At 36.5% G+C, this 115,343-nt stretch carries 111 protein-coding genes and 8 tRNA genes (2 of these 119 cut by a window edge); 74 read left to right on the forward strand and 45 right to left on the reverse strand.

Going from position 1 to position 115,343, the window contains the following annotated elements:
* On the forward strand, nt 1-855 hold the 3' end of the coding sequence (locus tag BXY58_RS08190) for a tetratricopeptide repeat-containing sensor histidine kinase (RefSeq protein ID WP_170144210.1). The gene continues 1,227 nt to the left of window position 1, outside the view; only the last 855 of its 2,082 coding nucleotides appear in the window; the start codon falls outside the window, past its left edge; its stop codon occupies nt 853-855.
* Here the strand turns inward: BXY58_RS08190 and BXY58_RS08195 are convergent.
* Together BXY58_RS08195 and BXY58_RS08200 are read right to left on the reverse strand one after the other, a co-directional pair.
* Nucleotides 835-1,539, reverse strand: a complete 705-nt coding sequence (locus tag BXY58_RS08195) for a LytR/AlgR family response regulator transcription factor (protein ID WP_120213381.1) — start codon at nt 1,537-1,539, stop codon at nt 835-837. The two genes, BXY58_RS08190 and BXY58_RS08195, sit on opposite strands and share 21 nt — an antisense overlap.
* Before the next feature lie 102 nt (nt 1,540-1,641).
* Entirely contained in the window at nt 1,642-3,153 is a 1,512-nt protein-coding gene (locus tag BXY58_RS08200; protein WP_120213382.1) for a Do family serine endopeptidase, read from the reverse strand.
* Between the two features lie 370 nt (nt 3,154-3,523).
* Here BXY58_RS08200 and BXY58_RS08205 point away from each other — a divergent pair, with 370 nt between their 5' ends.
* The 4 genes from BXY58_RS08205 (at nt 3,524) to mtaB (ending at nt 6,039) form a co-directional block, all read left to right on the forward strand.
* On the forward strand, nt 3,524-3,844 hold the full coding sequence (locus BXY58_RS08205; RefSeq protein ID WP_120213383.1) for a hypothetical protein: 321 nt from the start codon (nt 3,524-3,526) through the stop codon (nt 3,842-3,844).
* A gap of 59 nt (nt 3,845-3,903) precedes the next feature.
* On the forward strand, nt 3,904-4,383 hold the full coding sequence (locus tag BXY58_RS08210) for a hypothetical protein (protein WP_120213384.1): 480 nt from the start codon (nt 3,904-3,906) through the stop codon (nt 4,381-4,383).
* Between the two features lie 3 nt (nt 4,384-4,386).
* Entirely contained in the window at nt 4,387-4,578 is a 192-nt protein-coding gene (locus BXY58_RS08215) for a DUF6496 domain-containing protein (protein WP_120213385.1), read from the forward strand.
* A 102-nt stretch (nt 4,579-4,680) separates the two neighbouring features.
* The gene (mtaB, locus tag BXY58_RS08220; protein WP_120213386.1) at nt 4,681-6,039 is read left to right on the forward strand and encodes a tRNA (N(6)-L-threonylcarbamoyladenosine(37)-C(2))-methylthiotransferase MtaB; all 1,359 of its coding nucleotides are present in this window, start codon (nt 4,681-4,683) and stop codon (nt 6,037-6,039) included.
* Between the two features lie 57 nt (nt 6,040-6,096).
* On the opposite strand, the gene BXY58_RS08225 is transcribed toward mtaB, so the two are convergent.
* Nucleotides 6,097-6,828, reverse strand: a complete 732-nt coding sequence (locus BXY58_RS08225; protein WP_120213607.1) for a hypothetical protein — start codon at nt 6,826-6,828, stop codon at nt 6,097-6,099.
* 56 nt (nt 6,829-6,884) lie between these two features.
* On the opposite strand from BXY58_RS08225, the gene BXY58_RS08230 reads away from it, so the two are divergent.
* Nucleotides 6,885-7,322: an RNA-binding S4 domain-containing protein gene (locus BXY58_RS08230; protein WP_120213387.1), complete on the forward strand. Its 438-nt coding sequence runs from the start codon at nt 6,885-6,887 to the stop codon at nt 7,320-7,322.
* On the opposite strand, the gene BXY58_RS08235 is transcribed toward BXY58_RS08230, so the two are convergent.
* Nucleotides 7,319-7,834 carry a shikimate kinase gene (locus BXY58_RS08235; protein ID WP_120213388.1) on the reverse strand — a complete coding sequence of 172 codons (516 nt, stop codon included), beginning with the start codon at nt 7,832-7,834 and terminating at the stop codon, nt 7,319-7,321. The two genes, BXY58_RS08230 and BXY58_RS08235, sit on opposite strands and share 4 nt — an antisense overlap.
* A gap of 108 nt (nt 7,835-7,942) precedes the next feature.
* Here BXY58_RS08235 and BXY58_RS08240 point away from each other — a divergent pair.
* The 3 genes from BXY58_RS08240 (at nt 7,943) to BXY58_RS08250 (ending at nt 8,254) form a co-directional block, all read left to right on the forward strand.
* Nucleotides 7,943-8,015 (forward strand) — tRNA-Lys (locus BXY58_RS08240).
* 36 nt (nt 8,016-8,051) lie between these two features.
* Nucleotides 8,052-8,134, forward strand: a tRNA-Leu gene (locus BXY58_RS08245).
* Nucleotides 8,135-8,181: 47 nt separating this feature from the next.
* Nucleotides 8,182-8,254: transfer RNA gene (locus BXY58_RS08250), tRNA-Lys, on the forward strand.
* Between the two features lie 84 nt (nt 8,255-8,338).
* Here the strand turns inward: BXY58_RS08250 and panC are convergent.
* The gene (gene panC, locus BXY58_RS08255; protein ID WP_120213389.1) at nt 8,339-9,184 is read right to left on the reverse strand and encodes a pantoate--beta-alanine ligase; all 846 of its coding nucleotides are present in this window, start codon (nt 9,182-9,184) and stop codon (nt 8,339-8,341) included.
* A 299-nt stretch (nt 9,185-9,483) separates the two neighbouring features.
* Between panC and BXY58_RS08260 the strand changes: the two genes are divergently transcribed.
* From BXY58_RS08260 to BXY58_RS08315, 12 genes are all read left to right on the forward strand, one after another.
* Nucleotides 9,484-10,254, forward strand: coding sequence for a glycogen/starch synthase (locus BXY58_RS08260; protein ID WP_120213390.1), 771 nt, complete (start codon nt 9,484-9,486; stop codon nt 10,252-10,254).
* Between the two features lie 44 nt (nt 10,255-10,298).
* Entirely contained in the window at nt 10,299-11,873 is a 1,575-nt protein-coding gene (locus tag BXY58_RS08265; protein WP_229728411.1) for a DUF4270 domain-containing protein, read from the forward strand.
* A 13-nt stretch (nt 11,874-11,886) separates the two neighbouring features.
* A complete protein-coding gene (gene glmS / locus BXY58_RS08270; protein ID WP_120213392.1) occupies nt 11,887-13,740 on the forward strand; it encodes a glutamine--fructose-6-phosphate transaminase (isomerizing) in 1,854 nt (617 codons plus the stop codon).
* A gap of 106 nt (nt 13,741-13,846) precedes the next feature.
* Nucleotides 13,847-15,277, forward strand: coding sequence for a T9SS ring complex lipoprotein PorK/GldK (gene porK / locus BXY58_RS08275; protein WP_120213393.1), 1,431 nt, complete (start codon nt 13,847-13,849; stop codon nt 15,275-15,277).
* Between the two features lie 43 nt (nt 15,278-15,320).
* On the forward strand, nt 15,321-15,998 hold the full coding sequence (gene porL, locus BXY58_RS08280; RefSeq protein WP_120213394.1) for a type IX secretion system motor protein PorL/GldL: 678 nt from the start codon (nt 15,321-15,323) through the stop codon (nt 15,996-15,998).
* A 47-nt stretch (nt 15,999-16,045) separates the two neighbouring features.
* The gene (gene porM, locus BXY58_RS08285) at nt 16,046-17,614 is read left to right on the forward strand and encodes a type IX secretion system motor protein PorM/GldM (protein ID WP_120213395.1); all 1,569 of its coding nucleotides are present in this window, start codon (nt 16,046-16,048) and stop codon (nt 17,612-17,614) included.
* Nucleotides 17,615-17,660: 46 nt separating this feature from the next.
* Complete coding sequence (gene porN, locus BXY58_RS08290) at nt 17,661-18,878, forward strand: type IX secretion system ring subunit PorN/GldN (RefSeq protein ID WP_120213396.1); 1,218 nt, start codon at nt 17,661-17,663, stop codon at nt 18,876-18,878.
* 56 nt (nt 18,879-18,934) lie between these two features.
* Nucleotides 18,935-19,966 (forward strand): NAD(P)/FAD-dependent oxidoreductase, encoded by a 1,032-nt coding sequence (locus tag BXY58_RS08295; protein WP_120213397.1) that lies wholly within the window; start codon nt 18,935-18,937, stop codon nt 19,964-19,966.
* A gap of 79 nt (nt 19,967-20,045) precedes the next feature.
* The gene (locus BXY58_RS08300; protein WP_120213398.1) at nt 20,046-20,759 is read left to right on the forward strand and encodes a phosphoadenylyl-sulfate reductase; all 714 of its coding nucleotides are present in this window, start codon (nt 20,046-20,048) and stop codon (nt 20,757-20,759) included.
* Nucleotides 20,760-20,910: 151 nt separating this feature from the next.
* Nucleotides 20,911-21,819: a sulfate adenylyltransferase subunit CysD gene (cysD, locus tag BXY58_RS08305; RefSeq protein ID WP_120213399.1), complete on the forward strand. Its 909-nt coding sequence runs from the start codon at nt 20,911-20,913 to the stop codon at nt 21,817-21,819.
* Between the two features lie 83 nt (nt 21,820-21,902).
* A complete protein-coding gene (locus BXY58_RS08310) occupies nt 21,903-23,141 on the forward strand; it encodes a sulfate adenylyltransferase subunit 1 (protein WP_120213400.1) in 1,239 nt (412 codons plus the stop codon).
* Nucleotides 23,142-23,159: 18 nt separating this feature from the next.
* Nucleotides 23,160-24,446 (forward strand): TSUP family transporter, encoded by a 1,287-nt coding sequence (locus BXY58_RS08315; protein WP_120213401.1) that lies wholly within the window; start codon nt 23,160-23,162, stop codon nt 24,444-24,446.
* A gap of 135 nt (nt 24,447-24,581) precedes the next feature.
* Here BXY58_RS08315 and BXY58_RS08320 read toward each other — a convergent pair whose 3' ends face one another.
* The 3 genes from BXY58_RS08320 to BXY58_RS08330 form a co-directional block, all read right to left on the reverse strand.
* Entirely contained in the window at nt 24,582-25,097 is a 516-nt protein-coding gene (locus BXY58_RS08320) for a hypothetical protein (protein WP_120213402.1), read from the reverse strand.
* A gap of 81 nt (nt 25,098-25,178) precedes the next feature.
* A complete protein-coding gene (locus BXY58_RS08325) occupies nt 25,179-27,452 on the reverse strand; it encodes a TonB-dependent siderophore receptor (protein WP_120213403.1) in 2,274 nt (757 codons plus the stop codon).
* A 143-nt stretch (nt 27,453-27,595) separates the two neighbouring features.
* On the reverse strand, nt 27,596-29,488 hold the full coding sequence (locus BXY58_RS08330) for an ABC-F family ATP-binding cassette domain-containing protein (RefSeq protein WP_120213404.1): 1,893 nt from the start codon (nt 29,486-29,488) through the stop codon (nt 27,596-27,598).
* 277 nt (nt 29,489-29,765) lie between these two features.
* Between BXY58_RS08330 and BXY58_RS08335 the strand changes: the two genes are divergently transcribed.
* Nucleotides 29,766-30,590 carry a carboxypeptidase-like regulatory domain-containing protein gene (locus BXY58_RS08335; protein ID WP_120213405.1) on the forward strand — a complete coding sequence of 275 codons (825 nt, stop codon included), beginning with the start codon at nt 29,766-29,768 and terminating at the stop codon, nt 30,588-30,590.
* A gap of 39 nt (nt 30,591-30,629) precedes the next feature.
* Nucleotides 30,630-31,409: an alpha/beta fold hydrolase gene (locus tag BXY58_RS08340; protein ID WP_120213406.1), complete on the forward strand. Its 780-nt coding sequence runs from the start codon at nt 30,630-30,632 to the stop codon at nt 31,407-31,409.
* Nucleotides 31,410-31,522: 113 nt separating this feature from the next.
* Here the strand turns inward: BXY58_RS08340 and BXY58_RS08345 are convergent, their stop codons facing one another.
* Nucleotides 31,523-32,383: a GH25 family lysozyme gene (locus BXY58_RS08345; protein ID WP_120213608.1), complete on the reverse strand. Its 861-nt coding sequence runs from the start codon at nt 32,381-32,383 to the stop codon at nt 31,523-31,525.
* A gap of 133 nt (nt 32,384-32,516) precedes the next feature.
* On the opposite strand from BXY58_RS08345, the gene BXY58_RS08350 reads away from it, so the two are divergent.
* Entirely contained in the window at nt 32,517-32,897 is a 381-nt protein-coding gene (locus BXY58_RS08350) for a hypothetical protein (protein WP_120213407.1), read from the forward strand.
* A 132-nt stretch (nt 32,898-33,029) separates the two neighbouring features.
* On the forward strand, nt 33,030-33,668 hold the full coding sequence (locus tag BXY58_RS08355) for a LolA family protein (RefSeq protein ID WP_120213408.1): 639 nt from the start codon (nt 33,030-33,032) through the stop codon (nt 33,666-33,668).
* 119 nt (nt 33,669-33,787) lie between these two features.
* Here BXY58_RS08355 and BXY58_RS08360 read toward each other — a convergent pair whose 3' ends face one another.
* Both BXY58_RS08360 and BXY58_RS08365 read right to left on the reverse strand, forming a co-directional pair.
* The gene (locus BXY58_RS08360; RefSeq protein WP_120213409.1) at nt 33,788-34,372 is read right to left on the reverse strand and encodes a DUF3109 family protein; all 585 of its coding nucleotides are present in this window, start codon (nt 34,370-34,372) and stop codon (nt 33,788-33,790) included.
* An 11-nt stretch (nt 34,373-34,383) separates the two neighbouring features.
* Complete coding sequence (locus BXY58_RS08365) at nt 34,384-35,289, reverse strand: DUF6427 family protein (protein WP_120213410.1); 906 nt, start codon at nt 35,287-35,289, stop codon at nt 34,384-34,386.
* 42 nt (nt 35,290-35,331) lie between these two features.
* Here BXY58_RS08365 and BXY58_RS08370 point away from each other — a divergent pair, with 42 nt between their 5' ends.
* Nucleotides 35,332-35,565, forward strand: coding sequence for a hypothetical protein (locus BXY58_RS08370; RefSeq protein ID WP_089873332.1), 234 nt, complete (start codon nt 35,332-35,334; stop codon nt 35,563-35,565).
* 76 nt (nt 35,566-35,641) lie between these two features.
* On the opposite strand, the gene BXY58_RS08375 is transcribed toward BXY58_RS08370, so the two are convergent.
* From BXY58_RS08375 to BXY58_RS08390, 4 genes are all read right to left on the reverse strand, one after another.
* Nucleotides 35,642-36,085 (reverse strand): universal stress protein, encoded by a 444-nt coding sequence (locus tag BXY58_RS08375; protein WP_120213411.1) that lies wholly within the window; start codon nt 36,083-36,085, stop codon nt 35,642-35,644.
* Between the two features lie 225 nt (nt 36,086-36,310).
* Nucleotides 36,311-36,919: a fumarylacetoacetate hydrolase family protein gene (locus tag BXY58_RS08380; RefSeq protein ID WP_120213412.1), complete on the reverse strand. Its 609-nt coding sequence runs from the start codon at nt 36,917-36,919 to the stop codon at nt 36,311-36,313.
* Nucleotides 36,920-36,930: 11 nt separating this feature from the next.
* On the reverse strand, nt 36,931-37,695 hold the full coding sequence (locus tag BXY58_RS08385) for a 3'-5' exonuclease (RefSeq protein ID WP_120213413.1): 765 nt from the start codon (nt 37,693-37,695) through the stop codon (nt 36,931-36,933).
* A 74-nt stretch (nt 37,696-37,769) separates the two neighbouring features.
* Complete coding sequence (locus BXY58_RS08390; RefSeq protein WP_120213414.1) at nt 37,770-38,480, reverse strand: CDP-alcohol phosphatidyltransferase family protein; 711 nt, start codon at nt 38,478-38,480, stop codon at nt 37,770-37,772.
* Between the two features lie 116 nt (nt 38,481-38,596).
* Here BXY58_RS08390 and BXY58_RS08395 point away from each other — a divergent pair, with 116 nt between their 5' ends.
* From BXY58_RS08395 to BXY58_RS08510, 24 genes are all read left to right on the forward strand, one after another.
* Nucleotides 38,597-40,516 (forward strand): LTA synthase family protein, encoded by a 1,920-nt coding sequence (locus BXY58_RS08395; protein WP_120213415.1) that lies wholly within the window; start codon nt 38,597-38,599, stop codon nt 40,514-40,516.
* Nucleotides 40,517-40,677: 161 nt separating this feature from the next.
* Nucleotides 40,678-41,094: a DUF2147 domain-containing protein gene (locus BXY58_RS08400; RefSeq protein WP_120213416.1), complete on the forward strand. Its 417-nt coding sequence runs from the start codon at nt 40,678-40,680 to the stop codon at nt 41,092-41,094.
* 174 nt (nt 41,095-41,268) lie between these two features.
* Nucleotides 41,269-42,252: a pyruvate dehydrogenase complex E1 component subunit beta gene (locus tag BXY58_RS08405; protein ID WP_120213417.1), complete on the forward strand. Its 984-nt coding sequence runs from the start codon at nt 41,269-41,271 to the stop codon at nt 42,250-42,252.
* Nucleotides 42,253-42,598: 346 nt separating this feature from the next.
* The gene (gene rpsU / locus BXY58_RS08410) at nt 42,599-42,796 is read left to right on the forward strand and encodes a 30S ribosomal protein S21 (RefSeq protein ID WP_120213418.1); all 198 of its coding nucleotides are present in this window, start codon (nt 42,599-42,601) and stop codon (nt 42,794-42,796) included.
* A gap of 77 nt (nt 42,797-42,873) precedes the next feature.
* Nucleotides 42,874-43,755, forward strand: a complete 882-nt coding sequence (locus tag BXY58_RS08415; RefSeq protein ID WP_120213419.1) for a tyrosine-type recombinase/integrase — start codon at nt 42,874-42,876, stop codon at nt 43,753-43,755.
* Nucleotides 43,756-43,821: 66 nt separating this feature from the next.
* The gene (gene hpf / locus BXY58_RS08420) at nt 43,822-44,112 is read left to right on the forward strand and encodes a ribosome hibernation-promoting factor, HPF/YfiA family (RefSeq protein WP_120213420.1); all 291 of its coding nucleotides are present in this window, start codon (nt 43,822-43,824) and stop codon (nt 44,110-44,112) included.
* Nucleotides 44,113-44,231: 119 nt separating this feature from the next.
* A tRNA-Thr gene (locus tag BXY58_RS08425) sits at nt 44,232-44,305 on the forward strand.
* 16 nt (nt 44,306-44,321) lie between these two features.
* Nucleotides 44,322-44,402: transfer RNA gene (locus tag BXY58_RS08430), tRNA-Tyr, on the forward strand.
* A gap of 84 nt (nt 44,403-44,486) precedes the next feature.
* Nucleotides 44,487-44,559 (forward strand) — tRNA-Gly (locus BXY58_RS08435).
* A 40-nt stretch (nt 44,560-44,599) separates the two neighbouring features.
* Nucleotides 44,600-44,671 (forward strand) — tRNA-Thr (locus BXY58_RS08440).
* A 224-nt stretch (nt 44,672-44,895) separates the two neighbouring features.
* Nucleotides 44,896-46,107 (forward strand): elongation factor Tu, encoded by a 1,212-nt coding sequence (gene tuf / locus BXY58_RS08445; RefSeq protein WP_120213421.1) that lies wholly within the window; start codon nt 44,896-44,898, stop codon nt 46,105-46,107.
* A 55-nt stretch (nt 46,108-46,162) separates the two neighbouring features.
* Nucleotides 46,163-46,233, forward strand: a tRNA-Trp gene (locus BXY58_RS08450).
* A 12-nt stretch (nt 46,234-46,245) separates the two neighbouring features.
* The gene (gene secE, locus BXY58_RS08455) at nt 46,246-46,452 is read left to right on the forward strand and encodes a preprotein translocase subunit SecE (RefSeq protein WP_120213422.1); all 207 of its coding nucleotides are present in this window, start codon (nt 46,246-46,248) and stop codon (nt 46,450-46,452) included.
* Nucleotides 46,453-46,470: 18 nt separating this feature from the next.
* Nucleotides 46,471-47,013, forward strand: coding sequence for a transcription termination/antitermination protein NusG (gene nusG / locus BXY58_RS08460; protein WP_120213423.1), 543 nt, complete (start codon nt 46,471-46,473; stop codon nt 47,011-47,013).
* A 208-nt stretch (nt 47,014-47,221) separates the two neighbouring features.
* Nucleotides 47,222-47,665 (forward strand): 50S ribosomal protein L11, encoded by a 444-nt coding sequence (gene rplK, locus BXY58_RS08465; protein WP_120213424.1) that lies wholly within the window; start codon nt 47,222-47,224, stop codon nt 47,663-47,665.
* An 11-nt stretch (nt 47,666-47,676) separates the two neighbouring features.
* Nucleotides 47,677-48,369 carry a 50S ribosomal protein L1 gene (gene rplA / locus BXY58_RS08470; protein WP_120213425.1) on the forward strand — a complete coding sequence of 231 codons (693 nt, stop codon included), beginning with the start codon at nt 47,677-47,679 and terminating at the stop codon, nt 48,367-48,369.
* 17 nt (nt 48,370-48,386) lie between these two features.
* A complete protein-coding gene (gene rplJ, locus BXY58_RS08475; protein WP_120213426.1) occupies nt 48,387-48,989 on the forward strand; it encodes a 50S ribosomal protein L10 in 603 nt (200 codons plus the stop codon).
* Between the two features lie 48 nt (nt 48,990-49,037).
* The gene (rplL, locus tag BXY58_RS08480; protein WP_120213427.1) at nt 49,038-49,409 is read left to right on the forward strand and encodes a 50S ribosomal protein L7/L12; all 372 of its coding nucleotides are present in this window, start codon (nt 49,038-49,040) and stop codon (nt 49,407-49,409) included.
* Between the two features lie 114 nt (nt 49,410-49,523).
* The gene (locus BXY58_RS08485) at nt 49,524-50,189 is read left to right on the forward strand and encodes a hypothetical protein (RefSeq protein WP_120213428.1); all 666 of its coding nucleotides are present in this window, start codon (nt 49,524-49,526) and stop codon (nt 50,187-50,189) included.
* A 173-nt stretch (nt 50,190-50,362) separates the two neighbouring features.
* On the forward strand, nt 50,363-52,786 hold the full coding sequence (locus tag BXY58_RS08490; protein WP_147366827.1) for a hypothetical protein: 2,424 nt from the start codon (nt 50,363-50,365) through the stop codon (nt 52,784-52,786).
* Between the two features lie 11 nt (nt 52,787-52,797).
* Nucleotides 52,798-53,364, forward strand: coding sequence for a hypothetical protein (locus BXY58_RS08495; RefSeq protein ID WP_120213430.1), 567 nt, complete (start codon nt 52,798-52,800; stop codon nt 53,362-53,364).
* A 394-nt stretch (nt 53,365-53,758) separates the two neighbouring features.
* The gene (gene rpoB, locus BXY58_RS08500) at nt 53,759-57,586 is read left to right on the forward strand and encodes a DNA-directed RNA polymerase subunit beta (protein ID WP_120213431.1); all 3,828 of its coding nucleotides are present in this window, start codon (nt 53,759-53,761) and stop codon (nt 57,584-57,586) included.
* A 144-nt stretch (nt 57,587-57,730) separates the two neighbouring features.
* A complete protein-coding gene (gene rpoC, locus BXY58_RS08505; RefSeq protein ID WP_120213432.1) occupies nt 57,731-61,996 on the forward strand; it encodes a DNA-directed RNA polymerase subunit beta' in 4,266 nt (1,421 codons plus the stop codon).
* A gap of 85 nt (nt 61,997-62,081) precedes the next feature.
* Nucleotides 62,082-62,387, forward strand: a complete 306-nt coding sequence (locus BXY58_RS08510; RefSeq protein WP_027384121.1) for a DUF3467 domain-containing protein — start codon at nt 62,082-62,084, stop codon at nt 62,385-62,387.
* 439 nt (nt 62,388-62,826) lie between these two features.
* Here BXY58_RS08510 and BXY58_RS08515 read toward each other — a convergent pair whose 3' ends face one another.
* On the reverse strand, nt 62,827-63,891 hold the full coding sequence (locus tag BXY58_RS08515) for an NAD(P)-dependent alcohol dehydrogenase (RefSeq protein WP_120213433.1): 1,065 nt from the start codon (nt 63,889-63,891) through the stop codon (nt 62,827-62,829).
* 86 nt (nt 63,892-63,977) lie between these two features.
* Here BXY58_RS08515 and BXY58_RS17210 point away from each other — a divergent pair, with 86 nt between their 5' ends.
* Entirely contained in the window at nt 63,978-64,358 is a 381-nt protein-coding gene (locus tag BXY58_RS17210; RefSeq protein WP_120213434.1) for a VanZ family protein, read from the forward strand.
* Here BXY58_RS17210 and BXY58_RS08525 read toward each other — a convergent pair.
* Nucleotides 64,345-66,015 (reverse strand): OmpA family protein, encoded by a 1,671-nt coding sequence (locus BXY58_RS08525; RefSeq protein ID WP_120213435.1) that lies wholly within the window; start codon nt 66,013-66,015, stop codon nt 64,345-64,347. The two genes, BXY58_RS17210 and BXY58_RS08525, sit on opposite strands and share 14 nt — an antisense overlap.
* Nucleotides 66,016-66,110: 95 nt before the next feature.
* Complete coding sequence (locus tag BXY58_RS08530; RefSeq protein ID WP_120213436.1) at nt 66,111-66,458, reverse strand: T9SS type A sorting domain-containing protein; 348 nt, start codon at nt 66,456-66,458, stop codon at nt 66,111-66,113.
* 107 nt (nt 66,459-66,565) lie between these two features.
* On the opposite strand from BXY58_RS08530, the gene hemB reads away from it, so the two are divergent.
* Nucleotides 66,566-67,558, forward strand: coding sequence for a porphobilinogen synthase (hemB, locus tag BXY58_RS08535; RefSeq protein WP_120213437.1), 993 nt, complete (start codon nt 66,566-66,568; stop codon nt 67,556-67,558).
* A gap of 191 nt (nt 67,559-67,749) precedes the next feature.
* Here hemB and BXY58_RS08540 read toward each other — a convergent pair whose 3' ends face one another.
* The 3 genes from BXY58_RS08540 to BXY58_RS08550 form a co-directional block, all read right to left on the reverse strand.
* A complete protein-coding gene (locus BXY58_RS08540; RefSeq protein WP_120213438.1) occupies nt 67,750-69,096 on the reverse strand; it encodes a DNA recombination protein RmuC in 1,347 nt (448 codons plus the stop codon).
* A gap of 67 nt (nt 69,097-69,163) precedes the next feature.
* Nucleotides 69,164-70,039, reverse strand: a complete 876-nt coding sequence (locus tag BXY58_RS08545; RefSeq protein ID WP_120213439.1) for a polyphosphate kinase 2 family protein — start codon at nt 70,037-70,039, stop codon at nt 69,164-69,166.
* A gap of 78 nt (nt 70,040-70,117) precedes the next feature.
* Nucleotides 70,118-70,618, reverse strand: coding sequence for a DUF1573 domain-containing protein (locus BXY58_RS08550; protein WP_120213440.1), 501 nt, complete (start codon nt 70,616-70,618; stop codon nt 70,118-70,120).
* Between the two features lie 120 nt (nt 70,619-70,738).
* On the opposite strand from BXY58_RS08550, the gene BXY58_RS08555 reads away from it, so the two are divergent.
* From BXY58_RS08555 to BXY58_RS08585, 7 genes are all read left to right on the forward strand, one after another.
* Entirely contained in the window at nt 70,739-73,357 is a 2,619-nt protein-coding gene (locus BXY58_RS08555) for a valine--tRNA ligase (protein WP_120213441.1), read from the forward strand.
* 78 nt (nt 73,358-73,435) lie between these two features.
* Nucleotides 73,436-74,080 (forward strand): DUF4241 domain-containing protein, encoded by a 645-nt coding sequence (locus BXY58_RS08560; protein WP_120213442.1) that lies wholly within the window; start codon nt 73,436-73,438, stop codon nt 74,078-74,080.
* A 75-nt stretch (nt 74,081-74,155) separates the two neighbouring features.
* A complete protein-coding gene (locus BXY58_RS08565; protein ID WP_120213443.1) occupies nt 74,156-75,046 on the forward strand; it encodes a PfkB family carbohydrate kinase in 891 nt (296 codons plus the stop codon).
* An 81-nt stretch (nt 75,047-75,127) separates the two neighbouring features.
* Complete coding sequence (locus BXY58_RS08570; protein WP_120213444.1) at nt 75,128-75,967, forward strand: alpha/beta hydrolase family protein; 840 nt, start codon at nt 75,128-75,130, stop codon at nt 75,965-75,967.
* Nucleotides 75,967-76,611, forward strand: a complete 645-nt coding sequence (locus tag BXY58_RS08575; protein WP_120213445.1) for an HD domain-containing protein — start codon at nt 75,967-75,969, stop codon at nt 76,609-76,611. The genes BXY58_RS08570 and BXY58_RS08575 overlap by 1 nt, the downstream gene beginning before the upstream one ends.
* A gap of 28 nt (nt 76,612-76,639) precedes the next feature.
* The gene (locus BXY58_RS08580; RefSeq protein WP_229728413.1) at nt 76,640-77,233 is read left to right on the forward strand and encodes a hypothetical protein; all 594 of its coding nucleotides are present in this window, start codon (nt 76,640-76,642) and stop codon (nt 77,231-77,233) included.
* Nucleotides 77,234-77,503: 270 nt separating this feature from the next.
* Nucleotides 77,504-78,793: an aldehyde dehydrogenase family protein gene (locus tag BXY58_RS08585; protein ID WP_120213610.1), complete on the forward strand. Its 1,290-nt coding sequence runs from the start codon at nt 77,504-77,506 to the stop codon at nt 78,791-78,793.
* 205 nt (nt 78,794-78,998) lie between these two features.
* On the opposite strand, the gene BXY58_RS08590 is transcribed toward BXY58_RS08585, so the two are convergent.
* From BXY58_RS08590 to BXY58_RS08615, 5 genes are all read right to left on the reverse strand, one after another.
* Nucleotides 78,999-80,033: a L,D-transpeptidase gene (locus BXY58_RS08590; RefSeq protein WP_120213446.1), complete on the reverse strand. Its 1,035-nt coding sequence runs from the start codon at nt 80,031-80,033 to the stop codon at nt 78,999-79,001.
* 85 nt (nt 80,034-80,118) lie between these two features.
* Nucleotides 80,119-81,081 carry a YpdA family putative bacillithiol disulfide reductase gene (locus BXY58_RS08595; protein ID WP_120213447.1) on the reverse strand — a complete coding sequence of 321 codons (963 nt, stop codon included), beginning with the start codon at nt 81,079-81,081 and terminating at the stop codon, nt 80,119-80,121.
* A gap of 25 nt (nt 81,082-81,106) precedes the next feature.
* Nucleotides 81,107-81,412: a chaperone modulator CbpM gene (locus BXY58_RS08600; protein WP_120213448.1), complete on the reverse strand. Its 306-nt coding sequence runs from the start codon at nt 81,410-81,412 to the stop codon at nt 81,107-81,109.
* 2 nt (nt 81,413-81,414) lie between these two features.
* Nucleotides 81,415-82,335: a DnaJ C-terminal domain-containing protein gene (locus BXY58_RS08605; RefSeq protein ID WP_120213449.1), complete on the reverse strand. Its 921-nt coding sequence runs from the start codon at nt 82,333-82,335 to the stop codon at nt 81,415-81,417.
* A 286-nt stretch (nt 82,336-82,621) separates the two neighbouring features.
* Nucleotides 82,622-83,164, reverse strand: a complete 543-nt coding sequence (locus BXY58_RS08615) for a lipocalin family protein (protein WP_120213451.1) — start codon at nt 83,162-83,164, stop codon at nt 82,622-82,624.
* A gap of 134 nt (nt 83,165-83,298) precedes the next feature.
* Here BXY58_RS08615 and BXY58_RS08620 point away from each other — a divergent pair, with 134 nt between their 5' ends.
* On the forward strand, nt 83,299-84,732 hold the full coding sequence (locus tag BXY58_RS08620; RefSeq protein WP_120213452.1) for a M20/M25/M40 family metallo-hydrolase: 1,434 nt from the start codon (nt 83,299-83,301) through the stop codon (nt 84,730-84,732).
* 74 nt (nt 84,733-84,806) lie between these two features.
* On the opposite strand, the gene BXY58_RS08625 is transcribed toward BXY58_RS08620, so the two are convergent.
* The 3 genes from BXY58_RS08625 to BXY58_RS08635 all read right to left on the reverse strand — a co-directional run bounded on the left by BXY58_RS08625 (nt 84,807) and on the right by BXY58_RS08635 (nt 87,869).
* Nucleotides 84,807-85,139: a 2Fe-2S iron-sulfur cluster-binding protein gene (locus tag BXY58_RS08625; protein WP_120213453.1), complete on the reverse strand. Its 333-nt coding sequence runs from the start codon at nt 85,137-85,139 to the stop codon at nt 84,807-84,809.
* 166 nt (nt 85,140-85,305) lie between these two features.
* A complete protein-coding gene (locus tag BXY58_RS08630) occupies nt 85,306-86,358 on the reverse strand; it encodes an NAD(P)/FAD-dependent oxidoreductase (RefSeq protein ID WP_120213454.1) in 1,053 nt (350 codons plus the stop codon).
* Between the two features lie 305 nt (nt 86,359-86,663).
* Nucleotides 86,664-87,869 carry an RsmB/NOP family class I SAM-dependent RNA methyltransferase gene (locus BXY58_RS08635; protein ID WP_120213455.1) on the reverse strand — a complete coding sequence of 402 codons (1,206 nt, stop codon included), beginning with the start codon at nt 87,867-87,869 and terminating at the stop codon, nt 86,664-86,666.
* 261 nt (nt 87,870-88,130) lie between these two features.
* On the opposite strand from BXY58_RS08635, the gene BXY58_RS08640 reads away from it, so the two are divergent.
* The 4 genes from BXY58_RS08640 to BXY58_RS08655 all read left to right on the forward strand — a co-directional run bounded on the left by BXY58_RS08640 (nt 88,131) and on the right by BXY58_RS08655 (nt 94,496).
* On the forward strand, nt 88,131-88,724 hold the full coding sequence (locus BXY58_RS08640) for a TetR/AcrR family transcriptional regulator (protein ID WP_120213456.1): 594 nt from the start codon (nt 88,131-88,133) through the stop codon (nt 88,722-88,724).
* Nucleotides 88,725-88,843: 119 nt separating this feature from the next.
* Nucleotides 88,844-90,184: a TolC family protein gene (locus tag BXY58_RS08645; RefSeq protein WP_120213611.1), complete on the forward strand. Its 1,341-nt coding sequence runs from the start codon at nt 88,844-88,846 to the stop codon at nt 90,182-90,184.
* A 25-nt stretch (nt 90,185-90,209) separates the two neighbouring features.
* The gene (locus BXY58_RS08650; protein WP_120213457.1) at nt 90,210-91,271 is read left to right on the forward strand and encodes an efflux RND transporter periplasmic adaptor subunit; all 1,062 of its coding nucleotides are present in this window, start codon (nt 90,210-90,212) and stop codon (nt 91,269-91,271) included.
* 6 nt (nt 91,272-91,277) lie between these two features.
* Complete coding sequence (locus BXY58_RS08655; protein WP_120213458.1) at nt 91,278-94,496, forward strand: efflux RND transporter permease subunit; 3,219 nt, start codon at nt 91,278-91,280, stop codon at nt 94,494-94,496.
* A gap of 58 nt (nt 94,497-94,554) precedes the next feature.
* On the opposite strand, the gene BXY58_RS17175 is transcribed toward BXY58_RS08655, so the two are convergent.
* Both BXY58_RS17175 and BXY58_RS08665 read right to left on the reverse strand, forming a co-directional pair.
* Nucleotides 94,555-95,214: a hypothetical protein gene (locus BXY58_RS17175; protein ID WP_308659105.1), complete on the reverse strand. Its 660-nt coding sequence runs from the start codon at nt 95,212-95,214 to the stop codon at nt 94,555-94,557.
* 91 nt (nt 95,215-95,305) lie between these two features.
* Complete coding sequence (locus tag BXY58_RS08665) at nt 95,306-95,752, reverse strand: KTSC domain-containing protein (RefSeq protein WP_120213459.1); 447 nt, start codon at nt 95,750-95,752, stop codon at nt 95,306-95,308.
* A gap of 219 nt (nt 95,753-95,971) precedes the next feature.
* Here BXY58_RS08665 and BXY58_RS08670 point away from each other — a divergent pair, with 219 nt between their 5' ends.
* Nucleotides 95,972-96,373 (forward strand): META domain-containing protein, encoded by a 402-nt coding sequence (locus BXY58_RS08670; RefSeq protein ID WP_120213460.1) that lies wholly within the window; start codon nt 95,972-95,974, stop codon nt 96,371-96,373.
* Nucleotides 96,374-96,427: 54 nt separating this feature from the next.
* On the opposite strand, the gene BXY58_RS08675 is transcribed toward BXY58_RS08670, so the two are convergent.
* From BXY58_RS08675 to BXY58_RS08735, 13 genes are all read right to left on the reverse strand, one after another.
* The gene (locus BXY58_RS08675) at nt 96,428-96,667 is read right to left on the reverse strand and encodes a hypothetical protein (protein ID WP_120213461.1); all 240 of its coding nucleotides are present in this window, start codon (nt 96,665-96,667) and stop codon (nt 96,428-96,430) included.
* A gap of 78 nt (nt 96,668-96,745) precedes the next feature.
* The gene (locus BXY58_RS08680) at nt 96,746-98,077 is read right to left on the reverse strand and encodes a hypothetical protein (protein ID WP_120213462.1); all 1,332 of its coding nucleotides are present in this window, start codon (nt 98,075-98,077) and stop codon (nt 96,746-96,748) included.
* A 73-nt stretch (nt 98,078-98,150) separates the two neighbouring features.
* Entirely contained in the window at nt 98,151-98,723 is a 573-nt protein-coding gene (locus BXY58_RS08685) for a DOMON domain-containing protein (protein WP_120213463.1), read from the reverse strand.
* Between the two features lie 6 nt (nt 98,724-98,729).
* Entirely contained in the window at nt 98,730-99,620 is an 891-nt protein-coding gene (locus BXY58_RS08690; RefSeq protein ID WP_120213464.1) for a 3-hydroxyacyl-CoA dehydrogenase family protein, read from the reverse strand.
* Between the two features lie 49 nt (nt 99,621-99,669).
* A complete protein-coding gene (locus tag BXY58_RS08695) occupies nt 99,670-100,668 on the reverse strand; it encodes a DNA adenine methylase (protein ID WP_120213465.1) in 999 nt (332 codons plus the stop codon).
* Between the two features lie 91 nt (nt 100,669-100,759).
* Nucleotides 100,760-101,374, reverse strand: coding sequence for a hypothetical protein (locus tag BXY58_RS08700; protein ID WP_120213466.1), 615 nt, complete (start codon nt 101,372-101,374; stop codon nt 100,760-100,762).
* A complete protein-coding gene (locus tag BXY58_RS08705) occupies nt 101,375-102,196 on the reverse strand; it encodes a M23 family metallopeptidase (RefSeq protein WP_120213467.1) in 822 nt (273 codons plus the stop codon).
* Between the two features lie 7 nt (nt 102,197-102,203).
* Entirely contained in the window at nt 102,204-103,169 is a 966-nt protein-coding gene (locus BXY58_RS08710; RefSeq protein WP_120213468.1) for a Gfo/Idh/MocA family protein, read from the reverse strand.
* Nucleotides 103,170-103,271: 102 nt separating this feature from the next.
* Entirely contained in the window at nt 103,272-103,577 is a 306-nt protein-coding gene (locus tag BXY58_RS08715; protein WP_120213469.1) for a type II toxin-antitoxin system RelE/ParE family toxin, read from the reverse strand.
* The gene (locus BXY58_RS08720; protein ID WP_120213470.1) at nt 103,559-103,801 is read right to left on the reverse strand and encodes a hypothetical protein; all 243 of its coding nucleotides are present in this window, start codon (nt 103,799-103,801) and stop codon (nt 103,559-103,561) included. The genes BXY58_RS08715 and BXY58_RS08720 overlap by 19 nt, the downstream gene beginning before the upstream one ends.
* A gap of 53 nt (nt 103,802-103,854) precedes the next feature.
* Nucleotides 103,855-104,886, reverse strand: coding sequence for a Gfo/Idh/MocA family oxidoreductase (locus BXY58_RS08725; RefSeq protein ID WP_120213471.1), 1,032 nt, complete (start codon nt 104,884-104,886; stop codon nt 103,855-103,857).
* A 247-nt stretch (nt 104,887-105,133) separates the two neighbouring features.
* On the reverse strand, nt 105,134-105,958 hold the full coding sequence (locus BXY58_RS08730) for an SDR family oxidoreductase (protein ID WP_120213612.1): 825 nt from the start codon (nt 105,956-105,958) through the stop codon (nt 105,134-105,136).
* Nucleotides 105,959-106,048: 90 nt separating this feature from the next.
* Entirely contained in the window at nt 106,049-107,026 is a 978-nt protein-coding gene (locus BXY58_RS08735; protein ID WP_120213613.1) for a 3-oxoacyl-ACP synthase III family protein, read from the reverse strand.
* A gap of 311 nt (nt 107,027-107,337) precedes the next feature.
* Here BXY58_RS08735 and BXY58_RS08740 point away from each other — a divergent pair, with 311 nt between their 5' ends.
* The 6 genes from BXY58_RS08740 to BXY58_RS08765 all read left to right on the forward strand — a co-directional run bounded on the left by BXY58_RS08740 (nt 107,338) and on the right by BXY58_RS08765 (nt 111,209).
* Nucleotides 107,338-107,988, forward strand: coding sequence for a protein-L-isoaspartate(D-aspartate) O-methyltransferase (locus tag BXY58_RS08740; RefSeq protein WP_120213472.1), 651 nt, complete (start codon nt 107,338-107,340; stop codon nt 107,986-107,988).
* The gene (locus tag BXY58_RS08745) at nt 107,988-108,437 is read left to right on the forward strand and encodes a PH domain-containing protein (RefSeq protein ID WP_120213473.1); all 450 of its coding nucleotides are present in this window, start codon (nt 107,988-107,990) and stop codon (nt 108,435-108,437) included. Before BXY58_RS08740 ends, BXY58_RS08745 begins: the two co-directional genes overlap by 1 nt.
* Nucleotides 108,438-108,571: 134 nt before the next feature.
* A complete protein-coding gene (mazG, locus tag BXY58_RS08750) occupies nt 108,572-109,342 on the forward strand; it encodes a nucleoside triphosphate pyrophosphohydrolase (protein ID WP_120213474.1) in 771 nt (256 codons plus the stop codon).
* A 61-nt stretch (nt 109,343-109,403) separates the two neighbouring features.
* On the forward strand, nt 109,404-110,000 hold the full coding sequence (locus tag BXY58_RS08755) for a LemA family protein (RefSeq protein WP_120213475.1): 597 nt from the start codon (nt 109,404-109,406) through the stop codon (nt 109,998-110,000).
* A complete protein-coding gene (locus BXY58_RS08760) occupies nt 109,997-110,428 on the forward strand; it encodes a TPM domain-containing protein (protein ID WP_120213476.1) in 432 nt (143 codons plus the stop codon). Before BXY58_RS08755 ends, BXY58_RS08760 begins: the two co-directional genes overlap by 4 nt.
* Nucleotides 110,409-111,209: a TPM domain-containing protein gene (locus tag BXY58_RS08765; RefSeq protein WP_120213477.1), complete on the forward strand. Its 801-nt coding sequence runs from the start codon at nt 110,409-110,411 to the stop codon at nt 111,207-111,209. Before BXY58_RS08760 ends, BXY58_RS08765 begins: the two co-directional genes overlap by 20 nt.
* A 53-nt stretch (nt 111,210-111,262) precedes the next feature.
* On the opposite strand, the gene BXY58_RS08770 is transcribed toward BXY58_RS08765, so the two are convergent.
* On the reverse strand, nt 111,263-111,889 hold the full coding sequence (locus BXY58_RS08770; protein WP_120213478.1) for a hypothetical protein: 627 nt from the start codon (nt 111,887-111,889) through the stop codon (nt 111,263-111,265).
* A gap of 127 nt (nt 111,890-112,016) precedes the next feature.
* Between BXY58_RS08770 and BXY58_RS08775 the strand changes: the two genes are divergently transcribed.
* The 3 genes in view from BXY58_RS08775 to BXY58_RS08785 are tightly spaced (at most 45 nt apart) and all read left to right on the forward strand, a layout consistent with a single transcriptional unit that may run on beyond the window.
* Entirely contained in the window at nt 112,017-112,541 is a 525-nt protein-coding gene (locus BXY58_RS08775; RefSeq protein ID WP_120213479.1) for an NAD(P)H-dependent oxidoreductase, read from the forward strand.
* On the forward strand, nt 112,542-114,395 hold the full coding sequence (locus BXY58_RS08780; protein ID WP_120213480.1) for a monovalent cation:proton antiporter-2 (CPA2) family protein: 1,854 nt from the start codon (nt 112,542-112,544) through the stop codon (nt 114,393-114,395).
* 45 nt (nt 114,396-114,440) lie between these two features.
* Nucleotides 114,441-115,343, forward strand: partial view of a phytanoyl-CoA dioxygenase family protein gene (locus BXY58_RS08785; protein WP_120213481.1) — the 5' portion only. 33 nt of this gene lie beyond the right edge of the window; 903 of the gene's 936 nt are visible here — the first part of the coding sequence; the start codon lies at nt 114,441-114,443; the stop codon falls past the right edge of the window.

Below are 115,343 nucleotides of genomic sequence, written 5' to 3' on the forward strand. Positions count from 1 at the left end.
GAAATCAAATCGTTAATTAATGAAAATACAATCCACGAGCTAACTATTAAAAATTCCAAAAAACAGCGGATTTATCTTATTTCCGGTTTGTTTGCCATAGCTATTATTGGTGGTTTGATCTATAATCAGAGTCGAAATAGAAAAAGAATCAATCAAAAATTAATGATACTTAATTCAGAATTAGATAAAGCCAACAAAACCAAAATGCAATTTTTCGGGATATTGAATCATGATCTTCGTAGTCCTGTTATTTCATTGATCAATTTCCTCCATCTTCAAAAAGAGGCACCGGAAATGATGGATAAAGAAACTAAAGAGCGTCTCGAATTACAAACGACAGCAGCAACAGAACAGCTTCTGGAGCAGATGGAAGATCTCCTGCTTTGGAGCAAAGGACAGATGGAAAATTTTGTTCCGTCATTCAAAAATTATAAAGTAGAAGACCTATTTTCTGATGTTAAGAGAGAATTTGTTTGGGTTAATGATATTCAGATTTCCTTTAATTATTCAAAAAATATGGTGGTTTTCACGGATAAAGAATATATGAAAACCATTATTCGTAATATCATCAATAACAGTTTAAAAGTATTACAGGGGAAAATAGATGGGGAGATTATTTGTAAAGCGTGGGAAACAGATCGTGAAAGTTTGATCGAAATCATGGATAACGGCGGTGGCGCTCATATTGATAAATTCAAGGCGCTGTACGAGGAACATACAAGTATTGGCATCAAAAAGGGTTTGGGACTACACGTGATCCGGGATCTTTGCAAATCCATCAATTGTAATATCGAGGTTAAAAGTAATCAGATAATTGGTGAAACTCAAATTATTTTAAGAATCAAAAAAGCTTAAGTTGTCTTTGTAAGCTCGGCCAATTGGTAAATTAATATTACTGTTGATGACCACTTCGTAACTGTTTTTTCTGGTAATCAAATGTTTCGGAACGGCGTAGCTTTTATGGATTCTTACAAAATTTGAAAAATGATCGTCCTTCAGAATTTGGCCGATTGATGATAACACACAATGTTTTTTTTGAGCGGTAATCAGCCTGGTGTAATCTTTCAGTGCTTCCAAGTAAATGATATCAGAGATTTTTATCTGTACAATGTTATGGCCTTCCTTGATTTTCAGAAAATGAGATCCGGTGAGAATGTCAAAATATTCAGACTTTTCCTTCATACTGAAAAAATCAATCAGCTTATGGATGGTGTATTCAAAACGTTCTTTTTTCAACGGTTTTGAAATGAAATCCAAAGTGTCGAGTTCAAAAGTATCGACCGCATATTCGGGATGTGAGCTGACAAAGACGCAAGCTGGTATCTTGGGGTAGTTTTTCCTGATCTCTATGCCAGATTTTTCCGGCAGATCAATATCAAGAATCAGTAAATCAATGGAATTGTCCAGAAAAGGTATGGCACATTCTGCAGAATCTACAGCCGCTACTAGCTCCAGGATATTCTGTTGCTTGATGAGATGTTGAAGCATTAGCCTGTCGACTTCTTCGTCTTCTATCACTATGCATCTGATTTTTTTCATTCCACTTGATATGAGTCAAAGTTATAAAAAAGTACAGAGAAATTATATAATAAAAAACCCAACCAAAATCGGCTGGGTTTTATAATGGATTGGACAGGATTCTTAAGGCATTTTAAATCCTCTCGTCGTAATTCTTCCGTAGCTGTCTACATATTTTACCTGAACATTACCTTTGTAACCGTTTAGGATTTTCTCGACATCTTTCTGGGAGTTCACAGGTTTTCCGTTGATTTCCATCACGATGAAGTTATCCACCACACCAATTTTGTCCATCTCGCCGCCTTCGGTAACATTTTTCGCAAGCACGCCGCTTTCCAAACCATAGTCCGTTTTAACGCGATCACTCAGTGGCTCAAACTCGGAACCAATTTTTTCAGTGACAGTTAAGTCATCTTTGCTTCTCGCAGTAGTACCACCTTTCTGGTCTTTCAGCGTTACTGATACCGTATTTGGTTTTCCATTTCTGAGGTAAGTTACTGTAACTTTGTCACCCGGTCTTCTACTACCGATGGCGAATGAAAGGTCAGAAAAACTGCTGATGTTGGTGTCATCAATTTTTGTTACGATGTCGCCAGCTCTGATGCCTGCATCTTCTGCGCCACTTTTTGCAGTAGTTTCTGTCACATAGACACCATCACCCACTTTAAGATTAGCCTTATTTTTCTGATTGTAAGCAGCAACCTGCATATCGTTAGACAAATCCAGACTTCCGATTCCAAGGAAACCTCTTTGTACTAATCCAAACTTTTTGATATCCTCAACAATTTTTCTTGCCAAATTGGAAGGTACTGCAAAACCATAACCTTCATAGTAGCCTGTTTTAGACTGGATAGCGGTATTAATACCAATCAAATCACCGTTCACGTTTACCAATGCACCACCACTGTTCCCAGGGTTGATCGCAGCATCGGTTTGGATGAAGCTTTCAATAGGTGTTCTGGATTGCTGACTTAGGATATCGATACTTCTGCCTTTTGCAGAAATGATTCCCGCAGTTACTGTAGAGTTAAGCCCCAGTGGGTTACCAACCGCCAAAACCCATTGTCCGACTTCTACCATATCCGAATTGGCAAAGTTGAGGTACGGCAACCCTTTTTCCTCGATTTTCAATAATGAAATATCCGTGTTAGGGTCGGTTCCGACTAAAGTTGCGATATATGATTTTTTATTGCTAAGAACAACTTCCAACTTGTTGGCGCCTGCTACCACGTGATTGTTGGAAATGATGTAACCGTCCGGCGAAATAATCACTCCAGAACCTAATCCCGAAGGCATATTTTTAGGAGCCTGCTGTTGTCTTTGCTGATTTCCGCCAAACGGATTCCCGAAGAAGAAATCAAACATATCCTGATCCGGCATTCTCTGAGAGGATCTGTCCTGATAATTCTTAATCGTAACTACGGCAGGAACAGTAGTTTTAGATGCTTTGACGAAATCGTCGCCCACGGCAGAACCCATCCCGACAAACGCCGAATTTTTAGATGCTTTGGTAAAGTAAGAGAAATCTTCTCCGTTGTTTTCTGAGCCGAAATAGTGACTCGCTCCGAAAACCGTTGCACCAGAGATAACTCCGGTCAATGCAAATGGCATTAGCTTTTTTAATGTATTCTTCATTTTAATATTCTTTTCTTTTTTTGATTTCTATTGACACAAATTTAATGCTAAATTAGTATGAACTAAAAAATTAGTGTTACAGTTTTAACGAAGTTTAACCATTTTTAAAAATTTCTTAATAAACTTCAGTATTAATTAGCAATTAAAAGGACTAATTAATTGCAATTAATTACAAGATGTCTTAATTTTTATTGATTGATAATCAATTTGATAAATTAATTTCAAGATATTTTTTCATAATAATGACAATTTGTCATTTTGATTCCTTTATTCGAATAAAGTCAAATCAGATTTAGGATTTTTCTTAAAATTTGAATAAAAACCTTTTGGCAAAAATTTTGTTTTTCCAATTATCATAAAATGAAAAGATATGAAAAACAGTGTAAAAGTAGCTTTAGGATTTTTAGCAGGAGGCAGTTTAATCTTGGCAGGTCAAATCATTAGAAACAAAAAGGATAAGCGGAAAATTTTTACAGCTCCGGATGGCAATTCTTATAAAGAAAACGAAATGTACAGAAATTCTCAGGGTGAGATTTTCAAAAACGGAAAGCAACTACATTTCGAAACACCAGAGATTCCTTCTCAAGTCAATCATCATATTGATATGCCACATAATCATAATAGTGTGAGAGATAATCATTCGCTTCCAAAGAATGTGAATTATCATCAGAAAGGTGTAAGGCATCATTGATCTCAGTAATTAAATCTTGATGGCAGACAAATTGTATTTGAAATAAAAAAAAATAAATTATGGATAACGAGAATATAGTAGAAAGACTTACTAAATATGAATACGATGATAATATTGTCTATACAGGATTTAGATCCATAGGAGAAGCAAGAAAATTTGCTGAAGAACGCAATGGCAGGTTGGTTGAGGTTGGTTTTTTGGATGGAAATGATAATCCGGTCGAAGATTCTTCTCAGCATCTAATTGATGATAATAAATATTATAAGGCATTTGCAGGTCCAGATTACAAAATTCTGCATTCTGCGGATGAAGGTTTTCAGGATATAGCTGAAAAGTTGAAAGAAAGAAAAAATGAAATCACTGAAAAAAGTCCTGATGAGAAATATTTTTCAGATTCAGATCCTTTATTAGAGGAAGACGCAGTGATTATTCTTTTTAAAGGGGAGGTACAGCAAGTAACATCCCGTGAAAGATCAAAATATCTAATGCATACCAAAGTTTATGAGCTGGCGGTAAGCGTTCCAAAATCAAAAGATTAAAAAATGGCAACAACGAAAAAATATTCGGACAAAGCTCAGGACAAAGTTGGGAAAGTGATGAAGGAATTCAAAGAAGGAAAGCTGAAGTCCGGCTCGGGTGATAAAGTCACAAGCAGAAAGCAAGCCATTGCAATCGGAATTTCCGAAGCAAAAGAAGCGGGACTAAAAGTCCCAAAACAGAAAAAATCAAAATAAACATAATCCGGCGCAAGCCGGATTTTTTATGTAAAAAGAATTGTTTCCAGCAAAATGCTTCGTTTGGAATGATTTGGATTTTATTAATAACTTTGCAAACTTATGTCAAATGTTATTTCACAATCCAAAACCGTTGCTTTTCATACACTTGGCTGCAAACTGAACTTTGCAGAAACCTCTACTATTGCAAGGCAATTGACGGATGCAGGTTATCAAAAAGTTAATTTTGATGAACCTGCCAAAGTTTATATTATCAACACTTGTTCTGTGACAGAAAATGCTGATAAAGAATGTAAACTTCACGTCAAGCGCGCTGTAAAAGCTAATCCGGAAGGTTTGATAGCGATTATCGGTTGTTACGCGCAATTGAAGCCCGAAGAAATTTCGGGGATTGAGGGTGTAGATTTGGTTCTAGGCGCTAAAGAGAAATTCAATATTCTGAGTTATCTGGATGATTTGGAAAAATCTGAAAGTTATGCTCAGATCCATTCCTGTGAAATAGATGAAGCTGATTTTTTTGTCGGATCATATTCTATTGGCGACAGAACCAGAGCATTTTTGAAAGTCCAGGATGGTTGTGATTACAAGTGTACCTATTGTACAATTCCGTTAGCAAGAGGAATTTCCCGTTCCGATACCATCGATAATGTGGTTGCCAATGCAAAAGAAATTGCTGCAAGAGATATTAAAGAAATTGTTTTGACGGGTGTCAATATCGGAGATTATGGAAAAGGAGAATTCGGAAATAAGAAACACGAACATACCTTTCTCGATTTAATTTCTGAACTAGATAAAGTTGATGGTATCGAAAGAATTAGGATTTCTTCCATCGAACCCAATCTTTTGAAAGATGAAAGCATCGAGCTTGTATCGAAAAGCAGAAGTTTTGTTCCTCATTTTCATATTCCGCTGCAATCTGGTAGTGATGAATTGTTGAAGAAAATGAAACGCCGTTATTTGACGAAGCTATATAATGAGAGAGTTAATAAAATCCGTGAAGTAATGCCGGATGCGGCAATTGGTGTAGATGTGATTGTCGGATTTCCTGGCGAAACGGAAGAGTTGTTTATGGAAACTTATAATTTCCTGAATGATTTGCCCATTAGTTATCTTCATGTTTTCACGTATTCCGAAAGAGAGAATACGGAAGCTGCCGATATGCAAGGCGCAGTTCCAATCCCAGAAAGGAAAAAAAGAAACAAAATGCTGAGAATCCTTTCCGAGAAAAAGAAAATGGAATTCTACAGAAGTCAATTAGGAAAAAAACTACCAGTTCTTTGGGAACATGAGGATAAGAACGGAATGATGTATGGCTTCACAGAGAACTATGTCCGGGTTTCAAAACCATTCGACGAAAAATCAATCAATCAAATAGAACAGATCATTCTGGACAAAATTCTTGAAGATGGAAATATTTCTATCAAAGAAACACAGTTTGAGGATTTTTTAGCGAAGATTTAATCTATAAAAAGTATTCATAAAAAAACCGCAAATATCAATTTGCGGTTTTTAATTTATCTAGTCGTCTTTCGGTAATCTAGTTTGTGTTTTATAAAGCTGGAAATTAAAAACAAAACTTCTGTCATTATAAACAGTTCCGTAGATCGAACTATCTCTCGCATAAGCTGCTCTGGATGGAACAATGATTACACCTTGCAAATTGTAATCTGCAGAATTATCCTGATCAAAAGATTTAAAATATTTTAACCCTTCCTTTAACCCTTCTATTTCGAAAAACTCTTTTCCAACAGTGGTATTATTATCTTTGTTATATTTTTCAAGAACAGATTTTTTTACATAGTAATAGGCCGGGTCAACAATTGGATTTCCTGTAGAAGTGCTATTCGCAAAAGTTGCCTGATTGCTAAAATTGATATTACCATCCGTATTTGTCGCAATATAAGTGTTAGTTGAATGAAAAAGAGTAATGATATCATTATCTGCAACGGCTTTTCCAGGATCAGGCTGTGCACCTGTTCTTACGATGTAAATCACACCAGACGGTAAAGTCTCGTGAGGATAAGAGGATAGTTTGGGGTAGTTGTTATCCGTATCTGTAGTATCATCAAATGCTGTAATAACACCTTTATCATTGAAGTAATTGGATTCCATAAATTTGATTGCAGCAGCATCGTCATAAGCATTTTGATCTGCTATAGGAACAACTACAACTTCTTCCTCATCACGATCTTTCTTACATCCTTGTAAAACAACCACAGAAAGAGCAATTCCTAAAAGTATTTTCTTCATTTTTTTATAATCGTTAAATTGCATTAATTTTTAACGTGACAAAAGTATAAAAAATTATGAGAATAGATAAATTTTTGTGGAGTGTGAGATTTTATAAAACAAGAAACATTGCTGCAGAAGAGATTAAGAAAAATAGAATAAGCATTGGCGAAAATGTTGTCAAATCTTCAAAAGAGGTTAAAACCGGAGATATTATTAAGATAAGGAAAAACCAAATTGATTATAAAATCAAGGTGATTGATATCCCAAAAAGCAGGGTAGGCGCAAAGCTGGTTTCTATATATGTTGTGGATATGACCGATAAAGAACAATACGAAATCCTGAGAATGAGACAATCCTCGCAGGATTATTACAGACAAAAAGGGCTAGGAAGACCTACCAAGAAAGACCGTAGAGATATGGACGATTACTCTTCGGATAACGCTTCGGAAGATATGGATAATGACGATTGGGATGTTTTCTTCAAACAAAACAACGATGAAGATGAGGGTTAGATTTTCAGTAATTGGATGATCTCTTCTGAGATTGCATTGGCAGTTTTAGAATCCGTATCAACTGTATAATGGGCTTTTGAATAGTAGGGGTTTCTCTCAAAAAGATGCTTAGCAATAAACTCGGGAACTTCTTCATCTTCGAATTTTGATATTAATGGTCTGGAATGTTTTTGTAAAAGAACCCGATCTGTAAGTGTTTTTACCGAAGCCCTCAGGAAAATACTTTTAGAATTTTGATTGATGATCTCCATATTATCATAATACACAGGAGTTCCTCCACCAAGACTTAGGATAATATTTTCTTCGGAGTTCAGGATCTCTTCTAAAATGCGTTTTTCCTCTTTGCGAAAATAGATTTCACCTTTGGTTTGGAAGATTTCAGCCACGGATTTTTGATGTTCATCAGAAATTTTTTGATCAAGGTCAATTAGCTTAAAATTTATTTTTTGGCTCAAGTTTTTGGAAACGTGAGATTTACCGCTTCCCATGTATCCAAGGAGAGAAATTATCATAATTTTATTTTAAACAAAGTTCTAAAAAAATTTTGAGATTTTAAAAAAAGCCCTATCTTTGCACCACTTTAAAACGGAATAGTAATCTATAAAGTTTTGAATGTGGCCGACCTGGTAGCTCAGCTGGTAGAGCAATACACTTTTAATGTATGGGTCCTGGGTTCGAATCCCAGCCAGGTCACAAGCAATAAAATCCGTAGCGATACGGTTTTTTTTTGCCTGCGTGGTGAAATTGGTAGACACGCCATCTTGAGGGGGTGGTTTCCTAAGGATGTGCTGGTTCGAGTCCAGTCGCAGGCACAGCAGAAATATTTTTTAATTATTAATTACTAATTTTTAATTAGAAAGACTCGGTAGCTCAGCTGGTAGAGCAATACACTTTTAATGTATGGGTCCTGGGTTCGAATCCCAGCCGAGTCACAATTTACGCAAGTAAATTTTTTTCATATTAATATTTTGTGATTTGGTGTAGAAGCTTCTTGTAAAAGAAGCTTCTTTTTTATTTTAATTCAAATGCATATTGTCAATTAGTCTCACTTTGCCAACATTCACAACAATGAAGGCACGATAGCTGTGATCCGTTGAAAAGAAATCAACTTCTTTCAGAGTATTCTCATCGGCGATCAGGAAATATTCCAATTCCATATCATCTCTATGGAAGACTTCATCAACTCTCTTTTTGATCTCAGGGATTGATATAACGCGGAACCACTCGTCTACTTTTTTCAATGTTTTATAAATCACGGAAGAGGCTTCTTTTTCTTTTTCTGAAAGGCGCATGTTTCTGGAACTCATCGCTAATCCACTTTCTTCTCTATGAATTTTCACGCCATGGATTTTTATGTCAAGATCCGTAACATCAACCAATTTTTCAATAATTTTCAGTTGCTGGAAATCTTTTTCTCCGAAATAAGCATTATCAGGTTTCACTTGCAGAAATAATTCTTCCACAACAGTGCCCACACCATCAAAGTGGCCTGGCCTGGCTGCACCTTCCATTTCGTTTTCGATTCCGCCAAAATCATAATGCTTTCTTTCCATGCCATTGGGATAGATATCTTCTACTTTTGGAATATAGACCGCATCAACTAAGTTCGAAGATTCCAGCTTTTGAATATCGTCTTCTATGGTTCTTGGGTATTTTTCGAGATCTTCAGGATTGTTAAATTGTGTAGGATTTACAAAAATCGAGGAAATCACAATGTCGTTTTCTTTTCGTGCTGCATTATATAAAGAGATATGACCAGCATGAAGGGCGCCCATTGTAGGTGCAAATCCAATTTTTTTATTTTGTTCTTTCAGAGCATTGATATATTCTGAAAACGATTGTCTGTCGTAGAAAACCTGCATTAGATTCAATTTTATAATTTCAAAGGTAATAGTTTTTTGAATTCCGTTCTATCCAATTATTGAATTATTAATGATCTGTTTTGTCATTAATTTCAAGATGTGATAATTATGAATTTAGGAATATGAAAATAGTATTGAAAAATTAAATCAGAATGATTTTAACATTTGTAGCTGATTAACAGTTTGATTTCTAATAAGTTTTGACAAAGAGTATTAATGTTAATTAAAATAAATGTTTTGAATTAATTTTTTGTAATTTTGCAAAATGAAGTTTTTGTACTTCATTTAAAGTAAATTTTATGCCTAATCAAAAGATTTTATACGTTACCACGGAGATGTTCCCGTATCAAGAAGATACCAATATGGGAAGTTTTGTACACAAAATGGCGCTGAAGATGCATAGTGAAGGTAACGATGTTAGGGTTTTTATGCCTAGATTCGGTCAAATCAGTGAGAGGAAGTTCCAGTTGCACGAGGTTATCAGGCTGTCTGGGATGAACATCATTATCAATGATCTGGATCAACCGTTAATCATAAAAGTAGCTTCTTTGCCGGGCGAACGTCTGCAGGTTTATTTCATAGACAATGAAGAGTATTTTAAAAGAAAACAATATTACTTCGACGATGAAGGTAATCCTTTTGAAGATAATAACGAGAGAGCTGTTTTCTTCGCCCGAGGTGTTATAGAAACCATAAAAAAACTGAACTGGGTTCCGGATGTGATCCACCTGAATGGCTGGATGGCTTCTCTGATTCCAATCTATTTAAAAACTTATTACAAAGACGATTCTTATTTCAAGGATACCAAAATTGTTCTTTCTGTTTATAACGAGGACGATATTGCCTTGAATCAAAATACAAAAGAAATTTTGGAGTTTGATAATATTTCTGATTTAGAATCGTTAAATAATCCGAGCTTTCTAAGTTTTGTAAACGATAGTATGAACTATGTGGATGTTATCGTAAAAGGAAACGAATTTTTGGAAGAGAAGCTGGATGAGGCTTATGGTAAAGCAGATGCAGAAAAATCTGACTATTTGAATGCAGATTCTATTGCCAAAGTTTACTAATCACTACTATTGTTTATAATTCAATGATAAAAATAAAAACATTAATGAAATTACTCCCATTATTGCTAATGGGAATAATTGTATTAAATTCTTGTGAAGGAGAACTGGACAACCTTGGTTCCCAGCTTGTAGAAGGAGCAGACGGTTTTGATAAAGCTTATAGCTTGATTGCCTATAACGTTAATAATGAAGATGTACAAAAAGTAGTGACATCTCAGTATGACAGCGTAAGAATAGGTGCGTTTACCGAACCGGTTTTTGGAGGACAAAAAGTATCTTATATTACCCAATTAAGATTAAATACTTATAATCCTGATTTCGGAAAGAATCCGGTAATTGATTCGGTAGTTTTAACACTAAAGCCAAGATACGAAACTGCGACAGACTCTATAAAGACGACAACGAACGAAGATTACGTTTATCCGGATGGCCAAGTTGCAGCTAAAAAGGTGGTTACTACTTACCCCGTTAGAAAGTATGGTAAGTACAAAATAGGAAATAATGTGACTCCGTTAACTATAAAAGTACACGAAGTATTGGATTTCTTGGGAAGCCCTTCAGACTCTATTGATACCAACAAAACGTTTACTCTTAATACTGAAAAAGTTTTGGGATCAAAATCGTTTAATGGTACAGTTAATTCTGTAGTAATTACAAAAGATTCCGATGCTTCAGAAATATTGAAACGTGATGTCTCATTCAGAATGAAATTGGATAGTGCATTTTTCCAAAATAAAATCATAGCTAAACAAGGTAATCAGGTTCTTAAAGATGCTGCTTCTTTTATCAGATATTTCAGAGGACTTAGTATCTCGGTAGAGGAAAATGACGGCTATCTATTTTCTATGGCACCAAATGATGCTGGAATTACCATTTATTATAAAAATGATGTTACTGCGACGGATGGAACTGTTACAAGAACCAAGCAAGAAACAGCTTTGAGTTTAGGTTCGTCTAATGTCCATTTGAGCCAGGTAGTTTATGATAGAGCTGGTACAAATTATTTTAATGCTGTAAATCCGGCGGTTAAGTACAGTGAACTTAAGAAAAACCCAGGTATGAATGTTAATCCTGCAGAAAAAATATATATGCAAGGGATGGGCGGAAGTAGTATCGGGATCAGAATACCACAAGGTACAATTGATTTATTAAAACAAAAATTCCAAAACGAAAAAGTGGCAATCGTTTCTGCTAAGATACGTTTGTACAACGATATAGAATCCTGGGATAATAAGTATAAAAAGCCATCTAATTTGCTGGTTCAGGAGATGATCAAAGATACAGTTCGTTTCCTTCCGGATATGACAGCTTTGTCTTCTGCTGGATATAGCCTTGTGAGAACTGCTAATCTCTCAACAAAAAATGCTTATTATGACATAGGCGTTACTGCTACCCTAAAAGATATTGTCGAAAAAAATAAAAATGCCCACGACCTTGTTATCAATGTGGGAAGTTATCTTTCCGATGCTTCTACAGGAACATTGTTGGGGCAAGATTATAATGACAGACCTTATAACCCTTTTAGGATTGTTTTAAAAGGTACAGATATAAATAAAATAGGTCAGGAAATAACAAATTCTGAGTTTGTACAACTGAGAATATTATATACTAAAAAATAAAAAACATATAACTATGTGTGGAATCGTTGGATATACAGGTTTTAGAGATGCGTATGATGTTGTAATTAATGGATTACGTCGTCTGGAATATCGTGGTTATGATAGTGCTGGGATTATTTTAGAATCTCAAAATGGTGATTTAGAAGTTAAAAAGACTAAAGGTAAGGTTGATGATTTGGTCGCTATTTCCAAAGGTCTGAAGGAAACTTCCAAATTAGGAATGGGACACACAAGATGGGCAACTCACGGGGTGCCAAGTGATAGTAACTCTCATCCTCACATTTCAAACAATGGGAAAATAGCAATTGTACATAATGGTATTATAGAAAATTATGATACGATTAAAACAATGCTTATCAATAAAGATTACGAATTCAAATCAGAAACAGATACAGAGGTTTTGGTTAATCTTATTCAGTATTTTATGGATAAGGAACCAACTTTAGATTTCTCAGAAGCCGTAAGATATGCTTTGAATGAAGTATATGGTGCTTATGCGATTTCTGTTATGCATGATGATTTCCCAGGACAATTGGTTGTTGCAAGATTAGGTTCTCCCTTAGCAGTAGGTATTGGCGATAACGAATATTTTGTTGCATCAGATGCTTCGCCGTTTGTAGAATTTACAAAAGAAGCAGTTTATCTGGAAGAAGGACATATGGCAACCATTTCTCTTGATTCGGGAATTGATATCAGAACTATAAAGGAAAACGCTAAGATTGAACCTGCAATTCAGGAATTAAGGCTGAATCTTGAGCAGATAGAGAAGGGTGGATATGAGCATTTCATGTTAAAAGAAATTTTCGAACAGCCAAAATCTATTCTTGATACGATGAGAGGTCGTCTTCTTGTTAATGAAGGGATTATCAAAATGGCGGGAATTTGGGATCACTTGGATAGACTCACTAATGCTGAAAGAATTATCATCATTGCCTGCGGTACGTCTTGGCACGCAGGATTGATTGGTGAATATTTGATCGAAGAGTTTGCAAGAGTTCCGGTTGAAGTAGAATATGCATCAGAATTCAGATATAGAAATCCAATTATCAGTTCAAAAGATGTTGTCATAGCAATTTCCCAATCAGGTGAGACTGCTGATACAATGGCAGCCATCAAATTAGCAAAGGAAAAAGGCGCCTTTGTCTATGGAATATGTAATGTTGTAGATTCTTCTATAGCTAGATATACAGATGCTGGTTCTTATACACACGCGGGACCAGAGATTGGTGTCGCTTCTACAAAAGCTTTTACTGCTCAGTTAACCATATTATCATTAATCGCTATCAAATTGGGTAATCATAATGGTAACCTAGGAAAAGCTGATTTTATGAGATTAATTACAGAATTAGATGCTATCCCTAAAAAAGTAGAAGATGTTCTTGATTCTGTAGATGAAACTGTTAAGACGATTGCTGCGAACTTTGTAGATGCAACTAACTTTTTATATTTAGGCAGAGGTTATAATTTCCCTGCTGCGCTGGAGGGTGCTCTTAAGCTTAAAGAGATTTCATACATCCACGCAGAAGGTTATCCGGCTGCAGAGATGAAGCACGGGCCTATTGCTTTGATCGATGAAAATATGCCGATTGTTATCATTGCTCCAAAAGTAGGACATTATGATAAGATCGTTAGCAACGTTCAGGAGATCAAAGCTAGAAAAGGAAAAGTGATAGCTATTGTTAATAAAGGGGATACGCAAGTTTCTGCAATGGCGGATTATATCATAGAAATTCCTGAGACTTCGGAATGTTTTTCGCCGATCTTGGCTTCTATACCATTACAGTTACTATCATACTATATCGCAGTCGCAAGAGGAGCTAATGTTGATCAGCCTAGAAACCTTGCAAAATCAGTAACAGTTGAATAATTTTGTGGTTTGTGAAATATTCTTTAACAAATTACGTTTTGATTTAAAATTAATAATTATTCATAAAAAAAATTATATATTTACCGCTTAATTTCTTTAAAATAGGATGAAAAGGATATTACTTATATTATTGTCAGCGTCGGTTGTAATCTCTTGCTCCGGTGGAGGTGGAGGAAAAGGGATAACGGGTAATCCTGGTATCAAAGGAGAGCTTGTCCCAAGAGGATCGTCGAAATCATTTGTTGCAGAAAGACCTTACGGGATGGTTCCAATTCCTGGAGGATCTTTTGTAATGGGTATGGCAGATCAGGATTTTGCTAGTACACCGGAAAAAGCAATGCCTAAAACAGTAACCGTATCTTCCTTTTTTATGGATGAAACCGAAGTTACAAACGCAGAATATAGAGTTTTTATCAATGCTGTTAGAGATTCAATTGCCAGAGGATTATTGGCTGAAGCTGCTGGAGAAGGCGGTGGCGGTGAAGAAGGTGGTAACGGAGGATCTATTGCCGACTACGCTTACGCATCCAAGAAAACAGGTGACGAAGCTACACCTTACCAAAAATTTTTGGAATCCCAGGGTGGAAGAGATGGTTATGACGAGTCTAAAAAATTAGACAAAAAAGTACCGTTAACTTACAATACTTCTGCTTATCCTGATGAGAAATATGCTGAAGTTTTGGAATCAATGTACTTACCGGCTGAGAAAAGAATCAATAATGAAAGAATTATTGACTGGTCAAAAATTAAGTACAACTATCAATGGGAAGATGTTGCTAGTGCTGTAAAAGATAAAGATAGAGGGACAAAATATCTTAAAAAAGAAAGTATTGCTGTTTATCCGGATACAACCGTTTGGGTAAAAGATTTTAACTATGCTTATAATGAGCCATTATTTGACCAATATTTTTGGCATAATGCTTACAAAGAATATCCTGTTGTTGGTGTAACTTGGGATCAGGCAAGAGCTTATTGTGATTTCAAGACTAAAATCAAAACTGATTACAACAATAGTCTTAAAAAGAAAAAGCAAAAGGCCATGAGATTCCGCCTTCCGACAGAATCTGAGTGGGAATATGCTGCGAAAGGAGGAATCCAAAATGCAACATACCCATGGGGTGGACCTTATCTACAGGACGACAGGGGATGCTATTTGGCAAACTTCAAACCTAAAAGAGGTACTTATATCGAAGACGAGAAAAAAGGAACATATACTTATACAGCGCCTGTGAAAAAATTCCCAAAGAACGGATACGGTTTGTATGATATGGCAGGTAACGTTGCCGAGTGGACAGAATCACCTTACAACAACTCAACGTACGAATTTTCTTCAACGCTTAATCCATATTTGTCTAACCAGGCTTACAGAGAAGTTAAGAAAACTGTAAGAGGTGGATCTTGGAAAGATGTTGGTTATCTATTGATGACAGGATATAGAGATTGGGAAAGAAAAGACTCAGCCAGAAGCTACATTGGATTTAGAACAATCCAGGATATTCCGGCTGGCGCAGGAAAATTTAAAAGAACTACAAAATAACAAACAACATTAACTAACTATTACTAACTAAAAATTCAAAAAAATGTTTAAAACTAAAGAATCAATAACAAATTTTGTTTATTCATTTGGTGCGGCTATCGTAATCTTAGGAGCTTTATTTAAGATGACTCACTGGCATATTGGACCTATTACAGGTAACGTTGCTCTTGCTGCGGGTTTGATTACAGAAGCTGTAATCTTCTTATTCTTCGCATTTGATCCACCTGCAAAAGAGGAGCACTATGCCTGGGAAAATGTTTATCCAGAATTGTTAGATGAGTCTGCTGAGAGACAACCAAGAAAAGTTGTTGCTAAAGTAGAAAATAAAGAATTGGAAGTTTCATTATCTGATAAGCTTGACAAGATGTTGGCTGATGCCAAATTAGATGTTAGCTTATTCGAAAGATTAAGAGGTGGAATTGACAAATTCTCTTCTTCTGTAGACCAAATCAACCAAACTGTTGATGTTTCTGCTTCTACACACAAGTATAACGAACAATTGAATTTGGCTGCTTCTCATCTTGAAAGTATGAATGCACTATACGCACTTCAATTGGAGCAAGGACAAAAGCAATCAGAATTCAGCAAAAAATATGTTGAAGATATTCAGAAATCTGCAGCACAATCCGAAAAATTCAATGAGGAATTACAAGGTTTAACTTCTAATCTTAACAGCCTTAACAGAGTTTATGGTGGTATGCTTAGCGCAATGAAGTCTTAATCACTATCATTTTAATTTATTGTTTAATTTAAATTTATTTTATTAAAATGGCAGGAGGTAAACAGACACCACGTCAGAAGATGATTAACCTGATGTATCTGGTTTTCATCGCGATGCTAGCGATGCAGATTGACCAGGAAATCATCAGATCATATAAAGATACAAATCAGTCATTAACTGATACAAGACTTACAGTTCAAGACAAGAATGATAAGATCTTCAAAAAGACTTTGGAGGCAAAAGCGGCTTCTTCTCCGGAAACTTACGGCCCGTTGTTAGAACAATATAAAGGCCTTGAGGTAAAAACCAACGAGTTGGTCAACTTTATTGAAGACCTTAAAACCAAAATGAGTACCGAAGCTGAGTATAATCCTACTTTGGCGGTAGAAGAAAGTTTTACTGCTCTTAACAATACTGAGCCGGCTACTAGTAATTTCTTTAAAGATGGTGATGAAAAAAATCCATCTAAAACAGCTACCGATCTTCAAGCAAAGATTAATGGCTTAAGAGATTTTATTGTAAGTACTTTTGGAGCTAATCCTCAACTGAAAGATGTTGCCGACAGAGCTAAGAAAACACTCGTAGCTGATTTTCCAAAAGGTGATAAAAGAGCAAATAAAGGTTGGATCCAATATAAATTTTATAACCAGCCGTTAGTTGCTGCACTTTCAAATTTGGAAGTGATCCAGTCAGAGGCTAGAAACTTGCAGTCAGATGCAATCACTTCTATGCTTCAGGAAAAAGTAGATGCTGATATCAAATTTGATGCTTATGAAGCTTTGGTTTCTGGGCCTAGTTCAGTTATGAAAGGTGAACCTGCTCAGATCAAAGTTGCGATTGGAACGTTTGCAAGTTCTGTTCCGGGTCTGTCAATTACTGGGGCTCAGGTTGTAAATGGACAAGGGGTTATCACTCCTAACACAGGATCTACAGGTACTCAAGAATTTAAAGGAACGATTACATTCAAAGATAAAAACGGAAAAGATCATTCACTGCCGTATGCTCATACACTTAATGTAGTTTCTGGTTCAGAAGCGCTTAAAGAGCAAAGTGGTGCAATTTTAGCAGCGGATAAGATGAACGTGCTTTACAGAGGTCTTGCTAACCCGGTTTCAGGATCAATCTTAGGAGCAGATCTTAGTGCAACTACTTTATCTGCAGCTGGCGCATCTGTAAGTGGAAGCAGTGGAAAATGGAATGTAACACCAGGTGCAGGTAACGAGGTTACACTTACCATTGCCGGAAAATCCCCAAGTGGAAAGCCAATTTCTCAACCGTTCAAATTTAGAATTAAAAATATTCCTCCACCAAGAGGAGAGATCAGAGGTAAGAGTTATGATGTTATGCCTGCCAATATGATTTCAAAGCAAACTTTAACGGCAACGCTTAAAGATTTTGATTTCCCAGTATCGTTTAACGTTGTAAGTTTCAAAGTTAAAGTTCCTGGAAAAGCAGTAATGACAGTAAATGGAAACTCTTTGGCTCCAGTTGAACCTTTAACAAAAGGCTTGAGATCTGGAGATAACATAGCAATCTTTGATGTTCAGGCAACTGCACAAGGATTAAGTGGTGTCGTACTTCCTAATATTAGTGGAGTTGTTATTAGTGCACTATAATTAAAAAACAGTTTTATCTGATTGATTTTATATTTCAATACTTATTATGAAAAAGATTATATATAGTTTAATTTGTCTTTCCTCAACAATGACTTTTGGGCAAAATAGCATTCTTAATGCTAATTCTCCCCAGACATTCAGAGAAGATCGTGAGATTAAGAAAGATAGTATTACACCTCTTAAATATGGATTTATCGAAGATAAAGACATCTTGAGAAGTATGGTTGTATGGGAGATTATTGATATGAATGATAAAATCAATCAGCCTTTTTATCATAATTCTGACGGTTTGGTTTCTCAGAATAAATCTCTTTATCAGGTTTTATTAGATGCTGTTAATTCTGGTAAAATCAAGGAAGTTTATTCTGGCGATGATTTCACTACCAGACTCACTCCTGAAGGTATCGCTGCCGCAACATCTGTTCCTATGGTCGATAATTACTTTACAGAAGTAATGAATGCTAATAAGATCGAAGATGCAGAGGCTCAGAGACTTTTGAAGTATTTTACTTCAGTGAAAGGAACAGGAAATAAACAGGTAGATGGTATGTTTATGAAATATTCTACAAGACTCTCTGATGTTTTGGAATATAACGGAGCTGCTCAGCCTGCTGCTACTGAAGAAACTGTTACCACAGGTAAAGGCAAAAAGAAAAAAACTGTCAAAAAAACAACCAAAGCACCTTCTATTGAACCCGGTACAATGCTTGTAAACTTGGACGGTTCTTGGTACAAAATCAAGAAAAGTGACATTGAAGCTAATGTTGGATTTTCTGAAACCAAAACAGAAAAGGTTAAAGCGCTTAAGTTGATGGGAATGTGGTATGTTGATAAGAGAGATACTCAATTAAGATACAGACTGCTCGGAATTGCAGCTATGGGTGAAGATCCCAATGCAGCGATTCTGAAAGCTGAAAGAGCACAACAAATGCAAGAATCCGGAGCTCCGGTTGATCCTTCTATTTTGAATGAGGCAGGTGATTTAATTGATCTTTTCTGGATATATTACCCAGATGCTAGACAAGTTCTAAGCAGCAATTATATCTTCAATGCGAAGAACTCTACGTCTGATATTACATTTGATGACGTTCTTAATGCAAGAAGATTTTCTGCAATCATTTACAAGTCAGATAATGGTATGGGAAGAGGCGGAAGCGGAATTATTGATGAATATATCCCAAATGATGCTGAAGGTCAGTTGGAAGAAAGTGACAGAATCAAAGCACAGATTCTTCAAATGGAAAATGATATGTGGAATTACTAATATTTCTCATAGTCCAAATAAAAAAACCTGAGTATCTTTACTCAGGTTTTTATTTTATGGAAAAGGTAGATTACATCATCGTTGGCGCTGGATATGCGGGAGTTTTTTTCGCCCATCAATTGATTAAAGAAAAGAAATCTTTCAAGATTTTTTATGATGAGAATATCTCCGCTTCCCAGATTTCTGCAGGTGTCTGCAATCCTGTTATTCTGAAACGATTCAATACGTTTTGGAAGTCTCAGGAACAAATCAACTATCTGGAAGTCATCTTCAAAGAAATAGAAACTTACACTTCAAGGAATTACTTGATTAATGAAAATGTTGTTCGAATCTTCCACAATGATTCCGAGAAGGTACAATGGATCAAGAATTCTCAGAAAGAAGATTTGAAATCTTACCTTGATCCTGATTTTATAAAATTGAAGTCTGTCGAAAATCCTTTCGAAGCTGGAAAAGTCAATCAATCTTGCAGAATTGATGTTTCTAATTTCTTTATTGATTTGTTGAATTATTTAGAAAACAATAATTATTTAGTCAAAGAAAAATTTGATCATCAGTTAATTGATACGACCAACAATTCATATAAAAATATTGAGTTCAAGAATCTTATTTTCTGCGAAGGCATTGCAAGCAACACTAATCCATTTTTTAGTCATATTCCAATTCAACCCAACAAAGGACATTGCTTGAAAGTTAGATTGAGTGAAGTTCCAGACTCTTACACTATCAAGAAAAAACATTTCTTATTTCGTCTTCACAATGATGATTATTACTACGGTGGAACTTATGACCGTTTTGATATGACTAATAATATTAATGATGAATCTGTCGAAGAATTAAAATCAGGACTTCAGGAGATTTATAACAATGACTTTGAAATTCAGGATATCAATGTAGCCTTTCGTGCAACGGTTGCAGACAGAAGACCAATTTTAGGAAAACATCAAGAGCATCAAAATTTCTATATCTTTAATGGATTAGGAGCAAGAGGAGTTTACAACGGAAGTTATTTTTCTAAAGTACTGTTTGATTTTATAGAGAATAATATGAATCTCGAACCCGAGATTGATGTTAAAAGATTCTATTGATTTTTTAACGTATTTTAAATTATACTAATTTGGTCAAAATTGAATGAATTATTACATTTGTACCTGATTACATTGAATGATGGACAACGATTTAAAAGAAACCTTTCAAAAACTGCTTGACCAGAATATAAAACAGAAATCGATAGAAGAAGTTCTGGAGATTCTAGTACAAAATTTTCCCGATCAAGTTTGCTTTTCAACAAGCTTTAGTTTCGAAGATCAGGTTATCACAGACTTCGTCAAAAATTCTGATATTAAAGTTTTCACGTTGGACACAGGTCGATTGTTCGAAGATACTTACAACACTTGGAATTTAACCAAATCTAAATACAAGTTACCTATCAAAGCCTATTATCCAAATCCAGGAGAGTTAGAACCATTTATTCAGGACAATGGTCCCGATTCATTTTACAGGTCTGTAGAGAACAGGAAAACGTGTTGTGATATAAGAAAAGTTCATCCGTTGAAAAGAGCTTTGAAAGGCAACAAAATCTGGATTACGGGCCTCAGAGCAGAACATTCAGTCGCAAGAGAAAATCTTTCTCAATTCGAATGGGATGAGTCCAACCAAATCATCAAATATCATCCAATCCTTTTCTGGACAACGGAACAGGTGAGAGATTACATCAAAAAAAATAATATTCCGTACAATGTTTTGCACGATAAAGGTTTCGTCAGCATTGGCTGCGCTCCTTGTACAAGAGCAATTCAACCGGGTGAAGATTTTCGGGCCGGTCGTTGGTGGTGGGAAGATGCTAGTAAAAAAGAATGTGGACTTCACGTTCACAAATAACAAATCAAATAGTTATAAAAATAAATATAGTCTAATTGTTAAATATTTTTGAATAGATAATCTTGCTGAGTGAAACGTCTTTGCGAACCTTAAAATATTTTCAATTAGATAAAAAAAACTTTGCGCTCTTTGCGTTTAAAAAAATAAAAAAATGTCAAAATATCATTTGGATTATCTGGAGCAGTTAGAATCCGAAGCCATTCATATTTTCAGGGAAGTTGCGGGTCAGTTTGAACGTCCAGCATTGCTTTTCAGTGGCGGAAAAGACAGTATCACGCTCGTTCATCTAGCGCTGAAAGCTTTCCGCCCGGGGAAATTTCCGTTTCCTTTGGTTCACATCGATACAGGTCATAACTTTCCCGAAGTTCTGGAATATCGAGATAAACTTGCGGAACAAATCGGCGAAAAACTCATCGTCAGAAAAGTCGAAGACACCATCCGAGAAAAAGGTTTGAGAGAGCCAAAAGGCAAGTTGCCAAGCAGAAATGCCTTGCAGACTTTCACCTTGCTGGACACGGTAGAAGAATTCGAATTCGACTGTTGCATCGGGGGTGGAAGACGCGATGAGGAAAAAGCCAGAGCCAAAGAAAGAATTTTCTCCGTTCGCGATGATTTTGGACAATGGGACCCGAAACTTCAACGCCCCGAACTTTGGAATACTTACAACGGAAAAATCCATAAGGGCGAGCAAGTACGTGCATTCCCAATCAGCAACTGGACGGAATTGGACGTTTGGAATTACATTCTCAAAGAAAATATACAATTACCTTCGATTTATTTCTCGCACGAACGTGAAGTTCTCAATTTCGATAACCAATTCATTGCAATGAACGAGTTTGTGAATCTTGATGAAAACGATGTTGTGACCACAGAAAAAGTCCGCTACAGAACGGTTGGCGATATGACTTGCACCGCAGCGGTTTTATCAGAAGCCAACAATTTGGAACAAGTAATTGCCGAAATCATCACCACAAAAACCAGTGAACGAGGCGAAACCAGAATAGACGACAGAACTTCGGAAGCCGCAATGGAAGATAGAAAGAAAGCCGGATATTTCTAAAACTAGTTGTTAGTTTTTAATTATGAGTTAATAGTGAAATTATAACTCATAACTAATTACTTTATAACTCATAACTAAAAACAATGGACATATTAAGATTTATAACTGCAGGAAGTGTAGACGACGGAAAAAGTACACTGATAGGCAGATTATTATACGATAGCAAAAACATTCTGATAGACCAATTGGAAGCTGTTGAACGCGCCAGTAAATTCAAAAATGACGGAACGATTGATTTGGCTTTGCTGACAGACGGTTTGAGAGCCGAACGTGAGCAGGGAATTACAATTGATGTTGCTTATAAATATTTCTCAACTCCGAAACGTAAATTCATCATTGCTGATGCGCCGGGTCACGTTCAGTACACCCGAAATATGATTACCGGCGCAAGCAACGCTGCTTTAATCATAATTCTGATTGATGCCAGAAACGGAATCATAGAACAAACCAAAAGACATTCTATCATTGCATCATTACTCAATATTCCAAATGTTGTGGTTGCGATTAACAAGTTGGATTTGGTTGGATATTCGGAAGAGATTTTCAATAATATCAAAGAAGAATATTCCAAAATGGCAGAACAGCTGTCTTTGAATAATGTCGTTTATATTCCAATTTCGGCTTTAAACGGAGACAATATCGTGGATAAATCTGAAAACCTGAATTGGTACGACGGAAAAACTTTATTGGATTATCTGGAGTCTGTTGAATTAGAAAACACCATCAATCTGGATAAAGCGAGATTTCCTGTTCAGTACGTGATTCGTCCCCAGACAGAAGAACTCCACGATTATCGTGGCTATGCTGGAAAAATAACCAGTGGAATTTACAAAGTCGGAGATTCGGTGACGATTTTACCTTCCGGAACCGAAAGTAAGATTTCAGCGATTGAAATCAATCAGGAAAAAATAGAAGAAGCTTTTGCGCCTCAAAGTGTGGTTTTGCATTTGGAAGATGATGTAGATGTCAGCCGTGGCGATTTGATTGTAAAGTCAGATGACCTTCCCAAAGTAGAGCAGGAATTGGAAGTTCTCGTTTGCTGGATGGGCGACAAACCTTTGAAATCCGGTTCAAAATATCTGATTCAAAATAATACGACGCAAGTCAAAACGGTCATCAAAGAAATTGACTATAAACTCGATGTCAATACTTTGGAAAAACAAGAAGTTGAGCAAGTTTCCCTTAACGAAATTGTAAAATTAAAATTGAAAACCGCAAAACCTTTGGCTTATGATTCTTACAAAGATTTGGCTTCCAATGGCGGAATTATCTTTATCGACGAGACAAGTTTTGTAACAGTTGGTGCAGGATTGATTCAGTAATTTTAAATAAGACAGACTTTGACATCAAAAATTTCACTTCCGGTTTTCATCAATGCATCGACTAACAGAATCCTGATTGTCGGCGGTAGAAAATTAGCGTCGGAACAGCTCAATGATTTGATGCAGAATATTCCGGATGCGAATATCAGCGTTCTTGCCAAGAGACTTTCTGATGATATCAAAAACCTGTTGCTGGAAAATACGTCTGTCAGGATTATTAACGAGGATTTTGATGATTCATATTTAGAAATTGCAGATTTGTTTATTGTGGCGACAGAAGATCCAGCCCAAGACCAATTAATCATCACTAAAATCAAAGAGAGGAAGAATTTATATTTCGCTCCGAGTCTTCCTTCAGATAACGATTTTTTCTTTCGAGGGAATAATGATTCGCAAGAGAGAAAATCTCTTTTCATCATTAATGGCGAAAAGAAATGGCGAAGAATTGCAACCATATTTTTCTGGGCATTCGTCGTTTTGTTGATTGGAAATATAGTCTCGTTTTATATAGGATTCAATGATTTGGAAGTTGCTTATCATTACCTTAATTACAATACGGATGAAAGATTTTTCTGGCTGTTTTTAGTTGGATTTTTGGCACAATTAATTGATGGCGCTTTGGGAATGGGCTATGGCGTGACTTGTACAGCGGCATTGTTGTATATCGGGATTCCTTTGCCAGCAATCAGTAGCAGTATTCATACAGCAGAGATGTTTTCAAGCGGTGCTTCGGGATTCAGCCATTACAAATTCGGGAATATTAATAAAAAATTATTCAGGAATATTTTGATTCCGGGTGTCATCGGAGCGGTTTTGGGCGCATTGTTATTATCTTATTTTGGGGAAAAATATTCCGGAATTATCAAACCGATTTTAGCCACCTACACCTTCATTCTTGGAATAAGAATTTTGTTTAATGCATTTAAGAAAAATAAAAAACGTAAAAAGACGAAGAGAGTCGGCTGGTTAGCTGGTGCAGGAGGTTTCCTGGATTCTTTCGGCGGTGGCGGTTGGGGACCGTTGGTAACTTCCACTTTAATCTCGAAAGGTAAAACTCCACGTTATATCATCGGAACTGTTAGCTTGACTGAGTTTTTTGTAACATTTGCCAGCGCATTGACATTCTTTTCCGTCATTGGCATCAGCCATTGGCAATTGATCGCCGCTTTGATTCTTGGTGGTGTTTTGGCAGCGCCAATTGCAGCGAAATTAGCTGGAAAATTGCCGCTTAAAGCAATGTTTATCGGTGTTGGATTAATGGTCATTATCTGGAGCCTGAATGTTTTGCTTAAAACTATAACGTGATTTAACTCCGAATAAACATTAAATTATCCTAATTATGCATTCAATCTATCCAAGCTAAAATTGTAAAATAAAGGCTTCAACCAAAATTTAGCTGAAGCCGGGAATATTGACTTTGTGCATTCATTATTATAAATTTTACAGGAACGTCAACAGCAAGGCAATCACCAATCCAATAGCCGTGAACACCATTCCTCGCTTGAAGATTTTGGATTTCGGCGGAAACATCCAGAAACTTGATATTACAAAGAAAAACAATGATATCCCAAAAAAAGTATTGAGCGGAGATAGCGCATCTTTGGATTGGGACTTATGAAGCTTCGTCATTTTGTCCAGAACAAAAGGCAATTCTTTCTTCTTATATTTGGCTTCACCGGTTTTGATGTTGTAAGTTCCCTGTTTGAAATACATCACATCCCCTTCGGTTTTCTCAACCTCAAAACCTTTGATTTTAATTTCCTTACCCAGTTTTTTCTCATCCAGGTTGGATTCAAATTTCTTTTCATAACTCTTTTCTTTTTTTAGAAAATCGGTGTCTCTGTAAACGAGAAGGACGCCGCTGATAGCATAAACCATCATAATTCCCGCCAGAAAATAGCCGAGATAGCGGTGTGTGATTCTCATAAAAGTTTTTGTGTTCCTGATTTTATCCATTTTTATTTGTTTTATTAATCTGAAAAGTGGAGACAAATGTATGACTCCACTTCTATTATTAGAAATTTGATTTGATGTTTTTTACAATTTATAGGTCAAAGTCACATAAACGTTTCTCGGCATAATCGGGTTGACGGAATAGTTCTCGTGTACGGTATAATTCAATACGTTGAACGCATTGCCTAATTTTCCTTGAAGTAGGAATTTTTTATACTGATAAGCGATACTGAAATCAACCTGAGTAAAATCTGTCAACGGAATCATTCTGTCCGTCTTCTGATTACCGTTCGCATCTTTCTGGTTATTCCATCCACCGTATCTGCTGCCTGTATAGAATGCAGTAGCTCCAATTTTCAATCCTTTAACATACCTGTCAAATGTATAAAATACTGATGCATTGGCAGTGTTAAGTGGTGTTCTTACAATTCTTTCGCCTTCTATGAAACTGTTAAGGGTATTTGGAGTATCCAAATATGTCATATGATTATAAGAATAACCTGCAATGATTGATAAATTGGCTAAAGGATTCCCGGTAATATCCAATTCCACACCACGGCTTCTGGTTTTTCCAGTCAGTTCTTTTATATTGGTATTTGTGTTGACATTACCTTGGTCATTAAACGGTGCAGTCTGTGCCAGGTTACTGTTGTCAATTTGATAAGCTGTAGCATTGAACGCAATAGTATTGGCAAATAAATTCTTCTTGAATCCAATTTCCCATTGATCTACAATAGATGCATCAAGAGCTTTTAGGTTAACGTCAGTTCCTGTATTTGGTGTAAATGAGTTTGTATAACTTGCAAACGTCATAAAAGTATCATTCCACTGGTAAACTAATCCTAACCTTGGTGAAAGCGCATTTTGGCTTGACTTTCCTTTTTCTCCGCTTTTCCCATAAGCAACGGATGTTATACCTGGTCCTGAGAACTCATAATTTGTGATGATTGGATTGATGTTCTCCAGATATGACCATCTAATACCAGCCAGAACTTTTAATTTTTCTGTAACAGAAATTAAATCCTGAATGTAAACGCCAACTCTTCTTGTAGGTGTTCTTGTCAAATCTTTCTTAGAAGTTGCAGGTTCGTAGCCACTACTCCAGGAATTTTCATCATTGAGACTGATATTTCCTGTAGTATTATTACCATTGGTTCCGTACACTATAGAAGTTTTAGCCCAGCTCCCATCTTGCTTCTGAAAATAATAACTATAGCTGTCTGATTGAAGATAATCCGCATCGGCACCAAAAAGCAGTTTATGTTTTACTTTTCCGGTACTAAATTCACCATTCAAGTTGGCCTGAACAGAGCCATAATTCTGTTCGTTATAAGTTCTTGTCAGATTTCTGTTCCAAAGGTAAGAACCGTTGTTGGGTTGAAACTCCCACTGCATTCTTTCATTTCCGAAAAAATCTTTGGTGTAATTCTGATAAGAACCGACAACATTCAGGTTCCAGTTAGTATTGATCTGATGATTTAGAGTAACTGTGCTTGTAGCCATCTGCGTATTCTGATATTGAAAATCAGAACCTGGATTTTTACGAATGTCAATTAAATCATTAATAACAGATCTTGATGTATTTTTATCCAAAACCAATGTACCCACACCAAAATCCGGCGTGAAATAATTTTTGAGATAATCACCCTCAACAATTAATTGCGTTTTATCGGATATATTGAAAAGAAAGCTTGGATTGAAATAGTATTTTTGAGAAGTCACATTATCGCGGAAACTGCCTTTATCTTCAAAAGCGCCATTCACGCGGAAAGCAGAACTTTTTGACAAAGCGTCATAAAAATCCAAAGTGGTTTTGTAATTATCCCAACTTCCTGCGCTCAAGGCAATACTTCCACCTTGGTTAAAAAGCGGTTTTTTAGTCACCATATTTAGGATGCCACCGGGAGCTACATTGCCGTAAAGAATGGCTGCACCACCTTTCAGCACTTCTACACGCTCCATCCCGGAAACTTCTGGGAAGATCCCGCTATTGACACGGGAACCATTTTTATAAATATTTTCAGCTCCGAATATATAACCTCTTGCACCAAAGCTGTCCTGAGAACCGCCTCTTGCAGAGGTAATGTACATTCCATTGACATTCCTGATCACATCCGAAAGCTGCTGGGCCTGCTGTTGTTCAATAATTTCGTGAGTAACAATTGCAGTAGCCTGTGGATTTTCCATCACATCCAGGTTGGACTTTGTAGTGAAAACCTTTGCACGGTTCGGATTTCCTGCTTTATGAAGTTTGACATCCTCTATGGTTCTTACATTCAAAGAATCAGTTTTTGCCTCTTGAGCGTAACCAAAAACAGATAGTGTGATAAGACCTATAGCAACAGCATTTCTTTTCATAGTTTATTTAGAATATTTAAAAACAGTGCAAAAGTATGGAAAGTGTTAATACTTCCCAATATTATTTTAAATAATTCTAAATAAACCTAATGTTATTGTTTTAAAGCGTTGACTATTAGTATTATAAATTATTCTGATTTTTATCAGTTCAATAGTTCTTGTAATTCAAGCCAGCGCATTTCGTATTCTTCCAGTTTTTCAGAAAGCGATTCTAGATCTGCGGATAACTTGGAAATTTTCACATAATCGCTTTCATTGTTGAGTTGTTCCAGGATTTTACTTCGCTGTGTTTCCAGTTCTGGCATTTCCTTTTCAATCGTTTCCAGCTCACGCTGTTCCTTGAATGAAAGTTTTTTCTTAGTTGACGATTGTTGATTGATGGCTGTTGGTTTCTCTTCTTTTGCAATAGAAACAGCAAATTCTTGATTCTTGTCTTTTGATTCCTGAGACTTTTTGCTTTCTCTATATTCCGAAAAATTCCCGACAAAATCCTTAATTTTTCCGTCACCTTCAAAAGCTAAAACGTGATCCACAATACGGTCCATAAAATAACGGTCGTGCGAAACGATAATCAGACTGCCTTGGAAGTTCTGAAGAAAATTTTCCAAAACCGTTAGCGTTGGCAGGTCCAAATCATTCGTGGGCTCATCAAAAATCAAAAAGTTCGGATTCTGATACAGCACATACATTAGGTGCAGACGTCTTTTTTCACCTCCCGAAAGTTTAGATATCGGTGAATATTGCGTTTGGTCATCAAATAAAAATAACCTCAAAAACTGCGAAGCTGAAATGGTTTTTCCGTTGGCTAATGGAAAATTTTCAGAAATTTCTTTGATGAAATCAATCACGCGTTCATCGTCCTTATAAGCTAAACCTTTCTGAGAAAAGTATCCAAATTTTATGGTTTCTCCGGTTTCAATCTCGCCAGAATCTTTAGGCTCAAAACCTTGGATGATATTCAGCAATGTCGATTTTCCGGCACCGTTTTTTCCCACAATCCCGATTTTTTCTCCTCGTTGGAAAGAATAAGAAAAGTCTTTCAGCAAAACATTATTCCCGAATTTTTTATTGATGTCTTTCAGTTCCAGAATTTTATTGCCGAGACGTTTCATTTCGAAATCCAGTTCCAGACCTTCTTTTCTCGTATCGGTTTTGGCAACTTTTTCGGTTTCGTAAAAGGCATCGATTCTGGATTTGGATTTGGTAGTTCTCGCTTTCGGTTGGCGTCGCATCCATTCCAATTCTTTTCTGTAAAGATTGTTGGCTTTGTCAATCGTTGCATTCAGATTATCTTCTCGAATCATTTTATTTTCGAGATAAGTCGCATAAGAACCGTTGTGAACGTAGAGATTTTTGTCCTCCATTTCCCAAATGATATCACAAACCGAATCCAAAAAATAACGGTCATGCGTCACTAAAAGTAATGTGATTTTCGCTTTGCTAAGATAATTTTCCAGCCATTCCACCATTTCCACATCGAGGTGGTTGGTTGGCTCATCCATAATCAGAAGCGTGTGGCGGTGTTCCGCCCGGGTTTCTGTCAGGAGTTTGGCGAGCGCAACTCTTTTGATTTGACCTCCGGAAAGTGTTCCCATTTTCAGTGTCAGGTCGGCAATTTTCAGTTGAGAGAGAATCTGCTTCATCTCGTTTTCCAAGTCCCAAGCTTTCTGGATTTCCATTTCGGCAATTGCCTTTTCCATTTCATCCGGATTGTTGGAAATCAAAGAATGATGGTATTGTTTCAAAGCTAAAATCGGTGGCGAGTTGAGCGTCATCATAAATTCCTCAATCGAGAGATTGGAGTCGAACTCAATTTCCTGGTCGAACAAAACCACCTGAATATCTTTGTTAATGACAACATTTCCGCTATCGGCAATCTCTTTTCCCATCAGGATTTTCAGAAGTGTGGATTTTCCGCTGCCGTTTTTGGCCACGATGGCAATCTTGTCGCCCTCATTCACATTAAAATTGATATTTTGAAACAAGACTTTGACGCCGTACGATTTGGTAAGATTTTCTGCAGAAACGTAATTCATTATTCGTTGGTTGCTGGAAGTTAGATGTTGAAAGTTTTTCAGCAGCGAAAGTACGAAATTGAAAATTTAATTATTGTAAAGAAATGACTTGTCATTAATTGTAATAAAAATATCGAGAATGTTTGCTTTAATTCTTTTTAATTTATTTCAATAATGGTTTATTGTTCCGAATCGGTGTTTTTTATTGGAAGATATTGATATGTATTTAATCATATTTACAGTTTTGATGAGATATTCGTAATGAAAAAATTAAGATATTTGCGCTTAAATTAAACCTATGAAAACATTCAGCTTTCTCGCAGCATTTTTTATTTCGGTAATTTCTCAGGCTCAACTCATCTCCGGAACTGTCTTGTCAAAGGGCGATAACCAGCCGATTCCTTATGCTAAAATTGGAATCCTGAACAGTAATTTCGGAACTCAGGCCGATGAAAACGGAAAATTTCAGATTCAGCTGGATCAAGTTTCTAAAGACAAAGAACTGTTGGTGGCTGTCGCAGGTTACAAGCAATTCCGAAGTTCTGTTAGTGATTTTGCAAAACAAAATCCGCACAATATTTATCTTTACGAGAAAGTGACCAGCATTCAGGAAGTGGTTCTGGTGCCTAAAAATTATAAGGATAAAAATCTGGGCGTTAACAGCAAATCCAAATCGATGATGTTTACGCCTAATATGGAAAAGGGGAATGATGTGGTGGAAGAAACGGCAGTGGAATTCAGTTCCAATAAAAGAGTGAAAATCAACAAAATCAATATGAATTTTTCCAGATTCGAAACGACGACGCCCATCAAAGTGCGCTACACTATTTATGACGAAAAAGATGGCAAACCGAATAATCTGGTTCTTGACAAAGATATTATTGCGACGATTGGTAAAGATAATTTGGTGGATGATACGTTTTCGGTTGACGTGAGCAACGAGAGAATTTGGCTTCAGGGGAAATTTTTCGTTGGAATCCAATTCATTGGGAAATCGAACGGGAAGGTGGCGTTGAGCGGCGCATTGTTCAGAGCTGGTTATTACCGCTCGTTTTATGGCAATTGGGAAAAAATCGGAATGGCGGCGCCGGCGATTAATATCGATGTAAAAGTTCAGAAATAGGCTGAATTGTTTTACATTTGATTCATCAATTCCATTAAAATGAAAAAGTTTTTCGCACTGTTCTGCCTTTGTATTTTTATGATGTCATTGGCTCAAAATTCTCCATTCGGAAATAATGCAGAAGCCGGAAAAGTCCTTCATCTCAAAGATGCCGATATCTATTACGAAGTTTACGGAAATGGACAGCCACTCTTTTTACTGCACGGCAACGACGGGAGTATTGATGCTTTTTCTAAAGAGATTCCGGAACTTTCCAAATACTTTACTGTTGTGGCAATGGATACTCGTGCACAGGGAAAAAGTACAGATACATCCACGGAACCCTTGACCTACAGGAAATTTGCGGACGATGTCAAAGCTTTGGCTGATAAATTAAAAATGAAGAAAATTAATATTCTGGGTTGGAGTGACGGTGGCAATACAGCAATTGAATTTGCCATCAAATATCCGAAGAATGTCAACAAAATCATCACGAGTGGCGCCAATGTTTTTCCGAATGGTGTTGGCGAAAATGAAGTGGAAAATATGAAAAAAGACGCTGCAAAAATGCGTGCCGAGAATAAAGCTGAACGTGATATCAGATTGCTTCAATTGATGATTGATGAACCTAAAATCACGAAAGAACAACTTAACAAAATAAGAGCGAAAGCGTTAATTGTCGCAGGAGAAAATGATTTGATTCTCCGTTCGCACACCGAATACATTGCAAAGGAAATTCCGAATTCTAAATTGAAAATTTACAAAGGCGCATCTCACGGCGTTCCTGTTGAAAGAGCGGAGGAGTTGAGTAAGGATGTGATTGAATTTATTAAACAGTAATATTTATTTAATAAAAATTGAAACATTTTGACTCCGCTCATCATGACATTGCTAATATTCGATGTCTGATTATCATTCTGAGCGAAGTCGAAGACTTTTGAATAGAAATTAATCTAATCAATCGTCAGCATTTTCAGGGACCAAAGATTTCCATTATAAATATCCAAATCAACTTTAGAATTAATGCCATAAACAATACCGTTTTCTGAAAATTGCCAGAATTGCCATTCATCATCTGGTGAAGGCGTCGGAACATCATTGTAATTGGCTAACCAGAGCGGATAATCATCAAATTCGCCTTTCAGATAATCCTTGTAATAATGATAGTAAGTGTAGATAATCGGTTTTTCGCCGTACGTGTCTTCCATTATTTTTATCCAGACTTTGAGGTCAGAAATCAATTGTTCTTTAGTCTTTTTTCTGGGATTTTTCTCGATGTCAAGAATTGGAGGAAGGTCGCCGGATTCCAGTTTCGCCACTGATAGAAACGAATTGGCCTGCATCACGGGATCTTCATCCGGACGATAAAAATGATAAGCGCCACGAATCAGGTTGTGTTGTTTGGCAGTTTCCCAGAAGTGATCAAAGTTTTTGTCCAGCTTCCGGTTTCCCATACTTGCTCTCAGAACCACGAATTTCAAAGGAATGGTTCTGTTGCCGATACTCAAACTGTCCCATTGGATATCTTCTTTTCTTTGGTAATGAGAAATATCAAAACCAAAAGTCTGATTCGCATAAAGTCCTGTGATTTTCTCAATTCTTGCCTTCTCTGCTTCGGTATTCGACAATTTTTTGTGTTCGAAGTGTTTTCCGAAATAATAAGCAAAGTAATAATTGATTTTCTGTCTAAGATAAAATCCTGTTCCAAGCAAAGAAATACAAAGTATAATCAAAAGAATCCAACGTTTTTTCATAAAAACGGTTTTCCTTTTCCGATGAATTTTCTTCTTTGTAATGAGATTTGCCTTTGCCATAAGTTTTGCAAAAGTATTATTTTTCATCATCGAAAAGAATGGGAAAATTTATTTTTAAAAATTAAAATATTAATGAATTTTTTGGCTTATTTTATGCTAATATTGTATTGTTAATTTTAAAAACATTCAAACAATGAAAAAAAGAATTTTATCATTAGCAGCAGTAGTTTTGGTAGCTGTAGCAATGAATGCTCAAACTGTAAAACAAGAAGTTAAAAAAGATGCCAAAGCAGTAGGAAATGCTGTTGAGAAAGGTGCAAAAGCTACAGGAGAAGGCGTGGAAGATGCCGCAAAATGGACTGGAAAAACAGTAAAGAAAGGCGCTAAGGCTACCAAAAAAGGTGTAAAACAAGGTGCAAAATGGACTGGTAAAACTGTGAAAAAAGGTGCCAACGTAACCGCTGAAGGTGTAAAAGATGGTGCCGAGTGGACAGGCAAAACTGCCAAGAAAGGCGCAAAAGCTGTAAGCGATACTTATAAAGATGTGAAAGAAGATATCAAGAAAAAAGATTGATCTTTCTGGGAATCATTAAAACAACTTCAGGATTTGAGGTTGTTTTTTTGTAACAAAATGTTCTATTGTGAACTAATGTTAAAAGATAACCTTAATATTTAACTATCTTCGTTGATATAAATTAAAAAATAAATGAAAAAATTGATTTTGACATTTGCTCTTTCTGTTGCGACAGTAGCAAATATCTCTGCCCAGACAGCCAAACAAGTGATTGATAATTATATTACTGCTTTAGGTGGAAAACAAAAATTAGAGTCTGTGAAAACGCTTTCTATGAAAAACACCATCAGTGTTATGGGGATGGAAATGGATGGTAAAACGGTTAAAAAAGATAACAAGTTCAAATCTACTCAAACTATGATGGGCCAGGAAATGGTTCAGATGTTTGACGGTGAAAAAGGTTATGCTAATCAAATGGGGCAAAAGATGGACTTCCCTGCAGACCAGGTTGCAAAACTAAAAGATGCAAAACTGATGGATGCGCTTGGGATGAATCCTGATAAAATGAAAACGGTTGAAAAAAAGCAGGTTGATGGTAAAGACTATATCGTTTTGTCTTCTGATGACAGCAAATATTATTTTGATGCAAAGACCAACTTGCTTTGGAAAACAGAAGGCGATAAAGGAACAATGACGATTTCAAAATATGCCGATGTTGACGGAATTAAATTTGTAGAAGAAATGTCGATTGATGCAGCCGGACAGCAGGTTACTGTAAAAAACTCGGATATCAAAGTCAATCAGCCGGTTTCTGATGACGAATTCAAATAATAGAATTTGAGATAAAATAAAAAAGGATTCAAATTTTTGAATCCTTTTTTTCATGCGATAATTTTTCAGGCAAAGAAAAATATGATTTACAACTTTGACTTGTAATTATACTTTCTCTTTTATGAATTATACTCTTTTTCCCATTCTTCTGCTGCTTCACAAAGTGTTTGGTAGAATTCTTCGCCGTATTTTCTAATGAGTGGTTCTTTCAGGAATTGATAAATTCTCACTTGCAACTCTTTTCCCAAAGTACAGGCATCACTGCAGATGTCCCACTCGTGATAGTTGAGCGCTACGAAAGTTTTATACTCATTCACACGAATCGGATACAGGTGGCAGGAGATTGGCTTTTTCCAATTGACCACACCATCTTCATAAGCTTTCTCAATGCCGCATTTGGTTGTTCCTTTCTCATCAAAAATCACATAAGCACATTCGCTTCCATTAACCAAAGTAGTTACGTAACCGCCATCATAATCATCGATTACCCAAGTTCCCTGCTCTTCGATAGCTTTTACACCTTCCGGTCTCAGATAAGATTTGATTTTCGGAAAAATTTCATCAAGAATTGGCAATTCATCTTTATCAAGTGGTGCGCCTGTATCACCATCTACACAGCAGGCACCTTTACATTTCGTAAGATTGCAGACAAAACTTTCTGCGAAAACATCTTCTGAAATTAATTTATCATCTATTTGAATCATACAACATCAATTTAAAAATTAAAAAATATAGCGATTTTAAAAAATGCAAGTGTAAAGACAATTATCCAGAGTCCCAACTCCTGCATCCAGTATTTTGGCAAAAAGCGCAGCATTCTGCTTATAATAATACTCACGGGCAAAGCCAGCAATAACAGATATTCGTAATTCGTTCCCATATAAAAAATAATGGTAATCAGCTGAGCCAGAGAAAAAACAAGCACAAAGGTATATTTGTATCTGCTGATAGGACTTTTCTCGTTATAATGTTTGAAGTGGTCGGAAAGTGAGTATAGTAGCATCAATGCAATGGGAATCAAGATATAAAGCGGATAATAAGAATCCAAAAACTCGAATTTTCCATAGAACGGCAGATAGGTTTTGTCCCAAGTGGTATAATGGATAAGATACATCAATCCAAAATAACTCAGCACAATCAAAATCACACCAAAGAGCAATCTAAAAATGTTAAGCCCGATACGCCCGGAAGTCCCAATGATGTGAAAAATGACAAAAACACCCATTGGCCAGCTTGGTGGAAATACCAAATAATTAAAAGCTAGAATAGAGCCAACCAGCATAAAAGAACTCTTCCTAAGATAATCGTTTTGGCTTGTGAGGATCAATAGGATAATCGCACTTGTTAAAAAAGTAAAAGCCAACCCCACCTCAATGGTTCCATCATAGAAGGAAGCTACAAAAACCGTATAAAGAAAAAGTGGAAGATGCGAAAACTGATTCAGTGCAATCGCATTGAATAAAAAATATCCCAAACTGATTCCCATAAATGTAACTACGGCAGGAAATAAATCTATGTATTTGAAATCTAATAAATTAAGTGATAAAAATATCAGGAACAAAAAACCGATGTAAACAGGAACCGAAAAAATATTGCTTTCTTTAGAAAGTAATCGAAACATTTTTTATAAATTTGTGCAAAGTTAATTTAAAAAAAGAAAAATATGACATCTTTCTGGTTAGCATTAAGTGCAGCATTCAAATGGTCTTTTGGTTTTTTTGACCTTACTGCTAATGTTTTGAATTGGATTTTATTCCTGGTAGCTTCCGGGTTTTTTACATATTGGTGCTATATTTTGGTAGTAACATTAGGAGCACAAAAAGATAAAGATTATCATTCTCCAACAGAAGGGAAGCACCCTTACTACGATCCAAAAATCTACAAAAACGAAGGTTAAATAAATTGATTATATTTATAAAAAACCCGTCTTGTTATTTTAACGAGACGGGTTCTTTTATTAGTTTGATATTGGATTAATTCTCATCGTGACAAGGAACTACCAAAACAGGGATTTTGGACTTCCGGGTAATTTCTTTGGTCAGGCTGCCAATGAAAACATCATAGACGCCGCTTCTGCCGTGAGAACCAACAACAATATAATCAGCATTTTTCTCATCAGCAAACTCCAGAATTGTGTCGCCGGCAACGCCCTGTTTCAAGATATGAGTACAATTGACACCTTGAGAGATGACACGCTGTTCTAGTTTATTGAGTTCTCGTAATTCATATTTGATCTCGTTTTCTTCCACTTCCGGGAAATACTGGAAACCCATATCACCAATCACAAAACCTATATCAGAAGCAGCAACGTGGATCAGGGCAATCTCAGCATTAATGTCTTTTGCAAAACCAACAGCATAATCTACCAATTTATCGGAGCTGTCAGAAAAATCTACGGGTAAGATAATTTTTTTCATAATCGAGGTTTATAGTTAAAGGGAAGCAAAAATTTAGCCATTATAAAAGTAAAAATAAAAACTGATAACAATCAATTATCAGTTTTCATTATTTATTTGGGCGGACATTTCGGGCCGTTCAGGGGTTTCGTCTTGCAAAAACCCAAAGCTTTCCCAAGCTATTTTTACAAGACCGCTCGTTGCACTCGCGCCCTTACCATCCCGGCCGCAGAGCTGTGGGATTATTTACTGGATCTTCAGAGAGAACAGCTTTTGTTCTTCTAGAAAAGCTTCCAGGAGATCATTTTCAGAAACCTTACCTACACCTTTCGGCGTTCCTGTAAAAATCAAATCACCAACTCTCAAAGTAAAATACTGTGAAGCAAAAGCAATAATATCATCAAAACTGAAAATCATATCTTTCGTATTACCGTTTTGAACTTGCTCGTTATTCTTGGTCAGAGAAAAATTCAGATTCTGTAAATCATAGCTCTCTTTTGAAACAAAATCCGACAACACGGCCGAACCATCAAAACCTTTTGCCAGTTCCCAGGGCAGACCTTTATTTTTCAGTTTCGATTGCAGATCTCTCGCTGTAAAATCGATGCCAAGACCGATTTCTTCATAATGTTTTCCGGCATTGTCTTTCTGGATATATTTTCCGCCTTTTGAGATTTTCAGAACCACTTCCAGTTCATAATGGACATCATCAGAAAATTCAGGGATATAAAAATCAGAACCTTTTTTAAGAATGGCCGTATCTGGCTTCATAAAGATGACAGGATCTTCGGGGATTTCGTTTCCTAATTCTTTGGCGTGTTCGCCGTAATTTCTTCCTATGCAGATGATTTTCATTGATATTAATTTTAAAACTTAGATTTCAACTGGATTTTGGTAAATATTTTCTTGGTGTAAAGTGGAAAATCCGCATTCTGAAGCCAACCATAGTAGCCTAAATCTTTTTGGAAAACCTCCTTCACTTTTTGACCTTTATATTTCCCGAACGCAAAAATCTCCTGGTTTTTATCATCAAAATGAATCATTCCTGCCAGATCGGCAAATCTGTTCTGGGAAGAGAAATCACTCAATTCGGCAATTTCGTTGGGAACATCATCGTATTTTCCCACTTGTGCATCCAGAACTTCGAAAGTTGCCATAACATCTGCTTCTGCGGAATGCGCGTTTTCCAAAGTTTTTCCACAATAGAACTGGTAAGCTGCACCAAGATTTCTCGGTTCTTTTTTAAAGAAAATTGTCTGTGCATCTACAAAGCGGTGCTTGCTCAGGTCAAAATCTATGTCCGCACGCAGCATCTCCTCTGCCAAAACAGGGATGTCAAACCTGTTGGAGTTAAAACCTCCCAAATCCGAATCTTTGATCATTTCCATAATTTTCGGCGCAATGTCTTTGAATGTAGGCGCCTCGGCCACATCAGCATCATAAATGCCGTGGATGGCGGAAGATTCTTTTGGGATGGGCATTTCAGGATTCACTTTCCAGGTTTTGCTTTCTCGGGAAGCATCCGGATTAACTTTCAAGATGCAGATTTCCACGATTCTGTCTTTTCCGATGTTGGTTCCCGTAGTTTCCAAATCGAAGACGCAAAGCGGCTTATAGAGTTTTAAATTCATTGTTTATAATTGAAGTTGTTAATTAAGGTTTATGAGTGATTTGACATTTATAATTAATCATTCATAATTTATAATTATTTAAGTTGTTTTTGGAATATTAATGAGATTAAAATGTAATAGATAATGACTAACGGAATTCCGGTTGTTTTAAAAATTAATAAAATCAAAATTCCACCAATTAATAAAGCCAGTTTTGGATAATTATCTTTTAATTGCTTTGATTTGAATTTCATTGCAATCATTTTGATTGGTGAAACCAGCAACCAGGAAGAAATGACTGTGAAAATCAATAAATAGATTTCGTTCTCAAAAAGAAAACTAAAATTTCCGGATTCTTTGTAAGCATAAAACAATCCGAAGATTAATATTGTATTACTTGGTGTATTCAGGCCTTTGAAATAAAATTTTTGTTCTTCGTCCAGATTGAAAATTGCTAATCTTAAACAAGAAAAAAGTGTAACGAGAAAACCTAAATATTTTATCCAAGGTATAAATTCTGGAAGACCAGAATAAGTTAAGCGTTCCAATGCAACAAAAATTGTCAGACCAGGCAAAAAACCAAAACTCACCATATCCGCCAAAGAATCCAGTTGTCCTCCAAGATTACTGCTGGAGTTCATTGCTCTTGCAATAAAACCATCAAAAAAATCAAGAACCAAGGAAATAATAATACAAATTGCCGTAGTCTGATAATCGCCTGAAAATAAATGAACAATCCCAACACAACCGGAAAAAAGATTCCCTAAAGTAAATGCGTTGGCGAGGTTATTTTTTATGAAATTCATATCACAAAAATAGGAAATTTGTTGGATGATGGTGACGAAAGCCTGAAGTTTTCACAGTCTGGTGAAAAACTTTCATCTTCCAACTTCTGACTTCCAACTTTTCTTAATTTTGCAAAATGAAGAATTTGAGAGGGCAAGAAATTTTTGCCTTGATTTACAGACTTTTTTTGGTTTTTTTCTTTTATCAGATTGCCAGGCTTTTGTTTTGGATATTCAATAGCGATTTGATAAAAGTTGATGGAATATCAGAATATTTTAAATTGTCATATTATGGAACCGCTTTTGACACGACAGCAATTCTTTATGTAAATGCGGTTTTCATCCTGTTAAGTCTATTTCCGATTATCATTAATACAAGAAAAAGCTATCAGCAATTTTTGTTCTATTGGTATTTTATCACCAACGGAATTGCCTATGCTTTCAATTTTGGAGATATTATTTATTATAGATTCAGCCAGGCAAGATTGACTTCTGCAGCCATAGAAGTAGGGAAGCATGAAACCAATCTTGGAAGGATTTTTTGGAATGCAGTTCTACAACATCCATTTGTTTTTATTTGGTTTATCGTCATCATTTTTGCCTGGATTTTCCTTTACAAAAAAATGAAGGTCAATGAAGAAAGGCCAAACAATCTGATTGCCTATTTTGCTTCTTCCGTCATCGTTCTATGCATTACTGCAACATTGGTTGTTGGCGGCATCCGTGGCGACTTCAAACATTCTACAAGACCGATTAACCTGGTGGATGCCAATAAACACGTTAGCAATCCGTTACAGGGAAACTTAGTTCTGAACAGTGTTTTCTCTTTTTTCAGAACATTGAATACTAATAATTTTAAATTGGTTCATTTTGTTGATGAGAAGTTTATTGATAAAGAAATTCAACCATACAAATTATACAATCGCGAGGTTGAACCCAAACCAAACGTCGTAATTTTCATTATGGAAAGCTTTGGGAAAGAATACTCCGGTGCTTTTAATAGAAATACAAATATTAAAGACTTTGTTTCTTACACACCATTTTTGGATAGTTTGGCTAATCAAAGTTTGATTTTTACCAATGCTTTTGCCAACGGAAGACAATCTATTCATGGGATGAGTTCAGTTTTAGCAGGAATTCCGAGTTTGACAGATGCTTTTACAAGTTCACCGTATTCTAACCAAAAGATCCAATCTATTGTTTCGGTTTGTAATGATATGGGTTACGATACAAGTTTTTATCACGGTGCGCCGAATGGTTCAATGGGATTCCAGGGATTTGGAAATATTTTGGGATTCAAACATTATTTCGGAAAAACAGAATATAATAAAGATGAAGATTTTGACGGAATGTGGGCGATTTGGGACGAACCGTTTTTTCAATATTTTGCCAAAAATTTAGGAAAGAAGCAGCCGTTTATGTCAACTTTATTTTCCGCTTCTTCTCACGACCCGTTCAAGATTCCTGAGCAATATAAAGGGAAATTTAAAAAAGGACCGTTGCAGATTCACGAGCCGATTCAGTACACAGATTATGCTTTGAAAAAATTCTTCGAAACAGCGAGCAGACAATCTTGGTATCAGAACACGATTTTTGTAATCACTGCCGACCATACCAATCAGATCCATTATCCAGAGTATCAGAAGGCAATGAACCGGTTTGCGATTCCAATTCTGTTTTATTCACCAAATCCAAAATATAATCTGAAAGGAGTAGATGATAGATTGGCACAACAGATGGACATTTATCCAACTTTAGCAGATTTGATCGGTTATAACAAAAAAATACGAAGCTGGGGTAGAAGCTTGCTTTCGGATAAAGATGAGGATTATATAATTGTTAATTCAGATTCTATCAATGAGCAGATGATTATCGGGAATTATATTTATATTTTTAATGGTAAGGAAGTAACAGGTATTTATGATAAAACAGATTTAGCATTATCAAAAAATATATTGTCAAAGAATCCGACTCCTGAACAAAAATTAGGTATCGAAAAAACAAAAGCCTGGTATCAGGATTATATGGATCGTGTGATCAACAGAAAACTGAGATAGAACAGGTGTTTAAAACAGAAAAAATCTTGCAGGTCTGGTGATTTATGCTTTGGATAGCAAAAAAATATTGTTTGTTAAAAAAAAAATGATATTTTTAACAATGTTAATTTAACGTTAACAGGAAAAGTCTATCCAAACAAAACAATTAAAAATAGAAGACAATGAACAAATTAATTTTAGCCTTTGCCTTATTCATCAGTGTTTTATCATTTGCTCAAATCGAAGGAAAATGGAAAACGATTGACGACGAAACCGGAAAAGCAAAATCCATCGTAGAAATTTGGAAAAAATCAGATGGTAAATATTACGGTAAAATATCTCAGTTGTTAATTAAGCCAGAAAATGCCAACTGTGTGGCTTGTAAAGATGATCGTAAAAATAAGCCGCTCGTTGGGATGGAGATTATCCGCGGACTTAAAAAAGATGGCGACGAGTTTACAGGAGGTACAATTACAGATCCTAAAAACGGAAAATCTTACAAATGCACCATTACAAAAGATGGTGATAAACTGAATGTAAGAGGCTATATGGGAATATCTCTGATTGGTAGAACCCAGACTTGGCACAAAGTTGATTAATTTAAAATTATGATAAATCACAGGCTCCCATTTGGGAGCCTTTTTTTTGTTATGCTGATAATAAAAAAATTAATACTTTTGTATTTCGAAATTTTAAATAATACATTTTCATAATCAATTTTCAGATGAACTTTCAATTGTCCGTCTGGCAATTAAAATAGTAAACATTATCAAATGAAAGAATATACATTTCGTGAAGTAATTGCTCAAGCGATGAGCGAAGAAATGCGTAAAGACGAATCCATATTTCTTGTAGGCGAAGAAGTTGCGGAATATAACGGAGCTTACAAAGCTTCAAAAGGAATGCTAGATGAGTTTGGGGCAAAAAGAATCATTGATGCACCAATTGCCGAACTTGGATTTACAGGTATTGCTGTAGGAGCTGCAATGAACGGGAATCGTCCTATTGTAGAATTTATGACTTTCAACTTCTCAATGGTTGCTATCGATCAGATTATCAACAACGCTGCTAAGATCTATCAGATGAGTGGTGGACAATGGAACTGCCCGGCAGTTTTCCGTGGACCAACAGCTTCTGCAGGTCAGTTGGGCGCTACACACTCTCAGGCTTTCGAAAGCTGGTATGCCAACTGCCCGGGACTTAAAGTGGTTGTACCTTCAAATCCTTATGATGCGAAAGGATTGTTAAAGACAGCAATCCAGGATAACGATCCGGTAATTTTTATGGAGTCTGAGCAGATGTATGGTGACAAAATGGAAATTCCTGAAGAAGAATATTACATCCCAATCGGAAAAGCAGATATCAAGAAAGAAGGTAAAGATGTAACTCTGGTTTCTTTCGGTAAGATTATGAAGTTGGCTCTGCAAGCTGCCGCTGATCTGGAAAAAGAAGGGATTTCTGTTGAGGTGATCGACCTTAGAACCGTCCGTCCTTTGGATTACGACACAGTATTGGAGTCGGTAAAGAAAACCAACAGACTGGTAATTTTGGAAGAAGCTTGGCCGTTCGCTTCAGTCGCTTCGGAGATTACTTATATGGTTCAACAGAAAGCATTCGATTATTTGGATGCGCCAATCAAGAGAATCACAACGCCGGATGCATCGGCACCTTATTCTGCAGCATTATTCGCAGAGTGGTTCCCAAAGCTGGAGAAAGTGAAAGAAGAGATCAAAAAAGCAATGTACGTCAAAGCATAATAACTAAACTCCCGAATTGTTCGGGAGTTTTTATTTGGAGCTATTCCCGCTATCCACTATATCTTTTTCTTTTTTTGCTAAAAAAGAAAAAGGATGCCGTTCCTATCGGGGCTAGGGACTTGGTCATTCTTTAGAAATTTCGATAGGGAATTATAAACTTACTTTTAATTATGTCTTTGCTGAGCAAACGCTTTTGCGAATCTTAAAAATATTTTCAATAATATCAAACATTTCAACGTGCTTTGTGTTTAAATTATATTCAAGATAAATTTTCAAAATAAAGCCATAAAAATTTGTAGGTTAATAAATTATTCCTATTTTTGCACCTCAAAATGAGATGTAAAATATGTTAATAATTCCAGTAAAAGACGGAGAGTCTATCGACAGAGCTTTAAAAAAGTACAAAAGAAAATTTGATAAAACTAGAGTGGTAAAAGAACTTAGATCTAGACAACAATTTATCAAGCCTTCAGTAACTTTGAGACAAGCTAAACTTAAAGCAGCTCACAAACAAAGAAACTTGAGCAAAGAAGAACAAGCTTAAGGTTCTTTTTTAGCAAAACATAATAAAAATCACTTCCGAATTTCTATATTTGGAAGTGATTTTGCATTTATATACCTATGATAGAAAGATTCCTGGAGTATATCGAAGTGGAGAAAAGATATTCACCACACACATTAACCAACTACAAAAAAGATTTGTCGGATTTTTCGGACTTTGTTCTCAGGACAGAAGCTTCGGAAGATGTTGTTCATGTTCACAAAAAAGTCATCAAAAACTTTATTGTGGAAATGAGTAGCTCCGGACTGAGTAAAAGAAGTATTAACAGAAAACTGTCATCCCTTCGCAGTTTCTATGTTTTTATGCTTCGTTTGGAAGAGATCAAGGTTTCTCCAATGGAAACCATCGATTCGCTAAAATTCTATGCGGAAAAACGGATTCCTTTTTCCAAGGAAGAGATGGAGCTGATGAAAACAGAAGTAGAGGAGAAAGGTAAAATGACGCTTCTTGATAAATTAATCATCGAGACGTTATATCAAACCGGAATCAGAAAATCTGAGCTATGTAACCTTTTATTGAACAATGTGGACTTCTCCAAGAAAGAAATCTTAGTTATAGGTAAGGGGAACAAAGCCAGAGTAATTCCAATTTCGGATGAATTGGTTTCAGATTTTCAAACATATCTTAATATAAGAGCGGCTAATGCGGAAAATCAGCATTATTTTTTCGTTAATAAGAATGGAAAAAAACTGGGTGAAAAGTTTGTTTATCTGGTCGTTAATAAGTACTTTAGTGTAGTGACTTCGAAGCAAAAAAGAAGTCCTCATATTTTAAGACATACTTTTGCGACTCACGTTTTGAACGAGGGTGCAGAGATCTCTAAAGTTCAGAAAATAATGGGGCATTCCAGCTTGGCAAGTACACAAGTCTATACAAGTGCGAATATAGAGAAGTTGAAAGAAGCTTATAGAAATGCACATCCAAGGGAAAAAGAAAACTGATAAAACAAATTATATGGAATGATTTTTACATTTTTTTTCATTGTTTAACCATTAAAATCAGACATTATGAAGATTACAATTCAGACTGCAGGTGTTACGCCGCACGAACCATTGAAAGAGAGAATTGAAAAAAAATTGAGTAAACTAGAGACGTTTTATGACAAGATTGTTGAGTCTGCAGTGTATTTGAAAGTTGAAAATACATCAGAAAAACAAAACAAAACAACGGAGCTTGTTGTGAAGATTCCTGGTAACGATATTGTAGTTAAGAAAACTTGTGCCAGTTTTGAAGAAAGTTTGGACGAATGTGTGGAAACGGCTAAGAAACTGTTAATCAAGAAAAAAGAATTGGCATAAAAAAATAATTAAAATTTTTTTCTAAAAATATTTGTAGGTTTCAAAAAAGTGTCTCATATTTGCACTCGCAAAACGGAAGTAACCGCAGCGCAGAAAGACAGTTCTTTTGAAATCTATTTGCCTCCATAGCTCAGTTGGCCAGAGCACGTGATTTGTAATCTCGGGGTCGTGGGTTCGAATCCCTCTGGAGGCTCTAATATAAAAGTATCGGGGAGATACCAGAGCGGTCAAATGGGGCTGACTGTAACTCAGCTGCTTCGGCTACGTAGGTTCGAATCCTGCTCTCCCCACTTTTTATATTTTAATTTGCAAGTTCAGAAATTAATTTTTAAGTTTGCATCCACGTTTACCAACGTTTTTTGGAAACAAAAATTGCGGAAGTAGCTCAGTTGGTAGAGCGTCAGCCTTCCAAGCTGAATGTCGCGGGTTCGACCCCCGTCTTCCGCTCAAGAAATCACAAACCGTACGGAATGTGATTTTTTTTTAGGCCGACTTAGCTCAGGGGTAGAGTGCTTCCTTGGTAAGGAAGAGGTCACGGGTTCAAATCCCGTAGTTGGCTCATAATGATCCTGAAGATATTCAGGATTTTTTTTGGAATCATTTTTATGTTAGGGTTAATGTAAATTTGCTTTCCCGGTCTGTAAAAATTAATAAAGAGATTCATTTAATTTTAAATTGAAAATCATATAATTAATTTTTATGCAAAATAATTTTTAATATTTAAAAATTCATTATATTTGCAGACCGAAAAAACAATAGTTAAATAAATTAAATATTAAAATCATGGCAAAGGAAACGTTTAATCGTAACAAACCCCACTTGAACATTGGTACTATTGGTCACGTTGACCATGGTAAAACAACACTTACTGCAGCTATTTCTGCTGTATTGGCTAGCAAAGGTCTTGCTGAGAAAAAAGATTTCTCTGCTATTGACTCTGCTCCAGAAGAAAAAGAAAGAGGTATTACTATCAATACTGCTCACATCGAGTACGAAACTGAAAAAAGACACTACGCTCACGTTGACTGTCCAGGTCACGCGGATTATGTAAAGAACATGGTAACGGGTGCTGCTCAGATGGACGGTGCTATCGTTGTATGTGCTGCTACAGATGGTCCAATGCCACAAACTAGAGAACACATTCTACTTTGCCGTCAGGTAAACGTACCAAGAATCGTTGTTTTCATGAACAAAGTGGATATGGTTGATGATCCAGAATTGTTAGAACTTGTTGAAATGGAATTGAGAGACTTGTTGTCTACTTACGATTTCGACGGTGATAACTCTCCAGTAATCCAAGGTTCTGCACTAGGAGCTCTTACTGCTGCTACTGCTACTCCAGCTAACACTGAAGATAAGTGGTTCAAAACTGTAGAGCAATTAATGGATGCTGTTGATGAGTGGATCGAGCAACCGCCAAGAGATACTGATAAGCCATTCTTGATGCCAATCGAAGATGTATTCTCTATTACAGGTAGAGGTACTGTAGCAACTGGTAGAATCGAGGCTGGTGTTATCAACACTGGTGATCCAGTTGATATCGTAGGTATGGGTGATGAAAAATTGACTTCTACTATTACAGGAGTTGAGATGTTCAGAAAAATCCTAGACAGAGGTGAAGCTGGTGATAACGTAGGTCTATTGTTGAGAGGTATTGAAAAAACTGACATCAAGAGAGGTATGGTAATCGCTAAGAAAGATTCTGTGAAGCCACACAAAAAATTCAAAGCATCTGTTTATATCCTTTCTAAAGAAGAAGGTGGACGTCACACTCCATTCCACAACAAATACCGTCCTCAGTTCTACGTAAGAACTACTGACGTTACAGGTGAGATCTTCTTGCCAGAAGGTGTAGAAATGGTAATGCCAGGTGATAACTTAGAGATCACTGTAGAATTGCTACAACCAATCGCTCTTAACGTAGGTCTTAGATTTGCGATCAGAGAAGGTGGTAGAACAGTAGGTTCTGGTCAGGTTACTGAAATCTTAGACTAATCATCTTAAAATAAACAAAGCTTCCGAAAGGAAACGCTCGGAAGCTTTTTTAACTACGGGCATCGTCCAATGGTAGGATACCGGTCTCCAAAACCGTTGATCAGGGTTCGAATCCTTGTGCCCGTGCAAAATTAAAATATGAGCTCATTAATTAATTTTTTAAAAGGTTCTTATACAGAATTTAAAGATAAAGTGGAGTGGCCAAAATGGCCAGACCTACAGTCTTCTACTATCGTTGTGGCTGTAACTACTGTAATTCTTGCTTTATTTACATTCGGAGTAGATTCTTTATTTAGTGTTACTATTAAGAATTTTATAGCCATGTTTATTAATCTATTTAACTAATCCAAAATTACTTTCCTCATGAGCGAATCGAAATGGTATGTGCTGAAAGCTATTAGCGGACAGGAAAATAAAGTGAAGAACTACATCGAGAACGAAATCCAAAGATTAGGTATGGATGCGTATGTTACTCAGGTGGTGATTCCTATGGAAAAAGTTATCCAGATTAGAAACGGTAAAAAAGTTCCGAAAGAGAAACCTTATTATCCTGGTTACCTTATGGTAGAAGCCAACCTTGTAGGAGAGGTGCCTCATATTATCAAAAATATCCCAGGCGTTATTTCTTTTCTGAGTTTAACAAAAGGTGGAGATCCAGTTCCGATGAGAAAATCTGAAGTTAACAGAATGCTTGGAAGAATGGATGAACTTTCTGAATTTGCAACAGATGTTGAAATCCCGTTCATTGTTGGAGAAAATGTTAAAGTGATCGATGGACCATTTAACGGATTTAACGGAACGATTGAAAAAATTCTGGAAGATAAAAAGAAAATCGAAGTTTCGGTTTTGATCTTCGGAAGAAAAACTCCAATGGAGTTGAGCTATATGCAGGTAGAAAAAGTATAATTATTACAAAAAATATTAAAAAGCCTTTCAATGTTTGTTGAAAGGCTTTTTCGATTTTAATAAAATAATCGCTTAAGTTATTGCGGGTTAGAAAATTATTCTTATTTTTGCAACCTGAAAAGTGGGACTGTCTAATGTGAGAATGGATAACCCACTGAATAATAAATGCTTCCAAACTCATTAATTATTCAAATTTAAAAAACAAAAAATGGCTAAAAAAGTCTTTAAAATGGTAAAACTTCAGGTGAAAGGTGGCGCTGCTAACCCTTCTCCACCAGTAGGTCCAGCTTTGGGTTCTGCGGGTGTGAACATCATGGAGTTTTGTAAGCAATTTAACGGAAGAACTCAGGATAAACCTGGGCAAGTTTTGCCAGTAGTAATTACTGTGTACGAAGACAAATCTTTTGAATTCGTAATCAAAACTCCTCCTGCTGCTATCCAGTTGATGGATGCTGCTAAGATCAAAGGAGGTTCCGGAGAACCAAACAGAAACAAAGTAGGATCTGTATCTTGGGATCAGGTAAAGAAAATCGCGGAAGATAAAATGGCAGACCTTAACTGCTTTACTTTAGATTCAGCGCTTTCTATGGTTGCAGGTACTGCTAGATCTATGGGATTGAAAGTAACAGGAGCTAAACCAACTAACGCTTAAAACTTAAAGAAATGGCAAAATTAACGAAGAAGCAAAAAGAAGCTTTAAGCAAAGTAGAAAAGAACAAAATTTACAATCTTGACGAAGCATCTGCTTTGGTAAAAGAGGTGAATTTCGCGAAATTTGATGCATCTGTGGATATCGCTGTTAGATTAGGTGTAGATCCGAGAAAAGCTAACCAAATGGTAAGAGGTGTTGTATCTCTTCCTCACGGTACTGGTAAAGATGTTAAAGTATTAGCATTGGTAACTCCAGATAAAGAAGCAGAAGCTAAAGAAGCTGGTGCTGATTATGTAGGTCTTGATGAATATCTTGATAAAATCAAAAGTGGTTGGACAGATGTTGACGTTATCGTAACTATGCCAGCTGTTATGGGTAAACTAGGGCCGTTAGGTAGAGTTTTAGGACCAAGAGGTTTGATGCCAAACCCTAAGTCTGGAACTGTAACTATGGAAGTTGGTAAGGCTGTAGCGGAAGTTAAGTCTGGTAAGATCGACTTCAAAGTAGATAAGTATGGTATTATCCACGCAGGAATTGGAAAAGTGTCTTTTGATGCTGCTAAAATCAAAGAAAATGCTCAGGAATTAATCCAGACATTGATCAAATTGAAGCCAACTGCTGCTAAAGGAACTTATGTGAAGTCTATCTATTTGTCTTCTACAATGAGTCCAGGAATTGCAATTGATACTAAATCTGTTAACTAATTATAATCCTTAAGACAATGACAAAAGACCAAAAAGTTGTAGCAATACAAGAGATCAAAGATTTGCTTCAGGATGCAAAAGTAGTTTATGTAGCAGATCTAGAAGGATTGAACGCTGGTAAATCGTCAGATTTCAGAAGACAAGCCTTCAAGCAAAATATCAAAGTAAAAGTGGTGAAGAATACACTTTTGCAAAAAGCAATGGAGCAAATCGAAGGTGTTGACTATTCAGAGATGTTTAGTACTTTCAAAGGTAACTCTGCGATAATGATTTCAGAGACAGCTAACGCTCCTGCAAAATTAATCAAAGACTTCAGAAAGAAAGAAGAAAAGCCGGCACTTAAGTCTGCTTTTGTTCAGGAAACTTTCTATGTTGGGGACAACAACCTTGATACTTTAGTTAATATCAAGTCTAGAGAAGAAATGATCGGTGAAATCATCGGATTACTTCAATCTCCAATCCAGAGAGTTGTTTCTGCTCTTCAGAACAAACCGGAAACCGTTGAAGCTAAAGCTGAAGAAGCTGCACCTGCAGTAGAAGAAGCTAAAGAAGAAACGCCGGCTGCTGAAGCTCCAGAAGCATCTGCTGAAAGCACAGAGGAAACTCCAAGTGCTGAATAATTACACTCAAAAAAATAAATAAAACATTCAACAAAAAACATTACAACAATGTCAGAATTAAAAAATTTAGCTGAAACGCTAGTAAACTTAACAGTAAAAGACGTAAACGAATTAGCTGCTATCCTTAAGGATGAGTACGGAATTGAACCAGCTGCTGCTGCAGTAGTAGTTGCAGGTGGAGCTGCAGGAGGTGATGCTGCTGAAGAAAAAACAGAATTCGATGTAATTCTTAAGTCTGCAGGTGCTTCTAAATTGGCTATCGTTAAATTGGTAAAAGATTTAACTGGTGCTGGTCTTAAAGAAGCTAAAGACATCGTAGATGGTGCTCCAGCTCCAATCAAAACTGGTGTATCTAAAGACGAAGCAGAAGCGCTTAAGAAGCAACTTGAAGAAGCTGGTGCTGAAGTAGAATTGAAGTAATCATTACTCAATCATATGACAAGCGGTAAGTCCAGGACTTACCGCTTTTTTTACGTTTATGTTAAATTTAAAAATATAATTCTAATAAGCATTTATTTTTATTAATTTTGCAAAGTGAAAAAAAGTTTATTGCCTACCTCGGTGCAAGCAAGAGATTATGCCAATTTAAATTTTAAATTGTGGCAGTTTTCTCTTTTATTCTTCTTTTTTTCATTAGGCTCTTTCTCTGTTTCGGCTCAAGAAACAAACCACAAAGAGTCTGTTCCCTCAGGAATTGTAGTGGTTGGAGATGCGGTCATCTATTCCAAAGATGAATCCTTCAACCAGCAGATATCTAAAAGCAAAAGCATACAGCAATACTCAAAAATCGTAAAACTTAACGATGGTGAGATAAAAATTATTGCTAAAAATTCTACAACCGAATCTCCTGCAAAGCAAAGCTCCGAAGAACTTCATCCGAAAAAGAAACTGTTAGTTTCCAGGGAAGAAAAAATGGCGAAATCATTGCCTGATTTACCAAAAAAAGAAATCACTTTGAAGATTTCTAATGGTCTTGATGGTAGTCGGTTCTTAACAGGAAAGGGATCTGGAGATATTTCTTTTATTTCACCAAATAACGATTATCAATATTTTAAATGCATTGTTCTTTCTAATGAGCAGTCCAAAACCGTTTCATTAGATTTTCTTTATTCGGCGGATTATTTTTATACTCATAGTAATTACAACTTAAAAGCCAATCCAGTTGGCTATTCTGTAAGGCCACCACCGGATTTAATTTAATCATTAAGCTTTTTATAATCAAATTCTTGGGATAATAATTTATCTCAAAGGGATTTCATTTTTAACAATAATAAACTTTTATGAAAAAATTAAATCTACTTTTTACAGTAGTGATTCTGCTTGCGGCAAATCAATTGCTATTTTCGCAAGCTGTTGACAGGTTATATCTATCTATGTCAGCAACTGGGAGAGTCTATGATATAACTGGTGTGCCAGCGACATTACCAACCCCATTGACCGCTCCAAATTATTCCGCAGCCAATCAAAATTTTATCAGTAATCTGGCGGTTGGATACGATACTCCTGCAGGAAGTCCTACAAGTGTAGCGTTTATACATTCTAACACTGCAGCAGGAAGTACTATATATAAATATCTACCTGCTACGGGTTCGCAGTCTACAGGTCAGACTACTCCGGCAGGTAATCTTATTGGTGGTATTGGAACAAACAATGTCCCTAAGGCAAATGGTGAACCTTCTGGACTTGTTTATGGATTCAGTACAACAAGTAAGAATTTATATCAAGTTTATCCAACGAGTGCAGACTTAGGGGTTGTAACAGCACCGGCTTCTGATGCAATTTGGAATAATACGGGAGGTAATACATCTGCAATTTGGGCCACAGATACTTTTTTTGATTATCAGAATTTTATATATGTGATTGTTCAAAATACCAATGGTACGACTGTAACAAGACATTTATATAAGATTGACCCAACCACGAGGGTTGCGACAAGAGTTACTCAGTTAACCGGTCCTGTAGGGACGTCTAGTGGTGATAATACAGTTAGTACAAATACAACAGTAGGAAATGTCAGAGGTATTGCTTATTTAAACGGCTTAGTTTATGCTATTTCTGTGAATGGTAATCCAGGAACCGAATTAGCTGTTTACAGTATTAATATTTCTACAGGTGTGTCTACATATATTAGAACATATACGGGAATAACAGGGGGATTATGGGCGACTAATCAAGATTTGGCATCAGTTCCATATTATATACCCTTTATTTTTAATTGTGGCGGAGCTGCAATACAAGAGACAACACCATTTGTTGCTGGCGTAAGTTCTGCTAAAACCCTTCGGGTGCCTATTTCTACGGTTTATGGCCCGGGCACATATAGAATAAATATCTCAGGTACCGATTTCGCAAGTACATTTACGGATGTTACCATAACTTCTACAACTACATATATAGATATCCCAGTAACATATAATGGAACAGGGGCGAATGGAGGAACAAGAACTCTTACTTATAATATCAATGGGAGTACAACTAGTTGTACATTTAACGCAATAATCCAGACAGATACAGACGGCGATGGTATACCAGATATAACGGATCTTGATGATGATAATGATGGGATTTTGGATACTGTAGAATGTGGATTTATATGTGGTAATCCATTTGAAAATGGTGGATTTGAAACTCCGATTGTAGATACTTATTCTCAATTGAGTCAAACAACACCTGGAATTGGATGGCAAACTACTGCTTCGGATGGATTGATAGAAATCTGGCGGTCTGGATTTAATGGTGTTCCGGCAGCCGAAGGCTCTCAATTTGCAGAAATTAATGCTACTCAGACAGCAACATTATATCAGACTTTTTGTCTTAACGGTATGGGAGGCACCATTAACTGGTCAGTTAAACATAGAGGTAGAGAAGGTGTAGATGTTGCAGCTGTTAAATTTGGAACAACAATAGCTGCGGCTCAAGCTTCGACTGCAGTTCAAACAATGTCAGATGGTACTGCAGCTTGGGGTAGTTATTCGGGAACGTTTACAATTCCTCCGGGAAATTCTTCTTATGTTATTGCTTTCCAAGCGATCTCTACCAGTACTGGTAATACGTCGGTAGGTAACTTCATAGATGATATACAGATCACTATTACACAGCCATGTTTAGACTCTGACGGAGACGGTATCATTAATAGTCTGGATGTAGATTCGGATAATGACGGTTGCCCGGATGCAATTGAAGGAAGTGAGGCTGTACGTTATGACCAAGTTCATAGATTAAATCTACCAACCACTGATGCTAACTATGCTTATCGTGGTCAGATAAAAACAATCTATAATGGGGTGACTACGGGAACGCCGGCTGGAGTTGTAAGCAACTCAGCTGCAGCATATGGCGTTCCACAGCTTGTTAATAATGCTGGAAATAACTTAAATACCACAACTAATCCTTCTAATCTTGCAGGCCTTGTTGATAATACGGATGGGACATCAGATATTGGACAAGGTATCGGAACATCCCAAAACGCTACAACTACAGATGTTGAATGTGGAAGATGTTTCCGTCCGGCTACTACAACTGGAACCGCTTTACCAACAAATCATGGGATTACAGCTCTGGCAAGAGCTGGGGGGAGCTCAGGAGATTGGCCCACTAGAGTTAATGGAGCTTATACCGCATTAGATGCTAAAACAAAAGGTTTTGTAATCAATAGGGTAACGACAGCTGGGTTAAGTTCAATTACGCCGGTAGTAGGTATGTTGGTTTATGATACAACTGCCAATTGTCTTAAAATGTATGATGGAACTGGATGGTTCTGTTACACTAAGCAAACTTGTAACGATTTTAACCAGTAAGAAGTAAAAAAATGAAAACATATATAGCAACATTAGTAATATTAATTTCAAGTATAAGTTTTGGTCAGGTCACGATTGGTAAATCCAGCCCATATACACCAGCTAATGCAACGGTTTCGTTAGAATTTGGTAATGCAACGGGAGGCGCACGAGGTATTGTTTTACCTTGGGTAACGGCAGCAACAAATGTGGCATCGGCAGTTCCGGGAACTCTGATTTTTGACAGTAATGATCAGAAAGTTAAATTCGGGACTTCTGCTACCGCTAATGCTACAACAGTAGCCAGCTGGACAGATCTGTCTGCTGGTGCATATGCTCCTGTTGTTGCAAATGTTCCTGATACCAATGCCGAAGTTGCAACGGCTAAAACTTTGATTGGAGGTACGCCATCGAGTGATACAACTCCAGGAATCTTAGTTTTGGGAGACACCAACAAAGCAATGATTTTACCAAGGGTAAATTCTTATACCGACATCGTTAATCCAACTGCTGGGATGATGGTGTATGTTACGGGAACAACACCTCAACAGTTAGCTTTATTTAACGGTAGAGAATGGTCTTTCTGGACTAAACCTTAAAATTTTTTAATCTAAATATTTCTAACCACTTCATTGCGAAGTGGTTTTTTTTGTATATGTGAATTTTTTTATTTAAATTTGCAATTCTTTTGGCGCAAATAATTAATATACTGTAATCATTTTAGGACTCTTTCATTTTTATGGAAGGGAATTTCTTGTTTATATATGTCTTATTTCGTCTTGAGAAAATAAAAATATTTTGCACTACGCCGTGAAAAGATATACCGGCGTTGCAGTTAGAAATGAGATTGTTATAATCAAAGATCAAGAATAGAAACTATTTCTGATAAGCGCCAAAATATCAAAGTTGTTTATTCTTATTCCTTTTTATCACTTCTGATTTCTGATATTTTTTTTAACAAAATATTTTTTAACCCTTTTTTCTTATAATTTTATGAGTAAAACACAGGCCGCTCCTAAAGTTCAAGGTACAGAGAGAATCAACTTTTCGTCAGCGAAAGGTAAAATCGAAACACCAGACTTTTTGGACATCCAAATCCAGTCTTTCAAGGAGTTTTTCCAGTTAGACACGCTTCCTGAGCAACGTTTGAAAGAATCTCTTTACAAAACGTTCCAGGAGAATTTTCCAATTACAGATTCTAGAAACCAGTTTGTACTTGAGTTTTTAGATTATCTTGTAGACTCTCCACGTTACTCTATCGATGAGTGCGTAGAAAGAGGATTGACTTATTCAGTTCCTCTAAAAGCTAGACTTAAATTGTATTGTACAGACCCTGAACACGAGGATTTCCAAACTGTGGTTCAGGATGTATATTTAGGTCCGGTTCCTTATATGACGCCTTCTGGTTCATTCATTATCAACGGAGCAGAGCGTGTTATCGTAACTCAGTTACACAGATCTCCGGGTGTGTTTTTCGGACAGACTTACCACGCCAACGGAACTAAGCTTTACTATTCAAGAATTATCCCTTTCAAAGGATCTTGGATGGAATTTACAACCGATATCAACAGCGTAATGTATGCGTATATCGATCGTAAGAAAAAATTACCTTTAACAACATTACTTAGAGCAATTGGTTACGAATCTGATAAAGAGATTCTTCAGATTTTTGACTTGGCGGAAGAAGTGAAAGTTTCTAAAGCTGCTCTTAAAAAAGTAGAAGGTAGAACTTTGGCTGCGAGAGTATTGAACACTTGGTTCGAAGACTTCGTAGACGAGGATACAGGTGAGGTTGTTTCTATCGAAAGAAACGAGATCATCCTAGACAGAGAAACTGTTCTTGAAAAAGAACACCTTGATATTATTTTGGATTCTGGAGTTAAGTCAATCTTGATCCACAAAGAAAATTCTAACGAATTCTCTATCATCCAGAATACACTACAAAAAGACCCTACCAACTCTGAAAAAGAAGCGGTGGAGTACATCTACCGTCAGTTAAGAAATGCAGATGCGCCGGATGAGGAAACTGCAAGAGGAATCATTGAAAAATTGTTCTTCTCCGAGCAGAGATATTCCTTAGGTGAAGTTGGACGTTACAGATTGAACAAAAAATTAGGTCTTAATATTTCTGAAGACAATCAGGTTTTGACGAAAGAAGATATCATCTCTATCGTAAAACACTTGATCGAATTGGTTAACTCTAAGGCTGAAGTTGATGATATTGACCACTTATCAAACAGAAGAATCAAGACTGTTGGTGAGCAATTGTCAGGTCAGTTTGGTGTAGGTCTTTCCAGAATTGCCAGAACAATCAAAGAAAGAATGAACGTTAGAGATAACGAGATCTTTACACCACTTGATTTGGTTAATGCTAAGACATTAACATCAGTGATCAATTCATTCTTCGGAACTAACCAGCTTTCTCAGTTTATGGATCAGACCAATCCATTGTCAGAGATCACTCACAAGAGAAGACTATCTGCACTAGGACCTGGTGGTTTATCAAGAGAAAGAGCAGGTTTCGAGGTTCGAGACGTTCACCACACACACTACGGTAGAATTTGTCCGATCGAAACACCGGAAGGACCAAACATTGGTTTGATTTCTTCTTTGGGTATGTATGCAAAAATCAACAACCTTGGTTTTATCGAGACACCATATAGAAAAGTAGAGGATGGAAAAGTAGATCTTCAGGCTAAACCGATATATCTGAATGCAGAAGATGAAGAAAACCGAGTAATTGCTCAGGCAAACGTTGCTTTGAGTGATGACGGTAAATTCGAAACAGACAGAATTATTGCTCGTTTGGATGGGGATTATCCGGTTGTGGAACCACAGCAGGTTGATCTTATCGATGTTGCGCCAAACCAGATCTCTGGTATCTCTGCATCATTGATTCCTTTCCTGGAGCACGATGATGCGAACCGTGCATTGATGGGATCGAATATGATGCGTCAGGCTGTTCCATTGTTAAAACCTCAGGCGCCGATCGTAGGTACTGGTTTGGAAAAACAAGTAGCTAGAGATTCTAGAATCTTGATCAATGCAGAAGGTAATGGTGTTGTAGAATATGTAGACGCTGAAAGAATTGTTATTAAGTACGAAAGAAGCGAGGAAGATGATTTGGTTAACTTCGATTCTGCGACTAAAACTTATAAATTAACTAAGTTCAGAAAAACCAACCAGAGTACAACAATCACGTTGAGACCAAACGTAAGAGTTGGTGATACGGTAGAAAAAGGTCAGGTTCTTTGTGACGGTTATGCAACTGAGAACGGAGAATTAGCGCTTGGTAGAAACTTAGTGGTTGCGTTTATGCCTTGGAAAGGTTATAACTTCGAGGATGCGATCGTAATTAATGAAAAAGTGGTTCGTGAGGACTGGTTTACTTCTATTCACGTGGATGAATATTCACTAGAAGTTCGTGATACCAAATTAGGTATGGAAGAATTGACAGCTGATATCCCTAACGTTTCTGAAGAAGCGACTAAAGATCTTGATGAGAACGGTATGATCCGTATCGGAGCTGAAGTGAAGCCTGGTGATATCCTGATCGGGAAAATCACACCAAAAGGTGAATCTGATCCGACGCCGGAAGAAAAATTGCTTAGAGCAATCTTCGGGGACAAAGCTGGTGACGTAAAAGATGCTTCTCTTAAAGCAGATTCTTCTCTTAGAGGTGTTGTTATCAACAAGAAATTGTTCTCCAGAAACATCAAAGACAAAAAGAAAAGAAGCGAAGAGAAAATCAAATTGGAAGAGATCGAAAATACTTACAAAAATAAGTTTGACGATTTGAGAAACACTTTGATTGACAAATTGAATACTCTGGTTTCTGGTAAAACTTCTCAGGGTGTGAAAAATGACCTTGACGAAGAAGTAATCAGCAAAGGAACCAAGTTCACTTTGAAATTGCTTCAATCTGTTGAAGATTATGTGAACATCAGTGGTGCAGATTGGACCGTTGATGCTGATAAAAATGAATTGATCAAGCAATTGATCCACAATTATAAGATTAAATATAACGATCTTTCTGGAGTTAAAAACCGTGAAAAGTTTGCATTATCTATCGGGGACGAGTTACCTGCAGGTATTATCAAGTTAGCTAAAGTTTACATCGCTAAGAAACGTAAACTGAATGTTGGTGATAAGATGGCTGGTCGTCACGGTAACAAAGGTATCGTTTCAAGAATCGTTCGTGAAGAAGATATGCCGTTCCTAGAAGACGGAACACCAGTAGATATCGTATTGAATCCACTTGGAGTACCTTCCCGTATGAACATTGGTCAGATCTACGAAACTGTTCTTGGATGGGCAGGTAAGCAACTTGGACTGAAGTTCGCAACACCGATTTTCGACGGAGCAAGCTTAGACCAAATTACCGAGTACACAGAGCAGGCAGCACTTCCTAAATTTGGAAATACACACCTTTATGACGGTGGTACGGGTGAGAGATTTACTCAGCCTGCAACGGTTGGTGTGATCTATATGTTGAAGTTAGGACACATGGTAGATGATAAGATGCACGCACGTTCTATCGGACCTTACTCATTGATTACGCAACAGCCGTTAGGAGGTAAAGCGCAATTCGGAGGTCAGAGATTCGGAGAGATGGAGGTTTGGGCTCTAGAAGCATTCGGAGCATCCAATATCCTGAGAGAAATCCTGACTGTGAAGTCGGATGACGTGATTGGTAGAGCGAAAACTTACGAGGCAATCGCAAAAGGTGAAGCAATGCCAGAACCTGGTATTCCGGAATCTTTCAACGTATTACTTCACGAGTTACAAGGTCTTGGACTTGATGTAAGACTAGAAGAGTAATTTAATATTGAAGGCTTCGACAGGCTCAGCCTGACATAGTCTGAAAATTAAACAGATAGTATTAGAGTTGTCATCCTGAGCTTGTCGAAGGATCTTTAATACAATAAAAATTACTTTAAATAATTAAAATTTCATTTGAATAATATGTCAAATAAAAATAAAACAAGTCGATTTAATAAAATCACTATTGGTTTAGCTTCACCGGAATCTATTCTTCAGGAATCGAGAGGAGAAGTTCTTAAACCGGAAACGATCAACTATCGTACGCACAAGCCGGAAAGAGACGGGCTGTTCTGCGAGAAGATCTTTGGTCCTGTAAAAGACTACGAATGTGCTTGTGGAAAATACAAAAGAATCCGTTACAAAGGGATTGTTTGTGATAGATGTGGGGTAGAAGTTACAGAGAAAAAAGTACGTAGAGAGAGAATTGGACACATCAACCTTGTTGTGCCTGTGGCTCATATTTGGTATTTCCGTTCTTTACCGAACAAAATTGGTTATCTGTTAGGAATTCCTTCCAAGAAATTGGATATGATCATCTATTACGAGAGATATGTGGTGATTCAGCAAGGTATTGCCAAGAAAGCAGATGGTTCTGATTTCGAGGACAAAGAATTCCTGACTGAGGAAGAATATCTGGATGTTTTGGAAACCCTTCCAATTGAAAACCAATATCTAGATGACTCGGATCCAAACAAGTTCGTGGCCAAAATGGGAGCGGAAGCTGTTGAAGAATTATTGAAGAGAATCGACCTTGATTCTTTGTCATTCGACCTGAGACACAAAGCTCACAACGAGTCTTCTAAACAAAGAAGAACAGAGGCTCTTAAGAGACTGAACGTGGTAGAAGCGCTTAGAGCGGCTAATACCAGAATGATCAACCGTCCGGAGTGGATGATTATGAGAGTTCTTCCTATCATACCACCAGAACTGAGACCATTGGTTCCATTGGATGGAGGACGTTTCGCAACTTCTGACCTTAATGACCTTTACAGAAGAGTGATTATCAGAAATAACCGTTTGAAGAGATTATTGGAGATCAAAGCTCCGGAAGTAATCTTGAGAAACGAGAAGCGTATGCTTCAGGAATCAGTAGATTCATTGTTCGATAACACGAGAAAATCTTCTGCTGTTAAGTCCGAATCCAACAGACCATTGAAATCCCTTTCTGATTCATTGAAAGGTAAGCAAGGTCGTTTCCGTCAGAACTTATTAGGAAAAAGGGTAGATTACTCAGCTCGTTCGGTTATTGTTGTAGGTCCTAGCTTACAATTGCACGAGTGTGGTCTTCCAAAAGATATGGCTGCTGAGCTTTACAAACCGTTTATCATTAGAAAACTAATCGAGAGAGGAATTGTAAAAACAGTGAAGTCAGCTAAGAGAATCATCGACAGAAAAGAGCCTGTGGTTTATGATATCCTGGAAAATGTGATGAAAGGTCACCCTGTTCTATTGAACAGAGCACCTACGCTTCACAGATTGGGTATCCAAGCGTTCCAGCCTAAGATGATCGAAGGTAAAGCGATCCAGTTGCACCCATTGGTAACAACGGCTTTCAACGCCGATTTCGATGGTGACCAGATGGCGGTTCATTTACCATTAGGACCAGAAGCAATTTTGGAAGCTCAGTTATTGATGCTTGGTTCTCAAAATATCTTGAACCCGGCAAACGGTTCTCCAATTACGGTACCTTCTCAAGACATGGTTTTGGGTCTGTACTTTATGACCAAAGAAGCACATTCTACTGAGGATTACAAAGTAAAAGGTGAAGGTCTTGCTTTCTATTCTCCGGAAGAAGTGGAGATTGCTTATGCAGAAGGACAAGTGTCTCTTAATGCAAAAGTAAGATGTCGTCTTCCAATTAAAGAGAATGGAGAGATTGTTACTAAATTAACAAACACAACGGTTGGTAGAATCTTGTTCAACCAGATTGTACCTGCACAAGTTGGATATGTGGACGAATTATTGACTAAGAAATCTCTTAGAAATGTAATTGGTCAAATTCTTGCGGATACAGATTTCCCAACGACGGTTAAGTTCTTGGATGATATGAAGAATCTTGGATATGCTAACGCATTCAAAGGAGGTCTTTCATTCAGTCTTGGAGATATCGTAATCCCTGCGGAGAAAAAGGCAATGATTGCTCAGGCTGTAGAGAATGTTGATGAGATCAAGGCTAACTATAACATGGGTCTTATTACCGATACAGAGCGTTATAATCAGGTAATCGACGTTTGGACTAATACCAATGCCGGTCTTACCGAGATGATTATGAGCAGAATGAAGTCTGACCAAGGCGGATTCAACTCTGTATTTATGATGCTTGATTCCGGTGCGAGGGGTTCTAAGGAGCAGATCCGTCAGTTATCCGGTATGAGAGGTTTGATGGCAAAACCACAAAAAGCAGGGTCTGTTGGAGCGGAGATTATCGAAAACCCGATCGTCGCCAACTTTAAAGAAGGTTTATCGATCTTGGAGTACTTTATCTCTACCCACGGTGCCCGTAAAGGTCTTGCGGATACCGCTCTTAAAACGGCCGATGCTGGTTACCTTACCAGAAGATTGGTAGACGTTGCACAGGATGTTATCATTACTGAGGACGACTGTGGAACATTGAGAGGTACAGAAGTGACTGCACTTAAGAAAAATGATGATATCGTAGAAAGAATCTCTGACAGAATTCTTGGTAGAGTTTCTCTTCACAATGTTTACCACCCGGAAACGGATGAATTGTTGGCTAATGCTGATGAATTGATCGTGGAAGCAGTTGCAAAGCAAATCGAGGAAGCTGGAATCGAAGCTGTTGAAGTTCGTTCTCCATTAACTTGCGAAGCTAAAAAAGGTATCTGTGCTAAGTGTTACGGACGTAACCTTGCAACAGGTAAAGGCATCCATATGGGAGAAGCTGTTGGTGTAATCGCTGCACAGTCTATTGGTGAGCCGGGAACTCAGTTAACATTGAGAACTTTCCACCAAGGGGGTACTGCAGGTAACATCTCGGAAAATCCAAGTATTGTTGCAAAACGTGACGGTATTGTTGAGATGGATGAAGTTAGAACTATTAAGTCCGAAGATGAAGAAGGAAACTCAGCGGATATCGTTGTTTCCCGTTCAACAGAATTCAGATTGGTTGCTGATAACGAAGCCAGAACACCAATCATGGTGGCTAACGTTCCTTATGGATCTGTATTGTCTGTATCACCAGGTGATAAAGTGAAAAAAGGTGATCTTATCGCAAGATGGGATCCGTATAACGCGGTTATCATTGCAGAAACTTCCGGTAAGGTTGAATATGAAGATATCATCCAGGGTGTTTCCTTCCAATTGGAGATCGACGAACAAACAGGTTTCGAAGAGAAAGTAATCTCTGAATCCAGAAATAAGAAAGCCGTACCTACTTTGAAAGTGGTAGATTCTAAAGGTGTTGAGCAAAAAGCTTACAACTTACCGGTGGGAGCTCACTTGATGGTAAACGATGGTGAGAAAATCAAGGCTGGTAAAGTCCTGATCAAGATCCCAAGAAAATCTGCAAAAGCAGGGGATATCACCGGAGGTCTTCCAAGAGTTACCGAATTATTCGAAGCTCGAAATCCTTCTAACCCAGCGGTAGTAACCGAGATTGATGGCGTTGTTTCTTATGGTAAAATCAAGAGAGGTAACCGTGAATTGATCGTTGAGGCTAAAACCGGGGAGATCAAGAAATATCTTGTGAAATTATCAAACCAGATCCTGGTACAGGAAAACGACTTCGTTTATGCTGGTGATCCATTGTCTGACGGTTCTATCACACCGGACGATATCTTGAGAATCAAAGGTCCAACTGCGGTTCAGGAATACTTGGTTAACGAGATCCAGGAGGTTTACCGTCTACAAGGGGTAAAGATTGATGATAAGCATTTCGAGATTATTGTTCGTCAGATGATGACCAAAGTTGAGATTGTTGATGGAGGTGATACTCAGTTCCTGGAAGGTGCGCTTGAGCACAAATACGATTTCTTGGAAGAAAACAACAGAGTTTTCGGACTGAAGGTTGTTGTAGAGCCGGGAGATTCTAAGGTTTTCAAAGCTGGACAAATGATTACTGCGAGAGAACTTAGAGACGAGAACTCGAAGTTGAAGAGAGAAGATCAAGCTTTGGTAGAAGTAAGAGAAGCGCTTCCTGCAACCGCTACACCTGTATTACAAGGTATTACAAGAGCAGCGTTACAGACTAAGTCATTTATGTCGGCAGCGTCATTCCAGGAAACAACCAAGGTTCTTAACGAAGCGGCGGTTTCCGGAAAAATCGACTTCTTGAACGGTCTTAAAGAAAACGTAATTGTAGGACACAGAATCCCTGCAGGTACAGGTCTTAAAGATTATCAAAACGTTATCGTAGGTTCTAGAAAAGAATTCGAAGATATTAACTAAATAATCAAATATTAAGTTTCAGGTTTCAAGTTTATAAGTTATATTGCAAGCCTGAAACTTAATTTAAACAAAATAATTTAACAAAATGGACAACAATCAAAATCAAGATCCAAACAACATCAACATCGAACTTAATGAAGTTGTAGCAGCGGGAGTTTATGTGAACTTAGCTTTAGTTAACCATTCACCATCAGAATTCGTATTGGATTTTATCCAATTGATGCCGGGTGTACAACAAGCTAAAGTAAGATCTAGAGTTATTGTAGCGCCTCTTCACGCGAAGAGAGTTTTAGCTGCACTTCAACAAAATGTTGCTAACTATGAGCAGCAGTTTGGAGAGATCAAAGAAGTTGAACCTTTCGTATTAGGAGGTAACAACGTTCAGGCTTAAGATATTTCGCTTAGCATATCAATCCCGATTCTTCAAAAGATTCGGGATTTTTTTATTAAAAATATGTTCAGTTTGCTAAATCTGCGAGAATTTTATTATTCAATTTAAAGATAAAACGCTTGGAAAATCAATCAGCCAATCGACGGAAAGCTGAAAATTTTAAACTATTTTAAAGTCTAAAAAGTAACTTTTAGAGGTTAAAAAATGGCCTTCTGCAAGTCCGATGAATAGGGTGCTTGCAGAGGTGCCTCAAAACGCACGTACCTTTTCATCAAAACGCACGTGTCTTTTAACTAAAACGTACGTGTCTTTTTAGCAAAACATACGGAGGTTTTTTAAAAGAAGCTTTAATCTGATGTAAATTTTGACCTTAGAAATCTCTAAAACAAAAAGAGAGAATACCAGCAGATATCCTCTCTTTTTTATGATTGAATTGAAATTAATTCTTCAGACTCTTCATGTCGATTACGAATCTGTACTTCACATCACTTTTCAGCATTCTTTCATACGCATCATTGATGTCCTGGATATTGATAATTTCGATATCGGAAATAATGTTTTTCTCACCACAGAAATCCAGCATTTCCTGAGTTTCTTTGATACCGCCAATCAATGAACCGGCTACAGAACGTCTCTTGTAGATCATTGGTCGTGTACTTACAGCATCATTTTCAAACTCTCCAATAAAGCCTACTAGAACTAAAGTTCCATTCACCGTCAAAGTCTGCATATAAGGATTGATGTCGTGCTCGTAAGGAACGGTGTCGATAATCAAATCAAACTTATTGGAAACAGATTTCATCTGCTCTTCGTCTGTGGAAATAACAACGTGGTCCGTTCCCAATGCTTTTGCATCTTCCGTCTTTCCAGGAGTTCTGGAGAACAGAGTCACTTCTGCGCCCAAACCTTTTGCTAGTTTGATTGCCATATGACCTAAACCGCCCAAACCTACAACTGCAACTTTAGAGTTTTCAGTCACATTCCAGTGTTTAAGAGGCGACCAAGTAGTAATCCCTGCACAAAGTAGCGGTGCGGCAGCAGCCATATCCAGATTCTCAGGAAGTCTTAAAACAAAATGTTCATCAACCACAACAGACTCCGAATAACCTCCGAATGTTCTCGTCTCTTCAAAATATTTGTCTTTTCCATTATAAGTTCCTGTAAAACCTTTTTCACAGAATTGTTCCAAATCCTGCTCACAACTATGACAAGTTCTGCAAGAATCTACCATACAACCTACAGCAACCAAGTCTCCAACTTTAAATTTGGTAACATCGCTTCCTACTTGCAACACTTTTCCCACAATCTCGTGACCGGGAACTGCCGGATAAACCGTTCCGCCCCAATCGTTTCTTGCGGTGTGAAGGTCTGAGTGGCACACGCCGCAGTAATAGATATCGATTTCGATGTCTTTTGGCTGGACTTCTCTTCTCTCGATGGTTAATAATTCCAGATCATTTTCGGCAGCTTGTGTTCCGAAAGCTTTTATTGTACTTGTTTTCATATTTTTTTCAATAATTTTACGGTCAAATTTATTTTAATGAGGTTGTTTGTTAATAGGTATTATCCTGTTTTAATTATGTTTATACGATAGGGGCATTGTATTTATTATATTTTGGGGTAGCACGTGATTTTCCGGATAGTCCATATAAGATTAATTATAGTCCATTTCAGACAATCACAGAGTATGTTATCACTGTCCTGCCATATCGTCTGGGTGAGTTTTCTCAAAACATGCTTGGTAATATTATTCTATTTATTCCTTATGGTTTTCTAGGGATTCTTTATCCGAAGTTTAATCAATTTAAATGGCTTCTTCTCGTTTTTTTTATCACAATCAATATCATCGAATTTTCTCAATATTATTTCAAACGAGGTTTTGCGGATATCGATGATGTGATCCTAAATACTTTAGGGCTTACAATTGGTTATATTATATACAAAAAATGGTTTTTCATCAAGGGCAAATAACCTTCATCTCCGTTCTTCTGTTTAACTGATGCTGCGATTCTGCACAATCTATACCATTACTGCATTTATTTAGAAGTTTTGTCTCTCCGTAGCCAATTGCTTTTAATCGCGATTTATTAATTCCTTTTGAAACAAGATAATCTACTGCTGCATTGGCGCGATTCTGAGAAAGCGTTTTATTATAATCATCAGAAGCTCTCGAGTCTGTATGAGAAGATAATTCTACACTGATTTTTGGATTATCTTTCATAAACTGAACCAGTTTGTTAAGCTCGCCTTTTGCCTCTTCACGGATAAAATATTTATCCAAATCATAATGGATATTCTTTAGGTTAATTGGCTTTCCACAAGTGGTTTCTTCCATACATACCAGAAGATTTAAGAAAAGTGTATTCGTTCTATCGACTTTTTTAGAAGTGACGGTTTCTGTCTGGGAAAAGTAATTTCCTTTCTTACCATAGATATTATAAGTCGAATTCTTATCTGCTTTGAAATAAAATTTACCTTCAGCATCAGTTTTTATTTCGTGATAGATTTCAGTTTCATTGTTTTTTATAACGACAGTTACATCTCGCAAAGGGTTTTTAGAATTGCAAATATTCACCTGACCTTTCACAAAGAACATTTCAGCATCGGTTGATATTTCTTTCTTGATCGTCGAGTTCCTTACAAATTCATCTTTGTCCGCTTTGTTTGAGATTAGATCAATGTTATAAAGACTTCCCTTGATTTCATAATTATCTGGTTTTATATTTTTAAAGAAAGCCACACCCTGCGAATTGGTTCTCGCAAAATACATTCGTTTTCCATTTTTGAAAAGCTCAACAAAAGTATCGGGAAGAATTAATCCCGTTTCCTTATCTCTTGCTATCACTGATAATCCATAATTTGGTCCAGAACTGCCGGTCGGGATTCTAAAAGTCAATCCAGCGAAAACGCCAGCTGAATGAATCTTATGTTCAAAGCTGTTATTTCTGATCTCAGCATTCGAAGGATTGATATTATATTGATTATTATTTTCCGTAAAAGGAATGTTTCCTGCAACAGAACTATTTTTGACTTGGTCATTAGCTTTAAAATGCTGAATATAATAGCCACCGACATTCAGCCCAACATACTCTGAAAAAAACCAATTCAGTTCAATTTGTCCTTTTCCGGTTAGGATATTCTTTTCATTGTACCCATTGTGAAAATTAAGATTGTAATTGTTTGCCGTTATTAAGGTTTCGCCACCTTTGATATTGGAAATTCCACCTTTTATTTTGAAAGCCAAACTAAGATTATCATTAATTACATACCGGAAGTTTGGGCCAACTCCAAGAAATAATCGTTCAACTTTATTCTCATTTAAACTGATATTGGAAAGTGGAGTAGTTCCGCTATATAAATTCTCCGTTGGATAAGTGTTTTTCGGCGTATTTTTAAGATAATCGAAATCAATTCCTAATCCAATCCAGTTGAAGTAGTAGTCAACAGAAGCTCCAAGGTTTAGATTGTATTTGTAATCGATAAATTTGGTTTGATTATCATAAGAAGGAAAATCCAATCCGCCTCTCAGAGAAACATTCAGCTGATTATTATCGTATAAAGAATTCCTGAATTGACAATTGATAATCTGGAACAAAATGATAAAAACTAAAGTAATTAATTTCCTCATGATTTAATTTTCTTGGTTAAGGCAAATTTACACAACTGAAAGATGAAATAAAAAATGCCGGCTAAAAAACCGGCAATATATTTTAAAAACTCAACTTACTGTTTGATAATCTGAGTGATTTTCTGAGTATTGTCATCCAATACATATCTCATTAGATATTTCCCTGGACGAAGTTTGTCTAATCTTAATTCAGCATTGTTGTTATTGATTGTATATTCGGCAACCTGAGCGCCTAAAATAGAAAAGAAAGTTACCGTTCTTATTTTTGCCGAATTATCTTTTGATTTCAAAATCAAAACATCCTTAGTAGGATTAGGGAAGGCAACCAAAACACCATCGTCGGTCTTTTGCCCTTCAAATGCACGAGTAGATTGCGCCTTCATTTCTCCCGAAAATCCAACTGAAACTACCGTAAATATAATAAAGAATAGAAATTTTTTCATTCGCTTTAGTCTGTACTTAAACAATTACCCACAAATATATTTTAAATAATTTTCATATGCAATAGCCTATCCGTAAAAGTATAAGTAAATTTGCATAAATAATTTTTATCAAGATGATTTCAAGAAACAGAAGACTAAGAACCAACGATTCCATAAGAAGTCTTGTTCGTGAAACAACCCTTACAACAAACGATTTGGTATTGCCTATGTTTGTTATGGAGGGTAACAACAAAAAAGAAGCCATTTCCTCAATGCCAGGCGTTTTTAGGCAAAGTTTAGATTTAACAGTGCAAACTGTTAAAGAAAATTATGATTTGGGAATAAAAGCGGTCAATCTTTATATGAAGGTTTCCGATGATCTGAAAGACAACACAGGCAAAGAAGCTTGGAATCCAAACGGATTGATGCAAAATACCATAAAAGCTATCAAAGATGCAGTTCCAGGAGTTGTGATAATGCCGGATGTTGCTTTGGATCCCTATTCAATTTATGGCCACGACGGAATTATAAAAAACGGAAAAATCGACAACGATTCTACAGTAGAGGCACTTGTAAAAATGGGAATTTCTTTGGCAGAAGCCGGAGCTGACATTTTGGCGCCAAGTGATATGATGGACGGTCGCGTTTTGGCAATGCGAGAAGGTTTGGAAGAAAATGGATTTACAGATGTCGGTATTTTGTCTTACGCAGCAAAGTATGCAAGTGCTTTTTACGGACCTTTCAGAAGTGCTTTGGACAGCGCGCCGGTAGATGCTCAGGAAATTCCTGCTGATAAAAAAACGTATCAAATGGATTTCCATAACTCACGTGAAGCCATTGATGAAGCGTTGAGAGACGTAGAAGAAGGCGCTGATATCATTATGATAAAACCAGGAATGCCTTATTTGGACATCGTTTCCAAAATCCGTGAACTCATCACGCAACCCATCGCGGTTTATCAGGTAAGTGGAGAATATGCAATGCTGAAAGCTGCAGCACAGAATGGTTGGTTGGATAACGATAAAGTACTGATAGAAAGTTTAACCAGCATCAAACGCGCCGGAGCAGATATGATTTTCACTTACGCAGCACCAGAAGTTGCCAAACTTTTGAATAGATAAAATTTTTAAAGAGCTTAATCCCGCTTTCCGTTGCAATCTTTTGCTTTTTCATAGGTGAAAAAAAAGCAAAAGGATTTCCACTACAATCGGGGCTATGAGATTTGCCTGTAAAATGAGTTTAGCTAAATAAAAAAGTTTAGCATTCTCTTTTTACAATCTGCAAAATTCGCAAAATCAGCGAGAATAGTAAATTACAAATCTTCCTCACCCAAACCTTGAGGAAGTTTTTTTTTATTCTTAATCCCCAAATTCTTCAACTTCTGAGTCTGAATAATCAGATTGTCATTACCAGAGCTCAACTGCTTGAAAGCATCATTGTAAGAGTTTTTAGCTTGGTCGATGTTTTTTCCAATTCTTTCCAAATTCTCCACAAATCCAACAAATTTGTCATACAACTTAGCGCCTCTATCCGCAATTTCCATCGCATTCCTGTTTTGATGTTCTCGCTTCCAAAGGTCTTGAATCAATTTGAGAGAAGTAATCAAATTAGTTGGACTTAACAATAAGATTCGTTTATCATAAGCGAAATTCCAAAGATTAGGCTCTGCTTGTAAAGCAGCGATGTAAGCTGCTTCACTTGGGATGAACATCATCACAAAATCCAATGATTTATCAAAATCATCATAAGCTTTCTGACTCAATTGATTGATATGATTTTTCACAGATTGGAGATGTAAGTTTTGTTTCTGGGCAAAAAGTTCAGGATTAGTTTCATCCGTCATTTCTACAAAAGCAGTCAGAGAAACCTTGCTGTCAATAATCACATTTCGATTATCGGGATATTTTACAACGGCGTCAGGACGCATTTTTTTGCCGGAAAATTCGGAGAAAATGGCTTTGTTGTTTTCATCTTTCAGCTCGTGTTCCAGGAAATATTCTTGATTTTTTCTTAATCCGGATTTTTCCAGAATACTTTCCAGAATCATTTCACCCCAATTTCCCTGAGTTTTGCTTTCACCTTTCAAAGCTCTTGTCAATTGTTTGGCATCTTCAGAGATCTGCTGGTTGAGGTCTTTCAGTTCTCTTACCTTTTCTCCGAGGGAAAAACGTTCTTTCGCTTCCTTGTCATAAGTTTCATTCACAGTATTTTTCAACTCATTGATTTTCTCCTGAAAAGGCTCGAGAATGGTTTTTAGCTGATTTTGATTAAGCTGCGTAAACTTTGCGGACTTCTCTTCCAAAATCTGATTAGCCGTTTTCTCAAATTGAAGGCGAGTTGTTTCCTGAAGTTTCAGAAATTCATCTTTTTGATTTTCGAGTTGGTCTTGCAGGTTTTTGTAATGCGCATTCAGTTCTGCATTGGTGAAAAGCAGTTCTTCTTTACTTTTTTGTATTGACGAAATCTCTTTTGTTAAATCAAAATTTAACAGCTTCACTTCCTCAATTTTCTGTTGATAATGATTCTCATTTTCCTGTGAACGGATTAATTGTTCATTCAGAATTTCAACTGTTTTTTTACTCACGTACAGAGATTTCATCAAAAGAAAAACAATAATTCCTCCGATGAATCCTCCAACAAATACATAAATAATCTCCATTTAATTTTCGTTATTTTTTTACAATTTTAAAATAACTTTCGTTTAAAAAATTAAGGTTTTCCGTAATTTACTCGTTTTCCAATTTGGCTTTTGATTCAGTTAATTCGTCTTTATCTTTTTCAGATAGTTCCGGGAATTTCAAGTTCATCTCTTCCATTGCATCAATAATAATTTGGATTGCTGCAACTCTCGAAAACCATTTTTGATCAGCAGGTATCACAAACCATGGTGCAGAATCTGTTGAGGTTTCATCTATCGCTTGCTCATAGGCTTTTTGATAATCGTCCCAAAAGCCACGTTCTGTAATATCTGCTGAAGAAAATTTCCAATTTTTATTGTCTTCATCGATTCTGTCAAGGAAACGCTGTTTCTGTTCTTCTTTGGAAACATTCAGGAAAATTTTGACGATTTTGGTTCCGTTGTTTACCAAATGCTTTTCAAAATTCCGAATACTTTCATAACGGTTGTCCCAGAATTTTTTATCAAATTGTTTTACGTCTGTCCACACTTTTTCGCTAAGGTTATACTCTGGATGAACTTTACAGACCAAAACGCTTTCATAATGCGAACGGTTAAAAATTCCGATTTTTCCTTTAGCCGGAAGCGCTAGATAATGACGCCAGATGAAGTCGTGAGAATATTCTTTTGTGCTGGGACCTTTGAAGCTTGTTACTTCACAACCCTGAGGATTCACACCACCAAAAACGTGTTCTATCAAACTGTCTTTACCTGCCGCATCCATCGCTTGGAGAACAATTAATAAGGATTGACTTCCATCCGCATAAAGTTTTTCCTGCAATAGTCTGAGTTTTTCTTTCTCGATTTCGAGAAGTTGTTTGGCTTCGTCTTTATTGATTTTTCCTTTATAACTTGTTTGGTGTTTTTTAATTTCGAATTTTGAATTTTCTTTAATCAAAAAATCGTCTGAAAAATTGTACTCCATAAAAATTGATTTAGTGTAAAGATAAAAAAACCGCCTCGTTAAAAACGAGACGGACTTTATGAAATTTGTAAATTTTTATTATTTAGCCGCTTCAATTTTTTGAGCAGCAACAGCTTTTTTTGCAGATCTTTTAGCCGCAGTAGCTGGTTGAGCTTTTGCTTGAGCAACTGGTGCAACTGTCAGGTTGGCTTGTTGTGCAGCAACTTCACCGTTAAGATCTTCTACATTACCTTTGATATAAAGAACAGATCTATTATTTTGTGGATCGTTAGAATAAACTTCGATTAGTTTGTTGAAAGGTCCTTTGATTCCTGTGTTATATCCAACTTTAATTTGAGCTGTTTTTCCAGGCAAGATTGGATCTTTACTCCATTCTGGCTGTGTACATCCGCAAGAAGGTTTTACTTCGCTTAGAATTAAAGGTTTATCCCCTGTGTTTTTTACTGTAAAAAATCTGTGACCGTCTGATCCAGCTTTTATATTTCCGTAGTCAAAAGTTGTTTTGTCAAATGAGATTGTTTGAGCTGATGCAAAAGCAATGGCTCCTGTCATAAATAATCCAGCTAGAATCTTTTTCATATTTTCTTTGTTTTAATTTAAATTTTAAAGAACAAAGTTATAAATAATTTGAATATGTGCTGTTAATTTTTTCACATTATCTTATTTTTGCAAATCATTAAGCCAAAAAATAAATTCAAAATGCAGATTGCTGATAAATACAATCCACAGGAAACTGAACAAAAATGGTACGACTTCTGGTTAGAAAACAAATTTTTTCACTCAGAGCCAGATGACAGACCGCCTTACACAATTGTAATTCCACCACCAAATGTGACGGGAATTCTTCATATGGGGCATATGTTGAACAACACCATTCAGGATGTATTGGTCAGAAGAGCAAGGATGCAGGGCTTCAATGCTTGTTGGGTTCCGGGAACGGATCACGCATCTATTGCCACAGAAGCAAAAGTGGTGGCAAAACTAAAAGCTGAAGGTATCAACAAAAAAGATATCACCAGAGAAGAATTTCTTAAGCACGCCTGGGAATGGAAAGAGAAATACGGGGGAACTATCCTGGAACAATTGAAAAAACTAGGCTGCTCGTGTGACTGGGACAGAACAAGATTTACAATGGAAGATAATCTCTCCAAATCCGTAATTAAGGTTTTTGTTGATCTTTATAATAAAGGATTGATTTATCGTGGCTACAAAGTTGTGAATTGGGATCCGGAAGCGCAAACGAATATTTCTGATGAAGAGGTAATTTTCAAAGAACAGAATGGGAAATTATTCTATTTAAAATATAAAATCGAAGGCACGGAGGATTTCTTAACCGTTGCAACTACACGTCCGGAAACTATTTTTGGCGATGTTGCAGTTTGTGTAAATCCGAATGACGAAAGATATCAAAACCTAAAAGGTAAAAACGTAATCGTTCCGATTGTAAATAGAGTGATTCCAATTATCGAGGATGATTATGTTGATATCGAATTTGGAACCGGAGCGTTGAAAATTACACCAGCTCACGATATCAATGATTACGAAATCGGGCAAAGACATAATTTACCGATTATCGATTCTATGGATAATGACGCAGTTCTTAACGAACACGGAATGCATTATCAGGGAATGGGAAGATTCACTGTAAGAAAAGAAATAGCTAAAGAATTAGAAAAAAATGACCTTCTTCTGAAAGCAGAAGATTATGTGAATAAGGTTGGAACTTCTGAAAGAACAGGCGCTGTTATCGAACCGAAAATCTCTGTCCAATGGTTTTTGAAAATGTCGGAAATGTCAAAACCGGCTTTGGATGTTGTGATGGATGATACAATCAAATTCCATCCTGAGAAATTCAAAAATACTTACCGTCATTGGATGGAGAACGTTCACGATTGGAACATTTCCCGTCAGCTTTGGTGGGGACAACAGATTCCGGCCTTCTACTATGGAACCGGCGAAAATGATTTTGTTGTAGCCGAAAATATTGACGACGCTGTAAAATTAGCACAAGAAAAAACTTCCAACTTCCAACTTCAGGCTTCTGATTTGAAACAGGACGAGGATGCATTGGACACTTGGTTCTCATCTTGGTTGTGGCCAATTTCGGTTTTCGAAGGAATTTTGGATCCAGAAAATAAAGATATCAATTATTATTACCCAACTTCAGATTTGGTAACAGGTCCGGATATTATTTTCTTCTGGGTTGCCAGAATGATTATGGCCGGCTTGGAGTACAGAAAAGACGTTCCTTTCAAAAATGTTTATTTCACAGGAATCGTGAGAGATAAGCAAAGACGAAAAATGTCTAAGCAGTTAGGTAATTCACCCGATCCAATCGATTTGATTGAAAAGTATGGAGCAGATGGCGTTCGTGTAGGAAGTTTGTTGAGCTCTGCTGCAGGAAACGATCTGTTGTTTGATGAAGATCTGATGTTGCAAGGAAGAAATTTCGCAACAAAAATCTGGAATGCTTACAAATTGATTCAAGGTTGGAAACGTGACGAAAATATCAAAGCTAAAGAATTTGATACACAGACAATCAATTGGTTTGGAGAACAACTGAACAAAACCATTGGCGAAATAGAAGATCAGTTCTCAAAGTTCAGAATTTCTGATGCTTTGCATTTGGTTTACAAACTGATTTGGGACGATTTCTGTGCTTGGTATTTGGAAGCTATCAAACCAAATTTCGGAGAAGCAATCAGCGAAGAAGTTTATCAAAAAACAATTGCTTATTTTGAGGAATTGATGAAATTACTTCATCCATTCATGCCTTTCTTATCAGAAGAACTTTGGCAGAATATCTCTGAAAGAAGTATTTCTGAAGCTTTGGTAGTTGCGCAACAGAAAAAATCGGAACCTTATTATGAAGATAAAATTAAGGATTTCGATTTTGCTAAGGAAGTGATTTCCGGTGTTAGAAACTACCGTCAATCCAAAGGAATTTCGCCAAGAGAAACTGTTGAAGTTTTCACGAATGTTTCTGAATTGGCAAATGCTGAGGTGATTCAGAAATTGGCCAATATTTCAGAAATCAATTTCAATCAAAAAACGGATAAGCCAAGTTTTACATTCTTAGTTGGAGCAAATGAATTTTCAATCCCATTAAGTGAAAATCTTGATCTGGGCGAAGAAAAAGAAAAAACCGAAGAAGAAATCAAATATCTGAAAGGTTTCTTGATTTCTGTTGATAAGAAATTATCGAATGAGAAATTTGTTGCGAACGCAAAACCAGAAGTGGTAGAAATCGAGCGTAAAAAACAAAAAGATGCTCAGGATAAAATTGCACTTCTTGAAGAAAAACTAAAGACATTGTAAAGTGCTGAAAGCTAGGAGGAGAGTGTTTTTAGATTTGCTGGAAACATCTGTCTTCCATCATCAAACATCCATCAATAGATGACTCACATAGAAAATATTAAAAAATTATTCTCCCGCGACTTCGTAGAAAATCCATTGTTGGAAACCTACGAAGTTGGGAAAATTCACATTTCATCAGGAAAAATTGTAGCCAGTGATGCTTTGATTTCGCCCGATCATTCAGCTTTTAATCAAGAATTTCCGAAAGGTGATTTTCAGGTTTTGGTTCATAAAGAAAGAGAATCCAACTGTATTGCTTATGCAGAAATCGTTTTTGATAAAAATCAATTGGCTGAAAATTGGTCTTTGGCTCTTTGTGATAATCAAAATATTAATGATCTGAAAGAAGAAGAAATCTACGGTTATCTTGTAGAGTCCGGAATGGGGACTTTTATGGATAAGGAAGCTCAAATTTCTCTGAATACTTTAGAGCAAAACCTTTTCCACAAAAAAGGAGCTGACTTTATGGGGATCTATGAAGAGTTTTTCCATTCTCATTTCTTTGATGAAAACGGAGCAATCGACCAGTTCGCAGTTCTCAAACCTTATGATAACAAACCGGAAAATATTGTTGCATTCGAAACGGGTTATGGTGAAGGATTTTATGCAACGTATATAGGTTATTCTAAAGATAATCAGCCAGTTAAATTAATTTCCGAATTTATAGAAATAGGAAACGATTAATTGATTACATTAGCTTCCGATGAAATTGTAACTATACGATTTCGTTACATCTTTGAAAACAATGAATGTTAGCAAATGAAACTTAGAAATACAAAACCTCAAATAGTCGTTGTAGGCAGTTCTTCTATAGATATTGTTCTGAAAACTTCTAAAATTCCTACGGCAAATAACACGGTTCTGGCTCAGAATCTGAGAAGTTTTTTGGGAGGAAAAGGTGCCAATCAGGCGATTGCCACATCGCGTTTGGGTGCTCAGACTTCTTTGGTTAGCCGGATTGGGATGGATCCTTATGGACAGCAGGTTTTGAGAAATTTGAATGATGAAGATGTGAACGTAGCTTTTGTTTTTGAAGACGAAGAGGAGGAAACTGGCACAGCTTATGTGAATGCTTCTGACGAAGGAAATGCAATCACAGTTGTTCCGGCTGCCAATTACAATCTTTCTCCATCGGATATAGATGAAGCAGAAAAATTTTTGCTGACTGCAGATTTGATTTTAACTCAACTGGAAATTCCGTCAAAAACTGTAGAATATCTTTTTAAAAAAGCAAAAAGTCTTGGCAAGAAAATCGGAATTTATGCTGCTCCGGCAAGCAGACTTTCAGATGATATTATAGATTACGCTTCTTTTATTGTGGCTAAAAGTACAGATTTGGAAACGATTTTCGGAGAAGGCAATCACGAAGACATTATCAAACATTTGCCAAACAAATTATTTGTGAGAGACGGCGCCAACAGTACAAGTTTCTTCGATGGTTCTGAGATGAAATACTTCAGAAATAATCCTCAGACAGAAGCGCACAGTATGGGATTGGGTGATGCTTTCACTTCAGGCTTTTCTATTGCTTTACTTCACGGGAATACAGTTGAAGATTGCGTGATTTTTGGAAATCAAGTGGCTTTGAAAGCGGCCGACTATAGAGGTTCTCAAAAAGGTTTGCCATATTTGGACGACCTTCAAAATTAATATTTTCAGCATATCGAAAAATAATTTTCCAGGGACTGAATTTTTTTACTTTTATAAAGTGATTCTCTTAAATCATTTTCAATGCAAAGTATTAATATTTTAACCGAGGATAATTACAGTTTATCTACACATCTTTTTGAACCCGAAAACTCCAATGGAAAATTATTGTTGATTAATTCTGCAACAGGTGTTAAGCAGCAGATTTATTTTTCTTTTGCTCAATTTTTTTCGGAGCAAGGTTTTACAGTTATGACTTATGATTACAGGGGGATTGGACAATCGAAGCCTGATAAAATGAAAGGTTTTGAAGCTTCGATGAGGATTTGGGGAACCAAGGATTACAAAGCTGTTACTAGTTATATTAAAATCAATTTTCCAGACTATCAAAAATTTTGTCTCGGTCATTCAGTTGGTGCATTGATTTTAGGAATGAATGGAGACTCGGAATTGTTTAATGAGTTTATTTTTGTGGGGACTCAGAATGCTTTTGTCGGAAATCTGAAATTCAAAACAAAAATTGAAGCTTATCTCGGATTCGGAATTGCTCAGCCGTTATCAACACGATTATTAGGCTATTTTCCAGCTAATTGGTTTGGACTGGGAGAAAGTCTACCTTTAGGAACTGCTTTCGATTGGCGAACTTTGATTTTAAATAAAAAATCTACCAACAAATTATTAGAGAAAGTCGATGATTTTTCCCGAAATTTGACACAGAAAGTTTTCGTTATTCGAGCAGAAGATGACGTTTGGCTTACGGAAAAAGGTGTAAAATCTTTATTAGAAAATACTTATCCCAACCTTAAACCAACCTATCGAATCATCAAAACTTCGGAATCGGAAAAGGGAGAAATTGGACATATTAATTTTTTCAGAAGCTATAACAAAAAGCTCTGGAATATTATTTTAAAAGAACTGAATTAATGGAATTGATTAACAGAACAATAGAACTCGTTAAAGAAAAATTAGAAGGGACAGAATCCGGTCACGACTGGTTTCACATAGAACGTGTTTGGAAACTGAGTTTGAAGATACAAGAAAAAGAAGGAGGTGATAAATTGATTATAGAATTAGCGGCATTATTACACGATATCGCTGACCCAAAATTCCATAACGGAGACGAAACGATTGCCTCAAGAATTGTCAACGAATTTCTAACAGAACAAAAAGTAGATTCCGAAACGATTGAAAAAGTCATTTTCATTATCGAAAATATGTCGTTTAAAAACCGAAACGAAGCGCCTCAAAATTTACCTTTGGAGCTGAAAATAGTTCAGGATGCAGATAGGCTGGACGCAATCGGAGCAATTGGAATTGCGCGAACTTTCAACTTTGGCGGTTACAAAAACAATCTGATGTATCATCCGGATATCGAACCAAAACTCAATCAATCCAAAGAAGAATATAAGAAGTCCAATGGAACTACAATCAATCATTTTTATGAAAAATTGTTGCTTCTGAAAGATTTACTCAATACAGAAACAGCTAAAGAAATTGCTGAACACAGGCATCAATTTATGCTTCAGTTCCTTGACGAGTTCTACAAAGAATGGAATGTCACTTTTTAATTAAAGAGAAACCATTATCTTTGTTTTAATGATAATCATTTTAATTCTCATTTTTCTGATAATTGCTCTGTTTTTGTCCGGCATCCGGTCAGAAAAGTGGAATCTTTGGAGCAGGATTGTCAGAGCTGTGATTACGATTTCTGCGGCCACTTATTTTACATTTTGGTTTGTAGAGAGAAGCTTATCGCAGTTTCTGGAAAATTCTTTGGCTGTTCAGGTGGTTAATTATTTGCCGCAGCCTGTAGATTTCTACATTATCAGGATTCAGGAAGGCAGTGAGGTTCAAAAATTTAGCTCCAAACACGTTGGCCAGATTCGGCCCGAGCATTTCCGAATCGAATATCTTAATATGCAGAAATCCAATGAGTTTTGGGTCGTTGGATATATCGGGAAAGACAAACTCGTCTATTTTTCTCAGGTCGCTGTTCCCAACAAAAACGAAGATCAAATTGTAGAGGTCAGAAACTACATCAATCACAGTCTCAAATTATCCGCTGTAGCAACAGAAAAAGTTGCTGAACTCAAGTACGACAATATCAAGCTCAGCATTTGGGTGACATTGGATTTACTATTAATTTTCCTCAATTCAGTTTTGCTTTTCAGAAGCAGCAAAAAACATTAAAATAATAATTTGGGCGCCTTTATCCGCCCTCCGTTCCCGCTTTTTTCTTTTTTTGAAAAAAAGAAAAAGAGCTCCACTCAGGTCGGGGCGTGTGCAATTCTTTGTTTTAAAATTACTTCTAAAATTGCATTGCATTATTCATAAAAATTAATGACAAAATTTAAATAAAATATCAAAATAGATTTTGAGATTCTAATCAACTTTGTACATTTAGCCACGCAAAAATTGGTACAATTACTGCAACCCTAATCAATTAAAATGAAAGTAAAAATGGATTTATCAAAACATATAGATTCTGCGCACCAAGCATTCTCGGATTGGAAAAAAGTTCCATTTCAGGATCGTCAAAAGTTACTTTTGAAGCTCGCAGAAGTTCTTGAAAAGAATAAAGAAAAATACGCCAAAATCATTACCACAGAAATGCACAAGCCGATTTCACAATCCACAGCAGAAATCGAAAAAAGTGCGGGAATGATAAAATTTTATGCACAAGCAGAAAATGTTCTGGAACCTGAACACATCAAAACCGAATTCAATGTAAGCGAAGTACATTATGATGCTTTGGGAATTATTCTTGGTGTAATGCCTTGGAATTTTCCTTTCTGGCAGGTTTTGAGATTTGCTGTTCCTGCGATTTTGGCGGGAAATGTTGTAGTTTTAAAGCACGCATCCATTTGTTTCGGAAGTGGTGATGAAATCGAATCAGCTTTTGCAGAAGCTGGTTTTCCAAAATTTATTTTCCAAAATCTTAGAATCGGACATAACGAAATCAAAGAAATTCTGGAAAATCCTTTGGTAAGAGGAGTAAGTCTTACAGGAAGCGAAAAAGCAGGAAGCGAAGTGGCTTCTCTTGCCGGAAAAAATATTAAAAAATCAATTTTGGAACTGGGCGGAAGCGATGCTTATATTGTTCTAGAAGATTCGGATTATGAAAAAGCGGCGAAACACGGACCATTGGCTAAACTTTCCAACACCGGACAAATCTGTAATGCTGCCAAAAGATTTATCATCCACGAAAAAATTGAGAAAGACTTTTTACCTTTATTCATTGAGGAGTACAAATCGTTTCAGCCGGCTGATCCTTTCAAAAGGGAAACGAAGTTGAGTAAAATGGCAAGACCAGATTTGGCCGATGAATTGGAAAATCAATATAAAAAAGCGTTGGAAAATGGAGCAGAAATAATTTTGGCTTTAGAACGAATTTCGGAAAGTGAGTTTCGACCAGGCATTCTCTCTGTCAAAGAAGGAAACCCAATTTTGCAGGAAGAATTATTCGGACCTTTAGCAATTCTGATGATTGGAAAAGATGATGATGAAATTCTAAAATTAGCGAATGATATTCCGTTTGGATTAGGAAATTCGGTTTGGACAAAAGATAAAAAACGTGCGCAATTTTTCATCGATAATCTGGAATCCGGAACAGTTTCTATCAATAAAACTACAAGCTCTGATACACGATTGCCTTTTGGTGGTGCAAAATCTTCTGGTTATGGTGTAGAGTTGTCTCTACACGCTATTAAAGAATTTACTCAAGTAAAAACTGTGGTTGGAAATATTTAAAATATTGACTTAGCTGATAAAAATAAAACCCGCTCAAATTATTTTGAACGGGTTTCTATTTGTTGACAAATCTTTTTTTTATGTCGAATCCCATAGCCCCGATAGTAGCGGTTACCCCGCAGTAGAGTGGGAGAGTTGGAGGGTTTGGTGTTGCCAAGCGTTGGAACGAGGAGTATGAGTGGATAGCGGGATTAAGCTCCTGAAATTAATTCGCATTGCTAGAAGCCAGCGTCTTAGCTGCCCACAAAGAATCTGCTTTGGCTTTTTTCTCCTGTTCTATCTGTTGCATCACAATCTCGCGATTTTCCTGTTCTTTCATAATTTCCGGAATGTGTGGTTCGATAATCTTATTCATTTCGTCCTCAGAAATATTGTTCGCATCCGGCGAATCCAGTAATTTTTTCCACGGTCTGCGTTTGCCCCAAGGATAATCTCCGTACACAATCAGCGGTGTTCCTTTAGCTCTCGTAGTCGCGCCGCCCTTGTTCAAAACCCAGATGTCAACCCATTTGTACATCCATTGTGCGTCCTCTTCCAGCATTCTAAGGCAAGAGTGCGAAGCCGGATAACCTGGCATTGCGTACTGATGCCAGCCGATGCCGTCGAAGTTTGCTACATTCACATTCCAGCGGAGTTTCCATTCGTCACTTACGGTGGAAATGGCGACTTCTTTTTTCCAGTTCGCAAACATCAGCCCACGTTTGGTTTGAGTCGCTTTTTTGCCCATACTGGTTGGTCCCCATTTGACAAGATTTCCGTATTCATAAACACCAAACGCCTGAATCGGATAGGAGAAAAATACAAATTTCTTAACATTTTCCAAACTGGTAACGTGACCGGGAAATGGCGAATAAATCAGAAAATTATCTTCAATTTTTGCCGGAACAACCAATGTGTCTGCCGCACCAATGTTGGCTCTATCTAATCGGTTAAGCGCTAAAATGGTGTAGAGCTTTTTTCCAGTGAATTCCTTTTTATTTTGCAGCGAAACCGAATCGGTGTTTTTATAAACCCAAGGGTAGAAACCAAAATCTTTTCTCGGAATCACGACATCCGGAACTTTTGGTTTTTCTTCTTCTACTTTTTCTTCGTAATCTTTTTTGTCATCAGCTTTGGTCACTTCCGAAGCTGAAGTGCTTTTTTTGTCCGGCGAAATATTTTCATCCTTTTTACATTGAATCAGAAATAACGAAAAGAGCAGTGCTAAAGCGAATTTTTTTTGTGTTAATCGAATGTTCATAGTTTTTATTTCTCTCGCATTAAGTTACAAAAAGAATACCATTTGATATAGAAAAACAAGAACAATAAATTATTTAAAAGAAAATTTAATTTTTAGAAATGATATCTTTAATAATCTGCTTAGCATGGATTCTGGAATTTTCTATGAACCAGAGATGCGTATCCCTTCCGCCACAAACCACACCGGCAAGGTATATTCCGTCAACGTTGGTTTCCATATTTTCAGGATTATAATGCGGATTCTGACAGTCGCCTTGTAGATTAATACCGATATTTTTAAGAAATTCAAAATCGGGAAGATAACCCGTCATTGCTAAAACGAAATCATTCTCGATTTCCTGAGTTTTGCCTTTGTTGTTTTTAAAAATAACAGAATGCGGTTTCACTTCTAAAAGTTCGGCTTCGAAAAAAGCTTTAATCGTTCCTTCTTTAATTCGGTTTTCTATGTCGGGTTTTACCCAATATTTGACGCTTTTGGAAATTTCGGTGTGACGGATTATCATCGTAACATTACCACCTTTCCGATAGATTTCCAAAGCCGCATCCACGGCTGAGTTGCTGGAACCAATAACCACAACATCCTGAAATGCGTAAGGATAAGGTTCAGTGTAATAATGCTTTACTTTTGGTAAATCTTCGCCGGGAATATCCATCATATTCGGAAGATCATAGAAACCTGTAGCGACAATTATATTTTTAGCAAAATAAATCTGCTTGCTCGTTTCTACCTGAAAAAAGGTGGATTTCTGAACATTGATGACCCTTTCGTAAGTTTTGATATTGATGTCTCTAGCTCTTGCAATCCCTTGATAATATTCCAAAGCGTCCTGTCTCCCAGGCTTTGGTTTTGTAGTAATGAACGGAATGTCGTCGATTTCCAGTCGGTCGGCCGTAGAAAAAAATGTCATATACAAAGGGTAATTGTAAAGACTGTTGGCTATAGTTCCCTTTTCGAGAACAATATATTTCAGATTGTTTTTTTTGGCTTCCAGAGCACAGGCCAAGCCAATTGGTCCGCCGCCAATAATTAAGACGTCATATAATTCCATCTCACAAATTTACAAAGAAAATCGGCTAAAGGTCTGCTTCTTCCCAGGTTTCAAATCTTGTCACATTTTGAAGGAGCTTTCGGTTTTCATTTCTCAGCTCTTCCATTTGATTCAGGAGTTTATGAATGATTTCGATGCCGGGCAAATTCACCTCAAGATCATAATGCCAGTTGGCAAATCGTTCCAGATGCGGTAATTCCTCGTAAATAATATATCGAACACTATTCTCTGTTTCAGGATGCAATAATTCCGAATCGATGAGCTGGTCCAGAAAACTGTAATCGATTTTATACAATCGGATGATTTCTTCTATAGAGATTCTTTCGTTCATTGCTAAGCATTTTTAAGTTGTTGAAACAGTTCTTTTTGTCTGTCGGTTAGATTAGTTGGGATTTTCACATTATAGGTTACATAAAGATCTCCAAATTGTCCTTCCTGTTTGTAAACCGGGAAACCTTTGCCTTTCAGTCTTACGGTTGTACCGTTCTGCGTTTCAGGTTTTACTTTGAGATTGACAGAACCGTCCAAAGTTTGAATGGTGATGTCGTCGCCCAAGATAGCTGTATAGAGGTCGATGTCCAGAGAAGTTCTGAGGTTATCGCCTTCTCGTTTAAAATCTTTGTCTTCCGTGATATTGAATGTGATATAAAGGTCGCCATTCGGGCCACCATTGATACCGGGATTGCCGTGACCTTTTAGCTTGATTTGCTGCCCGTCATAGACACCTGCCGGAATCGTGATGCGCACTTTCTTGCCGTTGATGTCAAAAGTCTGCTGATGGGTTTTGGCTGCATCTCTCAAACCAAGTGTCAACTCTGCCGAAACATCCTGACCCTTGAACTTGCCGCTGGCACTGCCTCTCGAGCTTCGCCCAAAACCGCCGCCAGCACCGCCAAACATCGATTGGAAAAAGTCGGAAAAATCCTCACCTTCGCCAAAATCCGCTCCGGAAAATCCGCCACCACCAAAGTTTCCGGAATATTGCTGTTGTTGTCTCTGCTGTTGTTGAGCACGTTCATATTCTTCACCGTGTTTCCAGTGTTCGCCGTATTTGTCATACTTAGCGCGGTTTTCCGGATTGCTCAGTACCTCATTCGCCTCATTGATTTCCTTGAATTTTTTTTCTGCTTCCTTGTCATTCGGGTTCATGTCCGGATGATATTTCCGCGCCAGCTTTCTGTAGGCTTTTTTGATGTCGTCCGCAGACGCTTTTTTTTCAAGCCCCAGAATTTTATAATAGTCTATAAATGCCATTGTAACAGTTGGTTTTTATCAAAATTTGCTTTTCCAAGTTAGCAATTATCTGAACAAAATAAAAGCGTGATTCGGAGATTTTTTTTAGGAGCATTCGGTTGCAGCTTCTGTTCATCTTTTCCACCCGTTTTTCGCTGTATCTTTTGGTCGGCGCTCGGTCGGCTCCGCTTCGCTCCGCCGCCTCTCCCTAGCCAAAGGATGCCGCTGCAACCGGGGCTATGTTGATGTTCGGTTTTCCTGACAGCATAGTAATCTTGTATCCTGCGCCTTGCACCTTCAACCGTATCTACTTCTGTTCCACCCAAATCAGTTCTGAAGTATTATAACCGATTTCCTTAGCTTTTTCCAAAAATCTGTTTTTTACATCTTCCGGAATTGTTTTTTCACGGGATAATATCCACAGATAATCCAGATTTTTTCCTGCGACCAAAGCATATTTGTAATTACTATCCAAATCAATCACATTATAGCCGGCCCAGAATGGTTTGAAGAAAGAAACTTTCAATCTCGCTTCGTTTTCAGAGTTTACAAATTTCGCTTCACCAGTACTTTGCTTCCATTCTTTTTTGACATAATCATAACCTTTATTTTCTACCTTGATTGTTCCGTCTGCATTTTTGGAATAGGTCGCCGTTACCTGATTCATATTTTTCTCAAAACGATAATCAAATCTTGCAATCTCATACCATTTTCCAAGATACTTATCAGCATCAAAATTTTGGACAGCCGTCGCTTTATCCGGAATCCCGACAGAGCAGGAGCTAAGCACCAAAAGTCCGATGATGCCAATAGAAACAGGAACTAAAGTCTTTGTGAATGTCTTTTTCATAATAGAGTTTATTTGCCTGATTGATTCAAAAATAATTCCAACGAGACGATTTTAAATTAAAATTTTATGCACATAATATCGAATCGATAATTTGATTATTTTTACAGAAATAAAAGTTAAATAATTAATAATCAATGAAACTAAAATTACTTTCTATATTTTCTCTTGTTTTGTTCAATCAAGCTTTTGCACAGTTGGGTAAATTCTATGCAACAACAGACTCAGAAAATGCAAAAGAGTTAAAAGAAAAATTTCCGGAAGAAATTGAAATTGTTGGTGCTGCAGGCAATCAATCTGCTGTTTTCCTAACTAAAAAAGCTGCAGAATTTCTTCATCACAATGTGATCACACACGGACCTGGTTATGTTTACAAGTCGTCCCGGGAGCAGGCTTTATCAGCAATTAATAAAGTAAAAAAAACGAATAGAGTTTTATCTTTTACAATTGATCAGGATGCGGTTGTAACGTCTGCTATTGCAAAAGTCAATGCCGATAATATCAAAAATCATATCCAGACCTTGGAAAATTACGGAACGCGTCATCATACTACGGTAAAAGCTCAGACGGCGATTCAGGATTTGAAAACGAAATGGCAAGCTCTCATCACTGCTTCCGGAAGAACAGATGTTTCCGTAAGAATTGTGAATCATAGCGGAACGCCTATGCCCTCTTTGGTTTTAACAATCAACGGTGCAAGCTCTCCCAATGACTACGTTATCGTAGGCGGGCATATGGATTCTATTACCAATAATGTGAACAATGCGCCTGGTGCGGACGATGATGCGTCCGGAATTGCCACGATTTCCGAAATGATTCGAGTGTTGTTGGATATCAATTACAGACCTTCAAAAACAGTAGAATTTATGGCTTATGCAGCCGAGGAAATCGGATTGGTAGGCTCGTCGGAAATTGCTCAGGATTATGCACTTAATAATAAGAATGTAATTTCTTTTGTTCAGTTCGATATGACAAATTACAAAGGTTCTACAAAAGATGTTTACCTGACGACAGATTCTTACAATAGTAATGACCTGAATCTGTTTTTGATTGAATTAATGGAACATTATAACAAAACCGGAACGCACGCTTTTACCTATGGCAATACGATCTGTAATTATGGTTGTTCCGACCATTTCAGCTGGGCAGATAATGGTTATGATGCGGCATTTCCTTTCGAAGCTTCGTTTTCACAATACAATCCTAATATTCATACTGTAAATGATAAATTATCGAATATGGGAAACAGCGCAACACATGCCGCTAAGTTTGCAAAACTCGGTCTGGAATTCATTATAGAAGCTGCGAAAGGTTCTGTGTTAAATGTTTCTGATATTACTAATCAATCGGTTAATATTTTTGTGAAGGACAAATTTCTTAATTATCAATTAGAAAAAGAAACCGTAGAATCCGTAGTCATTGTTGATACAAGCGGAAGACAATTATTGGAATCTAAAAATCTTCTCTCTTTTGGGAAAATCGATTTGAATAAAATCAATAATGGTTTTTATTTAGCGGTTTTCAAAACTAAATCAGGTAAAATAGTTACTAAGAAATTTATTTTGGAATAATCATCAAAACAATAATAAAAAGCGAAAATAGAATGTTCTACTTTCGCTTTTTTTATTTTGTTAATTTTTAAACTCTAATATTCCGGAGCAAGTTCAATTACAAGACCTTCCAATTCTGGAGTTACCGGAATTTGGCAACCTAATCTACTGTTAGGTTTGACATTGAAAGCTTCGGCAAGCATGGCGTCTTCATCTGGCAACATTTCCGGTAGCGGAATATCCTCGCTCAAAATATAACATTGGCAAGAGGCGCACATCGCCATCCCACCGCAGATTCCGATAGTTCCCTCTTCGGCTAATTCGTAAGCACGAACAACTTCCATCAGGCTCATCGCCATATCTGTTGGTGCAGGAATTGTGTGGGAAACGCCGTTTCTGTCTATGATTGTAATATTAACGTCTGACATTTTGCAAAGATAAGAGATAGATTTTAGACAAAAGATGTCAGATGTTAGATTTTTCGATTTTATGCAAAAAAAGAGAATTGTAAAAAACTCTCTTTTTATTTAATAATGAAATTAAATTTTATTCTAATCTAATCTAATCTAATCTCTAACGTCTAAATATCTTTTTTTAATCAATAGATTTTACGACTGCTTTTTCAGCTTCTTTTCTGGTTCCGTCGAAACCGTCAACGCCACTTACCGTTGTATATTTTAAGACGAATTTTTTTCCTGGATTCAATCTGTTGTAAACACTTTGAACCATCAGGGTTGCTTCGTGGAAGCCACAAAGAATTAACTTCAATTTGCCCGGATATGTATTGATGTCACCAATAGCGTAGATTCCTTCAACATTAGTTTGGTAATCTAAAGCGTTGTTTACTTTGATCGCATTTTTCTCGATTTCCAATCCCCAGTCTGACAAAGGTCCCAATTTAGGTGTCAAACCAAATAATGGGATCAAATAATCGGTTTCGATAATTGATTTCTCTCCAGCTTTTTCGATTTCGATTGCAGACAAGGTTTCGTCACCAATCAAACCTGTAACTTCCGCAGGTGTAATTAGGTTTATTTTCCCCTGATGTTTCAGCTCTGTTACTTTCTCTACAGAATCCAAAGCGCCACGGAACTCATTTCTTCTGTGAATCAAAGTGACGGAAGAAGCTACGTCTGCCAAGAAAACTGACCAGTCCAAAGCAGAATCTCCACCTCCGGCAATCACGATTTTTTTGTTGCGGAACATTTCCGGTTCTCTTACGAAATACTCAACACCTTTTTCTTCAAATTTATCGATGTTTTCTAATTCCGGTTTTCTTGGGTCAAAACTTCCCAAACCTCCGGCAATTGCAATTGCTTTACCTTTTACTTTTACGCCTCTGCTGGTTGTTACGATAAAATCACCTTCCTCGGTTTTTTCATAACTCACCGCTTTTTGCGCTAAAGAAAATTGGGGCTCAAATTGTTTGATTTGCTCCATTAGATTATCAACTAAAACTCCAGCATCTACACTTGGAAACCCGGGAATGTCAAAAATTGGCTTTTTAGGATAAAGTTCTGTCAGTTGTCCGCCGGGTTGAGGAAGCGCATCAATCAGATGGCATCTTAATTTCAATAATCCCGCTTCGAAAACAGCGAAAAGTCCTGTTGGACCTGCGCCTATTATAATAATATCTGTTTCAAACATTGATATAAATTTTGGAAATGCAAATTTAATCATTAAATCTGACTTTAGAATGATTCTAAAATATGAGATTAGTTAGATTTGATGTTAATCTAAACAGGTTTCATAAAGAAGCATTGGTAAATAGACGATAATTAAACTTAAATAAAAAGTAAATCAATATGACTTACTTTTTAATATCATAAAATTTAAAATATTCTATTTTCTTACCAAATGATAAGATTTTTTAAAAATATAAACCGTAATTTTGTCCTTTCATCATTTGTGTTTTTAATTCCTGCGAATATTTATTTATTCCAGGAATTTTTTTATGCATTACGTTTGATTAATGCCATATAAAATCCATCATAACCCTCGCTAGGCATTATTTTTTCATCCTTAATCAGAGAAAAGTCCGGATTATTTTGCAAGAAAGTTTTTACCTGTTCGTTATTTTCCGAAGGCAGGATAGAGCAAGTGGCATAAATCATCTGACCTCCTTTTTTCAAAATTTTAGAATAATCCTGAAGGATCTGCTGCTGTTCACCTTTGATTCTGTCAATAAAATTTTGATCGATTTTCCATTTAGAGTCAGGATTTCTTTTCAAAACACCAAGACCGGAACAAGGAGCATCAATCAGCAACCGATCTGCTTTTTCATGAAGTCTTTTGATAACTTTGTTATCAGAAATTAATCTTGTCTCTATATTGTGAGCACCAGCCCTTTTGGCACGTCTTTTTAACTCGGCTAGTTTCCATTCATAGATATCAAGGGCGATAATCTGCCCCTTGTTTTTCATCAAAGCGGCCAAGTGCAAAGTTTTTCCGCCGGCTCCGGCACATGCATCTACAACACGCATCCCTTCTTTTACATCCAGTAATTCTCCGATTTTTTGGGAACTGGCATCCTGAACTTCAAACAAACCATCTTTGAAAGCAGACGTCAGAAAAACATTTTTCTTTTCTTCCAGCTGAACGGCATCAGGATAATTTTTGATGGTAAAAGATTCTACATTTTCGTCTTTCAGATCAGCGATCAGTTCTCTTGGTGTGGTTTTAAGTGTGTTAGTACGCAAAACTGTAGGTGCCTGTTCGTTAAGAGCCAGCATTTCCCTTTCCCAGTTCTTTCCTAGCTCTTTTTCAAGTGTTTCTGCCAGCCAATCCGGAATCGAGTATTCTATGGCTTTTGTAGGAACAGTTCCTTTTTTCAGTTTGGTAAGAATATCTGCGATTTTGATTCCATCAAATTCTTCAAATTTTTTGTAATGGCTTTTGCTCCATAGCAGATAAGCGATAATCAGTTTGTAGACATTATCAGGTTTTACACCTTCCCCCATATAATATTCCAGACGTTTTTTCCATCGGATAATGTTGTAAAATATCTCGGAAACAGTTTGTCTGTCTTGGCTTCCCCATTTTTTATGAGCTTTCAAAAGACGTTCTATGACTTTGTCAGCATATTTTTTATCCTGAAAAAATGTCTCCTGAAGTGCGTCGTGAATCCCGATTAGTAGATTCCGGTGTATTAATTCCATTGATTATAAATAAGAGTTATGAATTGATCAAGATCTCCAATATTTAGGATTTAGTATTAATTGGAAACCTATTTTATCGATTTTGCAAAGGTACTGTTTTTAAGTTTATAAGCGAACAGTAATTCTTGCCATAAGAAAAGTGCCGTAGTTAGAAGCTATGTTAATTTTGTATTAAATTTTCAAAATTGTTTAATTTTTTTGTTTAACAATTTTGTCAAATATTAAAATTGATATATTTTTGCACAAAATTGTTTAACAAAAATGTCAAAACAAGAAAAAAAAGACCAAACACAGGAGTTAATCAAAGAAACTACAAAGAATCTGTTCTTTGTTCAGGGAAAATTCGATGCGACAACTCAAGAGATTGCGGATGAAGCAGGCGTTAACAGAACGCTGATTAACTATTATTTCCGCTCAAGAGATAATCTGGTTCAGATTGTTTTTGATGAAGCACATAAAGTAGAAAAGGAGAAGTCTGAGATCATTATGAGATCCGATTTACCTTTCAAAGAGAAGATTTCTCAGTTTATTGATGGGAGTTTACAGACCAGCTTACAATATCCTTATTTGGAAACTTACATCGTGTCACAAATCAATAAAGGGAATTGCCATAAAAGAGATGTGGAAGAAGATGATCTTAATAAATTCTATAGTGATATAGAAAAAGAAATGAAATTGGGCAACATTGAGAAAATGGAACCGATGCAGTTTATCCTGAATATGATTTCTCTGTTGGTGTTTCCAAGCGCTGTAAGACCTCTTATCATGGAAAATATGATGATTGATGATAAAGAATTTGACCGGTTAATTGCCGATCGAAAAGAGATTATCCTTAATATGCTTTTTAAGAATTAATTAAATAATTGAAAATTGTTAAAGTATTTATAAAATCCGATCGTCGTCTATGACTAGAGATTGGAACTAAAAAAAAATTGAAAAATAAAAGAATTATTTAAACTATGATTAATAACAAAATGATAAAGTGGAGAAAATTGGCTTTAGGCATTTTGACTGTTACAGGATCATTGCTGTATTCTCAACAGTCTATTACGCTGAAGCAAGCCATAGAATACGCTTTGCAGAACAAGTCGGATGCGTTGAAAGCAAAGTTAGACATCAATGATGCAGATGCAAAAATCTTAGAGGCAAAAGCGGGAGCGCTTCCAAAAATCACTGGAACTGCTAACCTTACATACAATCCTATTTTACAACAGAGTGCTTTACCAGGCGAATTTTTCGGAGCTCCGGGAACGGTAGTTATGGTGCCTTTTGGTCAGAAATGGATTGCTGGTGCGGGTGTCCAGCTACAACAAGCATTATTTAATCAGCAGGTTTTTGTTGGATTAAAAGCTGCAAAATCAACTAAAGAATTCTATCAATTGAATGCAGAACTTACTGATGAGCAAATAATTGAAAGGGTTTCTAATGCCTATTTCCAGGTTTTTACGGCTCAGGAAAAGAAAAGTACTTTAGAAAGCAGCTATGCCAGCACAGAAAAAGTAAGAAATATAATCAAAAGCTTATTTGATAACGGATTATCAAAAAAAATCGATTTGGATAGAACCAACGTTAATTTGACTAATATAGAAACTAACATCAAACAAAGTAATAACGGTATAGCACAGGCAGAAAATGCACTTAAGTTCTATATGGGAATGCCAATCCAAACTGAGATTCAATTGGTGCAACAGGATATGGAAGTAACGCCACATCTTTTGGAAAATATGGTAAATAATGATAACAGAACAGAAGTGAAAGTTCTATTAAAGAATAAAGAACTTCTTGAATATCAGAAGAAAGCTACTGAAGCTGGTTATTATCCTACAGTTAATTTAACAGCTAATTACAACTGGCAAGCTTTAGGTCCAAAGTTTCCTTTAACGAATGGAAAATCGAATGGAGTTTATTGGTCAGATTATTCTGCGATAGGATTAGGTGTTAATATTCCAATTTTTAATGGATTTGCTACAAAAGCGAAGGTTCAGCAAAATCAAATCGAGATCGATAAGTTAGAAGCTGATTTAAAAGATACGAAACTAGGATTAGACCAAGCCTATCAAAATGCTAAATCTCAAATCGAAAATAGCTTAATATCTATCGAGAATCAAAAAGCCAATGTAGAATTAGCAGAAAGTGTTTTAGCAGATACAAAAAGCAATTATCAATATGGTTTAGCAACATTGACAGATTTGTTAGACGCAGAAAATTCTTTGGTCCAGGCTAAAAATAATTATACGACTGCAGTTCTTGATTACAAAATCGCTGAAGTACAATACTATAAATCAAAAGGAGAACTTAAAACTTATTTAAAATAAACTATCAAAAATAACGGTTATAACAATGAAAAAAACTTTAATATATATCATCGTAGCAGCTGTCCTAATTGGTTTAGCAGCTTGGAAAATTGCCGACAACAAAAAGAAGCAGGAAACTGAAGTAAGAGAAGTCGCAAAACAGGTTGATAAAATCAATGTAAATGTCGTAACAGTTGCAAGAGAGAATATCAATACAGATTATTCAGCGAACGGAACTTTCATTCCTAAACAAGAAACCAATCAGTCTGCCGATATTTCGGGTAGAGTTGTCAACGTTTTTGTTAAAGAAGGTTCCAGAGTAGGAGCTGGCCAGGTGTTGGCAACGATCAAGAAGGATGCAATCGAAGTTGATGTGACTCAGGCTCAGAATAATCTACAAAACGCCATCATAGATAACCAGCGTTATGAGAATGCCTTCAAAACAGGAGGTGTTACAAAACAGCAGCTTGATAACTCTAGATTACAACTTAAAAATGCTCAGGCAGCTGTAAGAGCGCAGGGTGTTAAAATCAATGATACAAGCGTAAGAGCAGGAATCAGTGGAACGATTAATAAGAAAATGGTTGAGCCGGGAGCTGTAGTTTCTCCGGGAACTGCTTTATTCGAAATTGTCAATATCAATTCATTGAAGCTATCTGTTTTGGTTGACGAAAGCCAGGTGGGCAGAATCCAATTAGGACAAGAAGTGAAAATCAATGTTAATGTGTTGCCGGAAGATTCTTTCACAGGTAGAATTACTTTCATTGCGCCGAAAAGTGATGCTTCTTTGAACTTCCCGGTTGAAGTAGAAGTTTCCAATAATGGTAAACTGAAAGCTGGTATGTACGCCACTGCAGTTTTCAAAACCAATCACGGTGCAGAAACTCAGAATATGTTAACTGTTCCGGCAGAAGCATTCGTAAATGGAGTAAGTTCAGGACAATTATTTGTTGTGAATAATGGCACTGCAAAATTAATTAAAGTTCAAACCGGAAAGGTTTACGGTGATAAAGTTCAGATCCTAAGCGGATTAAATGGCGGTGAGCAAGTCATTACCAGTGGGCAAATCAACCTTGATAACGGTTCAAAAATCAATATCGTAAAGTAAGAGAAGATGAAGTTAGCAGAAATATCCATTAAAAGGCCTTCGCTGGTAATCGTACTATTTACGATTCTGACGCTGGGAGGTTTGTTGAGTTACTCTATGATGGGGTACGAATTGATTCCGAAGTTTGAAACCAATATGGTAACCATTTCTACGGTTTATCCCGGAGCTTCGCCTGCAGAGGTGGAAACTTCGGTAACCAGAAAGATTGAAGATGCGGTTGGATCTTTGGAAAACGTAAAAAAAGTAGAATCGTCTTCTTACGAAAGTTTATCGGTAATTATGGTTCAGCTGAACACTGGTGCCGATGTCAATTACGCTTTGAATGATGCACAGAGAAAGGTAAATGCAATTTTAGCAGACCTTCCGGAAGATGCAGATCCGCCTTCACTACAAAAATTCTCACTGGATGATCTACCGATTATGACTTTGAGTATTTCCAGTAGTAAGATGAATAACAAAGACCTTTACGATCTTTTAGATAAAAAAATTGAACCGATTTTCTCCCGTGTCAACGGTGTTGCTCAGGTTGATCTTGTTGGTGGACAGGAGAGAGAAATTCAGGTAAGCTTGGATGAAAAGAAACTGCAGGGTTATGGTCTTTCAATAGGCGATGTACAGCAAGCGATTCTTTCGTCAAACTTAGATTTCCCAACAGGAGCTTTGAAGACGAGAACTTCACGATCTACTATCAGACTATCTGGAAAATACAGAGATGTACAGGAAATGAACAATCTTGTGGTTTCCAACAAAGACGGTGCGCAGGTTCGTTTGTCTGATATCGCAACAGTTTTCGATACTCAGAAAGACGTTGAGAAAGTGGCTAGATACAATCAGAATTCTACCATTTTGATGCAGATCAAAAAGCAATCTGATGCCAATGCCGTGTCGGTTTCAGAATTGGTTAAGAAAACCATTGCTCAGGTTGAAGGTAATTATAAAGTTCAGGATATCAAAGTCAATATCGTAGATGATACAACAGACTTTACCCTTGCGGCAGCAGATCACGTAATTTTCGATTTATTCTTAGCGATTATTCTCGTGGCTGTGGTAATGTTATTGTTCCTTCACAACATCAGAAATGCCTTCATCGTAATGGTTTCGATTCCGGTGTCGTTGATCGCAACTGTGATCGGAATGTACCTGATGGGATACACCTTGAACTTGATGAGTTTATTGGGACTTTCACTCGTTGTAGGTATTCTTGTGGATGATGCGATTGTGGTTTTGGAGAACGTTTACCGTCATATGGAGATGGGGAAAAGCAGAATCCGTGCAGCGTATGATGGCGCTTCGGAGATTGGATTTACTGTAACGGCAATTACTTTGGTAATCGTGGTGGTATTCTTACCGATTGCGATGAGTTCAGGTTTGGTGTCCGATATCTTGGCACAGTTCTGTGTGACCGTGGTTATTGCAACAATGTTATCGTTATTGGCTTCATTTACCATTATTCCTTGGTTATCTTCAAGATTTGGTAAGTTGGTACATTTGACAGGAAAAAATCCTTTTGAAAAATTCATCCTTTGGTTTGAGAAACAATTGGAGAAATTTACACATTGGATCAGTGGAATCTTAGAATGGTGTTTGAAATCGACATTAAGAAGAGTAATGACTGTTATTGTAACATTCCTTATATTGATTTCTTCCTTTATGTTGGTGGCATTCGGATTTATCGGGGGTGAATTCTTCCCGAAAATGGACAGAGGACAGTTCCTTGTTCAGATGGAATTACCAAAAGATGCTTCTGTAGAAAAAACAAACCAGGTAACATTGGCGGTTGAAAAATATCTGAGAGAAGACAAAGATGTGGTTGATATGATTACGACAGTTGGTCAGCAATCATCAGGTTTTGGTGGAGCTCAGGCAACTTTATATCAATCAGAAATTCAGGTGATCTTAGTTGACAAAGCGGAACGTAACGAAAGTACAGATATCAAGTCGGCTAAAATCAAGAGAGCTTTAGAAGAAAAATTCACCGGAGTTGAGTTTAAAACAGCACCAATCGGATTAATGGGAGCAGATAATGCACCGATTGAAATGGTGGTAACGGCTCAGGATAACGAAACGGCAAACAAAGAAGCAAACAGAATCTTAGAATTGCTTAAAAAAGTTCCAGGTTCCGTAGATGCTGAATTGTCAACTGATTCTGGAAATCCGGAAGTTCAGGTGAATATCGACAGAGATAAAATGGCTTCTCTAGGCTTAAATCTTTCAAGTGTAGGACAAACGATGCAGACGGCGTTCAGTGGAAATACAGACGGAAAATTCAGAGCGGGAGAATATGAATATGATATTAATATTAGATTTGGTGATGCCAACAGACAGTCTATTGATGATGTAAGAAACTTAATGTTCACCAATCCTCAGGGAGAACAAATAAGATTGAGTCAATTTGCTGAGGTAAAAATGGGTTCAGGACCAAGTTTGCTGGAACGTAGAGATAAAGCGCCTTCTGTAAAGGTAAAATCTAAAGTTGTTGGTCGTCCTGTAGGAGATGTTGCCAACGAGTGGGCAGCGCAGTTTATGGATAACGAAAAAACAAAACCTGCAGGTGTAACTTATATCTGGAGTGGTGATATGGAAAACCAGACGGAAGGTTTCGGTACTTTGGGAATTGCATTAATAGCAGCTATTGTATTAGTTTACTTGGTAATGGTATCCTTGTATGATTCGTTTGTATATCCGTTTGTAGTATTGTTCTCCATTCCGTTGGCATTGATTGGAGTAATGGTAATTCTGGCAATCACCGGAAACTCACTGAATATCTTTACAATGCTCGGTATGATTATGTTGATTGGTTTGGTAGCGAAGAACGCGATTATGATTGTCGACTTTGCCAATATGAGAAAAGCAGCTGGAGCTAACACGCACGATGCTTTGATTCAGGCCAACCACGCTCGTCTTCGTCCGATCCTAATGACAACGATTGCGATGATCTTCGGTATGATTCCGATTGCGATTGCCAAAGGTGCAGGAGCGGAGATGAACAATGGTTTGGCTTGGGTAATCATCGGTGGTTTGACATCGTCATTATTCCTGACTTTGATTATCGTACCAGTTGTTTATTCACTTATGGAATCTGCCATTAGATTCTTTAGTAGATTATTCAATAAATGGTTCGGATGGAGTCTAGGAAAAACAGTGGATTATGACGCTGAAATGAAAGCTGAATATGAACACAGAGAACTAAGTGAGGACGGTTACACACCGAAGCACGTAGATTAATATATATTAATTTAGTTAACCGAGAAGCGCATCAAGTAATTGATGCGCTTTTTTTGTTTTAAAGTTTGTTAAGTTTTTCGTTTATAATCTTAATGATTTTTCCAATTCCAATTAATTGTAAACCTTCATACAATTTGAAGCTCATTCCAATTTTTAATTTTCCTTGGAAATAATCTTGAGATAGTAAGTCAATCTCTGCATTTACTAAATCTCCTGGAAATGCAAACTCGCTTCCAATATAAATTTGACGTGCAGAAGTTTGGTAATCATCAAAATTGAAAACAAGCTGTGACCTGTAATCACTTTTTACATAATTTTTACGACCTCCTTCATTTTCTCTTTTGAAATTTATTTGAGCTATAAAATCACATTTTGAATTTTCGGTTTCTAATTTGTTTTCGTGAAAATATTCATATGCTAAACGTTCCAAATCCCCGCAATCTGAAATTAAATTATTTTCCTCATCATAGATTTTAAAAGTCTCTTGTGAATTACCAATAGTTGCTGAACCATCTAAACCAAGTAGAATTGTATATAAAGTATCATCTAAAATATTGGAAATAATCTTTTTAAATTTTTCAGTTTCAATTTCATCCAGATTTAATTCTTCAATTTTTGTTGAAACAAGACTTCTGAATTCAGACTGAGTATCAAAACTGGAATTAAGAATATTCTGTTTTTCTAAATAAAAATTTTTTACGAATTCTTCGGCAGTCATATTTTATTATTAGATTTAAATTTAATCATTAAATATAAAAAAAGACTCCCAGAAAAATCTGAAAGTCTCAATATATTTTAAAATAGAAACATTAATCTGCCATGGCTTCGCCAGACTTTCTATAGATAAAATTGCCATAGATATGTCTTCTTGCAAAACGGCTTGGTGAGTCAGAATTCACCATTTTGATGTAAGTATTTCTTGGAACGCCCAGGTATTCGAATGATTTTCCGTTCAAATGCTGCACTGTCAAAATCGATTTTTCCAGATAAAAATCCTGAATAATGGAGTTGGTAATGGTTTCCGTGTATTCTTCCTTATATTTTTCTTGAGTTTCTTCGTTGATGCTCACCAGGAAATGATACGCTTCGATCACAGATTTACTTTTCTCTTCCGCTTCCAGTTTTCCGGCTTCGTCATTGATAAATTTGTCAGGATGCGTATCCTTCATCGTATTTCTGTAGATATTTTTAAGATCTTTCAAAGTCGCCGATTTATCAACGCCAAGAAGTTTTCTGTATTCGCCTAATTTTTTCATATCGGATGATCCCTATTTCAGCGTGCAAAATTAAGTTTTAATTTTTATAAATCGTAACTAATTCATTATTAAATTATTTTGAGTTTTTTATTTTATATTAATTTAATATTATTGAGATCATATATTAGAATAGACATCACTTTGTTTTGTCTTTTCCTCAACTGAAATTAATTATGTTAAAAAAGAAAATCCTATCTTTGAAAGGTAATTTTTAAAAAAATGAAAAAACTTTTTTTTACATCTATATTAGCTTTGACGGTTGTCTCTTGTACCAGTAGAGTAGGGAATGCTTCAAAAGTTGGGAGAAATCAGGCTCCGATTACAGGAACGCAATGGGTGTTGGCAGACGATGTTACTAATAAACCTACATTGCTGATAGAGCAGAACAGGATCTCCGGGAATGCAGGCTGTAACAATTATTTTTCTGATGCAACTATTGATACTTCTGCGGGCAATTTCTCAGCCAAGAATATTGGTTCCACCAGAAAAATGTGCAACAATATGACGACAGAAAACAGCTATCTTGGCGTTTTGAAAGAAGTGAACAAATATGTGGTGACAGAAACAACACTGGAACTTTACAAAGACAATCTTTTGCTGCTAAAGTTCAATAAGCAGTAATTTGTAAAGGTTATAAACATAAAAAAAGGAACTCAAATTTGAGTTCCTTTTTTATTATTCTTCGTCTTCGTCGTCATATTTTGCAAGTTCTTCATCACACCATTTGAAGGCTTCTTCCACCACTTTAGTAGCCTCGTTAGCTACAGTTTCCTCATCGTCTCCTTCCAAGTCATCCAACCACTCAACATCCTCTTCTTCTACGTTAAGGATAAAACGCGGATACTCTGTGTGTACTACAAAAAGATCTTCTGGAAATTCAGAATTGTCGGCTAATAAAAACTTAGGTAATTTCATAATATAAAATTTTAAAATAAATCAGAGTACTTGTGACTATCACTCTATGGTCCAAAGATAGAAAAATTCCCGAAACAATTATTGATAATTATTTTTTTTGATTCTGATTTTCTTTTCTACTTTATACCTCGTCAAAACATCTTTTTTAAGCGTATCAGAAGGCTTGAAAGTGATATAGATATGCGGATTAACGGTACTGATGAGCTCTGCTGTTTGCCCGTCATTATCCATCTGATCTTTCATAAAAAACAGCAGTTTCTTATCCATCATTTTTTCCTCTTTCAAAAAGCGGGTAATGGCTTTTCTGTTCTCGATATAATCACCTTTGGACAGCCAGCTGAAAACAAATCCTGTTGCCAAACTCATAAACGCAACGGCATAAGTTGTGTCATCAAAAATTTGAAATATTTTTCTGAAGAAAACCATCCAGATTCCAATAGAAAATGGCGCCAGCAAACGGTAATCAATAGCATTGACAGAATAAACATACTGGATAAAATAGGATAAAATAATGGTGACCAGCGAGCTAAGTAAAATAAATCTTTCTGTTTCTGATAATCTGTTTCTGATAAATAGAAAGATCATCACAAGGATTGTTAATAGACCGATGCCATAGATTCCGTAATTAATGGCTCCGCCGTTGGGATCTGCAATATGAATGAAGGGATTAAACGTAGTCGTCAATCCCTGGAACAATTCAACCAACAATTGTGAAGTCGGCTTCAGTCCGATTTCCAAAAACATATTGATGTAATTTTCATTAAAATAATCAATGAAAGTTACTTTGTAAAGGCCATAGAATCCAATACCTAAAACTCCGGAGATGGCAAAAGACTTCCAGTAATGTTTACCGATTTTCAATAAGCCAAAACCAATGCTTCCGGCACAAAGGAATAATGCACTGTAACGGATATTAAGTAACAAAATCAACAAAAGTGTCAGGAAGAAAATCCCCTGGGCCTGACTAATTCGGTTTTTGATGATTTGACGTGCTGTGAAGAAAAATAAGATGACGAAAGGTAAGGTCAAAGCCTCAGACATCGTAAAAGAAAAAATACTGACAAAACTGAACAGAGCAGAAGTTACCAGTAATTCTTTGAAATAAAATTTTCTTCGATACGCAAAAATCAGAATGAAAGTATAAGCCAGAACACCAACCAATTTGCTGCTCCAGAATTCATCCAGCCCAAAAAAAGTAAAGAATTTGATAAAAAGAGGATATCCCAACGGCGCAGTGGTGTTATCAATGACCGGAAAAACGTCGGCTTGGCGCATATATCTTATAGAATCGGGGCTTACGCGACCTTTTTCATTAGACAAAAACCGAAAGATAATCATCACATAAGTAATAATAATCAATAAAGTTTGAAGAATTTTCTCGTATTTTGAATTGAGTTTTACGGAAATCATAGTTTAAAAATAAAAAACTTTGTCAAATCAATAATGACAAAGTTATAAATCGTAATTTAAATTAACAGTATTTTTATTGTTTATAAAGCCTTTTCTTCTCTGCCAGATAATACTGAACATCCTTGTCGATGTAGGTTGACAATACATTACCGAGATTATCAAAATACGTTTTCGGGAAAATCATTTTCTTTTTAATTGTTGGCATTTTGACAAGTTTTATTTTATTATTGTCAAAATAATTCCATTCTCCGATATAGGTATTCGTCAGAAGATTAACGCTGGATTCTCCGCTTCCATCATTGTTGGCGGGACCGAATTCATAACGTTCCATGCCTATCAAACGCATTTTTCCGGTTTCTTTTTCATACCGAAACTGATAAGCATAGCCCGCTCGCATTTGATTCAGCTTAACCTTAAAACCATTTTTAGTCTTATCAAAAAATATTTCTCCAGAATCTTCGAATTGATTAGAAGATACTTTCTTGAATTTCTGAGAAGAAAGCTGATACACAACCGCTCCGTTATCAGGATCCAAATAAACTTTGTCTCTAATATTATCGCCATCAAAATCAGCAGAAAGCATTTTTTCCTGAGCAAAGATTAATGTTGGAAACGTTAGAAGTAAAAGAAATTTTTTTGAAAACATCTCCGTTTATTTTAAAAACATTTTCGAAACTTTTTCAGCTTTTTTACTTTCAGAATAATCATAGAAACCTTCACCGGATTTTACTCCTTTTTTGCCCGCCATTACCATATTGACTAATAATGGATTGGGTGCATATTTAGGGTTTTTGAAACCGTCGTACATTACATTTAAGATAGCTAGACAAACATCCAGTCCGATGAAATCTGCCAACTGCAAAGGTCCCATTGGATGGGCCATTCCGAGTTTCATCACGGTGTCAATTTCTTCCACGCCAGCAACACCGTTGTACAGTGTTTCGATGGCTTCGTTAATCATTGGCATCAGGATTCTGTTGGCTACAAATCCTGGATAATCATTCACTTCAGTAGGAACTTTCCCCAATTGTTTAGACATCTCAAAAATCATGTCAAAAGTATCTTTGGAAGTCGAGTAACCCTTGATGATTTCTACCAGTTTCATAATTGGAACAGGATTCATAAAGTGCATTCCGATGACTTTCTCAGGACGTTTTGTTGCTGCAGCAATCTGAGTAATAGAGATAGAAGAAGTGTTGGTCGCAAGAATACAGTTTTGCGGTGCCAGCTCATCAATTTGTTTAAATATCTTCAGTTTCAAATCCAGGTTTTCCGTCGCAGCCTCTACTATCAAATCAGCATTTGGAGCAGCCTCTTTCAAATCTGTGAATGTTGTAATGTTGCCAAGCGTTTTAGCTTTTTCTTCTTCTGTTAGATTTCCTTTAGCAATAATTCTGTCAAGATTGGTGGTGATGGTTTTCAGAGCTTTGTCCAGATTGTCTTGTTTTACATCTACCAGACTCACTTGGAAACCGCTTTGAGCAAAGGTATGAGCAATCCCATTTCCCATAGTTCCAGCACCTATTACAACAATGTTTTTCATATTTATTTTTTATTTTAATTTCAAATGTCAGTCTAATCTCTAACTTCTATTAATTTTTCTCAAGATAATAAAGATACTCTGTCGTTCCCGAAGCTTTATGATTTCTGTTTTCTTCCTTGTCTGCACGGAAACGCTGATACTCGGTTGTAAATATATCATATTTCCCGAATTTGGAAAGTATATTCCTAATTTCACTTTCTGGCATCAATCCTTCGTTGTTATAGCTTAGAAAAATATGTTGAAAATGAGCGTTTTGGATGAGGTCTTCGAAGCTTTTTGAAACTTCAATTTTGCTACAGTATTTTGATTTTTGATAATTTCTCAGTCCCGTTTTTCCTTTTGGAGAGAAATTGTCATATTTCGCAATCGTGTTCAGAAGATGATAGTTGGCGCCGTATTGCCGTGCGTTGTAAGGTGGGTCGAGATACAAAATATCGCCTTCGATTTTTTTGATTAATTCGTTGGCATCTTCATTATAAACCTCGTGATTGTTTTCAGTCAGTTCAAAATTAGCAGGCTGAAGTTCCAGTTTTTTGTGAGCCGATTTTTTGATTTGTTTCAAAAACGCACCATAAACCGAAGCCGTGTTGGCGATTTTATCAGCCGCTTCCAAAAGTGAACAAAGCAGGAAATAATATTGATCTTCGCTGATTTTCTGGGATGATTTCCAGTTTTCAATTTTTTGTCGAACCGAATCTATTTTTTTTCCATTCTCTTCTGAAAAATAAAGCCGTTCAGATGTCCCATTTTCCGAATATTCATTAAAAATAAAACCAGATTTTCCATCAAGAAGATTCAGCTCTTGAATCAGGTTTTTAAATTCAAATGTTTGATGATTTCCGATGTAATTGCGGTTCAGAATATAACTGTAAAATTCGAAATCGTTACTGATGTTTTTTTTGGTTTCTGCTTTGAAATTTCTGCCGACAATTCCGGTTCCAGCGAATAGATCACAAAATGTTTTTTCGCTTAGATCTCTACCAACAATTTGATAAACGTTTTGTTTGATAAAATCTGAAAGTTTGTTTTTGGAACCGATGTAATTCATTAATAATTGATCATAAAGGCTTCGAGAGCCTCAGCCTGACAAGGGTAAATTAGATTTGTCACACTGAGCGGAGTCGAAATGTTTTTTAATTTTAGGCTTTAATCCAAATAACATCAGACAAAATTTCCCTCGAATCCAAATTTAAGGAAACTAAATTGTCCTTGGAAAAATTACGCAGATAATCTTCAATCTTTTCTTGGATCAGAGTCAATTCTGTTTTCAGCTTCCAATGTTCGTTGCTTTTCTCATTGAAGAAAATAATAAACAAACGGTTTTCAAAATGTTTTCTTCCTTGCTGACTTTGATTTTGATAAAGCCATTCAATCAATTCTTTTTTGTGATCAATCGCATAATCAAAACTTTTCCCCAATTGTTTTGGAAACACGCTGCTTTTATGATCAAATGGAATCTCCGAAATATAAAAGTCTACAGTTTTCGAAAACTGATTTTCTTCTTTTCTAACGTTTGGATGATTCGTAATTATTTGTTCAATCGCTTTTGCAGACCAGAAATTCAGCCAACGATTGAAAGCATAATTTCTCAATTCTGAATCAAAATCTTTACATTGATTGTTAAGGTTTTCAAAATCCTGAGTCTGGTAAATGAATTTCGTTTTTCTATCCCACTCATCCGACTGCTTTCTTCCCCAATTGTAAGGAAAATCAAGACGCTTCTTAAGCTCGGATTCTAAGGATTGGAGATTCATTTAATAATTTCTGGTGTAATTTTTTTTCTCTTGCAGATAAATTGGATTTGGACTTCCTTTTACTCGGAATTTGGTTTTGTAATATGTTCTTTCTCCATCAATTTTATTCGTAAAAACTGAAAAGTGAAGATGTGGACCTTTGCTCCAACCAGTATTCCCACTATATCCAATTAATTCTCCCTGTTTGACGTCGTCACCTTTTTTAACCGTTATGCCATCTTTCTTAAGATGTACATATTCCCCGAAGGTTCCATCATCGTGGAGAATGATAATTTTATTATTAAATTTTGCACAATCTTTTGTAAGACAAGATTGATTAGAATCTGATTTTGTAATGACTACTTTTCCACTTCTTGCAGCAAAAACTTGAGTGCCAAGTTTATGACTGAAATCTAAAGAATAAGCATTTTGATGAGAAAAAGCACCATTATATCCTTGATAAATCGTTTGTGAAGTATTAGTCGGGTAGGGCAGCCAATAGACTTCTTCTGTATCAGCAGGCTTTGAATTCACATCACCAAAAACATAATAAACATTATAATTGAATTTGTAAGATTTAAATTGATCTTGTGCGTCAATTTTTGAAATAATGAATTTTTTAGTATTTGCAGGGATTACAATAATACTTTTATTAGCTAAACTGGATTTTACATTTTCTCCAGAATATTCATACTCAATACTTACAGGGCAAAATTCATTATTGTCAACAGTAATTACGTTGGTTTTGTTTTCTAAATATTTGTCAAACTTTATGTCAGGAGATTCCTGAGAAAAAATAAGTAGAGGAAGAAATAATAAAAGATAAAAAACTTTATAATTCATAAATCCACTATTTCTGTATCAACCTCATAATTTCCAACGCCACCTTCAACGCTTCTGTTCCATCTTCCAAAGAAACCTGAACTGGCAAATCGTTGTCAATGGCGTTCGCAAAGCTTTCCAATTCGTCAAGAATTGCATTGTTCGGTTGGATATTCGGATATTCGAAAAGGATTTGGTTTTTCTCGCCTTCCGCATTTTCGATAATCATATCAAAGTCAGACGGATTTTCTGGTGCTGGTTTCATTCGGATAACTTCCGCTTTTTTCTCCAAAAAATCTACAGAAACATAAGCATCTTGCTGGAAAAATCGCGATTTACGCATTGCTTTCATCGATATTCTGGAAGTTGTGAGATTCGCCACACAACCATTTTCAAACTCTATTCTTGCATTGCAAATGTCCGGTGTTTTGCTCACAACGGAAACACCACTCGCGTGGATTTGCTTCACTTTAGATTTTACCAAACTCAACAAAATATCCAAATCGTGAATCATCAAATCCAAAACTACAGAAACATCTGTTCCTCTCGGATTGAATTCTGCCAACCTGTGAATCTCGATAAACATTGGATTCTGAATATAATCTTTCGCACCAATGAAAGCCGGATTGTATCTTTCAACGTGACCAACTTGTGCTTTGATACCGAATTCTCTGCATTTGTAAAGAATTTCTTCCGCTTGTTCAAGGGTTTGAGTTACAGGCTTTTCGATAAAAAAATGGATGCCTGTTTCAATCGCTTTTACAGCATAATCGTAGTGATAGACAGTGGGTGTTACAATATCCAGCATTTCTATTTCGTCCAGCAAAGCTTCGAAGCTTTCAAAATATTTATAACCCAATTCCGCTTCCAGTTTTCTGCTGTTCTCTGCATCTTTATCGTGGAAACCAACAAGTTCGTACTTCTCAGATTGATTCAGTAATCTCAAATGGATTTTCCCCAAATGTCCAGCGCCTACAAGTCCTGCTTTTATCATAGCTTATTTTTCTTAAGGAGGTAAATTTAAGAATTATCACAAATCCAAATAAAAAAAGACTCAGAATTTTTGAAGTTTCTGAGTCTTGTCACTTTTATTTTATCACGAGTAGTGAAAATCTGTTTGATTTTCATCTCGCCTGGCATCCCAAATTGATAATATGATTATCTCATTCACATTAATTTCATAGAAAATTAAGTAATTGCGGACAATACTTATTCTAGCATTTTGATCATTTGTTGTCCTTCCGATTTTTGGATGTTGTGACAATAGATCAATGGCTTCAGTAAATAATTTGTTGAGTTTTTTGCTGTAAGTTTTGGATTTGGTTTTATTGGTCCAATAGATTAATATTTCTTTAAGCTCAGATTTTGCAGAATTAGTCCAGACTATTTTTCGTTTAGCCATTTTTCGATTTCTTTTTTCACTTCTTCATCACTGGAAACTTCTCCATTTGTATATTCTTTTCTTGCTTCTGCAATTCTGTCTTGTTGTTGTTTTGATAATTCAAAAATTTCTTCATCAAGTTCAAAATCCAAAAGTTTTTTGATTTCTTTTATCACTCGAATTTCCTTTAATTCGGTTATTCTATTAATGATATCTAATTTTAATTGTAATTCAGCGGAACTCATTTTGGAATTATTTTATATCAAATTTACAGAAAAAATTAAAAACGTAAATGTTTTCATTCTAAAGATATGACTTCTCCTTTCTCAGAGCTTTCTTTCGCCGCTTCAATCACTTTCATCGTATGGAAAGCTTGTTTTGCAGTCACAGGAACTTTTTTATCATTGGCAATGGCGTTGTAAAGATCATCGTAAAAATCCAGATAATTCCCTTGGAAAGTTGGGAAATTCACAATTCTGTCATTGTAAACCAAAAGTCCTGTTTTTTCTTCGGGTTCAGTTCCCCAATTCTCACGATTCGGAACTTTTCCGAGTTTCAATTCATCTTCCTGAATGTCGGCTCTGTGTTTCAAGAAACTTCCTTTCTTACCGTGGAAAACATAAGAAGGCGTCATTTCTTTCACAAAGAAACTCGATTTCAATCTTACTCTTTTGTCCGGATAATAAAGAAGAATGTCAAAATAATCATCGATCTGAGTATTGTCTCGAGTTCTTCTGATATCAGCAAAAACTTTCTCCGGATTTCCAAATAAGGTCAAAGCTTGGTCAATCACGTGCGAACCCAAATCCATCAGTATACTTGCACCAGGATTTCCGTTTTCTTTCCAGGCTTTCGGACTCAATTCAGGATTATACCTTTCAAATCGGATTTCTGCTTCCACAATATCGCCTAGATAATTTTCTTCCAAAACCTTTTTCACAGTTCGGAAATCGCTGTCATATCTTCGGTTTTGATACACGCAAAGTTTCAGATTTTTCTCTTTAGCCAATTTGTGCAATTCTTCAGCTTCCTCGGAAGTCGTCGTAAAAGCCTTTTCCACCAAAGCGTGTTTTCCGGCTTCCAAGACTTTCTTTGTGAATTCGAAATGCGTGTCAATTGGTGTATTCACAACAACTAATTCCGCATCACTTTCCAGAACTTCTTCCAGAGAATTAAAGCTTTTAACTTCCGGATAATCTGTTTGTATATTTTTTTTGCTTCGTTCGTAGGCTCCAATAAGTTCGAAACCATCATTGACCTCAAGAAAAGGCGCATGGAATAATTTCCCGGAACCTCCATAAGCCAACAAAGCTGTCTTTATCTGTCTCATAAATTTTAAAATAATTTTGATGATGCAATTTAACTAAATAAAAATTCAAGCCACAAAGACTTGCAACTTGAATCTTATTTAAGTTTCTAGCAGATTCTGCAAATAGTGCCGATTTTTAAAAAAAAAATATTCTGCCGAATCAGCGTAATTTGCGAGATGTTCTATTCCAGGCTTCGAGACTCATTCTCAGATTTCCGAAAGCTCTCATATTCTCAAACTCTCCGACTCTCCAATTCGTCAACCCAAATCATCCCATAATATGAAAACCTCCATCAACGTGACGAATTTCTCCGGTAATTCTGGTTTCTTTTCGGAAAAGATGAACAATCTCGTGCGCTAAGTCTTCTGGCAAAGCGTTCCCCAACGGACTAATTCTGTTTGCTCTTTCTACATCTTCTACTTTCAAAGTTGCATTTCCTGCTTTACTTCCCATATAAGGCGAAAATCTAATCGCATTGGCACGGATTCCGTATTTTTTTCCGAGTTCATAAGCCATTTCAATCGTTAATCTTTCGAGCGCTGCTTTTGCAATACTCATATTGATGTAAGGGAAAAACGAAACTTTTTCCGCGGCAATATAACTTAACGAAACAATCGAAGCACCATTTTGCAAAACACCATTGGACAACAAAGAATGACAAAGCGTTACCAATGAAAATGCAGAAACATTCATCGTATCATTGAATTCCTCTGCAGTCACTTCCAGCATTGGTTTTACAGATTTATTTCTAATGGTTTTATCCATTGCGATGGCGTGAAGAAAGCCATTCAGTTTAATATTTTTTGTTTTCAAATCATCAGCAAAATGACTTAAACTTTCCGGTAAAGTCACATCCAAAGGCGCTGTATAAACATCATTTCCCAACACTTTTTTACAGGCATTTTCGAAGTCTTCATAATTTTTATTGAGAAAAGATTCAGCTTTTTCGGAAAGATTTTTGTGAAATGGCGTTACGCCTAATCCTGTACAAACAACTTTGCCGTTGTTCGCAAGAATTTTTTCAGCGGTTTTCATTGCGAGAGAATTTTCATCTGCAATTCCGGTAATTAGAAAAGTTTGATTATCTAACATAATTTCTTTTTTTAGTTGATGGTTGATAGTTTTTAGTTGATTGTAAGAAATATAATCCAACAACTATCAACAAAAAACCAACAACCTATTTTACGCTTTATAAAGTGCAGTTCCCCAAGTCCAGCCGGAACCAACCGCGGCAAACAATAAAAGATTTCCGGATTGTACACGTCCGCTTTTGAAGGTTTCATCTAAAACAATCGGAATGGTTCCACCGGAAGTGTTGGCGTATTTGTCCATATTCGTCATTACTTTTTCGAATGGGATATTGGTTTTTCTCGCTGTTTCCTGTAAGATTCGGATACTTGGTTGGTGTGGAATTACCCAATCTACATTGTCAGAAGTCAGTTGGTTGGCTTCTAAAATTTCATTTATTGTTTCGGGTAAAACTCTGGTTGCCGTTTCAAAAACTTCTTTGCCATTCATTTGGAAATAATGAAGTCTCTGTTTCAAAGTTTCTTCCGAAGCCGGGATTTCTGAACCACCTGCCGGGATATTGAAATGATATTTTCCGGTTCCGTCTGCGTGTAGTTTGAAGTCAAAAAATCCTTTATCTTCGGTCGTAGCGGATAATAAAATAGCACCAGCTCCATCTCCAAAGAAAACAGAATCTTTTCTTTCCCAATCTGTAATCGTCGAAAAAGTATCAGCGCCGATCACCAATACATTTTTATACATTCCGGTTTCGATGAACTGGCAACCAATCGCAATGCCGTAGAGTCCACCTGAACAAACTGCGGAAATATCGAAAGCAACCGCTTGGGGCGCTTCCATTTTTTCCTGAACGAAACACGCTGTTGATGGCGCTTGTCTGTCCGGAGTCGAGGTTGCGACAATTATTAGGTCGATGTCTTTTGGAGTAACGTCTGTGTTTTCCAAAGCTTTCAATCCGGCTTTGTAAGCCAAATCGCTGGTCACTTCGCCTTCTGCAATTCTACGTTCTCTGATTCCCAGATTCTTAAAAATCCATTCGTCAGACGAACCTACTTTCTCGAAAAAATCATTCTTTAAAATTTTTGGCGGAACATACGAACCGGTTCCTTTGATGTAAGCTCTTAATTTCTGCATAACATTCATTCTATCATTCAATTAATTGAAAATATATTTAAGTTTTTAATAAAAAAACAATCAAAGCTATAAACTTTATTTTAGATATGGGTTAAATTTTTGATAATTTTTAAATTTTATGACTCCTGTTTGGAATTTCAAATTTTACTTCGGAAATTGCAGTCTAATTAACCACAAAAGCCACAAAAGTCTTAACTGCTTTTTTATAAGTTAATTAGATATTTGATTTTAAAAGTTTTCAGTAATAAATTTTTTGATTCAGAATTTATTTTATTTTGTGACTTTTGTGGTTCAAAAAATTAAAGCTAATAATGAGAGATACTTACGTTCACAAAGGCAAAAGGAAACAATTAATCGATTATCTTCATCAGAAAATCGGGATTACGGATTCTTTTGTTCTTGATGCGATGAACGAAGTGCCGAGACATCTTTTCATAGAAAGCGTTTTCGAAGATTATGCTTACGAAGACCGCGCATTTCCAATTGCTGCGAAACAAACCATTTCTCATCCCTCAACTGTTGCCGAACAAACTGAACTTCTTGAAGTCAATGAAGGGGAAAAAATATTGGAAATCGGGACAGGATGTGGTTATCAGACTGCAGTTTTGATTCAGATGAAAGCTCTGGTTTACACGGTTGAACGTCAAAAAGATCTGTATAATTTTTCTACAAAGATTCTTAGAGAATTGAATTTGAGACCAAAGTTTCAAAGTTTCGGTGATGGTTTTGCAGGCTTACCAACGTTTGCACCTTTTGATAAAGTATTGGTAACGTGTGGTGCAGAGATTCTTCCTACCGAATTATTGAAACAATTGAAAGTTGGTGGTAAAATGGTAATTCCATTGGGCAAAACCGACGAGCAGATTCTTTACAGATTTACGAAAATTTCAGAGACCCAGTTTGAAAAAGAGGAATTCGGGGTTTATAAATTTGTACCGATGCTTCAAAATAAATCACATTAATGAAAATGTACACAAGCAAAAGAGATTGGATTTATGGTTCTTTATTTTTAGGAATCAGCCTGCTTTTTGTTTGCATTGTTATTGCATCTTATTTTGATACGCCATTTTCAGGATGGCTGGTATTGTCATTGATTTTGTTAGTTGTAAATTCGGTTTTACTAATTAGTTTTTTCTTTATTAAAATCAGGATTGACGGCGAAGAACTGGTTGTAAATGTCATCTTTGATATTTTTAGAGTCAATATATTTAAAATTACAAAAATCCGAATCGGGGAAACAATGTGGAGTGGATTCAACAAATGTGGAACTTCGGTCGGCGGTTTAATTATCTTTTCGAAATATAAAAACGATCTTTACATCACACCCAAAAATCTGGATGAATTTCTAAAAGAATTACTGGAAATCAATAGTCACATTGTGATAGATGATGTAAGGAAAGACAAAGGTTGAACTTTGCGAAGCTGCAGTCCGACTTGAACGGAAATCCTTTTTTGCTTGTTCTCAAGTTCTATTGAATTTGAAAAATTTCTGCAAAAAAGATTGGGAGTGGAAGGCGGAAATAGCTGCCCAAAAAAATTATAAAAATGAATACAAGACAGGAAAAAATGGAGGCTTTTGGAAGGCTTCTCGATATAATGGATGACTTGCGGGAAAAATGTCCTTGGGATCAGAAACAGACTTTTGAAACGTTGCGCCATCTGACTTTGGAGGAAACTTACGAATTGTCTGATGCGCTTCTGAATGAGGATTTGCAGGAAATCAAAAAGGAACTAGGCGATGTTTTGTTGCATTTGGTTTTTTATGCGAAAATCGGTTCGGAAAAGGAGAGTTTTGATATTGCTGATGTCATCAATTCTCTTAATGAAAAACTGATTTTCCGCCATCCACACATCTATGGCGACACGGTTGCAGAAGATGAAGAAGCCGTAAAACAAAACTGGGAAAAACTGAAATTGAAAGAAGGAAATAAGTCAATTTTATCAGGTGTTCCGAAAGGTTTGCCGCCGATTATTAAAGCTTACAGAATCCAGGATAAAGTGAAAGGAATCGGTTTTGAATTTGATTCTGCGGACGATGCTTGGGCAAAAGTGCGAGAGGAATTACAGGAGTTTCATCAGGAAACTGACAAGGATAGAAAAGAAATGGAGTTGGGTGACGTGTTTTTCTCATTGATTAATTACGCTAGAATCTCCGGATTAAACGCTGATACGGCTTTGGAAAAGACCAATTCAAAATTCATTTCGAGATTCCAGAAAATGGAAGAGTTGGCTTTGTCCAAGAACCTTAACCTTGCTGACCTGAATCTAATGGAAATGGACCAGCTTTGGGAAGAATCCAAGCTTTCTGAAAAATAAATATCTTGGATATATTTAATTTGTATATTTGATTTAATTAAAATTTTAAACACATCAAACTATGAAAGGTAAAGGTTGTATTGTATTAATCGTTATTGTAGCGTTAATCGCAATTGTAGGATTTTGGGCGGTTGGAATTAGAAATGGATTTGTAGGTCAGGAACAAACTGTGAATGCCAAATGGTCAAACGTGGAAACCGTTTATCAGAAAAGAGCGAACCTGATTCCGAATTTGGAAAGAACGGTAAAATCTTATGCTAAATTCGAATCTGAGACTTTAACAAAAGTAGTAGAAGCAAGGTCAAAAGCAACTTCTGTCAACATCGACCCAACTAATATGACCGAAGCTGATATGGCAAAATTCCAAGCGGCACAAGGCGAATTGAGTGGTTCATTGAGCAGACTATTGGCTGTTGTGGAAAGCTATCCAAACTTGAAAGCTGACCAGCAATACATCAACTTCCAAAGAGAATATACAGCAATTGAGAACAGCATCCGTTCAGAAACAGTTTACTACAACGATGCTGCGAAAGAATACAACACGAATATCAAAACGTTCCCGAATAACATAATTGCCAACTTCTCCAACTTCAAAGAAAAACCATATTTCAAAGCTGAAGCTGGTGCAGAAAAAGCACCTCCTGCATTTACAGAATAATGACAGATTTTCTTACCAATACAGAGATGGCTTCCCTTGTGGAGGCCATCAAAATAGCTGAAGACCATTCTTCGGGTGAGATTCGTGTGCATATCGATTCGACGAGCGAAGATGATTTTGCCAAAAAAGCTTTCGAGATATTTCGTTCCTTGGGAATGCATTTGACTAAGGAAAGAAATGGTGTTCTGTTCTATGTGAATTTTGAACAGCATTATCTTACGATTATCGGCGACGAAGGGATTCACAAAAAAGTACAACAACAGTTTTGGGATAATCTTCACGACGAGATTACATCAGAATTTGCCAAAGGAAATTATTATAAAGGTCTGAAAGAAGCCATTCTGAAAACCGGACTCGAACTGAAAAAATATTTCCCAATCTCTGGGGAAAATATCAATGAATTACCCAATGATATCAGCTTCTCTTAAACGATATATTTTCGCATTATTCCTGGTTTTTGGATTGTTTTCCAAAGCTCAGTTGGTGCCGGAAAAACCAGCGATTCTTTATCCGGTTTATGATAAAGCAGGATTGTTGACGGAATCTGAAAAAGCAACACTGAATCAAAAATTGATTAAGTTTTCCGACTCTACATCTACGGAAATCGAGGTCATTATTCTTCCCACTACAAGCGGCGAAGACGTGAATTATCTCGCAACGATGTACGGCGAAAAGTGGGGAATCGGGCAAAAAGGTGTTGATAACGGTGTGGTCTTCTTGATTGCGACGGAAGACAGAACGATGTCTATCCAGCAGGGTCGCGCGGTGGAGCAATATTTAACGGCTTCGGTTGCGGGGCAGATTCTCGATTATCTTGTAACGCCAGCTTTCAAAAAAGGCGAGTTTTATGATGGGATTGACCGTGGAACTTCAGCCATTATGGAAGCGGTTCAGGGGAAATTCAAACCGATTGTCAAAAAACAAAAACAAGAAGGCGGGATCAGTATTGGAGCTATTATTCTGATCATTATCATCATCATTATTTTGATAAGTATAATAAATGGCAATAATGGTGGTAATTATGACGATGATGATTATACACTTTCCAGAAAAGGAAGACGAAGATACAGAGGAGGATTTTTTCCATTCCCGTTCCCAGGCAGTTTCGGTGGTGGAGGATTTGGTGGCGGAAGCAGCGGCGGCGGAGGATTTGGAGGCTTCGGCGGCGGCGGAAGTTTCGGCGGTGGTGGTGCTTCTGGCGGATGGTAGATTAAAGAATTAATATAATGAAACCCAGATTTTTGTCTGGGTTTTATTGTGTTTTACAGATTATCTAGATAACATTCAAAAAATGGTTTTTCTCGATAGGTTACATCAAGTAAATCTTTCATTTCATTATAATTTTGAATTGATTTATGAAATATAATTTCTCCGTTTTTATCTAAATAGGCGCCACTTATAATTTCTTCGATATCGTCAAAATCAAATCCATCTGGTTTTGAGAAAAATTCCCAATTCCAAGATGTTCCAAAGCTAGCTTTTTGTCCATTTTTAAACTTTATAACAAAAGCTGTCCAGCTCATAGCTGTTTCTCCATCAATCTTTCTTACTATGGATAAAGGAATTGCAAAACTGCTTTTTTCAATATTTGCAATATGATGGAAATTTAGATTGTTTCCACTTATTATAAAATTTTTTACAATTTCTCGATATCCAGATCCTTTACTTTTATTTTTAAAAATTGAATTTCCTCCTTGCTCATCTTTAAATCTTTTTATTGCTAAATCAATTTTTGGTTTAGAATTTCTAAAAATAACGCAAGGTAAATAAGTTTCATCAGTTAAAGTTACAGATGCACGATAGGTCTTTCCATAAATTTGGTCATCATAAGGTTCGATATTGTTTTTCAAAAATTTTATTAAATCTTCTTCTAATATTGAATTTAACATAGTTATTTATTAATTTCTCAAATATCCCAAAATAATTCTCATCTACAAAACAATTCTCAATTTCATAACAATCAAAATCTTGACATAAAACCAAAAAATCACTATATTTACGAAAATCGAGATTTCTTTGAAAAAAACATTGGTTCTATTTGCGCATCCTTACTTCGAGCATTCTACTACAAATGTTAGATTGTTAGAATGTTATAATGATTTGGACAATGTCACGTTTCGGGATTTGTATGAGGATTATCCCGATTTTCATATTCAGCCTTTTCGGGAACGAAAGAGAATTGTAGAATATGAACGCATTATTTTCCATTTTCCGATTATTTGGTTCGGATTGCCGCCATTGCTCAAGCTTTGGATTGATGAAGTTTTTGATATGCGCTGGATTTCCGAAAGCGGACTGAATATCTTGTCAGGAAAAGATGCGATCATCATTACCACTGTTGGAGGAAGAGAGAATAACTACACATTAGAAGGGAAGTATAAAACCGGAGTGGAAGAGCTACTTACGGGGCTCAAAGTTTCTTTGGATGTTAACAATATCGAACTTAAAAAATTACATATTATATATAATGCCGACAATTTGGAAGACCAAGAACTGGATCTTCTTTGTAACGAATTATACAATATACTCAAAATAAAATAGATGCAAGGTTCCATTGCGATGACAATTCTGATTTTTCTTGGTGCGGCCATTATTATGGTTCCGTTAGGAAAGAAACTTGGATTGAGTTCCGTCATTGGATATATTCTTGGCGGGATTTTGATTGGTCCGTTTTGTTTACAATTGACAGGGCGAGATGCGGAAGATATTATGCACGCATCGGAATTAGGCGTGATTATGCTTTTGTTCTTAGTCGGTTTGGAACTGGAACCTCAGAAACTTTGGCAAATCAGAAAACGGATTCTAGGACTTGGTTTGAGTCAAATGCTACTCAGTATCGTCGGGATTTTTATGGTATTTTACATTGCAGGATTTGGATTGAAAACATCATTTATTATTTCACTCTGTTTTGCAATGTCGTCCACAGCAATTGTGTTGCAGACTTTGAAGGAAAAAAACCTTTTCCGAACCGTCAGTGGCGAATCTTCCTTTTCAATTCTTTTATTTCAGGATATTGCCGTCATTCCGATTTTGGCACTATTACCATTTTTATCAAAATCCAAAAGAGCTTTGGAACAAGCCGACCACGAGAAAATATTATTACAATATCTTCCAGAATGGTTACAGCCGTTCACCGTGATTTTCGCCGTTTTAGCATTGATATTATTAGGTAGATATATTTTCACGCCGTTTCTAAGATTTGTATCAAGATCTGGATTGAATGAGTTATTGACGGCAGCTTCATTATTCCTTGTAATTGGTGTTTCTGAGTTGATGATTTCGGTTGATTTAAGTCCGGCGCTAGGTGCTTTTATCGCTGGTGTAATGTTAGCCAACAGTGAATTCCGACACGAATTGGAAAGCGCAATCGACCCATTCAAAGGATTGTTGCTGGCTGTGTTTTTCGTAAGTGTTGGCGCAACGATAAACTTTGATATTATTGTTTCCAAGCCTTTCTTTATATTTTCTGCTGCGTTTATCGTTTTGGCAGTTAAAGCGGTCGTTCTTTTTGGAATCGGGAAATATTACAAAATGAATAATGAGCAGAGTTTTTTCCTGGCTTTTGCATTGTCTCAGGTTGGAGAATTTGCATTCGTTTTGGTCAATTTTGCCGCGAGTTTATATTTGATAGATTATCAGGCTAACTCAGAATTAATGGCGATTGTTGCAATTACGATGTGTATTTCGCCATTACTTTTAATATTCAAAGAAAAAGTTCTCGATAAGAGATTCATCAAACAAAAAAATGAAGAAAATATAGAACTGGGAATTATCAAACAACGTAAGGTTATCATTGTTGGATTCGGATTTTTCGGAAGTACAGTTGGTCGACTTTTGAAAGCCAACGGAATCCGCTCTACGGTTTTGGACAATGACCCCGATAGGGTGGCACTATTAAGATCAAATGGCTTTAATGTTTATTACGGCGATGCTACAAAACCAGCATTGTTGCGTTCTGCGGGAATCGAGGAAGCTGAGCTTCTTGTGCTTTGTCTGGATGACCCGGAGAAGAATAAATTTCTGGTAGATTATGTCAAAGAAAATTATCCTGATGTCAAAATTTTTGTAAGAGCTAAAAACCGTTTGGACGCTTATGATTTCCTCAATAAAAATGTCAATCATATCTATCGTGAAACTTTGGGAACAGCGGTTGATATGGCAGTCGATATTCTTCAGGAAAACGGGATGCGAAAATATACCGCCAGAAGAATGGGCAAACGTTTTATGTTAATTGACAAAGCTATGACCAGACGTTTGGCTAAAGAAAAAGATAAAGACATGATTACCTTCACCCTTCGCGAATCCCTTGAACGTGAAGCCGAATTATTAGCTCTGGACAGTATTTCTTTCGAAGAAAATCATTGGAGTGGTGATGAAGATGATGACGATAAATAAGTCCTCTTATTAAATTTATTATTAAATTTGATAAAAAAAGAACCAATGATCTCACTCATCAAAAACAGCAAATTAAGTTACGCTTTTTTTAATGTTTTCAATAAAAAAAAATTAGAACATAATATTCCGCTTTACAAGAAATATAAAATCAATAAAGCCTATTTTGCACCCATCTCCAGCAAAGATTTTAAAGGTATTGAAGATCATTTCATTCGTAAAGAAAATCCGCAGGCTATACCAGAAACCACTTTTTATAAAAATCAAACCCCGGAAAATCAGCAAAGTCTGATTCATTTTTTTGATAAAGGTTATAGTGTTATCAGAAATTTTATTACCGAAGAACAGGCGGATCAAGTTAATGCAGAGATTCAGTCTTTGTTAGATAACAAGCAAATTGAGTTCAAATATGGTAACAAACTGATGTTCGCATTGCATAAGTCAAAGATTATTAAAGATATCGGTTTGGAAAAATCGTTATTAGAGTTGTTGGATGTATTGCTAGACGGTAAAACCAAGTTATTTCAGAGTATCAATTTCATTAATGGCAGTCAGCAAAAAACACATTCCGACAGCATCCATATGACCACTTTCCCTTTAGGCGGATTGATTGGCGTTTGGGTCGCATTGGAAGATGTGAGTGCAGATCAGGGTGCACTTCATTATTATCCAGGTAGTCATAAACTACCTTATTATATGAATTCTGATTATGATAATGAAGGAAACTTTTTTATGCTTGGAAAAAAAGGCTACAAAGGTTATGAAGTCATGTTGGAAGAAAAAGTTAAAGAACTCAATTTACAAAAAGAAATTTTTGACTGTAAAAAAGGCGATATGCTGATCTGGCACGCTAATATTCTGCACGGCGGAGAACCTCATACCAATAAAGATAAAACAAGAAAAAGTATGGTTTTTCATTTTTTCGATGAAAACTCAGTATGCTACCACGAG

It is taken from the genome of Epilithonimonas arachidiradicis (assembly GCF_003610695.1).
GTDB lineage: Bacteria > Bacteroidota > Bacteroidia > Flavobacteriales > Weeksellaceae > Epilithonimonas > Epilithonimonas arachidiradicis.

Coding starts and splice junctions, on each gene's coding strand:
- BXY58_RS08195 (WP_120213381.1), bottom strand. CDS start 1,539: ATGAAAAAAATCAGATGCATAGTGATAGAAGACGAAGAAGTCGACAGG.
- BXY58_RS08200 (WP_120213382.1), bottom strand. CDS start 3,153: ATGAAGAATACATTAAAAAAGCTAATGCCATTTGCATTGACCGGAGTT.
- BXY58_RS08205 (WP_120213383.1), top strand. CDS start 3,524: ATGAAAAACAGTGTAAAAGTAGCTTTAGGATTTTTAGCAGGAGGCAGT.
- BXY58_RS08210 (WP_120213384.1), top strand. CDS start 3,904: ATGGATAACGAGAATATAGTAGAAAGACTTACTAAATATGAATACGAT.
- BXY58_RS08215 (WP_120213385.1), top strand. CDS start 4,387: ATGGCAACAACGAAAAAATATTCGGACAAAGCTCAGGACAAAGTTGGG.
- mtaB (WP_120213386.1), top strand. CDS start 4,681: ATGTCAAATGTTATTTCACAATCCAAAACCGTTGCTTTTCATACACTT.
- BXY58_RS08225 (WP_120213607.1), bottom strand. CDS start 6,828: ATGAAGAAAATACTTTTAGGAATTGCTCTTTCTGTGGTTGTTTTACAA.
- BXY58_RS08230 (WP_120213387.1), top strand. CDS start 6,885: ATGAGAATAGATAAATTTTTGTGGAGTGTGAGATTTTATAAAACAAGA.
- BXY58_RS08235 (WP_120213388.1), bottom strand. CDS start 7,834: ATGATAATTTCTCTCCTTGGATACATGGGAAGCGGTAAATCTCACGTT.
- panC (WP_120213389.1), bottom strand. CDS start 9,184: ATGCAGGTTTTCTACGACAGACAATCGTTTTCAGAATATATCAATGCT.
- BXY58_RS08260 (WP_120213390.1), top strand. CDS start 9,484: ATGCCTAATCAAAAGATTTTATACGTTACCACGGAGATGTTCCCGTAT.
- BXY58_RS08265 (WP_229728411.1), top strand. CDS start 10,299: ATGAAATTACTCCCATTATTGCTAATGGGAATAATTGTATTAAATTCT.
- glmS (WP_120213392.1), top strand. CDS start 11,887: ATGTGTGGAATCGTTGGATATACAGGTTTTAGAGATGCGTATGATGTT.
- porK (WP_120213393.1), top strand. CDS start 13,847: ATGAAAAGGATATTACTTATATTATTGTCAGCGTCGGTTGTAATCTCT.
- porL (WP_120213394.1), top strand. CDS start 15,321: ATGTTTAAAACTAAAGAATCAATAACAAATTTTGTTTATTCATTTGGT.
- porM (WP_120213395.1), top strand. CDS start 16,046: ATGGCAGGAGGTAAACAGACACCACGTCAGAAGATGATTAACCTGATG.
- porN (WP_120213396.1), top strand. CDS start 17,661: ATGAAAAAGATTATATATAGTTTAATTTGTCTTTCCTCAACAATGACT.
- BXY58_RS08295 (WP_120213397.1), top strand. CDS start 18,935: ATGGAAAAGGTAGATTACATCATCGTTGGCGCTGGATATGCGGGAGTT.
- BXY58_RS08300 (WP_120213398.1), top strand. CDS start 20,046: ATGGACAACGATTTAAAAGAAACCTTTCAAAAACTGCTTGACCAGAAT.
- cysD (WP_120213399.1), top strand. CDS start 20,911: ATGTCAAAATATCATTTGGATTATCTGGAGCAGTTAGAATCCGAAGCC.
- BXY58_RS08310 (WP_120213400.1), top strand. CDS start 21,903: ATGGACATATTAAGATTTATAACTGCAGGAAGTGTAGACGACGGAAAA.
- BXY58_RS08320 (WP_120213402.1), bottom strand. CDS start 25,097: ATGGATAAAATCAGGAACACAAAAACTTTTATGAGAATCACACACCGC.
- BXY58_RS08325 (WP_120213403.1), bottom strand. CDS start 27,452: ATGAAAAGAAATGCTGTTGCTATAGGTCTTATCACACTATCTGTTTTT.
- BXY58_RS08330 (WP_120213404.1), bottom strand. CDS start 29,488: ATGAATTACGTTTCTGCAGAAAATCTTACCAAATCGTACGGCGTCAAA.
- BXY58_RS08335 (WP_120213405.1), top strand. CDS start 29,766: ATGAAAACATTCAGCTTTCTCGCAGCATTTTTTATTTCGGTAATTTCT.
- BXY58_RS08340 (WP_120213406.1), top strand. CDS start 30,630: ATGAAAAAGTTTTTCGCACTGTTCTGCCTTTGTATTTTTATGATGTCA.
- BXY58_RS08345 (WP_120213608.1), bottom strand. CDS start 32,383: ATGGCAAAGGCAAATCTCATTACAAAGAAGAAAATTCATCGGAAAAGG.
- BXY58_RS08350 (WP_120213407.1), top strand. CDS start 32,517: ATGAAAAAAAGAATTTTATCATTAGCAGCAGTAGTTTTGGTAGCTGTA.
- BXY58_RS08355 (WP_120213408.1), top strand. CDS start 33,030: ATGAAAAAATTGATTTTGACATTTGCTCTTTCTGTTGCGACAGTAGCA.
- BXY58_RS08360 (WP_120213409.1), bottom strand. CDS start 34,372: ATGATTCAAATAGATGATAAATTAATTTCAGAAGATGTTTTCGCAGAA.
- BXY58_RS08365 (WP_120213410.1), bottom strand. CDS start 35,289: ATGTTTCGATTACTTTCTAAAGAAAGCAATATTTTTTCGGTTCCTGTT.
- BXY58_RS08370 (WP_089873332.1), top strand. CDS start 35,332: ATGACATCTTTCTGGTTAGCATTAAGTGCAGCATTCAAATGGTCTTTT.
- BXY58_RS08375 (WP_120213411.1), bottom strand. CDS start 36,085: ATGAAAAAAATTATCTTACCCGTAGATTTTTCTGACAGCTCCGATAAA.
- BXY58_RS08380 (WP_120213412.1), bottom strand. CDS start 36,919: ATGAAAATCATCTGCATAGGAAGAAATTACGGCGAACACGCCAAAGAA.
- BXY58_RS08385 (WP_120213413.1), bottom strand. CDS start 37,695: ATGAATTTAAAACTCTATAAGCCGCTTTGCGTCTTCGATTTGGAAACT.
- BXY58_RS08390 (WP_120213414.1), bottom strand. CDS start 38,480: ATGAATTTCATAAAAAATAACCTCGCCAACGCATTTACTTTAGGGAAT.
- BXY58_RS08395 (WP_120213415.1), top strand. CDS start 38,597: ATGAAGAATTTGAGAGGGCAAGAAATTTTTGCCTTGATTTACAGACTT.
- BXY58_RS08400 (WP_120213416.1), top strand. CDS start 40,678: ATGAACAAATTAATTTTAGCCTTTGCCTTATTCATCAGTGTTTTATCA.
- BXY58_RS08405 (WP_120213417.1), top strand. CDS start 41,269: ATGAAAGAATATACATTTCGTGAAGTAATTGCTCAAGCGATGAGCGAA.
- rpsU (WP_120213418.1), top strand. CDS start 42,599: ATGTTAATAATTCCAGTAAAAGACGGAGAGTCTATCGACAGAGCTTTA.
- BXY58_RS08415 (WP_120213419.1), top strand. CDS start 42,874: ATGATAGAAAGATTCCTGGAGTATATCGAAGTGGAGAAAAGATATTCA.
- hpf (WP_120213420.1), top strand. CDS start 43,822: ATGAAGATTACAATTCAGACTGCAGGTGTTACGCCGCACGAACCATTG.
- tuf (WP_120213421.1), top strand. CDS start 44,896: ATGGCAAAGGAAACGTTTAATCGTAACAAACCCCACTTGAACATTGGT.
- secE (WP_120213422.1), top strand. CDS start 46,246: ATGAGCTCATTAATTAATTTTTTAAAAGGTTCTTATACAGAATTTAAA.
- nusG (WP_120213423.1), top strand. CDS start 46,471: ATGAGCGAATCGAAATGGTATGTGCTGAAAGCTATTAGCGGACAGGAA.
- rplK (WP_120213424.1), top strand. CDS start 47,222: ATGGCTAAAAAAGTCTTTAAAATGGTAAAACTTCAGGTGAAAGGTGGC.
- rplA (WP_120213425.1), top strand. CDS start 47,677: ATGGCAAAATTAACGAAGAAGCAAAAAGAAGCTTTAAGCAAAGTAGAA.
- rplJ (WP_120213426.1), top strand. CDS start 48,387: ATGACAAAAGACCAAAAAGTTGTAGCAATACAAGAGATCAAAGATTTG.
- rplL (WP_120213427.1), top strand. CDS start 49,038: ATGTCAGAATTAAAAAATTTAGCTGAAACGCTAGTAAACTTAACAGTA.
- BXY58_RS08490 (WP_147366827.1), top strand. CDS start 50,363: ATGTCAGCAACTGGGAGAGTCTATGATATAACTGGTGTGCCAGCGACA.
- BXY58_RS08495 (WP_120213430.1), top strand. CDS start 52,798: ATGAAAACATATATAGCAACATTAGTAATATTAATTTCAAGTATAAGT.
- rpoB (WP_120213431.1), top strand. CDS start 53,759: ATGAGTAAAACACAGGCCGCTCCTAAAGTTCAAGGTACAGAGAGAATC.
- rpoC (WP_120213432.1), top strand. CDS start 57,731: ATGTCAAATAAAAATAAAACAAGTCGATTTAATAAAATCACTATTGGT.
- BXY58_RS08510 (WP_027384121.1), top strand. CDS start 62,082: ATGGACAACAATCAAAATCAAGATCCAAACAACATCAACATCGAACTT.
- BXY58_RS08515 (WP_120213433.1), bottom strand. CDS start 63,891: ATGAAAACAAGTACAATAAAAGCTTTCGGAACACAAGCTGCCGAAAAT.
- BXY58_RS08525 (WP_120213435.1), bottom strand. CDS start 66,015: ATGAGGAAATTAATTACTTTAGTTTTTATCATTTTGTTCCAGATTATC.
- BXY58_RS08530 (WP_120213436.1), bottom strand. CDS start 66,458: ATGAAAAAATTTCTATTCTTTATTATATTTACGGTAGTTTCAGTTGGA.
- BXY58_RS08540 (WP_120213438.1), bottom strand. CDS start 69,096: ATGGAGATTATTTATGTATTTGTTGGAGGATTCATCGGAGGAATTATT.
- BXY58_RS08545 (WP_120213439.1), bottom strand. CDS start 70,039: ATGGAGTACAATTTTTCAGACGATTTTTTGATTAAAGAAAATTCAAAA.
- BXY58_RS08550 (WP_120213440.1), bottom strand. CDS start 70,618: ATGAAAAAGATTCTAGCTGGATTATTTATGACAGGAGCCATTGCTTTT.
- BXY58_RS08555 (WP_120213441.1), top strand. CDS start 70,739: ATGCAGATTGCTGATAAATACAATCCACAGGAAACTGAACAAAAATGG.
- BXY58_RS08560 (WP_120213442.1), top strand. CDS start 73,436: ATGACTCACATAGAAAATATTAAAAAATTATTCTCCCGCGACTTCGTA.
- BXY58_RS08565 (WP_120213443.1), top strand. CDS start 74,156: ATGAAACTTAGAAATACAAAACCTCAAATAGTCGTTGTAGGCAGTTCT.
- BXY58_RS08570 (WP_120213444.1), top strand. CDS start 75,128: ATGCAAAGTATTAATATTTTAACCGAGGATAATTACAGTTTATCTACA.
- BXY58_RS08575 (WP_120213445.1), top strand. CDS start 75,967: ATGGAATTGATTAACAGAACAATAGAACTCGTTAAAGAAAAATTAGAA.
- BXY58_RS08580 (WP_229728413.1), top strand. CDS start 76,640: ATGATAATCATTTTAATTCTCATTTTTCTGATAATTGCTCTGTTTTTG.
- BXY58_RS08585 (WP_120213610.1), top strand. CDS start 77,504: ATGGATTTATCAAAACATATAGATTCTGCGCACCAAGCATTCTCGGAT.
- BXY58_RS08590 (WP_120213446.1), bottom strand. CDS start 80,033: ATGAACATTCGATTAACACAAAAAAAATTCGCTTTAGCACTGCTCTTT.
- BXY58_RS08595 (WP_120213447.1), bottom strand. CDS start 81,081: ATGGAATTATATGACGTCTTAATTATTGGCGGCGGACCAATTGGCTTG.
- BXY58_RS08600 (WP_120213448.1), bottom strand. CDS start 81,412: ATGAACGAAAGAATCTCTATAGAAGAAATCATCCGATTGTATAAAATC.
- BXY58_RS08605 (WP_120213449.1), bottom strand. CDS start 82,335: ATGGCATTTATAGACTATTATAAAATTCTGGGGCTTGAAAAAAAAGCG.
- BXY58_RS08615 (WP_120213451.1), bottom strand. CDS start 83,164: ATGAAAAAGACATTCACAAAGACTTTAGTTCCTGTTTCTATTGGCATC.
- BXY58_RS08620 (WP_120213452.1), top strand. CDS start 83,299: ATGAAACTAAAATTACTTTCTATATTTTCTCTTGTTTTGTTCAATCAA.
- BXY58_RS08625 (WP_120213453.1), bottom strand. CDS start 85,139: ATGTCAGACGTTAATATTACAATCATAGACAGAAACGGCGTTTCCCAC.
- BXY58_RS08630 (WP_120213454.1), bottom strand. CDS start 86,358: ATGTTTGAAACAGATATTATTATAATAGGCGCAGGTCCAACAGGACTT.
- BXY58_RS08635 (WP_120213455.1), bottom strand. CDS start 87,869: ATGGAATTAATACACCGGAATCTACTAATCGGGATTCACGACGCACTT.
- BXY58_RS08640 (WP_120213456.1), top strand. CDS start 88,131: ATGTCAAAACAAGAAAAAAAAGACCAAACACAGGAGTTAATCAAAGAA.
- BXY58_RS08645 (WP_120213611.1), top strand. CDS start 88,844: ATGATAAAGTGGAGAAAATTGGCTTTAGGCATTTTGACTGTTACAGGA.
- BXY58_RS08650 (WP_120213457.1), top strand. CDS start 90,210: ATGAAAAAAACTTTAATATATATCATCGTAGCAGCTGTCCTAATTGGT.
- BXY58_RS08655 (WP_120213458.1), top strand. CDS start 91,278: ATGAAGTTAGCAGAAATATCCATTAAAAGGCCTTCGCTGGTAATCGTA.
- BXY58_RS17175 (WP_308659105.1), bottom strand. CDS start 95,214: ATGACTGCCGAAGAATTCGTAAAAAATTTTTATTTAGAAAAACAGAAT.
- BXY58_RS08665 (WP_120213459.1), bottom strand. CDS start 95,752: ATGAAAAAATTAGGCGAATACAGAAAACTTCTTGGCGTTGATAAATCG.
- BXY58_RS08670 (WP_120213460.1), top strand. CDS start 95,972: ATGAAAAAACTTTTTTTTACATCTATATTAGCTTTGACGGTTGTCTCT.
- BXY58_RS08675 (WP_120213461.1), bottom strand. CDS start 96,667: ATGAAATTACCTAAGTTTTTATTAGCCGACAATTCTGAATTTCCAGAA.
- BXY58_RS08680 (WP_120213462.1), bottom strand. CDS start 98,077: ATGATTTCCGTAAAACTCAATTCAAAATACGAGAAAATTCTTCAAACT.
- BXY58_RS08685 (WP_120213463.1), bottom strand. CDS start 98,723: ATGTTTTCAAAAAAATTTCTTTTACTTCTAACGTTTCCAACATTAATC.
- BXY58_RS08690 (WP_120213464.1), bottom strand. CDS start 99,620: ATGAAAAACATTGTTGTAATAGGTGCTGGAACTATGGGAAATGGGATT.
- BXY58_RS08695 (WP_120213465.1), bottom strand. CDS start 100,668: ATGAATTACATCGGTTCCAAAAACAAACTTTCAGATTTTATCAAACAA.
- BXY58_RS08700 (WP_120213466.1), bottom strand. CDS start 101,374: ATGAATCTCCAATCCTTAGAATCCGAGCTTAAGAAGCGTCTTGATTTT.
- BXY58_RS08705 (WP_120213467.1), bottom strand. CDS start 102,196: ATGAATTATAAAGTTTTTTATCTTTTATTATTTCTTCCTCTACTTATT.
- BXY58_RS08710 (WP_120213468.1), bottom strand. CDS start 103,169: ATGATAAAAGCAGGACTTGTAGGCGCTGGACATTTGGGGAAAATCCAT.
- BXY58_RS08715 (WP_120213469.1), bottom strand. CDS start 103,577: ATGGCTAAACGAAAAATAGTCTGGACTAATTCTGCAAAATCTGAGCTT.
- BXY58_RS08720 (WP_120213470.1), bottom strand. CDS start 103,801: ATGAGTTCCGCTGAATTACAATTAAAATTAGATATCATTAATAGAATA.
- BXY58_RS08725 (WP_120213471.1), bottom strand. CDS start 104,886: ATGAGACAGATAAAGACAGCTTTGTTGGCTTATGGAGGTTCCGGGAAA.
- BXY58_RS08730 (WP_120213612.1), bottom strand. CDS start 105,958: ATGTTAGATAATCAAACTTTTCTAATTACCGGAATTGCAGATGAAAAT.
- BXY58_RS08735 (WP_120213613.1), bottom strand. CDS start 107,026: ATGCAGAAATTAAGAGCTTACATCAAAGGAACCGGTTCGTATGTTCCG.
- BXY58_RS08740 (WP_120213472.1), top strand. CDS start 107,338: ATGAGAGATACTTACGTTCACAAAGGCAAAAGGAAACAATTAATCGAT.
- BXY58_RS08745 (WP_120213473.1), top strand. CDS start 107,988: ATGAAAATGTACACAAGCAAAAGAGATTGGATTTATGGTTCTTTATTT.
- mazG (WP_120213474.1), top strand. CDS start 108,572: ATGAATACAAGACAGGAAAAAATGGAGGCTTTTGGAAGGCTTCTCGAT.
- BXY58_RS08755 (WP_120213475.1), top strand. CDS start 109,404: ATGAAAGGTAAAGGTTGTATTGTATTAATCGTTATTGTAGCGTTAATC.
- BXY58_RS08765 (WP_120213477.1), top strand. CDS start 110,409: ATGATATCAGCTTCTCTTAAACGATATATTTTCGCATTATTCCTGGTT.
- BXY58_RS08770 (WP_120213478.1), bottom strand. CDS start 111,889: ATGTTAAATTCAATATTAGAAGAAGATTTAATAAAATTTTTGAAAAAC.
- BXY58_RS08780 (WP_120213480.1), top strand. CDS start 112,542: ATGCAAGGTTCCATTGCGATGACAATTCTGATTTTTCTTGGTGCGGCC.